The organism is Sphingomonas sp. 67-41 (genome assembly GCF_001899725.1).
Taxonomy (GTDB): Bacteria; Pseudomonadota; Alphaproteobacteria; order Sphingomonadales; family Sphingomonadaceae; genus Sphingomonas; species Sphingomonas leidyi.
This window is the reverse complement of sequence record NZ_MKWJ01000012.1, coordinates 49,265-153,156: the sequence shown is the minus strand read 5'-3', so window position 1 is coordinate 153,156 and position 103,892 is coordinate 49,265. Positions and strand designations below refer to the sequence as shown.

Annotated in this window: 79 protein-coding genes and 1 tRNA gene; 40 read left to right on the top strand and 40 right to left on the bottom strand. The window is 67.7% G+C overall.

The window, feature by feature from the left end; genetic code table 11:
- Positions 1–40: 40 nt before the first annotated feature.
- The 3 genes from BGP17_RS06990 to BGP17_RS06980 form a co-directional block, all read right to left on the bottom strand.
- A complete protein-coding gene (locus tag BGP17_RS06990; protein WP_286711472.1) occupies positions 41–178 on the bottom strand; it encodes a hypothetical protein in 138 nt (45 codons plus the stop codon).
- 255 nt (positions 179–433) lie between these two features.
- Positions 434–1,288: a hypothetical protein gene (locus BGP17_RS06985; RefSeq protein ID WP_286711471.1), complete on the bottom strand. Its 855-nt coding sequence runs from the start codon at positions 1,286–1,288 to the stop codon at positions 434–436.
- A gap of 48 nt (positions 1,289–1,336) precedes the next feature.
- Positions 1,337–1,489, bottom strand: coding sequence for a hypothetical protein (locus BGP17_RS06980; protein WP_286711470.1), 153 nt, complete (start codon positions 1,487–1,489; stop codon positions 1,337–1,339).
- Positions 1,490–1,631: 142 nt separating this feature from the next.
- Here BGP17_RS06980 and BGP17_RS06975 point away from each other — a divergent pair, with 142 nt between their 5' ends.
- Positions 1,632–1,871: a helix-turn-helix domain-containing protein gene (locus BGP17_RS06975; protein ID WP_286711469.1), complete on the top strand. Its 240-nt coding sequence runs from the start codon at positions 1,632–1,634 to the stop codon at positions 1,869–1,871.
- 1 nt (position 1,872) lies between these two features.
- Here BGP17_RS06975 and BGP17_RS06970 read toward each other — a convergent pair whose 3' ends face one another.
- From BGP17_RS06970 to rpsA, 4 genes are all read right to left on the bottom strand, one after another.
- Entirely contained in the window at positions 1,873–3,156 is a 1,284-nt protein-coding gene (locus tag BGP17_RS06970; protein WP_286711468.1) for a DUF5677 domain-containing protein, read from the bottom strand.
- A 403-nt stretch (positions 3,157–3,559) separates the two neighbouring features.
- Positions 3,560–4,750, bottom strand: a complete 1,191-nt coding sequence (locus BGP17_RS06965) for a tyrosine-type recombinase/integrase (RefSeq protein WP_286711467.1) — start codon at positions 4,748–4,750, stop codon at positions 3,560–3,562.
- Positions 4,751–4,964: 214 nt separating this feature from the next.
- The gene (locus BGP17_RS06960; RefSeq protein ID WP_116838546.1) at positions 4,965–5,243 is read right to left on the bottom strand and encodes an integration host factor subunit beta; all 279 of its coding nucleotides are present in this window, start codon (positions 5,241–5,243) and stop codon (positions 4,965–4,967) included.
- A 174-nt stretch (positions 5,244–5,417) separates the two neighbouring features.
- Positions 5,418–7,130, bottom strand: coding sequence for a 30S ribosomal protein S1 (gene rpsA, locus BGP17_RS06955; protein ID WP_086128734.1), 1,713 nt, complete (start codon positions 7,128–7,130; stop codon positions 5,418–5,420).
- Positions 7,131–7,437: 307 nt separating this feature from the next.
- Between rpsA and BGP17_RS06950 the strand changes: the two genes are divergently transcribed.
- Positions 7,438–7,710: a hypothetical protein gene (locus BGP17_RS06950; protein ID WP_086128735.1), complete on the top strand. Its 273-nt coding sequence runs from the start codon at positions 7,438–7,440 to the stop codon at positions 7,708–7,710.
- A gap of 10 nt (positions 7,711–7,720) precedes the next feature.
- Here the strand turns inward: BGP17_RS06950 and cmk are convergent, their stop codons facing one another.
- The 3 genes from cmk to aroA form a co-directional block, all read right to left on the bottom strand.
- Positions 7,721–8,359, bottom strand: a complete 639-nt coding sequence (cmk, locus tag BGP17_RS06945) for a (d)CMP kinase (protein WP_167298027.1) — start codon at positions 8,357–8,359, stop codon at positions 7,721–7,723.
- A gap of 61 nt (positions 8,360–8,420) precedes the next feature.
- Positions 8,421–9,404 carry a proline iminopeptidase-family hydrolase gene (locus BGP17_RS06940; RefSeq protein WP_286711466.1) on the bottom strand — a complete coding sequence of 328 codons (984 nt, stop codon included), beginning with the start codon at positions 9,402–9,404 and terminating at the stop codon, positions 8,421–8,423.
- The gene (gene aroA, locus BGP17_RS06935; protein ID WP_286711465.1) at positions 9,401–10,738 is read right to left on the bottom strand and encodes a 3-phosphoshikimate 1-carboxyvinyltransferase; all 1,338 of its coding nucleotides are present in this window, start codon (positions 10,736–10,738) and stop codon (positions 9,401–9,403) included. The genes BGP17_RS06940 and aroA overlap by 4 nt, the downstream gene beginning before the upstream one ends.
- A gap of 101 nt (positions 10,739–10,839) precedes the next feature.
- Here aroA and BGP17_RS06930 point away from each other — a divergent pair, with 101 nt between their 5' ends.
- Together BGP17_RS06930 and BGP17_RS06925 are read left to right on the top strand one after the other, a co-directional pair.
- Positions 10,840–11,157, top strand: coding sequence for a TIGR02300 family protein (locus BGP17_RS06930; RefSeq protein WP_167298030.1), 318 nt, complete (start codon positions 10,840–10,842; stop codon positions 11,155–11,157).
- A gap of 82 nt (positions 11,158–11,239) precedes the next feature.
- Positions 11,240–11,315 (top strand) — tRNA-Ala (locus tag BGP17_RS06925).
- A 150-nt stretch (positions 11,316–11,465) separates the two neighbouring features.
- On the opposite strand, the gene BGP17_RS06920 is transcribed toward BGP17_RS06925, so the two are convergent.
- Entirely contained in the window at positions 11,466–12,116 is a 651-nt protein-coding gene (locus tag BGP17_RS06920) for a TetR/AcrR family transcriptional regulator (RefSeq protein WP_167298031.1), read from the bottom strand.
- Positions 12,117–12,308: 192 nt separating this feature from the next.
- Here BGP17_RS06920 and BGP17_RS06915 point away from each other — a divergent pair, with 192 nt between their 5' ends.
- The 6 genes from BGP17_RS06915 to BGP17_RS06890 all read left to right on the top strand — a co-directional run bounded on the left by BGP17_RS06915 (position 12,309) and on the right by BGP17_RS06890 (position 24,796).
- Positions 12,309–13,484, top strand: coding sequence for a glycosyltransferase family protein (locus BGP17_RS06915; RefSeq protein WP_286711464.1), 1,176 nt, complete (start codon positions 12,309–12,311; stop codon positions 13,482–13,484).
- 138 nt (positions 13,485–13,622) lie between these two features.
- Complete coding sequence (locus tag BGP17_RS06910; protein WP_286711463.1) at positions 13,623–21,266, top strand: autotransporter outer membrane beta-barrel domain-containing protein; 7,644 nt, start codon at positions 13,623–13,625, stop codon at positions 21,264–21,266.
- A 67-nt stretch (positions 21,267–21,333) separates the two neighbouring features.
- Positions 21,334–21,714 carry a DoxX family protein gene (locus tag BGP17_RS06905; protein ID WP_286711462.1) on the top strand — a complete coding sequence of 127 codons (381 nt, stop codon included), beginning with the start codon at positions 21,334–21,336 and terminating at the stop codon, positions 21,712–21,714.
- A 234-nt stretch (positions 21,715–21,948) separates the two neighbouring features.
- Complete coding sequence (locus BGP17_RS06900) at positions 21,949–22,461, top strand: RNA polymerase sigma factor (RefSeq protein WP_286711461.1); 513 nt, start codon at positions 21,949–21,951, stop codon at positions 22,459–22,461.
- On the top strand, positions 22,458–23,471 hold the full coding sequence (locus BGP17_RS06895) for a FecR family protein (protein WP_286711460.1): 1,014 nt from the start codon (positions 22,458–22,460) through the stop codon (positions 23,469–23,471). Before BGP17_RS06900 ends, BGP17_RS06895 begins: the two co-directional genes overlap by 4 nt.
- A gap of 14 nt (positions 23,472–23,485) precedes the next feature.
- A complete protein-coding gene (locus BGP17_RS06890; RefSeq protein WP_286711459.1) occupies positions 23,486–24,796 on the top strand; it encodes a M20/M25/M40 family metallo-hydrolase in 1,311 nt (436 codons plus the stop codon).
- A 107-nt stretch (positions 24,797–24,903) separates the two neighbouring features.
- On the opposite strand, the gene BGP17_RS06885 is transcribed toward BGP17_RS06890, so the two are convergent.
- The gene (locus tag BGP17_RS06885) at positions 24,904–28,080 is read right to left on the bottom strand and encodes a TonB-dependent receptor (RefSeq protein ID WP_286711458.1); all 3,177 of its coding nucleotides are present in this window, start codon (positions 28,078–28,080) and stop codon (positions 24,904–24,906) included.
- 142 nt (positions 28,081–28,222) lie between these two features.
- Positions 28,223–28,807 (bottom strand): DUF4142 domain-containing protein, encoded by a 585-nt coding sequence (locus tag BGP17_RS06880; RefSeq protein ID WP_167298038.1) that lies wholly within the window; start codon positions 28,805–28,807, stop codon positions 28,223–28,225.
- A gap of 141 nt (positions 28,808–28,948) precedes the next feature.
- Between BGP17_RS06880 and BGP17_RS06875 the strand changes: the two genes are divergently transcribed.
- Positions 28,949–29,338, top strand: coding sequence for a DUF3597 family protein (locus tag BGP17_RS06875; RefSeq protein ID WP_086128747.1), 390 nt, complete (start codon positions 28,949–28,951; stop codon positions 29,336–29,338).
- Positions 29,339–29,365: 27 nt separating this feature from the next.
- Here the strand turns inward: BGP17_RS06875 and BGP17_RS06870 are convergent, their stop codons facing one another.
- The 4 genes from BGP17_RS06870 to BGP17_RS06855 form a co-directional block, all read right to left on the bottom strand.
- On the bottom strand, positions 29,366–30,079 hold the full coding sequence (locus BGP17_RS06870) for a gamma-glutamyl-gamma-aminobutyrate hydrolase family protein (RefSeq protein WP_167298039.1): 714 nt from the start codon (positions 30,077–30,079) through the stop codon (positions 29,366–29,368).
- Positions 30,076–31,044: a serine O-acetyltransferase EpsC gene (epsC, locus tag BGP17_RS06865; protein WP_167298040.1), complete on the bottom strand. Its 969-nt coding sequence runs from the start codon at positions 31,042–31,044 to the stop codon at positions 30,076–30,078. Before epsC (BGP17_RS06865) ends, BGP17_RS06870 begins: the two co-directional genes overlap by 4 nt.
- Before the next feature lie 98 nt (positions 31,045–31,142).
- Positions 31,143–33,059, bottom strand: a complete 1,917-nt coding sequence (locus tag BGP17_RS06860) for a sensor histidine kinase (RefSeq protein ID WP_286711457.1) — start codon at positions 33,057–33,059, stop codon at positions 31,143–31,145.
- Positions 33,046–33,735: a response regulator transcription factor gene (locus BGP17_RS06855; RefSeq protein WP_167298042.1), complete on the bottom strand. Its 690-nt coding sequence runs from the start codon at positions 33,733–33,735 to the stop codon at positions 33,046–33,048. The genes BGP17_RS06860 and BGP17_RS06855 overlap by 14 nt, the downstream gene beginning before the upstream one ends.
- 241 nt (positions 33,736–33,976) lie before the next feature.
- Between BGP17_RS06855 and BGP17_RS06850 the strand changes: the two genes are divergently transcribed.
- The 3 genes from BGP17_RS06850 to BGP17_RS06840 all read left to right on the top strand — a co-directional run bounded on the left by BGP17_RS06850 (position 33,977) and on the right by BGP17_RS06840 (position 55,866).
- A complete protein-coding gene (locus BGP17_RS06850; protein ID WP_286711456.1) occupies positions 33,977–35,122 on the top strand; it encodes a helix-turn-helix transcriptional regulator in 1,146 nt (381 codons plus the stop codon).
- 369 nt (positions 35,123–35,491) lie between these two features.
- Entirely contained in the window at positions 35,492–37,204 is a 1,713-nt protein-coding gene (locus BGP17_RS06845) for a ShlB/FhaC/HecB family hemolysin secretion/activation protein (protein WP_286711455.1), read from the top strand.
- An 11-nt stretch (positions 37,205–37,215) separates the two neighbouring features.
- Positions 37,216–55,866, top strand: coding sequence for a YDG domain-containing protein (locus tag BGP17_RS06840; protein WP_286711454.1), 18,651 nt, complete (start codon positions 37,216–37,218; stop codon positions 55,864–55,866).
- A gap of 118 nt (positions 55,867–55,984) precedes the next feature.
- Here the strand turns inward: BGP17_RS06840 and BGP17_RS06835 are convergent, their stop codons facing one another.
- The gene (locus BGP17_RS06835) at positions 55,985–56,740 is read right to left on the bottom strand and encodes a kinase (RefSeq protein ID WP_286711453.1); all 756 of its coding nucleotides are present in this window, start codon (positions 56,738–56,740) and stop codon (positions 55,985–55,987) included.
- Between the two features lie 83 nt (positions 56,741–56,823).
- Between BGP17_RS06835 and BGP17_RS06830 the strand changes: the two genes are divergently transcribed.
- Together BGP17_RS06830 and BGP17_RS06825 are read left to right on the top strand one after the other, a co-directional pair.
- Complete coding sequence (locus BGP17_RS06830) at positions 56,824–57,831, top strand: LacI family DNA-binding transcriptional regulator (protein ID WP_167298046.1); 1,008 nt, start codon at positions 56,824–56,826, stop codon at positions 57,829–57,831.
- Positions 57,832–57,913: 82 nt separating this feature from the next.
- On the top strand, positions 57,914–58,084 hold the full coding sequence (locus BGP17_RS06825) for a hypothetical protein (protein ID WP_167298047.1): 171 nt from the start codon (positions 57,914–57,916) through the stop codon (positions 58,082–58,084).
- Positions 58,085–58,133: 49 nt separating this feature from the next.
- On the opposite strand, the gene BGP17_RS06820 is transcribed toward BGP17_RS06825, so the two are convergent.
- Both BGP17_RS06820 and BGP17_RS06815 read right to left on the bottom strand, forming a co-directional pair.
- Positions 58,134–59,429: an MFS transporter gene (locus BGP17_RS06820; RefSeq protein WP_286711452.1), complete on the bottom strand. Its 1,296-nt coding sequence runs from the start codon at positions 59,427–59,429 to the stop codon at positions 58,134–58,136.
- A gap of 134 nt (positions 59,430–59,563) precedes the next feature.
- On the bottom strand, positions 59,564–60,577 hold the full coding sequence (locus BGP17_RS06815) for a LacI family DNA-binding transcriptional regulator (protein ID WP_286711451.1): 1,014 nt from the start codon (positions 60,575–60,577) through the stop codon (positions 59,564–59,566).
- 58 nt (positions 60,578–60,635) lie between these two features.
- Between BGP17_RS06815 and BGP17_RS06810 the strand changes: the two genes are divergently transcribed.
- From BGP17_RS06810 to BGP17_RS06770, 9 genes are all read left to right on the top strand, one after another.
- Complete coding sequence (locus tag BGP17_RS06810; protein WP_286711450.1) at positions 60,636–62,153, top strand: MFS transporter; 1,518 nt, start codon at positions 60,636–60,638, stop codon at positions 62,151–62,153.
- Between the two features lie 511 nt (positions 62,154–62,664).
- The gene (locus tag BGP17_RS06805; protein WP_167298050.1) at positions 62,665–66,030 is read left to right on the top strand and encodes a TonB-dependent receptor; all 3,366 of its coding nucleotides are present in this window, start codon (positions 62,665–62,667) and stop codon (positions 66,028–66,030) included.
- 69 nt (positions 66,031–66,099) lie between these two features.
- On the top strand, positions 66,100–67,665 hold the full coding sequence (locus BGP17_RS06800) for a tryptophan halogenase family protein (protein WP_167298051.1): 1,566 nt from the start codon (positions 66,100–66,102) through the stop codon (positions 67,663–67,665).
- Positions 67,662–69,110, top strand: coding sequence for a tryptophan 7-halogenase (locus BGP17_RS06795; RefSeq protein ID WP_286711449.1), 1,449 nt, complete (start codon positions 67,662–67,664; stop codon positions 69,108–69,110). Before BGP17_RS06800 ends, BGP17_RS06795 begins: the two co-directional genes overlap by 4 nt.
- Positions 69,103–70,143: a cupin-like domain-containing protein gene (locus tag BGP17_RS06790; protein ID WP_286711448.1), complete on the top strand. Its 1,041-nt coding sequence runs from the start codon at positions 69,103–69,105 to the stop codon at positions 70,141–70,143. The genes BGP17_RS06795 and BGP17_RS06790 overlap by 8 nt, the downstream gene beginning before the upstream one ends.
- A gap of 23 nt (positions 70,144–70,166) precedes the next feature.
- Entirely contained in the window at positions 70,167–72,188 is a 2,022-nt protein-coding gene (locus tag BGP17_RS06785) for a glycoside hydrolase family 97 protein (RefSeq protein ID WP_286711447.1), read from the top strand.
- Between the two features lie 226 nt (positions 72,189–72,414).
- Complete coding sequence (pgsA, locus tag BGP17_RS06780) at positions 72,415–72,966, top strand: CDP-diacylglycerol--glycerol-3-phosphate 3-phosphatidyltransferase (RefSeq protein ID WP_086128762.1); 552 nt, start codon at positions 72,415–72,417, stop codon at positions 72,964–72,966.
- Complete coding sequence (moaD, locus tag BGP17_RS06775; protein ID WP_167298055.1) at positions 72,966–73,217, top strand: molybdopterin converting factor subunit 1; 252 nt, start codon at positions 72,966–72,968, stop codon at positions 73,215–73,217. The genes pgsA and moaD overlap by 1 nt, the downstream gene beginning before the upstream one ends.
- Complete coding sequence (locus tag BGP17_RS06770; RefSeq protein ID WP_286711446.1) at positions 73,214–73,654, top strand: molybdenum cofactor biosynthesis protein MoaE; 441 nt, start codon at positions 73,214–73,216, stop codon at positions 73,652–73,654. The genes moaD and BGP17_RS06770 overlap by 4 nt, the downstream gene beginning before the upstream one ends.
- 61 nt (positions 73,655–73,715) lie before the next feature.
- Here BGP17_RS06770 and BGP17_RS06765 read toward each other — a convergent pair whose 3' ends face one another.
- The 5 genes from BGP17_RS06765 to BGP17_RS06745 all read right to left on the bottom strand — a co-directional run bounded on the left by BGP17_RS06765 (position 73,716) and on the right by BGP17_RS06745 (position 78,340).
- Entirely contained in the window at positions 73,716–74,621 is a 906-nt protein-coding gene (locus BGP17_RS06765; RefSeq protein WP_167298057.1) for a hydrogen peroxide-inducible genes activator, read from the bottom strand.
- Between the two features lie 91 nt (positions 74,622–74,712).
- Complete coding sequence (gene ahpF, locus BGP17_RS06760) at positions 74,713–76,290, bottom strand: alkyl hydroperoxide reductase subunit F (protein ID WP_286711445.1); 1,578 nt, start codon at positions 76,288–76,290, stop codon at positions 74,713–74,715.
- A 111-nt stretch (positions 76,291–76,401) separates the two neighbouring features.
- A complete protein-coding gene (ahpC, locus tag BGP17_RS06755; protein ID WP_086128770.1) occupies positions 76,402–76,965 on the bottom strand; it encodes an alkyl hydroperoxide reductase subunit C in 564 nt (187 codons plus the stop codon).
- 337 nt (positions 76,966–77,302) lie between these two features.
- Positions 77,303–77,482: a hypothetical protein gene (locus BGP17_RS06750; RefSeq protein ID WP_286711444.1), complete on the bottom strand. Its 180-nt coding sequence runs from the start codon at positions 77,480–77,482 to the stop codon at positions 77,303–77,305.
- Positions 77,483–77,575: 93 nt separating this feature from the next.
- A complete protein-coding gene (locus BGP17_RS06745) occupies positions 77,576–78,340 on the bottom strand; it encodes a sulfite exporter TauE/SafE family protein (RefSeq protein ID WP_167298061.1) in 765 nt (254 codons plus the stop codon).
- A 154-nt stretch (positions 78,341–78,494) separates the two neighbouring features.
- Here BGP17_RS06745 and epsC (BGP17_RS06740) point away from each other — a divergent pair, with 154 nt between their 5' ends.
- From epsC (BGP17_RS06740) to BGP17_RS06725, 4 genes are all read left to right on the top strand, one after another.
- Entirely contained in the window at positions 78,495–79,184 is a 690-nt protein-coding gene (gene epsC, locus BGP17_RS06740) for a serine O-acetyltransferase EpsC (RefSeq protein ID WP_167298062.1), read from the top strand.
- Positions 79,185–79,523 (top strand): DUF2794 domain-containing protein, encoded by a 339-nt coding sequence (locus BGP17_RS06735; protein WP_167298063.1) that lies wholly within the window; start codon positions 79,185–79,187, stop codon positions 79,521–79,523. It abuts the gene before it with no gap.
- Between the two features lie 68 nt (positions 79,524–79,591).
- The gene (locus BGP17_RS06730) at positions 79,592–79,879 is read left to right on the top strand and encodes a hypothetical protein (protein ID WP_286711443.1); all 288 of its coding nucleotides are present in this window, start codon (positions 79,592–79,594) and stop codon (positions 79,877–79,879) included.
- A 119-nt stretch (positions 79,880–79,998) separates the two neighbouring features.
- A complete protein-coding gene (locus BGP17_RS06725) occupies positions 79,999–80,427 on the top strand; it encodes a GFA family protein (protein WP_286711442.1) in 429 nt (142 codons plus the stop codon).
- A 28-nt stretch (positions 80,428–80,455) separates the two neighbouring features.
- Here the strand turns inward: BGP17_RS06725 and BGP17_RS06720 are convergent, their stop codons facing one another.
- Positions 80,456–80,938, bottom strand: a complete 483-nt coding sequence (locus BGP17_RS06720) for an Lrp/AsnC family transcriptional regulator (protein ID WP_086128776.1) — start codon at positions 80,936–80,938, stop codon at positions 80,456–80,458.
- Between the two features lie 116 nt (positions 80,939–81,054).
- Here BGP17_RS06720 and BGP17_RS06715 point away from each other — a divergent pair, with 116 nt between their 5' ends.
- Positions 81,055–81,945 carry an EamA family transporter gene (locus tag BGP17_RS06715; protein WP_167298065.1) on the top strand — a complete coding sequence of 297 codons (891 nt, stop codon included), beginning with the start codon at positions 81,055–81,057 and terminating at the stop codon, positions 81,943–81,945.
- Between the two features lie 97 nt (positions 81,946–82,042).
- Here the strand turns inward: BGP17_RS06715 and BGP17_RS06710 are convergent, their stop codons facing one another.
- The 11 genes from BGP17_RS06710 to BGP17_RS06660 all read right to left on the bottom strand — a co-directional run bounded on the left by BGP17_RS06710 (position 82,043) and on the right by BGP17_RS06660 (position 92,864).
- On the bottom strand, positions 82,043–83,152 hold the full coding sequence (locus BGP17_RS06710; RefSeq protein ID WP_286711441.1) for a hypothetical protein: 1,110 nt from the start codon (positions 83,150–83,152) through the stop codon (positions 82,043–82,045).
- 98 nt (positions 83,153–83,250) lie between these two features.
- Complete coding sequence (locus BGP17_RS06705; RefSeq protein WP_167298067.1) at positions 83,251–84,144, bottom strand: SDR family NAD(P)-dependent oxidoreductase; 894 nt, start codon at positions 84,142–84,144, stop codon at positions 83,251–83,253.
- A gap of 119 nt (positions 84,145–84,263) precedes the next feature.
- Complete coding sequence (locus BGP17_RS06700; RefSeq protein WP_208413372.1) at positions 84,264–84,641, bottom strand: hypothetical protein; 378 nt, start codon at positions 84,639–84,641, stop codon at positions 84,264–84,266.
- A 108-nt stretch (positions 84,642–84,749) separates the two neighbouring features.
- On the bottom strand, positions 84,750–85,040 hold the full coding sequence (locus tag BGP17_RS06695) for a hypothetical protein (RefSeq protein WP_167298068.1): 291 nt from the start codon (positions 85,038–85,040) through the stop codon (positions 84,750–84,752).
- Positions 85,041–85,586: 546 nt separating this feature from the next.
- On the bottom strand, positions 85,587–86,279 hold the full coding sequence (gene phoB / locus BGP17_RS06690) for a phosphate regulon transcriptional regulator PhoB (RefSeq protein ID WP_086128782.1): 693 nt from the start codon (positions 86,277–86,279) through the stop codon (positions 85,587–85,589).
- 19 nt (positions 86,280–86,298) lie between these two features.
- Positions 86,299–87,003, bottom strand: coding sequence for a phosphate signaling complex protein PhoU (gene phoU / locus BGP17_RS06685; RefSeq protein ID WP_086128783.1), 705 nt, complete (start codon positions 87,001–87,003; stop codon positions 86,299–86,301).
- Positions 87,004–87,012: 9 nt separating this feature from the next.
- On the bottom strand, positions 87,013–87,807 hold the full coding sequence (gene pstB / locus BGP17_RS06680) for a phosphate ABC transporter ATP-binding protein PstB (protein ID WP_167298069.1): 795 nt from the start codon (positions 87,805–87,807) through the stop codon (positions 87,013–87,015).
- The gene (pstA, locus tag BGP17_RS06675) at positions 87,807–89,105 is read right to left on the bottom strand and encodes a phosphate ABC transporter permease PstA (protein WP_286711440.1); all 1,299 of its coding nucleotides are present in this window, start codon (positions 89,103–89,105) and stop codon (positions 87,807–87,809) included. The genes pstB and pstA overlap by 1 nt, the downstream gene beginning before the upstream one ends.
- Positions 89,098–90,474, bottom strand: a complete 1,377-nt coding sequence (gene pstC, locus BGP17_RS06670; protein WP_167298070.1) for a phosphate ABC transporter permease subunit PstC — start codon at positions 90,472–90,474, stop codon at positions 89,098–89,100. Before pstC ends, pstA begins: the two co-directional genes overlap by 8 nt.
- Before the next feature lie 53 nt (positions 90,475–90,527).
- Positions 90,528–91,559 (bottom strand): substrate-binding domain-containing protein, encoded by a 1,032-nt coding sequence (locus tag BGP17_RS06665; protein WP_286711439.1) that lies wholly within the window; start codon positions 91,557–91,559, stop codon positions 90,528–90,530.
- 108 nt (positions 91,560–91,667) lie between these two features.
- Positions 91,668–92,864 carry an ATP-binding protein gene (locus BGP17_RS06660; RefSeq protein ID WP_167298072.1) on the bottom strand — a complete coding sequence of 399 codons (1,197 nt, stop codon included), beginning with the start codon at positions 92,862–92,864 and terminating at the stop codon, positions 91,668–91,670.
- 145 nt (positions 92,865–93,009) lie between these two features.
- Here BGP17_RS06660 and BGP17_RS06655 point away from each other — a divergent pair, with 145 nt between their 5' ends.
- The 5 genes from BGP17_RS06655 (at position 93,010) to BGP17_RS06635 (ending at position 96,221) form a co-directional block, all read left to right on the top strand.
- Positions 93,010–93,396 carry a hypothetical protein gene (locus tag BGP17_RS06655; RefSeq protein WP_286711438.1) on the top strand — a complete coding sequence of 129 codons (387 nt, stop codon included), beginning with the start codon at positions 93,010–93,012 and terminating at the stop codon, positions 93,394–93,396.
- Between the two features lie 253 nt (positions 93,397–93,649).
- Positions 93,650–93,919 (top strand): HPr-rel-A system PqqD family peptide chaperone, encoded by a 270-nt coding sequence (locus BGP17_RS06650; protein WP_286711437.1) that lies wholly within the window; start codon positions 93,650–93,652, stop codon positions 93,917–93,919.
- A complete protein-coding gene (locus BGP17_RS06645) occupies positions 93,916–94,761 on the top strand; it encodes an HprK-related kinase A (protein WP_167298075.1) in 846 nt (281 codons plus the stop codon). The genes BGP17_RS06650 and BGP17_RS06645 overlap by 4 nt, the downstream gene beginning before the upstream one ends.
- Positions 94,758–95,768: a nucleotidyltransferase family protein gene (locus BGP17_RS06640; RefSeq protein WP_380926166.1), complete on the top strand. Its 1,011-nt coding sequence runs from the start codon at positions 94,758–94,760 to the stop codon at positions 95,766–95,768. Before BGP17_RS06645 ends, BGP17_RS06640 begins: the two co-directional genes overlap by 4 nt.
- Positions 95,769–95,855: 87 nt before the next feature.
- Positions 95,856–96,221 (top strand): VOC family protein, encoded by a 366-nt coding sequence (locus BGP17_RS06635; RefSeq protein WP_286711436.1) that lies wholly within the window; start codon positions 95,856–95,858, stop codon positions 96,219–96,221.
- 46 nt (positions 96,222–96,267) lie between these two features.
- On the opposite strand, the gene BGP17_RS06630 is transcribed toward BGP17_RS06635, so the two are convergent.
- Positions 96,268–96,957, bottom strand: coding sequence for an HAD hydrolase-like protein (locus tag BGP17_RS06630; protein WP_286711435.1), 690 nt, complete (start codon positions 96,955–96,957; stop codon positions 96,268–96,270).
- A 74-nt stretch (positions 96,958–97,031) separates the two neighbouring features.
- On the opposite strand from BGP17_RS06630, the gene glmU reads away from it, so the two are divergent.
- The 3 genes from glmU to glmS are packed head-to-tail and all read left to right on the top strand — an operon-like array spanning position 97,032 to position 100,652.
- The gene (gene glmU, locus BGP17_RS06625; protein WP_286711434.1) at positions 97,032–98,390 is read left to right on the top strand and encodes a bifunctional UDP-N-acetylglucosamine diphosphorylase/glucosamine-1-phosphate N-acetyltransferase GlmU; all 1,359 of its coding nucleotides are present in this window, start codon (positions 97,032–97,034) and stop codon (positions 98,388–98,390) included.
- Positions 98,391–98,395: 5 nt separating this feature from the next.
- A complete protein-coding gene (locus tag BGP17_RS06620) occupies positions 98,396–98,797 on the top strand; it encodes a hypothetical protein (protein ID WP_167298080.1) in 402 nt (133 codons plus the stop codon).
- 31 nt (positions 98,798–98,828) lie between these two features.
- Positions 98,829–100,652 carry a glutamine--fructose-6-phosphate transaminase (isomerizing) gene (gene glmS, locus BGP17_RS06615; protein ID WP_286711433.1) on the top strand — a complete coding sequence of 608 codons (1,824 nt, stop codon included), beginning with the start codon at positions 98,829–98,831 and terminating at the stop codon, positions 100,650–100,652.
- A 6-nt stretch (positions 100,653–100,658) separates the two neighbouring features.
- On the opposite strand, the gene BGP17_RS06610 is transcribed toward glmS, so the two are convergent.
- Positions 100,659–101,195, bottom strand: coding sequence for a GNAT family N-acetyltransferase (locus tag BGP17_RS06610; protein WP_167298082.1), 537 nt, complete (start codon positions 101,193–101,195; stop codon positions 100,659–100,661).
- Positions 101,196–101,319: 124 nt separating this feature from the next.
- Between BGP17_RS06610 and BGP17_RS06605 the strand changes: the two genes are divergently transcribed.
- A complete protein-coding gene (locus BGP17_RS06605) occupies positions 101,320–101,610 on the top strand; it encodes a DUF6916 family protein (protein ID WP_167298083.1) in 291 nt (96 codons plus the stop codon).
- Positions 101,611–101,702: 92 nt separating this feature from the next.
- On the opposite strand, the gene BGP17_RS06600 is transcribed toward BGP17_RS06605, so the two are convergent.
- Positions 101,703–102,332: a phage tail protein gene (locus tag BGP17_RS06600; protein WP_167298084.1), complete on the bottom strand. Its 630-nt coding sequence runs from the start codon at positions 102,330–102,332 to the stop codon at positions 101,703–101,705.
- Positions 102,333–102,749: 417 nt separating this feature from the next.
- Between BGP17_RS06600 and BGP17_RS06595 the strand changes: the two genes are divergently transcribed.
- The coding region (locus tag BGP17_RS06595; RefSeq protein WP_286711432.1) for an IPT/TIG domain-containing protein at positions 102,750–103,892 on the top strand (1,143 nt) is incomplete at its 3' end.

Genomic DNA, 103,892 nt, shown 5'->3' with positions numbered 1-103,892 from the left:
ACCCTGCCCACAAGGGCACGATGATAACCCCGGACTCCAGTTATGACTGGAGGAGTTTTGGGGAGCACGTCAGCCAGGCCGCGCCGATGCGGGTCCAGATGGCCGATTGGCCTTCGCCGGTGACGCGATAGAGGCGGTGGGTCGGTTTGCGGGGGAAGAGATTGGGTTGCACGGTCATGGATGGTCTCCTTCTAACTTTGCCGCGAGCCATTTCGCGGCTTCATGTGAGGCCAAGGGCGAAGGAGATTTAGGGGGCGATCAAACCCCGCTCGCAGAGCGCCAAGGGGCCGGAGCTGCACAAGCGTAGCGCGGAAGCGAGGCGGGTTGAGCGGCCCGATCCTTTGCCATCACGAAACAGGGAGAAGCCGCATGGCTCATGCACAAAGCGGGAGGCCATTCCAGAACCTCCCGCTTCGAAGATCAACGCTATCGACTACAGCGTCGGGTTGCGCCCCGCCGCCTGACCAGCCTCTTGGTTCTGTTGCCGTTGCGCCGCCGCTTGCGCATGGGCGCGGTATTCGTTCAACAAACGCATGCCGGTCATGCCATCCGACAACGACACGATCAGATGTGCGGCAAGCTGCGGGTTGCTCGGGTTTGCGTCCACATGCACGGCGACCGATGGCCCACAATAGGGATAAATCTCCATAGGCCCGTGCGTGGGCGGCTCACATGGGTTGCGGATTTCTCCGGGCTGGCGAGGCTGCTCGCGAATGAGCGTCGCGTGATAGTTGCCCGCGCCGAAGCCTTCGGCGGCGGTCAGTTCGCCGTATTTGCCGCGAAGCTGCTGAGCGAGCGCCGCCATCTGCGGCTCTTGCCCTTGGCCGTAGGTGACCTCGCGCCGGATGGCGACGACGGTTTCCTGCCCCGGCAACCCGGCGAGCGAGACTTCTATTTTTTCGCCGCTGCGCTGGCCCAGGACCATCGTGCGCGGCCTGCTGCCGTCCGGCATGGCGGGCACTTGGAAGCCGCCAGCATCGTAGGTCACGCGCAACGCGCGGTTGGAACAGGCGACCGCCTTATAGGCGTCCTCCGCGCGCATACCGAGCGAGACGCCCACAACGTCCGCGCCGCTCGGCGCGGCGAGCGATCTGCAATCGATGCTTTCGGCGTCCGCCGTGCCTTGCGGCTGACCGGAGGGCCGGTTCGGCGCGGCGGCGTTCATCGTCGCGCCTTCATCGCCGCCATCCGTTCCGGCGAGATCGGTTTTACCGCCGCCCCCGCAAGCGCTCACCATCGCGGCAAGCAGCGCGGCACAGGCCGCACCTCGTAATCGATTCATCTTCATGTCGTGATCCTTCAAAGGCGCGCCCCGGCATCGCCGGGGCGCGTCGTTTCATTTTCGCGTGCCGGATTGCTGTGCGCGCTGCGCAGCAGCGGCGGCTTCCGACGCTTGGCTGTCGGACAGCCCGCGCGATTTGAAATCCTGCTGCGTGAGGAACGGATTCTGCGCGCCCTGCCGGCCCGCCCAGTTCGATTCATGGGACATCGTAGTCACTCCACTTGCCGGATCGCTCCGGCGACAATCCCCTGTCGATCACAACGATAGTTGTGTTTGCGAGAAATGGAATCCCCAAAAACACAACTATCGTTGGTGGAGGATTTTGTGCCACAGGGCGACCAGTCTGCGGGTGGAGAAAGACCCCGATCTCATCGCGCTAGGACAGAATCTTCGCCGCCTGCGGCGCGAGGCCAATCTGACGCAGGAAGAACTGGCGAGCCGCGCCGGACTCAGCGCCAACTATGTCGGTGAAATCGAACGTGGCGAGCGCAATCCGGGGGCGCTGGCGTTGTTCGCCATTACGCGGGGGCTTGGTGTGCCACCTGCAACATTGTTCGAAAAATATCGGGACAGTGATTTCCCTGCGTAAGCTATGGTTTTGATCGAGTGCGCTCGGCCTTCAACTGTCTCCGGTGAGCGCGTTCCAATTCGCGATTGGCGCGATCAAGCGCCTTGGGAAGCCGATCGCGCAATGCGATCAGAATTTCCATCTCAACCAGCTCGTCAAATCGGCCATTGCGGGTGAGCAGAAGGCTCGTGACCTCAACCAGTGCTTGGCTTGTGTTCTGAGCGGGATCGACGAAGCCGGCATTGCTGGCTCCTGCCAGCGCCGTGACGCCGCTATCGTCCAACAATCCAAGCCGAAAGGCGATTCCCTTCGTGGATGCGTGAACATTGTAGCTCGCCATGTGATAGTACGAGCGCATAGCGATCTGTCCGGCGGCGGCTTCCAGATCATCGAAGCGCGGCTTCTTCATGCTGAGGTGGAGCGCCGCCCAGCCGTATTGCGATCCGAAATTGTCCCCGTAGGCTTGGAGTGCGGCAGCGTAGCTGCGCTCGACATCCTTGATCTCCCGCTTGGATAGCGGCGCGTATCCCAGCGCTGCGTGGCAAACCATGAAGCGGTCCATCGCTCGCTTCGCCTCGATGGCTTCATGGGCGAGGTAGCGGATGGCGAGGTCGTTGCCATGCTCGGCGATAAGCGAGGCAACAACTCTGATCTCGTGCAGGGTTCGCCAACGCGCCATTGCGCCATCGGCGAGTCCGTTTTCCATTAGGCAGATGATTTCGTTGGTAACTTGGCAGGCACGAGCGTGGAGGTGCGTGAGGACGTGGCGCAGCGCGCCTTGCGTTTTGGTGGGGCGTTGCCAGCGTTTGGCGACTTCGCCGCCGATCTCGATCGAGATCGTGTACATCATCCGCAGGATGTCGAATGCGCCGCCCCATCGGTCTTCGAGATTCTCGCGGAATTGATCCATACGCGCGCGATCATGCGTCTTCTGTGCTGGCCAGTCTTTGTCGAGCGAGCGGAGAATAATTTGAGCGGAAGAGCGCACGGTTTTCACGACGATCTGCGGCAACTTGTCGCGATTGAAGCTGTCGATTTCGTCCAGGACCGACTGCACTTCGTCCGCCGTGATAGAGAGGTTTATTGTGCGGTCTTCATCGTCGTCTTTCACGCGGAAGGTGCCGGAACGCTTCTTGATGACGTGTTCGGCTAGCGCCTCTGCTTCCTCGTCCGAAATGGTCGAGCCTGTCGAGTTCACCTTGTCCTGCAAAAACCGCGCGAAGATATTCAACGGCGCTTTGCTGAGCGCCTCCATCACGAGGGGATGAAGATCGGCCATCGGTTTTTTGGCGGGGGAGGCGCTCATTGCGGTGGGCTTCGGTGGTTGAGGTTGGTGGTGCGGGCGGTCGGACTCGAACCGACACGGGCCTCAGGCCCTACGGATTTTCTTACCAGCTACGGCTTTCGCCGCCACGCGCATACGCGCGTGTTCGTGGTCTGGACTATACCTTCGCCGTGACCGCGTTCGCGGCTTTAGGCGCTGCCCGTCTAGTCTCTACACCTTCCCCTTGCGAGGCTTGGCTCGGGATTGCCATTTCACAGGTTCCCCCGACTTTGAGCAGTTCTACGCCTCCGATTTCCCGAAGGGCACTCAAATTTGGTTTAAGTCCGTTGCGTCTACCATTCCGCCACGCCCGCTAACCGGGATTCATCTTAGAGGGTAGGGGCGGTTCCGCCAAGGGATGGCCGGTGCGTTCGCCCCGGCTGATTCATCCCTCTTCTAGAAGGCGCGAGGCCTTCTTCGGCTTGGCACGCTTCACGTTGATCGCCGCCGCGTCCAGCGTGTTCTTGAGATGTGAGGCATAGTATTTTTCGATCATCTCGACGCTGGTTCGGCAGTTTTTGGCGATCTGGTAGATGTCCGCGCCTTCCATCAGGCGCAGGCAGATATAGGTGTGACGCAGGCTGTAGGCAGTGCGCGCTTGGCCATCGCGATCGGTCTTAAGCCCTTCCTTGACCAGCACGCGATTCAGCAGCTTATGGGGATTGTATGGGAATAGCCGTTCGGTGGGTTCGCCGCCGCTGCGCTTCTTCAAGCGCTGGAACGGCATCACAGCGCCGGGCATGCTCTTGCAATAGCCGACGCCGCGTTTGCCCCTGACTTCGATTTCGAGGATGCGTTCGCCCGTGGCGTCATCGGTCACGATCGCCACGTCTCGAAATTCGAGGCGCAAAGCTTCGTCGGGCCGCAAGCCTGTGTTCGCCATGAACAGCACGAAATCGTGCAACTGCTCGTAGCGAGCGCGGTGGTTCTTGCGCTGCGCGGTTTTGATGCATTCGCGCGTCGCGCCGTAGAGCTGTTTGTATTCTTCGGGCGAGAACCAGCCGCGATGACTGATCTTGCTGTTGGCGCGATAGGGCGCTGCAAGATTGGGAATGTGGTCGATCCAGCCGTGGCGTTCGGCAGTTTTTAGAATTTGCCGAAGCGTCACGATTTCCTGATGCATGGTGCTGCGCGACGGTCGCACCGGCTCGCCGTCCTTGCCGAGTCGCGAAGACATGCGGTGGACGCGATACTCCTGAACGAGGCCTGGGGTGATTTCCGAGAGACGCTTCTTCCCGAAGAAGGGGAGGAGGTGAACGCGAATGCGTCGCTCGTGCGCCTGCACGTAGATCGGGCTGCGCTCGCCGAGCGTGATCACCTCATACTCTTCGAGAAACTTGTCAGCGGCCGCGCTGAAAGTGCGGCCTGTCGGGATGCCGCCACCCCAACGGTTCTTGCCCTGCAATTCCAAGTACCAATCCTCGGCAAAGTCCTTCGCTTGCGCGAGGCTGTCGAGTCGTGAGCTGACCTGAATCTGCTTTCCGCCCACGCTGGCACGGCATTGCCACTTGGGGCTGTTCGGCCTGCGAAAGAGTTGGACCTTCCCGGCGAGAATGGTGTGAACGGCTTCGGCCATGTGTCGCGCCTCCGAAAATGCGCTAATTGCGTTAGGAGTGCGTTAGCTCCTCACACGATTATAGTGACACAGAAACGGCAGTTTTTCAATGATTTCAGGGTGTAATACGACTGTATGCTAGAGATTTTAAGTCTCCGGCGTCTACCGGTTCCGCCACGTCCGCACGCATCCACGCAAGCGCATGGAGTCGCCAGCGTCAAGCGGTGCGCATCGATCAGACGTTGAGCTTGATGCGCATTTCCTTGCCGGGCTTGAAATAAGGGACGCGCTTGGCATCCACTTCGACCGTCTCGCCCGTGCGCGGGTTGCGGCCGGTGCGCGCGTCGCGCGCGCGGGTGGAGAAGGCGCCGAAGCCGCGCAGCTCCACGCGACCATCTTCCTGGAGCCGGCCGACGATCTCGTCGAAGAAGACCGACACGATCTTCTCGACTTCGCGGACCGAAAGGCCCGGATTGTCCTGCACCAGCAACTGAACCAGTTCCGAGCGGATCATCCGCAACCCTCCCTTTGCGCACGCGGATCTGCGGTCTTCCGCGCGAGCGCCAAATCCCTGATGGGCTCTCTAACCCTGTTCGCCAACCTGCATCAACCCGCAGATGGCTATTAACCCATGATATTCCGGAATAAACGAAACGGGGAGCGGTTTTGCCGCTCCCCGTCGCCGTTCTTAGTTCTTTTCGTTGCGGGCCTTGAGGGCCTCGCCCAGGATGTCGCCCAGCGACGCGCCCGAATCGGACGAGCCATACTGCGCCACCGCCTGCTTCTCCTCGGCGATCTGCATCGCCTTGACCGAGAAGGTCGGCTTCTTCGAACGGTCGAAGCCGGTGACCATCGCATCGAGCTTCTGGCCGACCTGGAAACGCTCCGGACGCTGCTCGTCGCGGTCGCGGCCGAGGTCGGTGCGCTTGATGAAGCCGGTCGCGCCGTCTTCGCCAACCTGCACTTCGAGGCCCGCGTCGCGGACTTCGAGGATGGTCACGGTGACGACTTGGTTCTTGTTCAGGCGATCGGCCGAAGTGGTCGAACCCGCAGCGGCGACGCCGCCACGCTCGAGCTGCTTCATGCCGAGCGAGATGCGCTCCTTGTCCGACTCCACGGCGAGCACGATGGCCTTAACCACTTCGCCCTTGCGGTGCAGGTTGAGCGCGTCCTCACCCGAGATGCCCCAGGCGATGTCCGACATGTGGACCATGCCGTCGACGTCGTTGTCCAGGCCGATGAACAGGCCGAACTCGGTGGCGTTCTTGACTTCGCCCTCGACCTCGGTGCCGACCGGGTGCTCGGCCGCGAACTTCTCCCACGGGTTCTGCTGGGCCTGCTTGAGGCCGAGCGAGATGCGGCGCTTCTCGGCGTCCACCTCGAGCACCACGACTTCGACTTCCTGCGAGGTCGAGACGATCTTGCCCGGGTGCACGTTCTTCTTGGTCCAGCTCATCTCCGAGACGTGGACCAGGCCCTCGATGCCCGGCTCGAGCTCGACGAACGCACCATATTCGGTGATGTTGGTCACGCGGCCCGACAGCTTCGCGCCGACCGGATACTTCACCGCGGCGCCATCCCACGGATCGCTCTCGAGCTGCTTCATGCCGAGCGAGATGCGCTGGGTGTCGCGGTTGATGCGGATGATCTGGACGCGGACCGTGTCGCCGATGTTGAGCATCTCGGACGGGTGGTTGACGCGCTTGTAGCTCAGATCGGTGACGTGCAGCAGGCCGTCGATGCCGCCCAGGTCGACGAACGCACCGTAATCGGTGATGTTCTTGACGACGCCGTCGATGATCTGGCCCTCGGCCAGGCTCTGGATGAGGCCCGAACGCTGCTCGGCGCGGGTCTCTTCGAGCACGGCGCGGCGCGACACGACGATGTTGCCGCGCTTGCGGTCCATCTTGAGGATCTGGAAGGGCTGCGGGATGTCCATCAGCGGGGTGACGTCGCGCACCGGGCGGATGTCGACCTGCGAGCCGGGGAGGAAGGCCACCGCGCCCGAAAGGTCGACGGTGAAGCCGCCCTTGACGCGGCCGAAGATGACGCCCTCGACGCGGGCCGACTTGGCGAATTCGGCTTCCAGCTTGTCCCAGGCGGCTTCGCGGCGGGCGCGGTCGCGGCTGAGCATCGCTTCGCCATTGGCGTTCTCGACGCGGTCGACATAGACTTCGACTTCGTCGCCGACCTTCAGATCGGCCTTCTGGCCCGGCGCGGCGAATTCGCGCAGCGGCACGCGGCCTTCGGACTTGAGGCCGACGTCGATGACCGCGAGGTCGTTCTCGATGCCGGTGACGGTGCCGATCACGACGCGGCCTTCGAAGCCGTCAGCCTGACCGAGAGTCTGTTCGAGAAGCGCCGCGAAATCGTCGCGGCTCGGATTTGCCGTAGTGGCCATAGGGGTTTCAGTTCCTAATCATGTTGTTTCCGGCCAGTCGGTTGGATCCGACGGTCTTTGGGCCAGACTCGCCGCGGCGGCCGGTCGCCGGTCGCGGCATCCGTCGTGCGGGAGCAAGCGAAGGAAAGACAAGACGCCGATCAAAGCGAAAAGGGCGCGTGAGAGTCACCCCTCCGCGCCTTCCTCCGCGGACACCCGTCCGCCGGACGCGCGCGCTCTAGCCGAATCCGCCCATATCCGCAAGCATTGCAGAGAGGCGCGCGGGATGCGACGTGCGAGGCCCGAGACCGGGTCGCGAGGAATCAAGATGGAATATGACAAGCAGCGTTTCGAGAATGTCGAGATCGTGCTCGACGGCAACGTCTTCCGCAACTGCACCTTCAACGAAGTGATATTCGTCTATTCGGGCGGGCCGGTGGACATGGTCGATTGCGGCATCGAGCGCTTCTCGATGCGGTTCGACGGCGATCTCGCCCAGGGTCTGTTCACGCTCTATCAGCTGTTCGGCACCGAAGGCATGCTGCAGATCATCCGCGGCTTCACCCAGCCGGCGGAGGGCGAGATCCAGATCGATATCTAGCAGGGACGTATCAGCCGGAGGCGCGGGTCGCGTTCGTCTTGCTCTCGACGATCGCGATCGCGCGCTGCACGGCGGCGTCGATCGAAAGGAAGCTGGTGTCGAGCAGTGCGGCGTCGCTGGCCTGGGCCATCGGCGCCTCGGTGCGCTTGGAATCGCGCTCGTCGCGCGCCCGGATGTCCGCCAGCACCTTGTCGAGGCTGGTGAGCACGCCGTGCTTGCGGAGTTCCAGGTGACGGCGCTGGGCGCGGATCATCGGCGTCGCCTTGACGAAGAGCTTCACGTCCGCGTCCGGCGCGATGACGGTGCCGATATCACGCCCGTCGAGCACCGCGCCGCCGGGCTGGCGGGCGAACTTCTTCTGGCGGTTGAGCAGTGCGGCGCGCACCAGCGGGTGCGCGGACACCACGGACGCGGCCCTGCCCACCTCGTCGGAGCGCAGCCAGGGATCGTCGAGCAGATAATCCTCGAAGCTGCAGGCGGAGACCGCGTCGGCTTCCCTGGCCGGATCCAGTTCCTCGCGCAGCACCGTGGCGGCGACGGCGCGGTAGAGCAGGCCGGTATCGAGATGCGGCAGCCCATAATGCTGCGCCAGCGCGCGCGCTATGGTGCCCTTACCCGAGGCTGCCGGTCCGTCGACTGCGATGATCATATGTCCGAGCGTTCGCGGCACATGCGCGCGCCGTCAAGCGATTCGGATGCAAAATCCGCGTTCAGGCGCCGTCGTGGCGTGCCATCCACGCGCGAAGCAGGGCGAGATAGGCTTCGGGGCGATCGGACAGGATCGAATGCGCCGATCCCGTCACTTCCCTGAACGTTGCGCCGGGCACGCGCGCGGCGAACTTCGCCACCGTCTCGGGCCGGGCCTCGTCATATTCGCCACAGACGAACAAGGTGCGCGGGCCATCCAGCTTCGCGAGCAGGGGTTCGCCGTCATAGTCCCTGAGCGTACCGGTCGCGACGAACTCGGCCTTGCCCCACATCCGGTTGTAGAGCGTGTCGCCGGCATCGCGCGGTGCCCGGGCGCGATAGGCGGCGACGCCGTCGGCGCGTTGCGAGCGGATGACGTAGCGACGATAGAATTCCCAGGTCGCCGCATTGCAGGCCTGGGCCGGCGGCGGCGCGGCGGTGTCGCATTTCTCCAGCGTGGCGCGCGTATCGGCCGGCATCCGGGAGCGCAGGAGATCGGCATCCGCGATCCAGCTCTTCGTCGAGACCAGCGGCGACTGGACGATCAGGCTTGCCGTGCCCGGCCGCCGGCGCGCGCCATATTCGATCGCCAGCGTGCCGCCCCAGCTGCCGCCGCCGACGTGCCAGCGGGCGATGCCGAGCGCGTCGCGAATCCGGTCGATCTCGTCGACGAAGCGCGACACCCGCCAGTTCTTCGGATCGAGCGGCGCGTCCGAACGGCCGCTGTCGAGCTGATCCCACAGGATCACCGCGCGCTCGCTTGCCAGGGCAGTGAGCGGAAGCAGCCCCGAATGATCGCCGCCCGGGCCGCCATGCGCGTAGATAAGCGGCGGTCGCGGGCCCTTGAGGTCGCCGTTCACCCGCACATAGACGCTGCCGCCCTCGACCGGGACCATCAGCTCCCTGTCGGGCTTGAACAAGATCTCGTCGCGCAGCCTGGCCCAGGCCGGGGCGGCCAGAGTGCCGGCGGCCATCCCGCCCAGAAAGGCGCGACGGCCGAGCTTCATGCGACGAGGCCGTCGAGCACGTCGAAAAAGGCGGGGTAGCTGGTCTGCACCGGCGCGACATCGTCGATGGCGATGGGCGCCGCGGCGGCGAGGCCGGCGACCGCCATGCTCATCGCGATGCGGTGGTCGAGCCTGGTGACCGCGGCGCCGCCGCCCGGGATCGGCGTGCCGCCGGTGCCGGTGATGGCGAGGCCGTCCTCGAATTCCTCCAGCACGACGCCATTGGCTTCGAGTGCCGCGCGCATCGTCGCGATCCGGTCCGATTCCTTGACGCGAAGCTCGTGCGCGCCGCGCGCCACCGTCCGGCCCTCGGCCACCGAGGCGGCGACGAACAGGATCGGATATTCGTCGATCATGCTGGGCGCGAGCTCGGGCGGCACTTCGATCGCCTTCAGCGGGGCATGGCGCACGCGCAGGTCGGCGACCGGCTCGCCGCCCACTTCGCGCGGGGCGAGCGCCTCGATCGACGCGCCCATCATCCGCAGCGCCTGGATCAGGCCGGTGCGGGTGGGATTCATGCAGACATTGGCGATGGTGACGTCCGATCCCGGCACGATCGATGCGGCGACCATCCAGAAGCCGGCGGAGGAGGGGTCGCCCGGGACGACGATGTGCTGGGGCTTCAGTTCCGCCTCGCCGCGGATCGAGATGATCTTGCCCTCGGGGCCGTCCTCCGCGGACAGCTCGGCGCCGAAGCCGCGCAGCATCCGCTCGCTATGATCGCGCGTGGGCACCGGCTCGATCACCCGGGTGATGCCCGGCGTGTTGAGCCCGGCGAGCAGCACCGCCGACTTCACCTGCGCCGAGGCCACGGGAAGCGTATAGGTGATCGGCACGGCCGGGCTGATCCCCTTCAGCATCAGCGGCAGCGTCTCGGTCCCCTTGGCGCCCGGGCTGGCGGTGATCTCCGCGCCCATCTGGGCCAGCGGCTCGATCGCCCGGCCCATCGGCCGGCTGGAGAGTGAGGCGTCGCCGGTGAAGGTCACCGTGATCGGATGGCTGGCGACCAGGCCCATCAGCAGCCGGGTCGACGTGCCCGAATTGCCCATGTCGAGCGCGCCCTCGGGCTGGAGCAGGCCGCCGACGCCGACGCCGCTGACCGTCCATGCGCCATCGTCGCCGCGCGCGATGGTCGCGCCCATCGCGCGCATCGCCGCGGCGGTGGCCAGCACGTCCTCGCCCTCGAGCAGTCCCTCGATCCGGCTTTCGCCGACGGCGAGCGCCGAGAACATCAGTGCGCGATGGCTGATCGATTTGTCGCCGGGAACGGTGACGCGGCCCTTCAGGGGACCACGGGCGGAGATGGCGAGCGGGCGGGGAGGAGAGGCAGACATGACGCCCGGCTTTGACAGCGCCCTTGCAGCATGGCAAGGCGCCTCCCACTTTCCGGGACCTGTTCCCGAAATCCAAGATTTGAAAGGCGAAGAGGCAACACATGGTGAAGCCCGAATGGGGCACGAAGCGCGCGTGCCCGAAGTGCGGAACGCGCTTCTATGATCTGACCAAGGACGAGCCGGTGACCTGCATCAGCTGCGGGTTTGCCTGGGATCCGGAACCGATCCTCAAGTCCAAGCAGCCGCTGCCTTTCGAGGCGGTGAAGACCGAGAAGCCCGAGACGGAGGATTCCGATCTGGGTGACGAGGATCTGGACATCGGCGACGACGACGAGGAGCCCTCGGCGGACGACGACGTTGATCTGGGCGGCGACGACGACCTGGGCGTCGAGACCGGCGGCGACGACGAAGAACAATAATTCGGGGAAATTGGCAGGGACCGAAAAAAGGTCCTTGCCAGACCCGCGGAGCCCTTCTAGAGGGCCCGTCTTCCCGGGGTTTGGGGCCGTAGCTCAGCTGGGAGAGCGTCGCAATGGCATTGCGAAGGTCAGGGGTTCGATCCCCCTCGGCTCCACCATTCCCCCCGTCCGCGGCAATGCGGACTCTTCCAGTTCCAGCCAGCGCGTAGCGGCGCGGCATACGGCCGAATCGGTCGTGCGACACGGTCCTGCGCATCCCGATGGGGGCGTTGCCGTCTTCGATACATGCCGGGAACCGGCGTGGCGCTTTAGGCCACGCGGCTGAGCTGATTCCGCTGCGTCTGCGCGAATGCCTGGGCGAGGGCGCCGATAAGCGGAAGCGCCTGTCGGGTCGCTTCCTCGTCGGTGCGGCCAAGCAGCCGCGAGGTTTCGGCGAGGCCGAGCACGATCGCGACGATCTCCCGCGCGCTGCGCTGCGGATCCTGGTGGAAATCGCGGGCGCGCCGCGTGCCGAGATAGCCGGCGAGGAGGGCGCTCAGCGGATCGAGAAGCTCGCGCTCGAAGGCAGTGCGCAGTTCCGGGCGATCATTGCCGTGGCGGACCAATGCCAGGTGGAGGTCGAAGAAGCCGGGGCTGGCGAACAACCCCAGCAAATCCCGCATGAACCGTGTGAGCCCGGCGTGCAGCTGCCGCTCGGCCGGAGGGGCGGGCGGCAGCTGCGCCTTCAGTTGCCGAAGCGTCTGGTGCACGACTCCCGCGAACAGGTCGTCCACATTGGCGAAGTGATTGTAGATCGTCCGGCGCGTCAGTTGCGCCTCGCGGGCGACATGCTCGAAGGTGACGCCGGAAACGCCGTGGCGCGCGAACAGGATGCGGCCGGCGAGCAGGATCGCGGCACGGTTGTCGCGCCGGCTGCGGGGCGCCGAAGTCTCTGCATCCCTGTTCCCGACAATGAACATCGCTGTCCCCCTCTCAACGCTGGTCGTGCCCATGCGCAATCAAGGCCGCCGATGCCGCATCGGCTGCGACCGAAGCCGTCCGTCACGCGACAGGGTCGGGGATTGCACGCCCCTGGGAAGGAACGGCGGCTGTCCGACGGTGCCCGATCGCGGCTAGGATACTCGATTGCTCTGGTCCGCCCGGGAGATTGCATGCGATTGCTGGCCACCTGGGAACTGGGGCTGGGATATGGCCATGTCGCGACGCTCGCGCCGATCAGCCGTGCGTTGCGCGGAGGCGGGCACCATCTGACATTGGCGGCACGTACGCCGCAGACGGCGCTGCGGCTTGAGCGCGATGCATTCGACCTGGTGGTGCAGGGCCCGCGCTTTGCCGGTTCCGCGCCCCGGGGCGAGACGCTGACCTATGGCCAGGTGATCGCCGCGGGCGGGCTGGTCGATGCGGCGTGCGCGATTCCGCTGGTGCGGCAATGGCTGGATGCCTTCGAACGCCTGGAGCCGGCCCTGCTGCTGGCGGAGCATGCGCCCCTGTCGCTGCTGGCGGCGCATATTGCCGGGCTCCCGGCGCGGAGGCTGGGCCCGACCTTCGTGGCGCCCCGCGCGCACGACGCGGGCGCGAGCCTGCAGCCCTGGGCCGGCCATGGCGCTGCCGAGCTGGCGGCGGCCCAGCAGCCGGCGGACCGGGCGGTGCGGGAGGTTTGCCGCCATTTCGGCGCGCCCGAGCCCGCCGGACTCGGCGCGTTGCTGGCGGGTGCGCCGCTCCATTCGCTGGCCTGGGCCGAGCTCGACCATTACGGGCCGGACGCGACGGGCTCCTATTATGGTCCCCTGATCGGGATCGAGGCCGATGCCCGCCCCGAATGGCCCCGGGGCGAGGGGCCGCGGACGTTCGTCTATCTGCCGTTCGATCGCCCCGGCAGCGCGATCGTGGCGCAGGCGCTCGGCGGATTGGGCTGGCCCGTGCTCTGGCATTCGGCGAGCCCGCCCGGCGAGGCGCTGCCTGCCAACATCCTGTTCAGCGCCGCGCCTATCGATCTTGCGGCGGCGGGGTGCGAAGCGGCGCTCTATGTCGGTCGCGGCGGCTATGGAGCCTCGGCGAAGATGCTCGCCGCAGGCGTGCCGCAGCTCCTGCTGCCCGATACGCTGGAATCGTTGCTGCTCACCTATCGGCTGCGCCTTGCCGGCGTGGCGTGGTCGCAGGCCGTGTCCGCCGGTGCGGACGCGGTGCGAGAGGCGCTGCGTCGCGCCGCCCGCGACGATCGCATGCGCCACCAGGCTGCCCGGGTGGCGGCGCGCCACGGCAAGTATTCCGCCGCCGCAATGACCGAACTGCTGGTCCGGGACATCCTGGCCGGCATGCCCGGATGAAAACTGCACAACCGCGTGAAGTTGCATTCCGCTGTGCAATTAAAGGGTTGGAACTCCTCTTCGAACATCGGCACCTGCCCTTGCTGTTCACGCTGGCGCGCACATCCGGGCCGGCACTTCCGGCATTGGAGCAGCATCATGGCGCGTACTGCGTTTCCGACCCGTATCTCGATTCTTCCTGGTGCCAGGGGCCGCACCGCGCTGTTCGTGAGCGCGGCGACGCTGGCGATCGCTCTTTCCTCGACGGCGGCGCGCGCCCAGTGCGCGGGCGAAGGCGCGCAGGTCGTCTGCACGGGCACGTCCGCACCCTTCGTGATGGCCGTGGCGGGCGGCACCGTCACCGTGCAGCCCGGCGCTACCGTAGGCAGCCAGACCACCGAGGGCCCGGGGCTTCGCTTCGATGTCGGCGGCAAGCTGATCGTCGAGGGTGGCGTGTTCTCGCAGGGCCCGGCGGTCCTGCTCGCGGACGCGGTGGGTCTCGAGATGAAGATCGGCAGATCGGGCACGCTTTCGGGCGGCAACGCGCTGCGCCAGGGCGATGACGACGGCGACTTCATCGCGCTCGACAATAGCGGCCTGGTGCGCGGGACCGACGGCACGGCGGTGCGCGCGCGCTCGGCTGCGCTCGACATGCGCAACCGCGGCACCGGCCGTATCGAAGGTGGCGTGGACGTCAACGAGATCCAGGGGACGAATGCCGGCACGATCGAGGCGGGCGAGGTTTCGGCGATCCGTGCCCGGTATCTCGACATCGACAATAGCGGCGCCATTGCGAACAACTCGGCTGCCGAAGCGACCATCGCCGTTGCCCAGGGCGTCATCCGCAACCAGGGCCTGATCGAGTCGCGCGGTGCCGCGCCGGCGATTTCGGCTGCCGACCTCGAGCTTCGGAATCGCGCCGGCGGCGTGATCCGCGGCGCCGGCGACACTGCGATCCGGGTCACGGAGCAGGCCGTCATCGAGAATGCCGGCCAGATCGACGGCGGCGTCGCGCTCGGCCAATATGGCGATCGCTTCTACCAGCGCATCGGCGGCAGCGTGGCCGGGAACATCGCGATGGGCGATGGCGACGACCAGTTCTGGCGCGAAGGCAATGCGACCGGCGTTGCCGGCATGCCGAGCGGCACGCTCGACGGCGGCGATGGCATCGACATCTACGGCATCCGCATGACCGGTTCGGGGACGGTCGCCTTCGGGAGCCTGCCGACGGGTTTCGAGCGCTACGGGCTCGACCTGTGCGGCTGCAACCTCGACGTGACCATCGCTGCCGAGAACCTGACCGGCGCGCTCAGCGTGTCCGGCCCGGGGGTCGTCACCAACCTGGCCAGCTTTACCTATGCCGGATCGGACGCGGGCCTCGAGATCAGGGCATATAATGCGTCCGGCAATGGCGGGACGTTGACCGTCATCAATCGCGGCGCGCTTAACTTCACCGGCATATCGGCCCCCGAGAGCGGCCCGCCGGTCGCGCTGATCGATGCCAACGACTTTCTCACCGGCTTCGTCAACGACACGGGCGGCACCATCAATCTGTCCGGCGAGGCGATCTACGGCATCCGCACGGCGGGCCGCTATGCCGTCGACAGCGCCCATGGCTTCATCAACCGCGGGTCGATCCACGCGGAGGGCCTCGTGTCCACCGCGGTCGCGGTGTCCGGCTCGGGCTATAACAGCGGCACGATCTCCAGCGCGGTGGAAAATGGGGTCGCGCTGAGCCTGGAGGGCGTATCCGCCCAGTTCGTCAACGACACCGGCGGCGTGATCCGCGGCGATCGGGCGGTGAGCATGCAATATGGCGCGAGTCTGACGAACCGCGGCACGATCGTCGCCACCGGCGAGAACGCCGCCGTCTCCGGCTACAGCACGCAATATTATCGCGCTGCCAAGCTGATCAACGAAGGGGAGATCCGCGCGGGCGCAGGCGCCGCCGTCGAGCTGTATAGCGAGGCGCCCTATGGCGCGCAGGTCGCGAACAAGGGCACGATCGTGGGCGACGTCGTGCTGGGCGGTTCGGGCAAGGACATGCTGTGGCTGGCCGAGGGCAGCGCGGTGCAGGGCAATGTCTCGACCGGCAATGGCGACGACAAGCTGGTCGTCGACCTGCGGCGGCTTGGTCAGGATGGCAGCGTCAACACCGGCGGGCTGGTGACCGGGGCTGTCGATATGGGCGCCGGCAACAACGTGCTGCAGGCCCGGGCCGGCGAGAGCCAGGCGTTCTCGGTGCTGCGGGGGAATGCCGCGGGCTTCTCGGGCGGTACGATCTACGAGGCCGCGGGCGCGGGCACGGTGCTGACGCTGCAGGGGCCGGCCGACGGCACCGGCGGCCATTACAGCTATGACGGATTGCTGCGCGTGGCCGGCGACGGCCGGGTCGTGCTGGACATGAATTTCAACAATGGGGGCTATGACCGTCCGTCGATCGTCGTCGAGAAGGATTCGACGAGCAGCGTGTTCGGCGAGGAAGGGCGGGGCCTCGACCTGGTGATCGCCGGCGCCGTCAACGGCGGCACCGCCGGCATCGCAGTCGACGCGACCCATGCCCGCCGCGTCGAGCTGCTTGCGCAGAGCGGCTATATCGGCATCACCGGCGGCACCGCGCTCAAGACCGGCGCCGGCACCGAAGTGCTGATCTCGGCGAGCTCCAACCTGCGCAAGATGGGCAATGCCTATGGCGTGCTGCTCGAGGCCGATGGCAGCACGATCACCAACCGCGCCTCGATCTGGGAGGATTCGAAGGACGCCTCGACCGGCAATTTCGGGCTCGGCGTGGACCTTCGGGACGGCATGTTCACCAACGATCGCGGCAATCTGGGCATCGGCCGAGTCAGCATGCAGGGCACCGGCATCCGGATGGAGAATTCGACGGTCTACAACAGCGGCGACATCGTCAGCGCCCATGGCAATGCGATCGAGACGGTCGGCTATGGCGTCAACCGCATCGTCAATCGTGCGGCGGGCACGATCCAGGGTCACGCGACGGACAATGCCGCCGGCACCGCGGGCGCCGCGATCGTGGGCGGCAATGCGGACGACATCGTCGAGAATGCCGGCACCATCACCGGCCATGTGCTGCTCGGCAACGGCAATGATCTCTATGTCGCGAACGGCGGCAAGGTCACCGGCGACCTCGACATGGGCAATGGCGACGACACGGTGCTCACCCGCAACGGCGCGGCGCTCGACGTGAGCGGCACCGTGAGCGGCGGGGCGGGCATCGACGCCTATGGCCGGTCCTTCACCAGCAACGGGACCTTCGATCTTACGGGCAACGTGCTCCCCGCGGGCTTCGAGATGCACGGCGTCGAGGCGAGCGGCGCGCAGACCGAAGTTACCGTCACTTCCGCGACGACCCAGACCAGGGGGCTGCGTGCGCTCGGCGACGGCAAGGTGATCAACAACGCCAATTTCGACATTGCGGACGACACGCTGAACGCGGCGATCGAAGTCACCGATCCGCGCTTCGAGGCGCAGCTCGACCTGGTGAACAACGGCACGATCACCAGCACGGCGAATGGGGTCCTCGCCTATGGTGCGCTGTCGAGCTTCGCCAATACCGGCGCGATCACTGCCCGGGGCAACGGCCTGTCGGTCTATCGCGACTATGGCATCGGCGCCTTCACGCTGAACAACAGCGGCAGGGTCGCCTCGACCGAGGGGCATGGCGTTCGAGTCTACAGCTATGGCGTCGACGAGGCCGGTCGCAGCATCGATGTGACGAACAGCGGCCAGATCACCGCATCGGCCGATGGCGGCAACGGCATGGAGCTTCAGGGCGAAGGGGGGCTGGTCAGGCTCGCCAACACCGGCACGATCGGCGCGGCCAGCCTCCACGGCAGCGGGGCCTCGATCAGCGCCCGGTCGTTCGACGTGACCAATGGCGGCACCATCGAGTCCACCGGCGGGAGCGGCACCGGCTTGCTGCTCACCGCTCTCGGCGGCGCCGCGTTCGGCGAGGACTGCCCCGATCCGCAGCAGCCGGTGCTGGTCGGCAAGCTGGTCAACAGCGGCCGGATCGCGGCAAATGGCGGCGGCAGCGACGGCGGCTCGTCGCCGGACATCGCCACCGGCGTCTTCGCGGCCCTGCTCGGCGACAACGGCATCGTCGGCATGACCAACGCGGCCGGCGGCACGATCGAGGCCACCGGCGGCGTGTCGGCCGCGCTGATGGTCGCCGGCCTCGACGACGAGGGCTATGGCAGCGCCGGCGTCGATGCGGCGCTGCGGCTGTTCGAACTCGACAATCTGGGGATGATCCGCGGCGGCGCGGACACGGTCCTGCACGGCGACAGCGGCTTCGAGGCAGGCGGCGTCTATCTCCACGCGCCGGGCGACTCCACGACCGAGACCTATGTGATCGCCGGCGGCATCCAGACGATGCATACCACCGACAAGATCCGCAACCTCGCCGGCGGCACCATCATCGGCAATGTCGACCTGGGCCAGGGTGACGACCGGTTCGAGAATTACGGCACGCTCCAGGGCGACCTGCGCCTCGGCGACGGCAACGACACCTTCGTCTATGGCGCCTCGGGCATCTTCACCGGCATCGCCTATGGCGGCGAGGGTACGGACGTGCTGCTCGTCGACGTGAATGGCGGGGGCACGGTCAATTTCGATCAGTTCCGGGGCTTCGAGACGCTGAGCCAGCGCGGCACCGGCTCGATCACGATCCGCGGCACCGCCGATCTCGACACGCTGAGCATGGCGGGCTCGAACGTGACGGTCGCGGCCGGTACCCGCTTCCAGACCCAGGGCGCGACGGCGCTGGCCGGTTCGGACGCGGCGGAATCGGTTACCGTCTCGGGAGCGATCGGCGGCGGCATCGGCATGGGCGGCGGCAACGACACCGTGACGCTCAACGCCGGGGGCGTGGTCGAGGGCAATATCGACCTCGGCGCGGGCGACGACCGTCTCGTGCTCGCCGGCGGCACCGCCACCGGCCTGATCGACGGCGGCGCCGGCATCGACACCGTCGCCTTCGAGATCACGCAGGACACCAGCGACCTGCCCAACGTCGTCAATTTCGAATCGCTCGACGTCTCGGGCAATGCCCGCCTGACGATCGGGATGAACCAGGACTTCGACACGGTGACGCTGCGCAACGGCGCCGACCTGACGGTCAACCCGGGCTCGGGCGATCACCATATCGGCACCATCATCGGCGACGACAGCGCGCAGTCGGTGATCCTCAACACGGCGCTCACCGGCGGTGTGTCGCTGGGCGGTGGCGACGATTCGCTGACCATGCTCCTGAACGGCACGCTCTCCGGCATGCTCGACGGTGGCGCGGGCAACGACGTGCTCAATCTCAACCTGACGGGCGACTCGCGGATCGCCGGCGGGATCACCAGCTTCGAGACGATCAACGTGGCCGGCGGCGCGTCGCTGACGCTGGGCGGCACCATCGCCGCCGACCAGACGCTCAACTTCGACGGGCATGACAACCAGCTGATCGTCGATGGCGGCTCGATCCTCGGCACGGTCAATGGCGGCGCCGGGCACGACGCGCTCGTGTTCAACACGCTGGCCGACCAGACTGCGACGCTGGCCACCGCCAAGATCCTCAACTTCGAGGATATTCTGGCGCGCGGCGCCGGCAACCTGGCGATCAGCGGCAATGGCAGCTACCAGACCATCTCGGTGGATCAGGGCGACCTGACCATCGCGGCGGGGAGCTCGATCTCCGCGGAGCAGATCAGCTTCGGCGCGGCGGACAACGTCCTCACGCTTTCCAGCCGTGCGACCCTGAGCGGCGCGATCGACGGCGGCGACGGCATCGATCGCCTGGTGCTCAACCAGGCGGCGAACACCGTCCGCCAGCTGAGCAACGTCAACGCCACCGGCTTCGAACAGCTCGAATCGGGCGATGCCGGCGAACTGATCATCGATCGCGACGCGCAGTTCGACACGGTCGACCTGTTCGGCGCCAAGCTGACGGTCACGGCGGGCGCGACGCTCACCACGCCGGCGCTTGCGGGCAATGACGGCGCCAACCACCTCAACGTGCAGGGCACGCTGGCGGGCAATGTGGCGCTGGGCGCGGGCGACGACCGTCTGACTCTCGGCCGCACCAATGCGATCACCGGCACCGCCAGCGGCGGCACCGGCTATGACACGCTCGAGTTCAACACCCAGGGCAGCTATGCCGCGCCGACTGCGTGGAACGGCCAGGGCTATTCCGAATTCGAAGCGTTCAATGTCGCCGGCGGCGTGGTCTCGCTGACGGGGAACATCAGCTACGACACCGTCTCGGTCACCGGCGGCCGCCTGATCGGGCAGGCGGGCACCACCATCACCTCGGCCAAGACCATCGTCGTCAGCCACGGCGCGACGTTCGGCACCGCGGGCACGGTGAACGCCAATATCGAAGTGCGCGGCACGCTGTCGCCGGGCGCTTCGCCGGGCACGATGACGGTCAACGGCAACGTGCTGTTCACCAACGGCTCGAACCTGCTGCTCGAAATGGCGCCGACCGGCAGCGACCGCCTGAACATCTCGGGCACCATGAACATCCAGGCGGGCGCCACGCTGGATATCACGGGCATCCTCCAGTCCACGCCGGGCGGCGCGCTCGATCTCGTCGTGGCGCAGGGCGGCATCACCGGCGGCTTCACCACGATCAACAAGTCGGAGACGGTATTCGGCTTCGTGGCGACGCGCGGCAACCGCATCCAGCTGGTCGGCGAGTTCCAGAACGACAACGCGTTCGGCGCCAATGTGCGCGATTCGATCCGCTACGCCAATGCGGTGCTGGGCGGCGGGCAGATGGTGCAGACCTTCACCAATGCCCTGCCGTCGCTGGTCGAGACCAACGGCGCCTCGCGTGCCGCGAGCTTTGCGGCGCTGAGCCCGGAGGCCTTTGCCGCCGCGGATCAGGCGAGCGTCGAGAGCGGCCTGGCCGTGGTCGATGCGATGCGCGCGCAGGACAATGGCGGGAAGGGCCATGTCGGCTTCTACGGTTTCGCGCAGAGCCTGTATCAGGAAGGCGCGCTCCAGGGGAATGCCGGCACCGGTGCGCACGACCTGCGCAGCGACAGCCGCGGCCTGCTCGGCGGGTTCGGCTGGGGCTTCTCGGAGGCCGCCCGGGTGAATGCGTTCGTCGGCACGCTCTCGACCAGCCAGACGGTGGAGGGCCTGGGCGCTTCCACCAAGCTGGAGGGCATGCAGGTCGGCGTCTCGGCCAGTGCCGAGCTCGGCGGCCTCGCGCTGCGCGGCCTGGTCGCCTATGACCTGTCGCGGGCCAAGACCCGCCGTGCCGTCCCGGGCGGCACCGCCACTTCGCGGTACGACCTGGGCGGGTTCGTCGCCGATATGTCGGCGGGCTATCAGGTGTCGCTGGGTTCGGCGCGCATCACGCCGCGCATCGGCCTCACTTATGTCGAGGCTGGCCGCAACCACCTGGCCGAGGGCGGTTCGGGCTTTGCGCTGGAGGTGGTCAGGAATACCGGCAACGCGCTGTTCGGCGATGCCGCGCTGGGCGTCAGCTTCGATCTCGGCGGCGTTACCCCCTGGGCCGAGGCGGGCATCCGCCATCAGTTCAGCGGCAACAACGGCCGGGCCTCCGCCGCCTATGCCGCGGCGAGCGCCGGCGGCCTGATGTCGGCCCTGGCGGCCGAGCGTGGCGACACCATGGCGCATCTCGCGCTCGGCGTGACCGCGCCGGTGTCGAAGGGCGTCCGGCTGAACCTCAGCTATTCGGGCGAATATGGCGCCGGGGTGGGCGGCAGGTTCGGCGACACGACCCGCCACAGCGTGAATGCGGGCCTCTCTATCGCGTTCTGACCGGGAGCCGCCCCTGGTTTCCCGCTGCCGAAGGAACATTCGTCCGTTGCATATCCTGTTCAGACCATTGTCCGTCTCCGCCCGGCCGCGTGCCGGGTGGATATGCTCGATCCTCGTCAGCGCGCTGTTGCTGGCCGATGCGCTGGTCATGCTGCTGGCACCGGATGTTCTTGCCGGCGCCCAGGAGCATATCGGTTATCCGCCGGGGCAGCTTCCCTATCTGGCGTGGATCCTGATCCTCGGCGTTGGCGCGTTCCTTACCCGCAGATTGGGGGCGATGGGCTGCGCCGTCCTGACGGCTTTTCTCGGCGGCGCGGTCGCAAGCCATGCGCGCATCGGCGAAGCGCTTTCCGTGCCGGTGCTGATCTGCGGCTTGCTGGGCGTGCTGCTATGGGTCGGCTGGCTGATGCGCGGGGCGGTGACGGGGGCACCCGGCACCGCCTCCTAGCGGGCGATCGGCTTCCCCGCCGGGCGGGGATCGTGTGCCGAAGCTCGACTGCTGGGGCTCTTCCGGCACCGCGCGATCACGCGCGGATTCGCCTCCTCACGATCGCGTCTCCCGACTCTTCCTTCCCGGCCCTTGCGCCGAATCCCCCGAAATGGTGCGACAAGGCCGGGCGGCTCGACTTTTCCTTTACGGGATGGGCAAGGGGTTGCGTCTTAGGGGTCGGGAGGAGCTTGCATGCCAGATGCCGCCAGGCACCCGGGGCTGGATGAAGTCGTCGCGCAATATCGGGTGCCGCTGCTGCGTTTCTTCCAGCGCAGGGTCGAGCATTTCGAGGATGCCGACGATCTGGTGCAGGATGTCTTCAGCCGGCTGGCCGCCCAGGATCTGGCGGCCATCGCCAATGTCCAGGGCTATGTCTTCCAGGTCGCCGCCAACGTCCTGCGCGACAAGGCGCGCCGCGCGAACGTGCGCAGCATCATGAGCCCGGCACCCGAGGGCTTCGACATCGAGGACGAGGCGAGCTTCTCTCCCGAACGCATCCTGCAGAGCCGCGAAGCGCTGCAGATCATGATCGCCGCGCTGTACGAGCTGCCGGAAATCGTGCGCGTGGTGTTCAGCCAATATCATTTCGACGGAGTCGCGCAGGTGGAGATCGCGCGCCGCACGGGCCTGTCGCTCAGCACCGTCGAAAAGCACATGGCCAGGGCGAACGGCCATCTGCTCCACCGTCTCCGGAAAGCCCGATGAGCAGGTCCCTCGACAAGGTGGAGGAAGCGGCGGCGACCTGGGATGCGCGCCTGCGCGGCGCCACGGCGACGTCCAGCGACCGCCAGGCCTTCCAGGCATGGTTGCAGGAAGACCCGCTGCACCGGATCACGCACGAACGCTTGCAGATGGCGTTGTCGGAGCTGCGGACCCATGCGCGGTTGCCCGAACTCAGTGCCCTGCGCGACGAGGCGCGCAACGGCGTCGATGCGATCCGGCGCCGCCGCCTGGCGTCGATCTTCGCCGTCGCTGCCGCCATCGTCCTGATCGTGATGGTAAGCATCGGCGCCCAGACCGAGCGCGGTGCCGAGATCGTCGCCCAGCTCCAGGGCGGCTCGGTCTATGTGACGTCGCCGAACGAGCGGACCAAGGTGACGCTCGCGGACGGTTCGGTGGTGACGCTGGATTCGGGCACGCGGCTTTCGGTGCTGCTCGGCGCGTCGCGGCGCGACGTCACGCTGCTGGCCGGTCGGGCATTGTTCCAGGTCGCCAAGGATCCGCGGCGGCCCTTCGTCGTCAGGGCCGGGGAGCGGACGATCACCGCGCTCGGCACCGTGTTCGACGTCGATCTTTCGAAGGGCGAATTGCGAGTGACCCTGGCCGAGGGCAGCGTCGCGGTGCGGCCGGTGCAGTTCCGCCGCGGCTCCCCCCAGCAGATATTGACGCCCAGGCAGCAGCTCGTGGCGACGGCCGGGGACGCGCTTCCCAAGTTGCGCACCGTCGATACCGAGCGCGCGATGAGCTGGGCGGAGGGGCAGGTCTTCTTCGAGAACGAGCCGCTCGCCAGCGCCGTCGAGGAAATGAACGAATATTCGAGCCGGAAGATCGTGGTCGATCCCGCCGTGGCGGACCTGCGGATCAACGGCATGTTCCGCACGAGCAACCAGGCCGGCTTCCTGGAGGCGCTGCAAGTGACGTTGCCCGTCGAAGTCCGCAACGACGGCGAGGGCAGGATATTCGTCTCGAAACGGCCCGGGCCGACCGCCGAATGACCAAGGGGAAGACCATGCGATACTCGTCTCTCGCTCTCGCCGCCGCCCTGCTGCCGGCCACGGCCGCCGCGCAGGACAAGCCCGATCCGGCCCGGCTCAAGGCCGATGTCGAGAAGCTGGTGAGCTTCGGCACCCGGCACACCCTGTCCTCGCCCGACGATCCCAAGCGCGGGATCGGCGCGGCCCGCCGCTGGTTCGGCGAGGAGATGAAGAAGACGGCGACCCGGTGCGGCGGATGCATCCAGGTCTCCACGATCGAGCGGGTGTTCACCAACGAGCGGGCGCCGGCCGGCGTCAACGTCGTCGACGTCCTCGCCATCCAGCCGGGCAGCGATCCCGCCCGCGTGGTGATCGTGCAGGGCCATATCGACAGCCGCGTCAGCGACGTGATGGACATCACGCGCGATGCCCCGGGGGCGAACGACGACGCTTCGGGCGTGGCGCTGGTGCTCGAGGCGGCGCGGCTGCTTTCGCAGAGGAAGTTCAAGGCGACGATCGTCTATGCCGCGCTCTCGGGCGAAGAGCAGGGGCTGCTCGGCGGCACGCTGCTCGCCGAGACCGCGAAGGCGCGGGGATGGAACGTCACGGCGGTGCTCAACAACGACATCGTCGGCAATACCGTCGGCCAGAACGGCGCACGGGTGGCGGATCGGGTGCGGGTCTTCTCCGAGGGGATCCGTGCCTCGGAGGATCTGGCCGGTCAGATGGCGCGGCGCGTCAATGGCGGCGAGGACGACGGCCCCAGCCGCGCCCTGGCCAAGGCGATCGACCATGTCGCGCAGGGGATACCGGGCGGGCTCGACGTGTTCGTCGATCGCCGCAACGACCGGTTCGGCCGCGGCGGCGACCATGAGCCGTTCCTGAAGCTGGGCTATCCGGCGGTGCGCTTCTCGGTGGGGATCGAGAATTACAACCAGCAGCACCAGGACCTGCGCACCGAGAGCGGCATCGAATATGGCGACACCGTCGACAAGATGGACTTCCCCTATCTCGCCAAGGTGACGGCGATCAACGCCGCGACCATCGCGCGGCTCGCCGCCGCGCCCGCGGCGCCGGCGGAGGTGAGCCTGAACGGTGCGCTCGGCATGAACACGACCGTGACCTGGACTCCGGTGCCCGATGCGGCCGGCTATCGTGTCCGCTGGCGCCGCAACGACAAGCAGGACTGGACCGAGCAGCGCGACGTGCCGGCCACGGCCGGCGAGACGGTGCTGAAGGACGTGATCGTGGACGACGTGTTCATCGGCGTTTCCGCCCTGTCGGCCGACGGCGCGGAGAGCCTCGTCACCTTTGGCGGCCGCGCACCCCGTCGCGCGCCGCGCTGAGGGAATTCCCTGCCGACAGGACGAACCCGTGCGGGCAAGCGCGCACGGGTTCTTCTCGTTCGGGCGAAACCGCCATCCCGGCCTGCACCGGGATGGCGGCGGGCAGGTCAGAACTTGAACCGGAATCCCATGCGATAGCTGCGGCCGATCATGTCATAGGGCGCCGAGGTGCCGAACGAGGTGCCGCTGCTGGGGATGGGTTCGGGCGCGCGGTCGAACAGGTTCTCCACGACCCCGAACAGCGTGACCTTGCGGCCGCCAAGGTTGACGTCGACATTCTGGGCGAGCTCGAAATACCAGACCGGATCGACATGATTCAGCGCGTCCGGAATGCCCGTCCGGCTCGTCTCGGGCTGGTTGGTGATCCTGCCCGGGCCGAGATAGCGCGTCGTCAGCGTGGTGCGGCTCGGGCCGACGGCATAGCTGGCGGTCATCAGGCCGCGCCATTTCAGGCTGCTGAAGGTACCCAATATGGGCGGCGCGGAATCTCCGGGCAGGTTGGTCTCGTCCTTCAGCCGCTGCGAGATCAGTAGCCGCAGGTTGATCGACCCCGGCAGCTTCGCGGCGATGTCGCTGAGATTGGCGCGATAGCTCGCCTCATAGTCGATGCCTTCCACCGCCACGTTCTGCGCGTTGATGCCGCTGGTATAGATGGTGGCGTTCACCAGGTTGGTGGCGCCCGGCGCCAGCACGATCGAGCCGCACGCCGCCGGGTTCACCGGACGGTTGAAGCCGTAGCACATGTCGATGATCTGCTGGGCGCCGACCGCGGTGATCGCGTTCTTGATGTCGATCTTGTACCAGTCGACCGAGAAGCTGAAGCCGCGCAGCCAGCGCGGCGTGTAGACGCCGCCGGCGGTCCAGGTATCGGCGATTTCCGGCGTCAGGTTGGGATTGCCGCCGCTCAGCGTGGTGTTCGGCACTTGCGGGCTGCCCGGCTGGGTCCGGTCGAGATAGGCGTTCACGAACTGGCTGGCGGGCGCGAACAGGTCGTTGAGGTTCGGCGCCCGGATATCGCGCGAGCGCGTGCCGCGCAGCCGCAGCCCGTCGACGACTTCCCAGCTCAGTCCCGCCTTCCAGGTCGTCACCGGGCCGCTCGTCGAATAGTCCGTGCGCCGGATCGCGCCGTTCAGCTCCAGGCTCTTCGCGACGACCGAATCCTTCAGCAGCGGCACCAGGACCTCGCCGAAGAACTCCTTCACATTATAGCCGTTGCTGCCGCCCTTGAAGTTGCCGACGTTCCACAGCGACTGGAGCGAATAGCTGTCGGCCGTCGACGAGAAGGACTCCTTGCGATATTCGAAGCCGGCGGCGACCGAGACCGGCCCCGCCCAGGTCGAGAACGGATTATACTGTGCGTCGATCGACCAGACGTCCTGATAGAAATCGAGGTCCTGGCGCGTCCGCAGCCCGTCGGCATGGCCGGTAACCCAGGCGATCGAGGCCGCGCCGAGCGATCCCTCGCCGAACAGGTTCATCGGCACGCAGCCATTGCCCGGACTGGCGAGCGTCGAGCGACAGATCGGCGTGCCCGTCGCCACTCCGGCCACGCCGCCCGCCGCCGGATTGGCGATCACGTCGATCGCCTGGTTGAACCGGCTGAGGATGATGTTGTTGTCGCGGGTGTACCACACCTTGCTGTGGCCGCGCTGATAATAGGCGCGCCACTTGCCGCTGCCGAGGAAACTGCCCTCCAGCGCGAGCAGGACGCGATCCTGGCGGCGATTATATCCCGCCTCGCCGATATGCGAGCCCGGCGTGTTGATCATGTCGTAGAACAGGCGGTTCATCTGGAACGACGTGACCTGCGCCGAGTCCATCGCTTGCCGCGTTGCCAGGGGGATGAAGGGATTGTCCCGCGTGACGGTGATCGCCGTGGTGCCCTGGCGGTTGTAGACGGCCGACCAGTTGATCGTGTCGTTGCCGGCATAGCTCGCCTCGACGATCGCGTTGATGCCGTCGGTGAGTTCGTAGCTGAGACGGCCGTAGAGGCTCCAATGCTTGTCGTCGGGCATCAGCGCGCCGCGGACGGGCATGGATTCCACCGTGCCGCCGGCCTGGACCTGGCCCTGCTGGATCGGCCCGAACACGAAGGTGCCGACCGTGCCGCCCGGGCCGAAGGACATGCCCTTCAGCGGCCCCGTGGCGATCACCCCGCCCGGCGTGCTGTTATAGCCGGCATCGGTGCGCACGATCTGGCCGGGCTCGCCGTTGGTCGCCGTCCATGCCGGATTGTTCATCAGGCGCAGGCCCGGCTGAAACCAGTCGCGGACATGGTGATAGAAGTCGATCCGGTCGCCCTTGTAGTAGTTGCCGCTCAGCAGGACATGGCCGCGCCCGCCCGCGAACCTGGCGCCCCAGGCCAGGTCGCCGGTCACCACGCGCCCGTCGGAATAGTCGGTCTGGCTGAAATTGAAGCCGCCCTTCAGCCCGGTGAACTTCGTGTCGAGGATGAAGTTGACGACGCCGGCCACGGCATCCGAGCCATAGGCGGCAGAGGCGCCGCCGGTCACCACGTCGACGCGCTGCACCAGGTTCTGCGGCAGCATGTTGATGTCCACCGCGGGAGACATGCCGGAGCCGACGACGCGGCGGCCGTCGAGCAGGGTCAGGGTGCGGGTGACGCCCAGGTCGCGGGCGCTCAGCTGGTTCGCGCCGCCGGTGGCATTGGCGAACAGGGTCGTCGTGCGCGGGGTGTTGCCGGTCCCCATCGCGGGCAGCTGGCTGACATAGTCGGCGATGTTGGTGGGATTGCGCTCCGAGATGTCCTCGGCGCTCAGCACCGTGGTCGGCGTCGGAGCGTCGTTGCCGTTGCGCACGATGCGCGAGCCGGTGACGATCAGTTCGGCGCCCTCGGAAGCGGCTTCCGCCAGTGCGGCAGGCGCCTGATCGGTGCGATCCTGGTCGCGTGCCGGGGCGGCCGGAGCTTCGAAACTTGCCGTCTGGCGGCGCACGTCCTCGGGCCTTGCGATCCTGCGCAGGGTGAGGACGCTGCCGCCCTCGGCGCTCAGCCCGGTTCCCTCGAGCAGGACCCGCAGCGCGTCACGCGGCGTCAGGCTGCCATGGATGCCCTTTGTGCGCTTGCCCGCCACCATCGCGCTGGAGAAGATGATCTCCTGGTTCGCCTGCCGGGCAAAGGCATTCAGCGCGCTGCCCAGGTCCCCGGCGGCAATGTTGAAGCTGCGGGCCTGCTGCGCCGCCGCGGCCGGAGCGGCGGACAACCACAAGGCCGCCGCCAGTGCGGAGCCAGAGCCATGGACCGAGAACAGCCCCCTGTTTCGCATATTGTCCCTCCCTGCCGCGCTGATCGCGGTGTCATTCCGTGAGACGCAGGGAGAAGCCGATCCCGCCGAAAAAATGTCGGTCGGGCCGGGGAGGGGGCGCGGCGGCCAGCGGCCCGCGATCGCTCGCGGGCCGCCCTTGGATCTAGGACTTGAGGCCCTTGGCCATGTTGAGATGCGCAGTCACCGTCGGGATCAGCCTGGTGGCGAAATCGCGCAGCTGCTGCGGCACGTCCTTGTTGCCGACGGTCGCCTTCACCGCGTCGAGCGTCTTCTGATGCGCATCGACCTGGGCGGCGGCATAGGCCTTGTCGAATTCGGCTCCCTTCAGGGGCTTGAGCGAATCCAGCGCCTGCTGCTGCGCGGCCGTCAGCGCCGGATCGGGGGTGATGGCGGGCGCGGCCGCGCTCGCCGCCGTCTTGAGCTTCGCGGTCGATTCGGTGTGCGCCTTGATCATCGCGTCGGCGAATTTCTTGATCGCCGCGGATTGCGACTGGCCCTGGGCGAGCTTCGAAGTCTCGATCTCGAAGGCGTCGCTCGCCGCGGCGGCATTTGCAAAGGCCTGGCCCGCGGACGCGGCGGGTGCCGTGCCCATCCCGTTCGCCATCATCGAACCGTCGGTGTTGGTGGCGACGGTGGTCGTATCGGAGCCGGTGGTTTCGGTCTTCGAACCACAGCCTGCGAGCGCGAGCCCGGCGGCCCCCAGCATCATCCAGCGAAGAACCTGCATCCTTACCTCCTGTTCGAGCCCCTGGTGCGGAGCCATGGCGTGAACGCGTGCCGCTATTGCCCGTTCCGCCCGAACCCTTTTGACGCAATGCGCGTTTGAACCGGCGCGCCTGCGCTTCATCGCACGTGACGGGAGGATTGAATGAGCATCTTCGGTAGCATCATGGGCAAGATCTTCGGCCACAAGGCGGACGCACCCGCCCCGAGTCCCGCACCTGCGGAAGCGGAAGCCGCCCCGGCTGCGGCGCCGGCTCCCACCGCGGATGCCACGCCGGTCGATGTGGGCGCCGTGTTGTCCGAGATGGCGAGCATGAAGGGCGGCGGCGGCAACTACCAGACATCGATCGTCGATCTGCTCAAGCTGCTCGATCTCGATTCCAGCCTGGATGCGCGCAAACAGCTTGCCGACGAGCTGGACGTGCATGCCGGCGAGCCCGGCACCGCCGAGCAGAACATCGCATTGCACCAGGCGGTGATGGCCAAGCTCGCAGAGAATGGCGGCGTGGTGCCCGATAGCCTGCGCGGGGGCTGAACCCCCCGGCCGGCCGGGGCGCGCGGCTCAGGCCGCGATCGCCTCTCCGACGAAGTGGAAGAAGGCGCGGCTTTCGGGCCGGCGGGCCGCGTCCCATTCCGGGTGCCATTGCACGGCGAGCACCGGTGCACCGGCGGGACGGGCCGAGAATGCCTCGACCAAACCGTCGCCTGCGGCATGGGCTTCGGGCGTCAGGCCGCGACCGAGGCGCTCGATTCCCTGCCGGTGCACCGAGTTCACCCGGATGCGCCGCGCGCCGGTAATGGCGGCGAGGAGGCCTTCGGCGCGCAGGTCCACGTCGTGGTCATGGTCGAACAGCGCTTCATAGGGCAGATGATCGCCCTCCCTGTGATGCGCGGCGAGACCGTCGGCCAGCGTGCCGCCGAACAGCACGTTGAGCTCCTGCAGGCCGCGGCAAATGCCGAACACCGGACGGCCCGCATCGATCATGCGGCCGGCCAGCGCGATCGCCGCTTCGTCGCGCTCCTCGTCGAGCGGGCCTTCGGCAATGCCGTCACCGCCATAGCGGCGGGCCGCGATGTTCGAGCGCGAACCGGTGAGCAGCAGGCCGTCGAGCCGCGCGGCGAGCGCTGCCGCGTCGAACGCGCCGGTGACGGCGGGCACCAGCAGCACGGTGGCGCCGGAAATCTCGGCCAGCGGGCGGATGAACCGCGTCGCCACGGCCTGGATCGGCCGGTCGGCAACTTCATTGCAGCACAGAACGCCGATCAGCGGGCTCATGCGCCGTGCTCCGCCAGCCGCTCGGAAAGCGCGTCGCGTGCGGCGGGGCCCAGCCGGATCGCCTCGGGCTGCGCCACCACGCTTTCGGGCGGCACATCGTCGAGCAGCCACACATTGCCGCCGATCACGCTGCCGCGCCCGATGGTCACGCGGCCCAGGATCGTGGCGCCGGCATAGATGGTGACGCCATCCTCGACGATCGGGTGGCGCGCGTGCCGGGTCCGCGGCCCGGTGGGTGCCAGGCCGAGCGGACTGCGTGCGCCCAGGGTGACGTGCTGATAGAGGCGCACGCCCCGCCCGATGATCGCGGTCTCGCCGATCACCACGCCGGTGCCGTGGTCGATGAAGAAGCTGGGGCCGATCGTGGCCCCGGGATGGATGTCGATGCCGGTGCGCGCATTGGCCAGCTCGGAGATCACGCGCGCGACGATCACCGCGCCCAGCGTGTGGAGCTGGTGCGCGATCCGGTGATGGAGAATGGCGAGCGCGCCCGGATAGCTGATCAGGATCTCGTCGGTGCTGCGCGCGGCGGGATCGCCGACAAAGGCGGCTTCGACATCGGCATCGACCAGCGCGCGGATCTCGGCGAGCGTCGCGGCGAACAGGCGGACGATCGCATCGGGCTGATCCGGCTCGAAGGGCTGGTCGGATTCTGCCTGCCAATAGTCGAGCTCGCTCGCCACTTCCTCGCGCAGCAGCGTCAACGCGCGGTGCAGTTGCTCCGCGACGAAATCGTCCTCGCCCGCCGGGCCGTCACGGAAGCCGCCCAGCCTGGCGGGGAAGAGTGCCGCCGAGAGATGCTCGACGGCGCGCGCCAGGCCGGCCGGGGAAGGGAAGCGAGTCACGCTCCCCCGGCCGGGCTGCCGCGCCCGCCAGGCCGAGCGCACGGCATTGAGCGCGGCGACGGCGTCCGCGATCCCGGCGGCAAGGGTGGGGTCCGGCTGGCCGGGGGACGTCGAACGCATGGAAGCTGCCTCGTGCTGCGTGCGATTAAAATCCCCTAATTCGATAGGAGTTTCAGCAAAGGAAATATTGGCGAGCGCGAAGGCCTGGCGAAGCGGGATCAGGCCGGCTGGGTGCGGGCGCCTTCGATCGGCAGCAACAACGTGAAGCGGGTACCCCGCGGTGTCGATTCGAATTCGACCCGGCCGCCGATCACTTCGGCCCGGCGAGCCTGGTTGCCCAGGCCGCGGCCCTGCGCCGCCATGGTCGCGTCGAAACCTCTGCCATTGTCCTCGATGCCCACGCACACCTGGCCGTCGCGCACCCCGGTGGTGACGACGATCTCGTTCGCGCCGGCGTGCTTGATCACGTTGGTGAAGGCTTCCTGCAGAATCCGCAGCACGTGGAGCGAATGGCGCTGGTCGAGCCAGGGGAGCGGCGGCACGTCGCGCACGTCCCAGCGCAGGCGGATGCCCGTAGCCTCGAGCCGGGGTTGCAGGCGGAAGCGCAGGGTGCCGAGCAGCAGCAGCAGGTCGGTCTCCACCGGCTCCATCGAATCGATGGTGAGCTTCAGGTCGTCGATGCAGCCCTTGAGCAGCTGGGCGATGTCCGTTTCGTCGATATGGCCGTGCTCGACCATGCGCAGCGTGCTCACCAGGGACGAGCCGAGCCCGTCGTGCATGTCCTGCATCAGGCGCTGGCGCTCCTGGAAGAGCACTTCGCGCCGCTCGATCTCGCGCAGCTTCTGATGGCTGGCGTTGAGCTCTGCCTCGCGCTCGGCCAGGCGGCTGGCGAGCACGAGGTTGGATTCGGCCACGGCATGCATTGCCCTGATGTAGCGGCTCAGCATGATCTGGCAGAAGGCGATGATCAGCGCGATCTGCGCGTAGAAGGAGACGAACAGGCTCTCGATGTCGATGATGTTGTTCTGCAGCAGCATGTCGCGCCCGCCCAGGATGAAGGAGAGCAGGCCGCAGATCGCCAGCCCGATCCCCTCCATGGTGCCCGCGCGGCGGCTCCAGACGATGTGCACGATGAAGGTGAAGGTGCCCACGCTCACCATGGTGATGTACATCAGCGGCGAGACGATCGTGGCGTCGGCCGTCCCTTCGAACAGCGGCAGGGTGATCCCGCCGAAGCCAAGGCACATGACGGCGATGACCGCGGTCAGCCAGCGTGCGTGGTGATGGTGCAGGGCGGTGAGGAAGAGATGGGCGATCAGGATCGTCCAGCCCACCGAATTGACCGTGACCCAGCCGAACCAGGCGTCCGAGACGGGCAGGCGGTCCGCACCCATATAGGCGTGCATCACGCGCAGGAACGTCGCGACGGTCATCAGCGCATAGAGAAGGTAAAGCGTCTCGCGCCGCGACCGCAGCCAGACGAGGAAGGCGAACACCCCCGTCGCGAGGAACATCGCCGAGCTGATATAGGGCAGCTCGGCCTGGAAGAAGGCGCGGGTGTAATAGGCTGCGGCGAGTTGGCGATAATCGCCGATCCACAGCGTGGAAAGCGCGCCGCCGATGCCCCGGACGTGGCGGATGCGGATCAGCAGGTCCCGGGGCGGGGGGCTCTCGGCGGCTTCCTCGAGCGGGATCCACAGCGGCCGGTTCGAACCGTTCCACTGGAGATTGGCGTGCGTCTGGTAGAAGAGCCGCCCGTCGACATAGATGGCCAGCTCGCCATCCGTCTTCCAGCGCGGGATGTAGAGATAGGCGCCGCTCGGCGCCGCCTGCGCGGGATCGATCGTGAAATGATACCAGGTCGTCTGGGTGGGCAGCAGCCCGGCATCGCCGGCACCCGGCAGCATGTGCGGCCGGGGTGCATGGGGCAGGGCGATGTCCTGCCACCGGCCCGGCAGCGCGCGCCAGTCGGCGGTGCGCGATGGCGGGGGATAGCCCTGGGTATATTGTACCAGCAGCTGCGCGCGGGTCAGGTGAATGCCCTGCGGCCGGGATCCGAGATAAAGGGCGGCGAGGATCAGCGTCGCCAGGCCCGCATAGACGAGGAAGGTCCGCAGCGACCTAGAGAATACCATGGTTGCGGGCCTCGAAGATCGCTTCCGCCTTCGAGGTGACCTCGAGCTTCTGGTAGATTCGCCGGACGAAGGTCATCACCGTGTTGCGCGAGACCAGCATCAGCTCGGCGATCTCGTCATAGCTGAAGCCCTTGGTGATCAGCTCGAGCGCCTCGCGCTCGCGCGGCGAGAGCGGGGAGGCGATGGGAGTCGCCGTCGCCAGCGCGGCGGCGGTGGGCACTTGCGGTGCCTGCTCGACCGGGCGGAAGCGCAGCAGGATCTGGCGGGCGATGCGCGGGCTGATCGGGCTGCCCCCGGCATGGAGCGCGCGGATCTCGTCGGCGATCTTCTCGGCCGAGCTGTCCTTCAGCAGATAGCCTGCCGCCCCCGCCTCGATCGAGGCGATCACGTGCTTCTCGTCGGCGAAGGTGGTGCTCACCATGATCCCGCAATCGGGCCAGCTCGCATGGGCTGCGCGGATGACGTCGATTCCCGATCCGTCGGGCAGGCCCAGATCGACCACCAGCACGTCGAGCGGATCGCCGGCGAGCATCCTGCGCGCCTGGGCGACATTGTGCGCCATGCCGATCAGCTGCATGTCCGTCGAGTTGCGCACCGCGGCGGCGAAGCTGTTCTGGAAGGCGATATCGTCCTCCACCAGCGCGACCTTGAGCAGTGGCGAGGCGGAATCGGGCATCGGGGCATCCTGGAGCGGCCCGCGTCCCGTCGCGTGGCCGTGGCGGCGATCGGATGGGCGCGTGGCGACGCCCGGCTTTCGCGCTCTTACCATTCCAACGGCCCCGAGCTTGTCCCTAGAAATAGCGACATACGCGATATTTCGTGTTCGTTACAATTTGTTCCGGAGCCTTGCCCTGGCTAATGTCGCATTTCCCAGGTCGGGCACAAACAAGAGTCGCGCCATGCCAAGCCCGGAACCCTTGACGCCGCTGCTGGTGGCGGAACTGGTCGGCGGTATCTACGAAGCCGCGCTCGATCCGTGCCTTTGGCAGCGGCTGGTCGATCGCGTCGAAGAGATCTACCCCGAGATCACCGTCGCGCTGTTCAGCCATGAGAGCCATCTCCCGGCGGCCGCGCTCACGGTGACGGCCAATTATTCCGATGCCGCGATGCGCGACTATGCGGCCCATTATTTCTCCAACAGCCCCTATGTCGATTTCGTGCCGCGCAACGGCGTCGGCCAGCCGGTGCGGAGCGAGGCGATCATTCGCGAGGAGGAGCTGTTCGGCACCGAGCACTACAACGACTTCATGCGCGTCCACCGGATCGGCCATCACGCTACCGGCATGGTGCTCGAGCGCGGACCAGGGGGCTGGGCCTCGCTCTCCTTCGCCGACCGGCGGAACGACACCGCGCGGCGCGAGCATCAGATGCAGCTGCTCCGGCTGCTCGCCCCGCATTTCGGCCGCGCGTTCAAGCTGCGGCGGACGCTGATGGACGCGCGCATGGCGGGCATGGCCGCACAGGCTGTGTTCGACGGCTGGATGCATGCCGCCCTGGTGCTCGATCGCGAAGGGCGCGTGATGACGATGAACCGCCGTGCGGAAGCGCTGGTCGCGCGTGGCGAGGGGATCATGCTCAACCGCTTCGGCCAGCCGCGCAGCTTCGACGACAGGTGCAGCCGCGCGCTCGACCTTGCCTTTGCCGCCTGCCGTGCCAGCGCGGATGCGCCGATGGAAGCGAGCGGCGAGCTTTCCGGCGTGATGCTGCCGCGCCGCGCCGGCGGGGTGCCGTTGCACGCGATGCTCTGGCCGATCGCCGCCGCGGCCGAGTTCGGCTTGCCGACCCTGCCCGGGCAGGTGTTGCTCGTCATATCCGATCCCGACGACACGCCGCCCGGCGCGGTCGCCTGGATCGCGCGGCGCTTTGCCCTGTCTCCTGCGGAGGAGAAGCTTGCCGATGCGGTGATCGCCGGCGTGCCGCTGAACGAGGCAGCGGAGAAACTCGGCATCCAGCTCTCGACCGCCCGCACGCGGCTTAAGACGATCCAGGGCAAGACCGGCTGCCATCGCCAGCTCGATCTCGTGCGCCTGGCCATGTCGGTGCCCGCGGTCCGACTCGGATAGGACGCACGGCTGTCGGCTTCTCCGCGAAGATGAACCGCGCCGAAACCACTACCATATGGGAGCTATTCGCCCCCGGTGTGGCTGCCTAGGCAGCTCCGTTCCGGATCGTGGCTGCACGATCGCGGTCGGGGGCCTGCGTCGATGAAATTGGTGTTTTCCTGTCGTGACTTGGGTGCGGGACGGGGGCGAATGCGGGAACATGGGGCAGCGATGCCGCGGTTCCGTAACGTCATTCCGCAGCTGTCACTATTAGTAGCGACAGACGCAATATCCCGCCTGCGGTACGATCGGCAGGCAGGATCGCTCGCCCGGGTCGTGGGGCGGAGCGGCCTCCGGGTTCCCCAGTTCCAGACAAAAAAAGGCCGAGCGATGCCGAAGGTTGCCGTGCAGCATCTCCCGAGCGGGCGGAAGACGCTTGCCATGTTCCTGCTACTCGGGGGCACCACGCTGGCGTTGCCCGCGGCCGCGCAGGTGCTGCCCACCCGCCAGCAGCTCAATCCGGCCCAGCAGACGCCGATACCCGCCGCGCCGCGCGGCGAACTGTTCCGCGACATGGAAACGGGGCCATGCCCCTTCGCCGACAGCGATCTCAAGGTCACGCTGACCGGCGTCGAGTTCCAGGGCGCCAATGGCGCGCTCGCGCTGGGCGAGGACAGGCTGCGCCTCGCCTATGCCGACCTGCTCGGCAGGGAAGTGCCGATCGCCACGATCTGCACGATCCGCGACCGGGTGGCGGCGCTCTACCTGCGCCGCGGCGTGCTGGCGGCCGTGGAAATCCCCCAGCAGCGCATCGCCGACGGCAAGCTGATCCTCTCCGTCGTCGAGGCGCATGTGGTCTCGGTGAGCTATCACGGCGATGTCGGCCCGGCACAGCGCCAGGTCGAGCGCTATCTCGACAAGCTGAAGGGGATGACGCCCTTCGATCTCAACGTCGCGCAGCGCTACCTCTTGCTCGCCTCGGACATTCCCGGCGTGATCGTCCAGGCTTCGCTCAAGCAGTCGCCCGGCGGCAGCGGCGCGGTCGATCTCGACATCGCCGTCTCGCGCACGCCGGTCACCGCCACGTTCGCGGTGAACGATTACGGCTCCGACTCGATCGGCCGCGATCTCGCCACCGCGCGCGTCGACTATAACAGCTTCACGCCCCTCGGCGAGCGCACCACCATCGTCGGCTATGGCACGATCTCCAGTCCGGAGCAGCGAGTCATCCAGCTGACCGAGAGCGTCAAGCTGGGCGGGGAGGGCCTCCAGCTCGATCTGTCCGGCTCGTTCGCGCGGACCCGGCCGGGGGCCGCGCTCAAGCCGCTCGACCTGCTGGGCAACAGCTTCGCCGGCAATGCCCGGCTCACCTATCCGCTGCTGCGCCACCGCCGCTACAATCTGAACCTGTCGGGCGGGCTGGAATGGATCGACCAGAAGGTCGAATTCGGCGGCGGTATCGCCACGCTGACCGAGGACAAGCTCCGCGTCTTCTTCGCCCGGCTCGACGGCCATCTCGCGCCGCGCGAGCTCGCCTCGCATTCGGTGGCCGCCACCGGCTCGCTCGAGCTGCGCAAGGGCATCAACGGGCTGGGCGCCACGCCCTATGGCAACCGGGTCGCCTCGCGCTTCGGCGGGCGTCCGGACGCCACGGTGGTCCGCGCCGACTTCTCGGTCGGCGGCCGGGTCGTCGGCCCGGTGACCGCCAGCGTCTCGGCCAGTTGGCAATATACCGACACGCCATTGCTCTCCTATGAGGAGTTCGCCGCCGGCAACCTCTCGATCGGCCGGGGCTATGACCCCTCGGCCGCCTCGGGCGACCGGGCGCTGGGTTCGACCTTCGAGATCAGCACCGCGCCCTTTGCCTTCGCCAAGCGCTCGGCCTTCCGCCCCTATGCGTTCCTCGATGCGGTGCGGCTCACCAATATCGGCCCGGGCGCCGACCAGGTGACGCTGCGCTCGGCCGGCTACGGCGTCCGCGCGCAGATCGGCCCGTGGTTCTCGCTCGATCTCGCCTGGGCGCACCCGTTCGATCGGGTCGCGCCCAAGGCGCCCAAGCCCGCCGACCGCATCCTCGTCAGCCTCTCCGCCTCGATCTTCTGAGGGATATGCCCATGTCCGCCCCCCGCCGCCGCAGCCGCCTCTTCACCACCTCTGCCTTTGGTGCGCTCGCGCTGGCCGCGCTCTGGGCAGCCCCCGCGCAGGCGCAGCTCGTGCAGGGCGCCACGCCCGCGCAGAGCAACGGCACGGGGCCGACGATCGACCAGTCGGTGCCGAACACCACCACGGTGACCTTGGGCGGCTCGCGCACGGTGATCGACTGGGACAAGTTCGACATCAACGGCGGCGACACGGCGAACTTCGTCTTCGCCAACCGGAGCGACATCGTGCTCAACCGCGTCGGCGGCGCGGCGAGCACGATCAACGGCAATCTCAACGGCACGATCGGTTCGGCGGGCGGCACCGCGGGCGGCAATATCTGGATCTACAACGCCAATGGCGTGGTAATCGGCGCGAATGCCCGGATCAGCACCGGCGGCCTGCTCGTCACCACCGCGGCGATCGATCGCGCGACGGACAGCAGCGCGGGCGGTTTCCTCGACGGCAGCTCGACCCAGTTCGGCTTCACCGGCGCTTCGAGCGACGCGGGCATCACCGTGCGGAACGGCGCGCAGATCACCAGCCATGGCGGCGCGATCGCGCTGGTCTCCACCTCGGTCACCACCGAGGCGGGATCGAGCATCTCGGCGCAGGACGGCGGCAACGTGCTCTACGGCGCGGCCGCCAAGTACAAGATCAGCTTCCGCCCGACCGGCGCGGACGATCTCGACCTGCTGAGCTTCGAAGTGGCGAGCGGGGCCGATGGCACGGCCAGCACGGCCAATGGCGGCGACCTGTTGTCGCTTAGTGGCAATACCAGCGGCAACCGCGTGTTCGCCGCGCTCGTCTCGAAGACCAACGTCTTCTCGCGCCTGCTGTCGACCGGGACGGTCACCGCCAGCACGGCGGCGCTGGACGAGACCGGCGCGATCGTCCTCACCACCAACCATAACATCGTCAACGGCGCGGCTGCCGCCACGGCCGTCGCCAATAATGGCGGCGCGGATCTCGGCCTCGCCAACGCCGGAAGCCTCACGGCCCCGGCGATCACGGTGCGCTCGAGCGATTCGATCACGGGCGGCGGCGGCATCACTGCTGCCGGCGGCGCGGTCGATCTGGCCGCCGAGAATGGCGTGCTCTGGCTCGATAGCGCGGCGATCACCGCCGGCACCCTCAATGCGCGCGCGGCCGCGTCGCTGAAGCTTACCGGCGGCTCGAACCAGATCGACAAGGTCACTGGCCTCACCTCGGGCGACTACATCAATTTCTACAGCTACACTGGCACGGGCACCGAGATCGCCGGCGACATCGTCGCGCCGGGCAATGTCAATCTCAACGTCGGCGGCGCCAGCGGCAGCGGCGTCATCCGCGCCGCCTATGCCGAGCTTTCCGGCGACGGCGCATACAACCTCGATACCGCCACCACGCTCGACTTCGTCTATGCGATCAACCACGATCTCACGGTCAACAGCACCGGCGACCTGAACATCGCGCTCACCGGGACCGCGAACAACCTCGGCAACCGGGTATTCCTCAACGCCGCCAACGGCGCGATCCACCAGAGCGCCGGCACCGGCGTGCTGAACGGCACCGTGATCGCGGGCGCGCGCGACGGCATCGATCTCAGCCAGAACAATCTGTTCAGCCAGGTCTTCGTCAGCTCGCTCACCGGCGCCACGATCGACGTCAAGGGTGTGAACAGCTTCGACATCGGCGGCCTCACCACCGGCGTGATCAACGTGACCTCGGGCGGCACTGTCGGCGCCGGCAGCGGATCGAACATTGGCACGCTCAACATCAATGCGGCCGCGATCAACATCAACCAGGCCGCGCTGGGCGCCGTCAACTTCGGCAATCTGACCGCGACCAGCGGCGACATCGCCATCGCCACCGATTCCACGGTCAGCTTCAGCGGCGCCGTCACCGCGGCGAGCGGCCATGACGTGTCGATCACCTCGAACCTGGGCGCGATCAACCAGACTGCCGGCACGATCAGGGGCCGCCAGGTCCACATGTCGGCAGGCGGCTCGATCGTGCAGGGCCAGAGCGCGACGATCACCAGCACGGGGATGGGCACCGACTCCTTCGTGGCGGGCGACGACCTGATCCTTGCCGGCGCCAACAACATGGGCCTTTGGGGCCTTACTCTGGGTTGGGGCTCGGGCAGCGACGTCACCCTTCGCTCGGCGAACCGCATCTATTTCGACGGCGGCGCGACGCCGATCGGCACGCTGACGCTGATCGCCGACAATGGTAACATCCAGCAGGGCAGCGCCGCCTTCACCGCGAACACGCTCATCGCCAGCGCGACGCAGAGCATCGAGCTCGGCACCTCGCAGAACAACAGCATTGCCCATCTCGGCAATATCAGCAGCAGCACCGGCGATGTCAGCTTGCGCATGGGCGCGAACACGCCCGTGTCGATCGACGGCACGATCAGTTCCGCCACCAAAGTGCTTTTCACCGCGCGCGGCGCGGTAACGGGCAGCGGCACGATCGCCGCGCCGCAGACCTATCTCGACACCCAGACCGGCGGCACGATCAACATCGCCGGCAGCACCACGCTGATCGGCCTGGGCACGGGCGGCGGCGATCTGACCGTCAACGCCACGGGTGGACTGGCGGTCAACACGACCGTTGCCGGCAACAACCGAGCGATCACGCTGAACGCGGCGGGCGGCGACATCCTCCAGACCGGCGGCTCCGTCGTCGCCGTGTCGCTGCTGACCCTGAACGCCTCGGGCGACATCGATTTCGGCGCGGGCAGCTACATGTCGGGCGTCATCGCGGGCTCGACGGGCGGCGGTGACATCACGCTCCGCAACGCCGGCAGCACCAACCTGGCGGTCAATACCACGGGCGCGGTCACCCTTCTGGGCGATAGCTACGATATGAGCGGTGGGGGCCATGCCGGCTCGCTCACTGCCACGCTCGGCGGCGACCTGACGCTGGACATGGGCTCGGTCGGCAGTTTCGGCGCGCTGAGCGCCGGCGGCGACCTTTCGATCGCGCTCGACGGCGACATCAAGCTCACGGACACCGTCACGGCGGGCAACTCGCTGTTGCTCAACTCGCGCAACGGCGCGATCGTGCAGACCGGCGGCACGATCAGCCTGGGCACCGGCTTCGTCTTCCAGGCCGCAACCGGGATCGACCTGAACCAGACGGGCAACCATCTGGGCAACCATCTCGGTACCTCGAGCGTCATCGGCGCCAACGGCAGCAACGTGGTGATCCGCGGCGACTGGGTGAATGCCGGTTTCTCCGGCGTGTTCGGCGATGTCCGCCTGTATGCCGAGACCGGCGATGTCGTCGTGAACCCAGGCCTCGTCGCCAATTCGATAACCGCCGAGGCCGCTGGCGACGTCGGGATCGGCAGCCAATTCGGCAAGGCCGATGTCACCACCTATCATCAGCTGCTTGGCACGCACGTCACTGTCTGGAACGATGGCGACTTCACGGTCGATGGGGATGTCGGCCGAGCGGGCGGTGTGGTGACGCTGATCGCGGCGAACGGCACGCTCACCCAGGCCGCCGGCACGATCTTCGGATCTGACATTTCACTCCGCGCCACCAACTCGGTCCTCCAGTCCAGCGCCGCGAGCGTTCAGGCGGACATCGGTGGTGTCTTTTTGGGGGATTCCGGTGCTGACCTGAAGCTACTCGGCACCAACCGGCTCGAATTTAATTCATTCAACTGGGGCGCCAACGCCACCGTAACGATACGCTCGCTCGGCGATCTGCACTTCGACACCGTTGGCACCAACCCTTCTAACCCTGCCATCGGCGCGCTCACACTGATCTCGGACACGGGTAACGTCGACCAGTGGGGCAGCTTCAACGCCGCCTCGCTGAACGTCCAGGCGCACGGCGACATCACGCTCTACGACCAGTATTCCGGCACGGCGAACAAGGTCGGCAGCGTCACCGGCCTGACGAGCGCGACGGGCAGCATCAGCTTTAAAGAAGACAATGGCTTCACCATCGATGGTAACATCAGCGCGGCGGCGGGCAATGTCTCCCTCAGCTCCGGCGGGGCGATCGAAACCTATTCGGGCAAGCTTTCGCTCGGCGGCACGCTGGCGGTAACCGCCGGCGGCGATGTCTCGTTCGACGTGGCCGGCAACATCCGGCTTGGTGCCGTGGACACCACCGTCGGCAGCGGCGGCAAATTCTACCTGGGCGGCGACAGCGACATCGCGCTGACCGGCGCCGTCAATACCGGCACGCACGACCTGATCCTGTACACGAACGGCGGCGCGATCACGCGCAACGGCGGCACGGTTTCCAACAGCTTCCCGGCCACGACCTATGCCACTGCCTCCGGGGGAATCGACCTCGCCGGTGCCGGCGGCGTGAACATCTGGGCGACCTCGACCGGCGGCGGCGACATCCACCTGAGCGGCGACAGCTATATCGGCTTCTCGGTGAACACGACGGGCGACGTCACCATCGACAGCGGTGGCTCGGTCGGCAACAGCGGTGACGTGATCGCCCATTCGCTGGGGATCAACGCGGGCAACGGCATCAGCGTCTACGGCTCGAGCGCCACCGTCAATGTCGGCAGCTATCGCTATCTCACCACCGCGGCCGGCCAGCTCGAAATCCAGACCCCGGGCGACATCCATCTCGACGGCGACGTCACGGTGGACGCGTCGGGCAACGCCGACTGGATCCATCTCCAGTCGACGAGCGGCTCGATCCTGCAGAACAGCGGGAAGATCGCCGGCGGCTATGCCATCACCCTGGATGCGGCGCAGTCGATCACCCAGAATACCGGTGCTCAGGTGATCAGCAATGGTCCGGGCGGCTTCTACTTTACCGGTACCGACGTGATTCTGGCCGGCGCGAACCAGATCGACGCGATCTCCAGCTATACGGTCAGCCACGACTTCACGCTGCGCAACGCCGGCGACATCCAGCTGTGGGGCAACACAGTCACCAGCACCGGCGACTGGAATCTGACCTCCGACACCGGATCGATCTCCGGCGTCATCCTGGCGCACAAGCTGACCGCCACCGCCACCAATGGCTTTATCCGGTTCAACGACGGCAACAGCGAGATCGCCGAGCTCGGCGCGCTGACCGCGAAGAGCACCGGCGGCGATAACGACGTCTACATCTACTCCAATACGCTGCTCAACCTGACCGGGAACATCACCGCCGGCGGCGTCAAGCTCTATGCCGCGAGCGGGATCAACCAGACCGGCGGCGCGATCACTGCGGATCGTCTCTGGACGGGCACGAGCGGCAGCCTGCTGATCGGCGGCGCGAACAATTTCGGAACCCTGACGGAGGCTTTCCACCCGAATGGGGGGACCGTCACGATCCGCAACCGCGGGGACATCACGCTGCCGGGCGCGCAGAACAGCTTCGGCACGCTCACCCTGACCTCGGACCAGGGCAAAATCAGCCAGACCGATGCCATCACGGTCGCCACGCTGGTCGCGCAGGCCGCCACCGGCATCGACCTGTCGAACACGTCGAACAACTTCACCACGCTGAACGGGCTTTCGACGACCACTGGCAATATCGCGATCGGCGATACCGGCGGCTTCGCGATCGAACGCGACATCACCGCCGCGACCGGGACCGTCGCGCTGACCAGCACCGGCGCCATCACGACCGGCACCACCACCGTCGGCTCGGTCGTTACCCCGCACGGCAAGATCGATGCGGACACGCTGACGGTCAACGGCTTCAGCGCGACGCTGTACGCCAAGGACGACATCAAGCTCGGCAATTCGAGCGTGAGCAACGGCCTGACCATCACCGCCGATCACGATCTCGACCTAGCCGGGACGATCAATGCCTCCGCCAGCCTGATCGCCAAGACCGGCGCGATCACCCAGAGCGGCGGCAGCTGGAACTCCGGCGTCTTCGGCGCCGCGTCGGCAGCCGGGGACATCACGCTCCTCCAGGGCAATCGATTCGGCACCTTCAACGCCCAGTCGAGCGGCGGCGGCACGATCCGCCTGAACAATGCGAACAGCGCGGCGCTGAACCTCGGCCTCACCACCTCGGGCAGCGCCGCCGTCACCACCGCCGGCGCGCTGAGTTCGAGCGGCATCACCGTCGACAGCCTGTCGGCGAGCGCCAACGCGATCGACCTGACCAGCAATGTGAACGTCAACAGGTTCACCGGGCTCGCCGCGGCGGGCGGGGACATTCGCGTCACGGTGGCCCATGGTTTCACGATCGAGGGCGACGTCACCGCCAGCAAGGCGACCGGGAAGATAATCGACCTCTGGGCGAATGGCGGCGCGATCACCCAGACCACCGGCACGATCTCCGCCTATGGCGTGACGCTGCGCGCCACCGGCAACGTGACGCAGGCCAGCGACGGCAAGGTCGATGCCAATGCCACCACGCTGGGCGGCGCCAACCTGTATCTGACGGGTGCCAACAGGTTCGGCCTCGGCACGGCAACCGCCATTGATTCGGCCGGCACGGTGCAGCTGCGGGGCGACGGGCTGTACCTGCAGTTCCTCAACCCGGCGGGCAACGTCACGCTCACCGCGACGGCCGGCGACATCCAGCTCACCAGCGACGGACTCACGGCCAGCTCGCTGACCGCGAACGCCAGCGGCGCGATCCAGATGTCCAACGGCACCAGCCATGTCGGGACGATCCACGGGCTGAGCGGAACCAACATCAGCTTCACCGGCGACGCCTTCACCATCGACGGCGATATCACGGCCGACGCCGCCACTGGCATCGTCAGCCTGACGGCGGACAGCGGGAACCTCAGCCAGGCGGCGGGCACGATCTCGGGCGCCTATGTGAACCTGACGTCGAACAACAGCTCGGTGCTGCAGGATGCGGCCGCGAAGGTCGTGGCAGGCAGCGGCCTGGCCGTCACCAGCGCCCATGGCGACATCGCGCTCAAGGGCGCGAATGATTTCAACGGCACCAACGGCAGCACGCAATTCATCTATGGCAGCGGCAAGAACGTCTGGATCCACAATCTCGGCAGCATCGCCTTTACCGGCGGCACCGTCGGGGCGCTCAACCTGTTCTCCGACAATGGCGCGATCACCCAGGCCGGCGCGATCACCGCGGCCAGCCTGAACGCCGGCAGCGGCACGGGCGTCACGCTCAACACCAGCGGCAACGCGATCGACACCGTGGGCACATTGAACGGCGGCACGGGCAACGTCACGCTCAAGACCGCCAACGCGCTCACCCTGACGGGCGACATCGGCGGCAACACCGTCACGCTGACCGGCGCCAGTACGATCGTCCAGAACGCCGGCGCGATCACCGCGAACAATTTCACCGCCAACGGCACGGCTCTCGCGTTCAACGGCACCAACTATGTCAGCCAGATCGACGTCCTGAACGCCAGTGCCGGCAGCGCCTCGTTCATGAACCGGTCCGGCATCCTCATCGGCGGCCATGTCAGCGCGACGCAGGATGTGTCCTTGACCTCGCAGATCGGTGCGATCGGCGGTGCGGGCTATGTCTCGGCCAACGCGCTGAACCTCTCGTCCGCGCGGAACATCACGCTCGACAATGCAGCGAACGCGTTCAGCAGCCTGACGCTCTACGCCATGGCCGGCGACGTATCGCTGACCAACCATAACGGCTTCCAGATCGCCGCCGGCGGCGTCAACGCCGACATCCACAGCGTGACCTTCGATCTCGGCGGCGGCGCGCTCACGGCATTCGACGCCAACAGCAAGATCACCGCGGGCCGGCTGAACCTCACCGGCAACGGCAGCAACGCCACCGTCTATGGCGGCGCCACCTTCGGCCTGGGCGACATCACGCTCGGCACCGGTACGCTCGATGTCACCGTGGCGGGAAATCAGGACCTGGCGCTGGGCGGCGACATCCTCGCCCGCATCGTCTCGCTTTCGAGCGGGGGGACGATCACGCAGAGCAGCGGCGTGGTGACGACCGGCACGCTCAACCTGTCGTCGCATGGCGCGATCTTCTTCGACAGCGCCAACAATGTCGCCGGCATCGGCGCAGTCGACACGCATGGCCCGGGCGATTTCGCTTTCCGCAACGCCGGCGACCTCGTCCTCACCGGCGCCGTCACCGTGAACAAGGCGACGCTGAACTCGAACACCGGCTCGGTCACCGGCAGCGGGCTCACGGCAAACACGCTCGTGGTCGACGCCGCGACGGGCATCAACCTTTCGGGCAGCCTCGCTTTCTTGCGGGACCTGACGAGCGCCACCGGCGGGATCGACATCAGCAGCAGCAGCGGCGTGCTGAACCTCTATGGAAACATCAACAGCGGCCTTGCCGGCACGACGCTCAGCGCCGCCGGGATCACCCAGACTTTGGGGATCATCACCGCTGGCGCGCTGACTATTTCCTCGACCGGCGATGTCGATCTGACCAAGGCGAACCAGGTCCAGAGCACCGGCACGATCAGCACCGGCACCAACTTCTTCCACTTCGCCAACGCCGGCGGCTTCAACGTCGGCGGTTCGATCATCGCGGGCAATGTGGAACTCACGGCCGGGGGAACCGGCTCGATCACCCAGACCAGCTCCACCGTTGCCGCGGCGACGCTGACGGCGACGGCGGGCGGCGACATCAGCTTCGATCGCGCCAACAGCGTCGGCCTGTACAATGCCCAGGCCGGCACCGGCCGCACGATCACGCTGCGCAACTACGCGGATCTGGTCGTAAAGGCGATCACCGCGCAGGATGGCACGGTCAACCTGACCTCGAATACCGGATCGGTCGGCCAGCAGGTTGTGCCCGGCAATTCGATCTGGACCGGCACGCTCAATGCCAATGCCGCGGCGGGCATCGATCTCAGCCAGTATAATTACGTCAATACGCTCGGCAATCTGAGCGCCGCCGACTCGATACGGTACAACAGTGCCGGCACGCTGATGCTGGGCGGAAACATCAGGGCCGGCGGCACGCTGGCCATGAACGTCGGAGGCTATATCGGCCAGCTCACCGGCACGATTGCCGCGGATCATCTCGATCTGAACGCGACCGGTATCGCGCTGATGAGCGCGAACGACATCGGCTCGACCAACGCGAGCAACCTCGTCGCGACCGACGACATCACCTTCCATTCGGCGAACGCGATCCTGCTTGGCAATGTCAGCACCTCGGGGCTGCTTTCGCTCACCGCAGACAGCGGCGACGTCCGGCAGATCGCGGCGTTCGCCGCCGACCGGCTCGATGTCAGCGCGGTTGCGGGCGATATCGTGCTCGATCGGGTCAATTCGGTCAGCATGCTCAACGACGTCACCGCCGGCGGCAGCTTCCGCCTCGGCAGCGACCGCAGCCTGACGCTCGACGGGAGGATTTCCGCGCCCGGCCTGGTGAAGCTCAGCATCGACGGCAGCCTGATCCAGACCGGCACCACCGGCATCTTCACCGATGCGCTCGAGGCGAGCGCGACGGCTGGCCTCAGCCTGCTGAACCACAACCATGTCGGGCAGGTTTCGCTCGATGGTGGTGGGCACGACGTGCGATTCCACAATGTCGGCGCCATCGCGATCAATTCGATCAACGCGGCGGGTGCCACGATCGAGCTGATCTCCGACACCGGCGCGATCACGCAGAGTGACCCGGTGAACGGCGCGCTGATCGGCTCGCTGATCGTCAACGCGGCCGGCGGCGCCACCCTGCTGGGCAGGGACAACCAGATCGCGCATCTCGACGTGATCAGCGGCGGCGACGTGAGCATCGCCAGCGGCACCAACGGCTATGGCGGCATCATGACCGTCGACCGGATCGCCGCGGCGGGCCGGCGCGTATGGCTCGCCAACAGCGTCGCCGCGATCAACGGCGGCAATATCACCGCGGACTATCTGTACCTGTTCGGGCTCGGCGGCGATCTCACCGCGGCCGCCAACAATGTCGGCACGCTCAATGCGCACACGCCCGCGGGGAACCTTGCCTTCACCAACACCGGCGATCTCCTGATCGACGGGATCGTGACCAACGGGGCCACCGACGTAACGCTGCGCAGCGAGCAGGGCGCGATCACGCAGGCGAACAATGCGATCGTCACCATCCGCGGGCTTACCGCCTATGGCCGCGACGGCGTATATCTCGGCGGTGCGATCGACCGGATCGACGGGCTCTCGGCGGCCAGCGACAAGAATGTGACCGTCTTCTCGAGCCATGCGCTCGATATCGCGGGAGACATCACCGCGGGGAGTGCCACGCTCCAGTCCAATAGCGCGGGCGGCGCCATCAACCAGAGCGCCGGCACCATCACCGTGGACCGCCTCTACGCCGGCGCGTCCGGTGCCATCAGCCTAGAGCGCGCCAACCGGATCGGCGAGATCACGGGGCTGAGCTCGCTCAACGGCGCCACGATCAGCCTGACCACCCAGGGCGATCTGGCGCTCAACGGCTTCGTGACGGGCGGCGACCTCAATTTCGACACGGGCACCGGCAGGCTGAGGCAGGTCAGCGGCACGCTCTCGGGCGGGCGCGTCGCGGTCACCGCGGGCGACGTCGTGCTCGACGGGGCCAATACGGTCTCCGAATATTATCTCGCCTCGACCGGCGATGCGACGCTGCGTGCCGCCGGCGCGCTGCGGATCGGCGGCCAGGCGGATTCGATGACGGTGCGCGCGGGCGGCGCGATCACGCAGCTCAGCGCGCTCTTCGTCGGATCGCTCGACGCGAGCACGACCAGCGGCGGCATCAGCCTCAACCTCGCCAACCGTATCGACACGATCGCCGGGCTGGGCGGCTCGGATGTCTTCGTCCACAATGTCGTCGACCTGGATATCGCCGGCGACGTGAATGGAGGTAGCCAGGCCTATTTCCTCGTCGACGGCAGCCGGATCGTCCAGAGCGCGGGCACGATCTCGGCCGGCAACGTCACGTTTTCCGCGGGCGCCGGCATCGACCAGGCCTCGACCGCCAAGATCATCGCGAGCAGCTTCAACGGCACCGCCGGCGCTGGCCTGTCGCTGGCCGGCGCCAACCAGATCGACAGCGCCACGCTCTCCACCTCGAGCGGCAATCTGCTGTTCCGCAACAGCGGCAGTCTCGACGCCGCTGCCTTCACTTCGCCGGGCGACCTCACGCTGATTTCCGATACCGGCTCGATCACCCAGTCGGCGGCGCTGTCGATCGGCGGCACGGCGAGCTTCAGCGCGGCGGGGGACATCACGCTCGCCAATGGCGGGAACAGCTTCCTGTCGCTGGGCCTGATCAGTGCCGGCGGCAATCTCGACCTGCGGGCGACGAACCTGACGCTGACCGACGATGTCACGGCCCGGAACATCTGGCTCCAGACCACCGGTGGCATCAGCCAGCAGGGCGGCATCGTCACCGCCGACGGCCTGGGCGGCATCTCCAATGGCGGGATCGCCCTGGGCAACGCCAACCAGATCGCCTCGATCGGCGAGCTGCGCGCGCGGGCGGGCGACCTGACGCTGCACGTCACGGGCGATGTGAGCCTGACCAACGCGGTCGCCGCCGCGGGCAATCTCGTGACGCTCATTTCCGACACCGGCGGGATCACCCAGGCGAACAATCCCGATGCCGTGATCTATGGCAGCAGGCTCAATGCGAGCGCCGGCGGCGACATCACGCTGGGCGGCGCCAACCAGTTCGGCGTGCTCAGCCTCACCCTGCCGGGCAGCGCCACGGTCAACACCGTCGGCAACCTCATGCTGGCCGACACCATCGACGTGGGCGGCGACCTGTCGCTCACTTCGGGCGGGCGGATCACCAGCCATGGCGTGACCGGCGGCGTGACCGGTACACTCACGTCGCACGCCCAGGGCGGCATCGCCATCGCATTCAACAGCGGCGATGTCGGCGCGTTCGGCGACCAGATCACTGCCTCGGGCGATGTCAGCCTCCTGAGCGAGCATGTCCGCCTGACCGGCCGCGTCACCGCGAGCGGGGCCTTCAGCGTGCAGGCGACCAGCGGCTCGGTCACCCAGGCGGCCGGCTCGGTCATCACCGCCGCCAGCGCCGACGGCTCGGCGACCGGCGACCTGCTGCTGGGCGGCGACAACACGATCGGCAGGATCAACGGGCTGTCCGCGGCCGGCGACCTGGCCTTCAAGACCAGCGGCGGCATCCAGATCGCCGGGGCGCTCACCGCCGGCAGCAGCGCGACCATGACGCTGATCGCGGGCGGGGACATCGACAATGGCGGCACCGCCGCCGTCTCCGGTGGCACGCTGATCGCATCGGCGGCGGGCCATTGGGTGCAGTTCTACGGCAACGGGCTGGTCTCGTTCGGCAAGCTCGGTGATACGAGCGCCGACAATTTCATACTCAACAACAACGGCGCGGTCGATCTCGTGGGCAACGTCGTCGTGACCAGCGGGATGGTCGTCGACGCGACCGGCGCCATCACCCAGTCCGACGGCAGCCTCACGGTCCGTTCGCTGTCGCTCTACGGCCGCGGCGGCGTCACGGCCGACCGGGAGAACCACGTCGTCCGGCTGCAGGGGAATACCTATTCCAGCGCCGCCTTCCGCTTCACCAATGCCGGGGACCTGACGGTTCTGGGCAATATCGGCAGCGGCGACGTCACGCTGAACGTGGACGGCGATCTCACCGCCAATGCCGGGATCGGCACGCTGGGCGTCATCACGCTCAACGCCAACGGCATCCAGACCGGCGAACTCTGGGGCAACGACGTCATCGTCAATGGCGGCGCGCATGACGTGCGCATCGGCCGGATCCTCTCGCAGGACGATGTCTCGGTGACCGGCACCGGCTATGTCAGCGTCGGCTCGCTCGACCTGCTCGGCGGCACCGATGTGGCGGGCGACGGCTATAATGTGCGGATCTCGGGCGGCGACGTCCTGCTGGGCGCCGCGAGCGGTGCCATCACGGCCTCGAACTATCTCAGCTATGGGGCGGGAGTCACGCCCGGCTCGGTCGCGGTCCTGGCCACCGGCAACGCCACCGTCGGCGTCACGGATGCGAATGCCGCCATCGGCATCTCCGCTGCCGGCGACGTGCATGCGGAGTCGATCAACCAGTTGCGGATCGACGGTGCCAGCGGCGCGAACGTCACGCTGATCGCGGGCACGGACCTGACGCTTTCGGGCAATTTCCTCGCGAACGGCGCGCTCACCGCCACCGCGACGGCGGGCGACGTGCTCGGCGCATCGGCTCGGCTCGGCGCGGGCCTGACGACGGACGGGGCCCTGACCGTCAACGGCGGCAACATCGCCCTGCTCGAGGCGAGCGGCAATTACGACGTGACGCTCAACGGCACTGGCGCGGTCGATATCGGCCTGGTCTATGTCGGTCGGAGCTACACGCTGAAGGGCGCCAGCTTCCTTGGGGCCGCGCTGACGCCGGTCGGCACCCGGACGGGCGACTGGAGCCTGACCAGCCTGGGCGATCTCGACCTGGGCGGAACCACGCTCGAATATCCCCGCGCCATCGACTTCCAGATCGACGGCCTGCTCAGCAACGGCACGATCCGCTCGGCCGGCGGCGCGGTGACCGGCTCGGCCGGCACGATCAACCTGTACGAACTGCTCGGCGCGACGGGCGTCGACGTCTCCACCACGACCGGCGGGTTCGAAGCCTTCCATGTCGATGGCGGCACCGGCATCGCCCGCATCGCGAGCGCGACCGCGATCGACCTGACCGGCAGCATCGAAGCCGGCGGCGACGTGCATCTCTCCACCGGCAGCGGCGGCATCGCCACGGGCTATGCCAGCGCGGGCGGCAGCATAACGCTGTACGCGCAGGGCGGGAACGCGGTCCTGCGCCAGGCGAAGCTCACCGGCGCGGCCGGCGATCTCCTCGTGCAGAGCACCAGCGGCGATGCGGTGCTCGGCGCCGACAATTACCCGGGCGTCGGCAACGACACCTATTTCGAGCGCGCAGCGGGCGCGACCGGCAATGCCAGGATCCTGGGCAGCACCGGCGCGTTCGTGAACCTCGATCATTCGGCAGCGCTGACCCAGGTCATGGGAGCGGACGCCGCGGTCAACCTGCGGAACGGCGACCTGTCGATCGATACGCTGACGGCCAATGCGGGCACCGCCAGCGCCTATCTGGGCAACGGCGCGCTCACCGTGAACACGGCCTCGGGCGACACGGTCGATCTCCAGGCGATGGGCGGCAACCTCGTCCTGGGCGGCGGCGGCATCACCGCCAACGATCTCTATCTGACCAGCAACCGCGTGGTCGACACCACTGCCGTCTCCCTTCTCGAGGCCGGCAACTATCTCGAGATCGACGGCGGCGAGGTCCGGGCAGCCTCGCTCGGCTCGGGCGGCGACCTGGTCGTGAACGGCGATACCGGCGGGATCGCGATCGACGCGTTGCGCGCCGGGCGGGATGCGTCGGTCGTCACCACCGGCAACCTGGCGATCGATCGGATCTCGCTCGCGGGCGGTGGCCAGTTCGCCGCAGGCGGCACCGCGACGGTGCGCAGCCTGGCCGCGGCCGACGGCTTCGCGCTCGTCGCGCAGGGCAATGTCGTGCTGGGCGCCGATGCGGGGGTGAGCCCCGGAAGCCATTACTCGGTCGAGACGGGCGGCACGCTGGGCGGCTGCGGTTGCGGCAGCGGTGGCGGGACGGTCGCCTCGCTGGGCGGCGATGTGTCGATCAACCTGTTCAGCGTGACGGGCGTGCTCGACGCGGTCAGCGCCGCCGCGGGCGATGTCGGCATCTCGATCGGCTCGGGCGATCTCGGGATCAATTTCCTGCAGGGCCACAACATCGCCGCTTCGGTGCCGGGCGTGCTCACGGTGACGAACGTGGAGAGCGGCGGCGGCAGCTATTCGCTGACCGCGGCGGACTTTGGCGGCCTTGCGCTCAGCCCGACCCTGTCCGCCGGCGCCACCCGCCTGGGCGACGTCACGATCATCGACACCGATGGCGACCTCAGTTCGGCGGGCTTCCTCCAATCCTCGGGCAATATCCGTGTCGAGGCGCGGGGCGGGGCGATCACCGGCGCCTTGACCCTCATCGCCGCCGGCGACGTCACCGCGATCGGCCGGGGCGTAGGGCTGCAATATGTGTCCGGTCGCGACGTCACGATCGATGCCGGTACGGGCATCGCCGCGATCTCCAGCTATCTGAGCGTCGACCGCGACTACACGGTCACCGCCGGAGACTTTGCGGGCAATGTCCTGGCGGTCAACGGCGCCCGGGCAGGCGCGCTCCGGATCACCGACACGGTGGGCGATTTCGACTTCGGCGCGAACGGCTTCGCCTTTGGCGGCGCGATCCGCATCGATGCGCTGCACGGGGCGCTGCGGGTCGGGGCGCTGGATGCCGGCGCCGGCATCCTTCTGAACGGTTCGGGCGTCTCCGCCGGCATGCTCCGCGCGGATCAGGGCGGGATCGAAGTGGCGAGCAGCCAGGGCATCGATATCGACGGCGCCCATGCGCTCGATTCGATCCGCTTCCAGGCGGGCGGCAATCTGCGCCTGGGCGAGGCCTCGCTCAGCGGCACCGGCGCCAATATCCTTGCGCTCGGCGCGGGCGGGGACCTGGTGTTCGGCGCGGCCGACCAGGCCTCGATCCTCGGCAGCAGCGTCTTCCGCAATCTCGGTACGCCGCTGAGCGGCACGAGCATCCAGGCCGACGGCGCGGTCGCGATCAACTTCTACCGGGCCGATGCGCTGGCCGGGATCCGCGGCGGCACCGTGCAGCTCGCGGTCAGCACCGGCGACTTCTCGGCCGGCGCCATCCGGGCGGTCGGCGCGATCGCGGTGCAAGGTCCTTCGGGCAGCCTGGCGCTCGGCAACCTGACCAGCAGCGCGGGCCACATCGACGTCGCGGGCCAGGGCAATACCACCCTGGGCGACGTTTCCGGCAACTTCGTCGTCAACCTGCTCTCGGGTGCCGGCAACCTGGCCTTCGGCAATCTCGGCGGTGGCGACGTGCAGCTCACCGCGGCCGGCGGAATCACCGGGGCGAGCGTCTCGGCCGGCACGCTTGGCGTGGTGGCGATCGGCGGCAATGCCGATCTCGATCACAACGGCACCGGCTCGCATGTCGGCAGCCTGGGCAGCGTGACGATCGGCAATGGCGACTTCCTGCTGCGCAACCTCCAGGACCTGAGCCTCGACGGCGTGATCGATGTGAACGGCGTGCTGGACTTGCAGGTGGCCGGGGCGCTGACGCAGAACGCCTATTATATCGTCGCCGATCGCCTGCAGGGCAGCGTGACCGGCGCGGCGGTGCTGGGCGGCGGCAACAGCATCGGCGCGCTGGGCAATTTCTCGAGCAACGGCCTGAAGCTCGGCAACAGCACGGCGCTTGCGATCGACGGCCTCGTTCAGGGCAATGCCGGCGCGGTGACCATCGCCTCGCATGGCGGCATGACGATAACCGCCAATGGCCGCATTGCCTCTTCGGCCGGGGGGGATGCGATCACGCTCTCCTCGGACGGCCGGTTCCTCAACCTGGCTGGGGCCGGGGCCCTCGCCACGCCGAACGGCCGCTGGCTGATCTACACCCAGACCGGCGGCAATTCGGGCCATTCCGATCCGAACAACGATTTCGGCGGACTGGCGGGCACCAGCTATTACGGCGCCGTCTATGATTTCGGTGCCGGCAGCTTCACCACGGCGCCGAACGCGGGCAACCGCTTCGTCTATGGCTATCGCCCGGTGCTGACGGTCACGCCGGACAGTTTCCACGTCACCTATAACGGCGCGGTCCCCGTCCTCACCGCGACGATCACCGGGCTGGTGAACGGCGACAGCGGCAGCGCGGCCTGGTCGGGCGCGGCCGCACTCAGCGGTGCGCGCCGCGACGCCGGGACCTATGCGGTCTATTCCGCGCTCGGCTCGCTGGCGTCGGACATGAACTATGCCTTCGGCTTCGGCATGGGCACGGTCGTGGTCGATCCCCGCGTGATCAGCGCGATCCTCACTGCCGACAGCCGCATCTATGACGGCACCACCAACGCCACCGGCAGCCTCGCGCTGAGCGGCCTGATCGATGGCGACCAGGTGGCGGCGAGCGGTGTCCTCGCCTTCGACAGCAAGAATGCGGGCAGGCGCGTGGCCACGGCGAGCGGCATCACCCTCTCGGGCGCGGATGCGGGCAACTATGTCGTCAACACGACGGCGACTGCGCTGGCGGACATCCTCGCCAAGACGATCACCGCGACGCTTTCGGCCAATAGCCGTACCTATGACGGCACCACCAATGCCACCGGCAGCCTTACGCTGAACGGCCTGATCGGCAACGACCAGGCGGCCGCGAGCGGCACGCTGGCGTTCGACAGCAAGAATGCCGGCACGCGCACCGTCACGGCGAGCGGCATCACGCTGTCGGGCGCGGATGCGGGCAATTATGTGGTCAGCGGCACGGCGACCGCGCTGGCGGACATCCTCGCCAAGGCGATCACCGCGACGCTGACGGCCAATGGCCGCACCTATGACGGCACCACCAACGCCACCGGCAACCTGGCGCTGAACGGCGTGATCGGCGGCGACCAGGTGGCCGCGAACGGCACGCTGGCGTTCGACAACAAGAATGCGGGCATCGGCCGCACCGTCACGGCGAGCGGCATCGCGCTCTCCGGCGCCGATGCCGGCAACTATACCGTGGGCACGACGGCGACGGCGCTGGCGGACATCCTCGCCAAGACGATCACCGCGACGCTGACGGCGAACGGCCGCACCTATGACGGCACCACCGCCGCCACGGGCACGCTCGGCCTGAACGGCGTGGTCGCGGGCGATACGGTGTCGGTCGGCAGCACCGGCATGGCCTTTGACAGCCGCAACGCCGGCGTCGGCCGCACGGTCACGGCGAGCGGGATCACCCTCTCGGGCGCGGATGCGGGCAATTATGCGGTCAGCGGCACGGCGACCGCGCTGGCGGACATCCTCGCCAAGGCGATCACCGCGACGCTGACGGCCAATGGCCGCGTCTATGACGGCACCACCGCCGCCACCGGCACGCTCGGCCTGAACGGCGTCGTCCTGGGCGACCAGGTTGGCGTGAGCGCCGGCAGCATCGCCTTCGACAGCAAGAATGCCGGCAGCCGCACCGCCACTGCCAGCGGCCTCGCGCTGAACGGCGCCGATGCGGCGAACTATACGATCAGCGGCACGGCCACCGGTGCCGCGACGATCGCCCAGCGTGCGATCACCGCCACCGCGACGGCGGACAGTCGCGCCTATGACGGCACCACCGGCACCACCGGCCGGATCGCGCTTACCGGCGTGATCTCGGGCGACGCGGTGACGGGCACCGCCACCTATCGCTTCGCCGATGCCAATGCCGGCACCGGCCGCGCGGTGCAGGTGAGCGGCCTGGCGCTCACGGGTGTGGACGCGGGGAACTACGCCGTCAGCCTGTCCGGCGCGCCGGTGATCGCCGACATCACCCGCCGTGCGGTGACCGTGACTGCGCAGGATGCGACCAAGCTGTTCGGCCAGCCCGATCCGGTGTTCGGCTATGCCGTCTCCACCGGTTCGCTGGTGAACGGCGACGGCTTCACCGGCGCGCTGGCCCGCATCGCCGGCGAGCAGGTGGGCAGCTATGCGATCGGGCAGGGCACGCTCGCGCTGTCGGCCAATTATCTGCTCACCGTGATCCCGGGCACGCTCGTGATCAGCTTCACCCGATCGGGCGCCGATGCCAGCGACGCCCTCAGGATGCTGCGAGTCCGCGGCGGCAGCGGCTTCTCGCTCGACCAGAACCCCTCCCGGAATCTCGAGGGCGATGGCGAGCGCGAAGGCGCTGGCGACGGAGACAAGTAGCAAGAGAGCCCGCGCGGTCCGGCCGCGCGGGCTCTCGGCCCTTTTCGGGGGGCGGGCGCCGCGCGGGTCGCGGCGCCCAACGAACCGGGCGCGGCGCATGCGGGGCGATTGATCTGGATCAATCCCTCGGCCGCCGATCGGCGTCCAGGTGCAGCGTCAGGTCGGCCCAGGCGTGTCCGTGGCGCAGCATGTGCCGGGTCAGCCGCTCATAATATTGGACGAAGCGCCGGACCTCGGCATCGGACATCGGCCCGCGCGCGGCATGTTCCTGCTCGATCCGCCAATCGGCCACCACGTCGAAGCCGGGCGCCTCGAGGAAGACGAGCTGGTCGATCCGCGCCCAGAGCGCCTGATAGGCACCGGCCAGCCGCGCGTTCACCCAGCGCCGCCAGCGGCCGTCCGCATCGTGCACGCGCTCCAGGTCGTTGATCGGCGCGACGAGCTCCGCCGCCGCCTGGGGTCGCATGCCCAGGCACCAGCCCTCCAGGATCAGCATTTCGGCGGGCCCGGCCACGCGCTCGGGGCTGCCGGGCTCGTCGCGCGCCTTGTCGAAGCGGGGGAGCAGCGCGGGGCCGTGCGCCAGCGATTCGATCGCCGCAAGCCCGGCGGCGACGTCGTGCGTGCCCGGCACGCCGCGCGTGCGCAGCAGGGGATGCACGGTCTCGGCGAGTCGTTGCCGGGCGGCACCGTCGAGATAGAGATCGTCGAGCGACAGCACGGGGCAGCCGAAACGGGCCGCCAGGGCGCGCGCGATCGTCGACTTGCCGCTGCCCTGCGCGCCGGCGATGCCGAGCACGAAGGGCCGCCGCCGGCCCGGGCGGAGCCGGGCGGCGATGATCCCGGCCGCGGCGGGGAGAGGCTGTACCTTGTCCATCGCCCCGCTTCTTAGCTTGCGCACTGCCAGCGCTGTCAAATATGGCTGTCACAGGCCGGGGCTGCCTCCCGGCGGGGAAAGTGATGTCCAGCCGTCCCACGATCAAGGAAGTGTCGAAGATCGCCGGCGTGTCTTTCAAGACCGTCAGCCGGGTGCTCAACAACGAGAAGCATGTCAGCGAAGAGACGCGCCGCCGGGTCGAGGAAGTCGTGGCGCGGCTCAACTTCCGCCCGAGCCATGCCGCTCGGACGCTTGCCGGGCGCAAGTCGTTCCAGGTCGGCCTGCTCTACGACAATCCCAGCCCCTATTACATCTATCACGTGCAGACCGGCGCACAGCAGCGCTGCACCGAGCTTGGCTATCGCCTGCTGCTCCAGCCGATCGACAGCCAGTCGCCGGATCTCGTCTCGAACGTGCTCGCGCTGATCGACGAGACGCATCTCGACGGCCTGATCCTCTCGCCGCCGGTGACCGAGGCCGCGGCGCTGCTCGACGAGCTCGACCGGCGCGGGCTGCCCTATGTCCGGATCGCGCCGGGCACGCGCAAGGATGCCGGCATGTCGGCATCGATGGACGATATTGCCGCCGCGCGCGAGCTGGTCGGGCATCTGATCGGGCTCGGGCATCGCCGCATCGCGATGATCCGCGGCCTCGACAGCCACGCCTCCTCGGCGGATCGCCTCGCCGGCTACAAGGCCGAGCTCGCGGCGCACGGCATCGCCTTCGATCCTGCGCTCGTCGTCGCCGCCGAGAACGACTTCGCCTCGGGCGCGGCGGCCGCGCGCGCGCTGCTGGCGCGCAAGGAGCGGCCCAGCGCGATCTTCGCCGGCAATGACGACATGGCCGCCGGCGCGCTCGCCGTCGCGCATGAGAACGACATCGACGTGCCGGGCGCGCTCTCGATCGTGGGGTTCGACGATTCGGACCTGGCGCGGGCGGTGTGGCCGCCGCTCACCACCATCCGCCAGCCGGTGCACGAACTCGCGGCCGCCGCGGCCGAGCTGATCCTGGGCGGCAATGCTTCCCAGCCGCGCGTCACGCTCGAGCATCAGCTGGTGGTGCGGGCGAGCACGGGGCCGGCCGCGCGGTAACCAAGGCCTGTCCCGCCGCCGGACAGTGGTTAACCATAGGTAACGCTGGCGGCAAAAGTTAAGAAGTCGTTAACTGCTGGCCATGCAACGCCAGCTCGTCATCGAGGGCTACGCGCCCCGCCGCCACCCGTTCCGCCGCCACGTCCGCCGCGCCGTGGCGCAGCAGCGCAAGTTGCGCGACGACAGCGACGTGAAGCTCTTCGCATTGAGCTTCACTGCCTTCTTCGTCTGCTTCTTCACGTTCATCGCCTGACGGCGGGGCGCCGCCGCCCCGCTCCGGGTTCGGCGTCAGCCGAGCCGCATCAAGGGAGCACGTCCGGCACATGCGGCGCGTCCTCGGCCTTGTAGAGCCGATTCGCGCACCAGGCCGAGGCCAGGCAGAGCAACACCACGACCAGGATGCATTCGGCCACGCCGATCCCGGGAATGTTGCTCACTCCGAAGATGCCGACCGATCCGAACACCATGAAGCCCGCATTGACGATGTTGTTCGCCGCCACGGTGCGCGCGGTCTGCGATTTCTCGACGGTGGTGGTCAGGAAGGCATAGAGCGGCACCACGAACATGCCGCCGGTGATCGCGATCGCGATCAGCAATCCCAGCACCGCCCAGCCCAGCGGCATCATCACGAACGCGGCGGTCTTGATCAGCGGCCCGTCGTGCACCGGCCAGAAGCGCGCGACGAAATAGAAGGCGATCACGAACATCATCATCGTCAGCACCGAGCGCACGGCATATTTCGCCGAGACATGCCCCTTGAGCAGCCGGTTGATGATCACCGATCCGATCGCGATGCCCACCGAGAAGATGCCCAGGAACACGCTCGCCACGTCCTTCTGGGCGTGGAACACGTTCTTGACGAGCGGCGGGAAGAGCACGCCCAGCACCGCCGCGATCGTCCAGAACACGCTGATCGAGATGATCGCGAGATAGAGGCGGCGGATGTGCATGGTGGCCGAGATCAGCCGCCACGAGGCGCGGAAGATGTTGTAGTCGATCTTCAGCGTGGTGAGCGGCGGGGCGGCGGGGATCCGCAGCGAGGCGAACCAGCCGGTCACCGCCACGCCGATCACCGCGAAGGCGGCGGCCTTTGCGCTGAGCACGCCGCCGGCGATGGTGCCGCACAGGATGGCGATATAGGTGCCGGCCTCCACCATGCCGGTGCCGCCCAGCACTTCGTCTTCCTCCAGATGCTGGGGCAGGATCGCGTATTTGATCGGGCCGAAGAACGCCGAGTGGATGCCCATGCCGACGAGCGCGACCAGCATCAGCTCCAGATTCTTGAGGAAGATGCCGGAGGCGCCCACCAGCATGATCAAGACCTCGGCGGCCTTGATGATCCGCATGATCTTCGCCTTGTCGTAGGTGTCGGCGAGCTGGCCGGCGAGCGCGGAGAAGAGGAAGAAGGGCAGGATGAAGATGCCGGTGGCGATCGCGCTGAACCGGGTCTCGTCCTCGACCGAATTGAAGATCTGGTAGGTCGCGAAGAAGATCATCGCGTTCTTGAACAGATTGTCGTTGAACGCCCCGAGGAACTGGGTGACGAACAACGGCAGGAACCGGCGCTCCCGCATCAATCCGAGCGCCGCACCATGCATAGAACTACCTTCACCTCTGTGCGCGGGCTTTCCCGCTATATGAGGCGCGGGCATAGCCGAGGGAAATGCAGGGCGGCAAACGGTTATTGGGTTTCCCTCTGGTCCCCTCCCTTCCGGGGCGGGGAACCATGCGCTCACCCCCCGCAAGACTCCCGCACGATCAGATCCGTCGGCAGCCGCTCGGCGCTGGGATCGGGGGAGGGATCGAGGATGCGCGAGACCAGCTGGCGGCCGGCCTCGAACGTGTCCTGCCGGATCGTGCTGAGCGCGGGCGTGGAGAGCCGTGCGAGCAGCATGTCGTCATAGCCGACCACCGATACCTGGTTCGGCACCGACACGCCCGCCCGGCGCAGCGCGCGGATCGCGCCGAGCGCGATCAGGTCGGACGAAGCGACGATCCCGTCGAAATGGACGTGGCGCCGCAGCAGCCGGCTCACCGCCGCATCGGCCGATTCGAGCTCGAAATCGACCGGCACCACCAGCTTGGGATCCATCTCCAGCCCGGCTTCCCGGAGCGCTTCGTCGTAGCCGCGCTTGCGCTGCATCGATTCCGGATCGGTGCCGCCCAGGAACAGGATGGCCTTGCGCCCCAGCCGGGCGAGATGGGCGGTCGCGCGGCGCCCGCCGAGCTGGTTGTCCGAGCCGATCGAACAATAGAGCTGCCCGGCCATCTGCGCGCCCCATACCACGAAATTGGCATTGGATTCGGTCAGCTGGTTGAACGCGTCGTGCAGCATGGACTGGCCGAGGAAGATCACCCCGCTCGCCCGGCTGGTCGTGGTGGCGGCGACGAGGTCCGCATAGTTTGCCGGGGTGGTATGGCTCACCGTGAAGTCGCAGTCGCGCGCGCGGGCCGCCTCGCCGATGCTGGCGAGCAGCTCGAGGAAGAAGGGGTGCGAGAGCGGCAGCGGCCGGCCGCGCATGAAGGGCGTGACGATCACGATCGTCCCCTCGGCGCCCACCGGCGCCGCCGGCATATAGGGGCGGAAGGGATAGTCATGGTCGCGCGCCAGCGCCCAGATCCTCTGCTTCGTCCGCGCACTGATCAGCGGATGATCGTTGAGCGCCCGCGAGACGGTCGAGATCGATACGCCGGCCAGCTGCGCGAGATCCTGCAGCGTCGTATTGTTGTTGCTACTGCTGCCCATTGTGCCCAAGCTTGAGGAAAGCCGAATACGGCCAGTTTAGAACGGTGAGGGGGGAGCATTGCAAGCTGGCGACGCGAGCGACGCGCCGCGGGTACCGCGGCTCGGCTTGCTGCAGATCTGGAACATGTGCTTCGGCCTGCTCGGCATCCAGATCGTCTGGGGCCTGCAGAACGTCAATACCAGCCGTATCTTCCAGACCCTGGGTGCCGAGCTCGACGATCTGGCCATCCTGTGGATCGCCGGCCCCGCCACGGGGCTGCTGGTCCAGCCGATCATCGGCCATCTGAGCGATCGCACCCGCGGCCGGCTCGGCCGGCGCCGGCCCTATATCCTGGCGGGGGCGCTGTGCACTGCGCTTGCCCTGTTCCTGATGCCCAATGCGGCCAGCCTCTGGGCCGCCAGCCTGATGCTGTGGGTGCTCACTGCCTCGATCAATATCGCGATGGAGCCGTTCCGGGCGCTGGTGGCGGACCGGGTGCCCGAGAGCCAGCGCACCGCCGGCTTCGCGATGCAGGTGTTCTTCATCGGCACGGGCGCGGTGTTCGCCTCGGCCTTGCCCTGGATGCTCGTCCACTGGGCGGGGCTGAGCGGCCAGCCCGCGCCGGGCATGCTCCCGCAATCGGTGCGCATGGCCTTCTATATCGGCGGCTTCTGCCTGTTGGCGGCGGTGGGCTGGACGATCGTCACCACTCCCGAATGCCCGGCGCCGGCGCGGCCGGCCGAAGCGGCGATGCCGCCGCACGTCCTGTCGCCCGAACGCGCCGCCTCGCTGCTTCGTCACGGCATGGCCTGGATGCTCGCGGGCCTGGGCATCGCCGGCGCCGCGGCCCTCGCCGGCTGGAAGCGCGAAATCTATGTCGTCGCGGGCATCTGCTTCCTGTTCGGGCTGCTCCAGGCAGTGGTGGTCCGCCTGCGCCGGCTCGGGCGCAGCTCGATCGGCATTCTCGAGATCGTGGAGGACATCCGCTCGATGCCGCTGCTGCTCAAGCGGCTCGCCATCGTCCAGTTCTTCACCTGGTACGGCCTGTTCGCGATGTGGATCTATACCGTGCCCGCGCTGGCGCTGCGCCACTATGGCACCGCCGATCCCGCTTCGCCGGGCTATAACGCCGCCGCCGATTGGGTGGGCGTGCTCTTTGCCGGCTATAACGGCGTCGCGGCGCTGGGCGCGTTGCTGCTGCCGGGCATCGGCGAGCGGCTCGGCCGCCGCGCCACGCATGCGCTGTGTCTGGCGTTCGGCGCCGCGGGGCTGCTCGGCTTCCTGCTCGTCGCCGATCCGGTGGCGCTCTGGCTGCCGACCCTCGGCGTCGGGCTCGCCTGGGCGGCGATCCTGTCCATGCCCTATGCCATGCTCGCCGGCAGCGTGCCGCCGGGCAAGGCGGGCGTCTATATGGGCATCCACAACATGTTCCTGGTGATCCCCCAGCTCGTCGCCTCGACGATGCTCGGTCCCCTGGTCGGCCGTGCCTTTCACGGCCAGGCCGAATATGCGCTGGTCCTCGCCGCCGCCGCGCTGCTGATCGCGGCCGGCTTCGCGCTCACGCTCCCGCCCGGCGCCGATACCGGCACCCGATAACATCGCCGACGGACCGGCGTGCGGAGTTGCGCTGCTTTGCATTGCGTTGTCAGTTTGTGCAAAACTTGCATTGATTGCAAGGTAAAATTGCATTGCGCGACTCGTCCATGGTCAGGTGATTCCAATCGGTTTCGGCAGGGTATCGGCATAATATTGTTATATTATAATGCTATAGATCGGTTTCAATTTTCGAAAATTTCCCTCTTGCGGTCATGCTCAATTTACGCAAAGTTACGCAAAGAGCTTCCCGGCAGGGCCGTGGGCGTTTTCGCGCCGGCGGATCGGGTGGCTCGCGGTGGATGGTGGCGCCGTAGAGCGTCGCCGGCACATAAGGAGGGTGTCTTGGGGGAAGCGCGGCATGGCCGGCTTGCGATCATGCGCAGCAGCGCAGGGCGTTGCCGCACGCGCATTTCCACGCACCGACAAGGGAATTGACGCGATGCCGCGGGGCGGGGGCTCCGGGGCGTCGTGCGTGCAACAGCTCCGCAAAGGAGCGACGGAGGGAGGAAAGATGAAGCAGACCACCATCTTGCGGGGCGGTGCCTCGCTTGCCGCCATGGCCCTGATGGGTCTTGCCGGCATCGCCCAGGCGCAGACCGCCCCGGCACCGGCCCGTGCGCCCGAAGCAGCCCAGGAAGAGGACGGCTCGCCCACGATCGTCGTCGTCGGCGTCCGCAAGGCGCTCGAGACCGCGCAGACGATCAAGCGCGATTCCGACACCGTTGTCGATTCGATCACCGCGACCGACATCGGCGCCTTCCCGGACACCTCGGTGTCGGGCGCGCTCCAGCGCGTGCCGGGCATCACCACCTCGCGTCTGCAATCGACCGACGATTCGACGCACCCCTCGGGCGAGCCCACCGGCGTGCTCATCCGCGGCCTCACCTTCGTTCGCACCGAATTCAACGGGCGCGACAGCTTCTCGGCCGACAGCTATCGCGGCCTCAACTTCAACGACGTCTCGCCCGAGCTGATGGCCGGCGTCGATGCGTACAAGAACCAGACGGCGGAGATGATCGAGGGCGGCCTGGCCGGCACGGTCAACCTGCGCACCCGCCTGCCGTTCGACCAGAAGGGCCTTGTGGTCGCCGGCAATGCCAAGGCGACCTATGGCACTCGCTCCAAGGAGTGGACCGGCGAGTTCTCGGGGCTGATCTCGAACACCTGGGATACCGCGATCGGCCGCTTCGGCCTGCTCGCCGATTTCGCCCGCAGCCATGTCGTCACGCGCACGGAAAGCGTGATCATGGACAAGATCGACACCTTCTGCACGACGGGCTCGACCAATGCCTCGGGCGGCGGGATCGTCAATTCCGACGGCTCGGTCGCCTGCGCCTCGAACCCGTTCGGCGGCTCGGGCTGGGCCTATATTCCGGACGGCATCCGCTATTCGCAGGTCGATTATGATCGCACCCGTCGCGGCATCTCGGCCGCGGCGCAATATGAGAACAATGCCGGCAATTTCCGGATGACCGCGCAGTACAACGACAGCGAATATCACAATGCCTGGCTCGAGCGGGCCAGCCATGTGATCTTCCAGGGCGACGCGTATGGCAAGTCGGCCTTCTATCCGCGGACCAGCTCGTTCCTCGGCGCCGCGCCGGGCACCTCGCCCTTCGTCTTCGGGGCGGATGGCATGCTCCGTTCGGGCACGCTCACCCAGGCGCATGGCAGCTGGCGCGGGAGCTGGGACAGCACCCAGGAAGCGATCAACACCGGCTCGGCCGTGCCGGGCCTGCCCTTCGTCAACAATTGCGCCGCGCCGTCGGTCTGCACCACGTTGCAGGACGGCCTCTATTTCCAGAACGAGGCACGCAACTTCGATCACCGCGAGCGGACCCAGGACCTGTCGGGCAACATCAGCTGGGATCCGACCGAGAAGCTGCACGTCAATCTCGACGTGCAGCACATCTGGGCCAACACGACCAATGACGACATCCTCGTCGCGGTCGGCTCGATGGCCAACATGCAGTACGCCACGAACCGCGACGGCACTCCCCAGGTGAAGCTGCTGCCCGGCTCGAACGTCAACTACGCCACCGGCGGCCTCTCCAACCCGCACAATTACTGGATGCCGTTCATCCAGGCGCACATGGAGGACAATGACGCCAAGGAAACCGCGTTCCGCGGCGACATCGCCTATGATTTCGACGAGGGCGGCTGGCTCGATTCGCTCAAGGTCGGCGTGCGCTATGCGGATCGCAGCCAGACGGTCCGCTACTCCACCTTCAACTGGAGCCCGGTCGCGGCTTCGTGGAACTGCAACGGCCCGGGTTTCAACATCGACAATACCACGGGCGGGGCCTATCCGGCCTGCAATGCCGGCCACCCGGACTTCAAGGGCTATGGCGCGGGCATGTGGGAGTCGGTGACGCTCGGCGACGGCTTCTACAATGGCGGCGTCTACGACAATCCGGCGCTGGTCTACATGAACCGCGCCACGCTGACGGATCGCGCCCGGCTGGTGCAGGGAGTGAGCGGCGCGACCACCAATTCGCCGATGGGCTGGCAGCCGATCTGCGACCGCGCCGACGCCACGATCGAGGGCTGCTACCTTCCGTCCGAGGTGATGCACGTCAAGGAGAAGACCAAGGCCGCCTATGCGATGCTCCGCTTCGGCGGGGACGGCATGAGCATCGGCGGAGTCAATGTTCGCGGCAATATCGGCCTGCGCTTCGTGCGCACCGAGATCGCCTCGGACGGCAGCGTCGGCTATCCGCTGACCACCACCTTCAACAACTATGTTCCCTGCGGCGGCCCGCTGCCGACGGGCTGGGTGGTCAACCCGATGTGCTTCGTCACCCCGGCGGTGGCAGCGTTCGCCAGCGGCGGCGGCAGCCCCAACAGCTACAAGGCGAGCTATGACAACTGGCTGCCGAGCTTCAACCTGCGCCTCGGCCTCGACGACAAGAGCTTCGTGCGCTTCGGCTATTCGCGGGGCATGTCGCGCCCGGACTTCGGCCTGTTGCGCAACTTCGTCTCGATCCTGGGGCCGGATCTCAACGGCAGGCCGGACTCGCCCTATCTGGTGAAGAACGGGGCGGGCACGGTGACCGGCTATAATTTCGTGTTCCGCGCGGAATCGGGCTTCCCGGCGCTGAAGCCGGTCACGGCCGACCAGTTCGACCTCACCTTCGAGCATTATTTCGGCCGCAGCAGCTCGTTCACGATCGACGGCTTCTACAAGAAGCTGAATGGCACGATCTCGTACGGCGAGTTCCTGCGCAGCTTCACCAACAACGGCTCCACCCAGACGGTGCTGATGCGCGGTCCGCGCAACGGAGCCGGCGGCGGCGAGCTGAAGGGCGTCGAAGTCGCGTTCCAGACCTTCTTCGACTTCCTGCCCGGCGTGCTGAGCGGCTTCGGCACGCAGCTCAACTACACCTTTGTCGACCAGTCGGGCATCAGCAACTCGAACCTGGTGACGCAGGGCGCGCTCGATGCGGGGGGCACCGGCGGCTTCGGCGCGGGCCTGGACGTCTCCGGCGGGCGCGGCGTGGTGATCGACTCGCACCAGCTGGCGGGCATCTCCAAGCATACGTTCAACGCCGTGGCGCTGTACGAGAAGGGCCCGGTGGCGATGCGTCTCGCCTATAACTGGCGCTCGCGCTTCCTGACCAACAATCTCGACTGCTGCATCGGCCTGCCGGTGTTCCAGAAGGCGGCGGGCTTCCTCGACGGGTCGCTGCGCTTCTCGCTGGCCAAATGGGTCGAATTGTCGATCGAAGGATCGAACCTGCTCGGCACCACCACGGTGTTCCAGCAGCAGATCTTCGGGGACTCGAGCGCCACGCCGAACGCCAAGCCGGTGTTCCGCGACGCGAACTGGAGCCGCGTCGACCGGCGCTTCCAGTTCGGCGCCCGGTTCAAATTCTAACTCCCCTCGGCGCCGCCGGTACCCTTCATTCCCGGCGGCGCCAGTTTTTCCATTTCACGAGCGGGTGTCATGCAGCCCAGGTCGAACCCATCCCCGGCGCCGCTGCGCGTCGTCATCGTCGGCGGCGGGACCGCGGGCTGGATGTGCGCGGCCGGCCTCGCGCGCCTGCTGCCGCCGACCGACTATGCGCTGACGCTGATCGAATCCGACGAGATCGGCACGGTCGGCGTCGGCGAAGCCACGCTGCCGCACATCCGCGAGTTCAACGCGATGCTCGGGCTCGACGAGGCCGAGTTCATGCGCGCCACCCAGGGCAGCTTCAAGCTCGGCATCGAGTTCGTCGGCTGGGACAAGCCCGGCGGCCGCTATGTCCACCCGTTCGGCAGTTTCGGCGAGCGCTGGGGCGGGATCGACTTCCAGCATCATTGGCTGCGCGCCCGGGCCGCCGGCCAGGACGTCGGCGACTGGTTCGACCATAGCTTCGCCGTGGCGATGTGCCGCGAAGGCGTGTTCGACCTGCCCGACGAGGACCTGCGTTCGATCCGCTCGACCTTCTCCTATGCCTATCACTTCGATGCCGGCCTCTATGCCGAATATCTGCGCCGCTGGGCGACCCCGCGCGGCGTGCGGCGGATCGAAGGCAAGATCGTCGACATCGCCCGCAACGCCGAAAGCGGCCTGGTCGAAAGCGTCGCGCTCCAGTCGGGCGCCGCGATCGCGGGCGACCTGTTCATCGACTGCTCGGGCTTCCGCTCGCTGCTGCTCGGCCAGAGCATGGGCGTCGCCTGGCACGACTGGAGCGCATGGCTTCCCTGCGACCGCGCCATGGCGGTGCCCTGCGCCGGCGCGGCGGGCATCACGCCCTTCACGCGCTCCACCGCCCAGGCCGGCGGCTGGACCTGGCGCATCCCGCTCCAGCATCGCACCGGCAACGGCTATGTCTTCTCGAGCAGCTTCTGTTCGGAGGAACAGGCGCGCGAGACCATCCTGGGCGCGATCGACGGCGCGCCGCTCGCCGATCCCCGGCTGCTCCGCTTCCAGGCCGGCCGCCGGGCGCGGGGCTGGGAGGGGAATGTCGTCGCGATCGGATTGTCCTCGGGCTTTCTCGAGCCGCTGGAATCGACCAGCATCTTCCTGATCCAGGCCGCGGTCACAGACCTTGCCAACCTGATGCCCCTGCCCGGCGGCGGCCCGCCCGATCCGCGCCTGGCGGCCGAGTTCAACCGGCTGTTCGCGATCCATTACGACCGCACCCGCGATTTCCTGGTGCTCCACTACACGGCGAATGCGCGTCATGGCGAACCGCTCTGGGACCATGTGCGCAACATGGCGCTGCCCGACAGCCTGGCGCACAAGATCGCGCTGTTCCGCTCGAGCGGCCGCGCGCCGGACTATAAGCTCGGCCTGTTCTCGCGCGACAGCTGGCTGGCGGTGCTGATGGGGCAGGGGATCCTGCCCGAGGCCCATGACCGGCTCGCCGATCGCGCGCCGCTCGACGAAGTCGCCGATCGCCTGGCGGAGCTCAGGGAGCGCATCGCCACCAACGCGGCGGCCTTGCCCGCGCATGCCGAGTTCATCGCCAGCTATTGCTCCGCTGCGCGCGGCACCGCGGACGACCGGGCGGTGACGGCATGAGCCGCCCCTTCACCGTGATCGTCGCCGGCCGCGACGCGCCGCTCTGGCTCGCCGCCGCCGCGCTGGCGCGCGGGCTCGCGCCCTCGGGCGTGCAGGTGGAGGCAGTGGAGCTGCCCAGCGCGCTCGCGTCGGTGGATGCCCATGCGACCTTCCCGGCGCTGGAGGCGCTGCACAACCAGCTCCGCATCGACGAGACCATGCTGCTCCGGGCCACGGGCGGCAACCTGACGCTCGGCCGGAACTTCACCGACCTTGCCGGCGCCTGGCCCGCCTTCCTCCATGCCTATGGCTCGGCCGGAACCCAGATCGGCGGGCGCGACTTCTTCGCGCATTGGGTCAAGGCGCGGGCCCATGGGCTCGGCGTGCCGCTGGACGACTTCTCGCTCACTGCCGCCGCCGCGCGCCAGGGACGGCTGATGCTGCCCGACGCGGAGAACGCGATCTATGGCCGCTGCGACTATGGCTATCACCTGCCGGCGATCCCCTATGCCCGGCTGTTGCGCGCGGCGGCGATCGGTCACGGCGCGACAGCGCATGCCGCGGAGCAGCTGACGGTCGAGCGCGCAGGCGATGCGATCGTGGCGCTCGATCTCGGCGCGGGGCGCCGCCTCGCCGCCGACCTGTTCGTCGATGCGGGCGGTGTGCTGGGCGGTGCGCATCTGAGCTGGCGCGCGCATTTCCCGGTCGACCGCGTCCTCACCGCGGCTGGTCCGCCCTTCGCGAACATCCCGGTCTATGCCGAGGATCGCGCCGGCCCCACCGGCTGGACCGCGCTCCATCCCGGCCGCCCGGCGACCTTCGTCGTGCATGCCTGGTCGAGCGCGCATGCGACCGACGAGGAAGCGCTTCGGGCCGCCGGCGCGGCTGCCGGCCTGCCGCTGGCGGGGGTGCGGATCGCCGCCGTCGAGCCCGGTCGCCCCGCGCGGCCCTGGACCGGCAACTGCGTCACGCTCGGCGCGGTCTTCGATCCCGTGCATGGCCTCGACCTGCTCGGGCTCCAGGTCGGGCTGGTCCAGCTGCTCGCGGACTTTCCGGCGACCGCGCATTTCGCCGCCGAGCGCGACGAATATAACCGCGCCGCCGGCGCGGCGCTCGACCGGCTTCGCGATTTCCAATCCGCGCATTACGCGCTCGCCCGCTATGCCGGCCCCTTCTGGGACGCGGCGCGGGCGGGCACGGTCTCGCCCGATCTGGCCCATGCCGTCGCGCTGTTCCGCGCCCGGGCCGAACTCGCGCCGTTCGAGGAGGAGAATCTCCCGCCCGACAGCTGGCGTGCGCTGTTCCTCGGGCACGGCGTCGAGCCGGAAAGCTGGCCGCCCGCGATCGACCGCGTGCCGCCCGAGGAAGCGAAGGCGCAGTTCCGCCGCATGCTCGGCTTCGTGCGCGAGCAAGTGCTGCGCCAGCCGACGCAGGAGGCATATCTCGCCGGGCTCGCCGATGGCTGAGCCGCTGCGCCGCGCCGCCGGCCCCGAGCTCGGCCCGCTCGACGGCCTGCCGCGCGTTGCCGCGCGCGCCGCGCCACCCGCCGCCGATCTCGCGAGCCTGATCGAAACCGGCGAGCCGGTGGTGCTGAAGGGGGTGTGCGAGCATTGGCCCGCACGCGCCGCCGGCCGGGCCGGAGCGGGGGCGCTTGCCGCCTATCTCAAGGGCCTCGATCGCGGCGGGCCGGTGCCGGTGATGGAGGCGCCCGCGCGCACCCTGGGCAAGTTCGGCTATGGCACGGACCTGCGCGAGTTCAACTTCATCCGCCGCAGCGCCCGGCTGGGCGACGCGCTCGACCGGATCCTGCGCCTCGCAGGGGAAGAGAATGCGCCCCATGTCGCGGTCCAGATGCTGCCGCTGGCGGCGCAGATGCCCGATTTCGTCGCGCAGAACCCGATGCCGCTGCTCCCGGCGGACGTGGTTCCCCGCCTCTGGGTCGGCGGCCCGGCCCACACCCGCACGCACAATGATCGCGACCACAACCTCGCCTGCGTCCTTGCCGGGCGGCGGCGCTTCCTGCTTTTCCCGCCGGACCAGGTGGCGAACCTCTATGTCGGCCCGCTCGACAATCCGCCGCCGCTCTCGCTGGTCGATCCCGAGGCGCCCGACCTCGCCCGCTTCCCGCGCTTCGCCGATGCGCTGGCCACGGCCCGGGTGGCGTTCCTCGATCCCGGCGATGCGCTCTTCCTGCCGCGCTACTGGTGGCACCATGTCACGTCGCTGGGCCCGTTCAACGCGATGGTGAATTACTGGTGGGGCGATGATGCCCCGGGCGTGGAACAGCCGCACGACGTCTTCCTCGCCGCGTTGCTGGCCTATCGCCGGCTGCCGCCCGCCGAGCGCGGCTATTGGCGGGCGATGTTCGAAACCCATGTCTTCGCCGAGGACGGCGCGGCGCACATCCCGCCCTCGCAGCGCGGGCTGCTGGGCGAGATGCGCGCGAGCGAACGCGCCGCGCTCCGCCAGCGCCTGCGCACCGCATTCCTCAAGTCATGATCTCCCCACAGGAAAGAAATCGGATGACCTCTCGCACCCTCGTCACGCTCCTCGCGTTCGCACTGCCCGGCACTGCCTTTGCCGGGAGCCGCGAATGTGCCCAGTCGCCGGGCAAGGTGCTGGAAGTCTGCGTCTCGGTCGAAGATGGCGCGGCGCTCTACGAAGTGAAGCGCGGCGACCAGCTCGTCATCGCTCCCTCGAACCTCGGCCTGGGCTTCGCCGGCGAGCCCCAGGCCCGCTATACCGCGATCACCGATGCCCGCCGCGCCGCTTCGGACACCAGCTGGGAGCAGCCCTGGGGCGAGCAGCGCCGCATCCGCGACAACCATAGCGAGCTCGCCGTGACGATCGCGGGCGACACTGCGCTGAACAAGGCGATGCAGGTCACCTTCCGCATCTTCGACGACGGGATCGGCTTTCGCTATTCCTATGCCGGGATCGCCGATGGCCAGCAGGTGCGCGTCATGGCGGACCGCACCCAGTTCAGGACGAAGGGGGCGTATCAGGCCTGGTGGTATCAGGGCCTGGGCCAGGAGCGCGACGAATATCTCTACACCCAGACCGATGCGCGGCGGATCACCCTTGCCGAGACGCCGCTGACGCTGAAGGGCGACAACGGGCTCTATCTCTCCTTCCACGAAGCCGCGCTGGTCGATTTCCCGAGCATGCTGCTCCAGGGCGACGGCGCCGGCACGCTCACTGCCTGGCTGATGCCCTGGCCCGATGGCGTGGGCGCGAAGAAGACCGGCCCGTTCACCACGCCCTGGCGCACGCTGCTGATCGGAACCACGCCCGGCGCGCTGGCGGACAGCCGGATCGAACTCAACCTCAACGCGCCGAGCAGGCTCCCCGATATCGGCACGTGGTTCAAGCCCGGCAAATATGTCGGCGTCTGGTGGGAGATGCATCTCAACCGCACCACCTGGGGCAGCGGGCCGACCCATGGCGCCAACAACGACAATGTGAAGCGCTATATCGATTTCGCCGCGAAATACGGGTTCGACGGGGTGCTTGTCGAAGGCTGGAACCAGGGCTGGGATGGCGAATGGATCGACAATGGCGACAAGTTCAGCTTCACCCGATCCTACCCCGATTTCGACCTGCCGATGCTGTCGGCATATGCGAAGTCGAAGGGCGTCCACCTGATCGGCCATCACGAGACCGCCGGCGCAGTGGTAAACTATGAGAACCAGCTCGAAGCCGCGCTCGATCTCTACGCCAAGGTCGGCGTGCCGGCGGTGAAGACCGGCTATGTCCGTCATTCCGGCGACATCCTGGACCGCGAGGGCGGCAAGCAATGGTTCGCCGGCCAGTTCATGGTCCGGCATCACCTCAAGGTCATCGAGGCCGCGGCGGCGCGCCATATCGTGATGGACACGCATGAGCCGGTCAAGGACACGGGCCTGCGGCGCACCTGGCCGAACTGGGTGAGCCGCGAGGGGGCGCGCGGCCAGGAGTTCAACGCCTGGGGCCGCCCGACCAACCCGCCCGAGCATCTGACGATCCTGCCCTTCACCCGCATGCTGGGCGGGCCGATGGACTTCACCCCGGGCATCTTCGACCTCGAGCACGGCAAGACGCTGCTGACCGAGCGCAACCAGTCGACGCTGGCTGCGCAGCTTGCCGAATATGTCGTGCTCTATTCGCCGATCCACATGGCGGCGGACCTGCCCGAGAATTACGAGAAGCATCGCGACGCCTTCCAGTTCATCCTCGACGTGCCGACCGACTGGGAGACGACGAAGACGCTGGCGTCGGAGATCGGCGACTATGTCGTGGTCGCCCGCCAGGCGCGCGGCGGCGGCGACTGGTATCTGGGCGCGATCACCGACGAGATGGCGCGCAAGCTGCCCGTGAAGCTCGATTTCCTGGAGCCGGGCCGGAAATACGAGGCACAGATCTACCGCGATGCCCCGGACGCCGACTATGTGAAGAAACCGGTTGCCTATGCGATCGAGAAGCGGGTGGTGGGCAGCGCCGACACGCTCGCTCTCGACCTTGCGCCGGGGGGCGGCCAGGCGATCCGTTTCAAGCTGCTGAAATAGCGCCGGCTAGCGAAGTAGGGCCAATCCCGTTCCCCGGCGGAGGCCGGGGCCCAGTATCGGCGAAGCCGGTGAGGTGGGGGAGGCCTCTCAACCGAGGTTGCAGCTGGACCCCGGCCTTCGCCGGGGAACTGCCGGGCGTGACGCTGCAACGCCATCCCTGCACGGGCCGGTTCGACGAAAGGCGCGGGGATGACGGGAGGGGGAGTGCGGTGGTAGAGCTTGCCCGATGCTCACGCTGCCCAATATCCTGACGCTCTCGCGCATCCTCGCGGTTCCGCTCCTCGCGGCGTTTCTCTGGTGGCCCGAATGGCGGCTGGGCTATGGCATCGCCTTCGCGCTCTACTGCCTGATGGGCATCACCGACTATTTCGACGGCTATCTCGCCCGGGCGCAGGGGACGGTCTCCAAGCTCGGCGTGTTCCTCGATCCGATCGCCGACAAGATCATGGTCGCCGCGGTGCTGCTGATCCTCGCCGGGCGCGGCGTGATCACCGATCTCCATCTGGTCCCCGCGCTGGTGATCCTGGTGCGCGAGATCGCCGTGTCGGGCCTGCGCGAGTTCCTGGGCGGCATCCAGGTCTCGCTGCCGGTCTCGCGCCTCGCCAAGTGGAAGACCACGCTCCAGCTCGTCGCGCTGGGCGGGCTCATCCTTGCCGGCGCGCTGCCCTTTGCCTGGCTGTGGGACACCGCGCTCGCCGCCTTCTGGCTCGCCGCCGCGCTTACGCTGATCACCGGTTGGGACTATCTGCGCGTCGGCTTGCGGCACATGGACAGCTGATGGACCTGCTCTATTTCGCCTGGGTCCGCGAGGCCGTGGGGGTAGGGCATGAAACCGTCGACCCGCCCGAGGCGGTCCGCGACGTCGCCGATCTGGTCCGCTGGCTCGCCACCCGCAGCCCCGGCCACGCCGCCGCCCTTGCCGATCCCGCGCGGCTCCGCGCCGCGATCGATCAGCGCTTTGTTCCGCTCGACGCGCCGCTCGGCGATGCGCGCGAAGTCGCGCTCTTTCCCCCGGTCACCGGCGGATGATCCGCGTCTCGATCGATCCCGCGCCGATCGAGCTGGCGCTGGAACTGGCGGCGCTGGAAGCGCGCGGCGCGGGCGGAGTGGCGAGCTTCACCGGCGTGGTCCGCGGCGATGGCGGCGTGACCGCGCTCGAGCTCGAACATTATCCCGGCATGACCGAGGATGCGCTCTGCACGCTTGCGGAGGCGGCGATGGCGCGCTGGAGCCTGTTCGGGGTGACGATCCTCCACCGTGTCGGCCGCATGGGAGTGGGCGAGCGCATCGTCTTCATCGGCACCGCCGCCGCGCATCGCCGCGAGGCGCTCGACGCCTGCGCCTATCTGATCGACCGGCTGAAGACCGACGCCCCCTTCTGGAAGCGCGAATGGCGGGGAGACAGTGCGACTTGGGTCGAGCCGCGCAGTTCCGATGCAGAGGCGGCAGAGCGCTGGCAAGCTTAAGGCGTCAACGATAGCGTATGCGGCAGCTAGGTCAGCTACGCGAAGCCCTCATGCAGCCGGGCTAGGGCCGGGCCTCGGCCAGCACGTCGGCCAGCAGCCGGAAGTCGCGCTCCCTTGGGGAAGCCTTGCGCCACACCAGCGCGATCCGCCGCGATGCATTCTCCGCCTCGAGCGGCCGCGCCGCGACCTGGGTATGGTCGAGGATGCCCGAATCCACCGCCATCTCCGGCAGCATCGTCACGCCCAGCCCATTGTCGACCATCTGCACCATGGTGTGGAGCGACGTGCCGAGCATCGTCGCCTCGGCGCGCAGTTCCGGGCGGTTGCAGGCGGCCAGCGCATGTTCCTTCAGGCAATGCCCGTCCTCGAGCATCAGCAGCCGCGTCTCGTCGATCTCGGCCGGGCGGATCGAAGCGCTGGGGTCCATCTCGCCCTCCGGAAAGGCGACGAACAGCCGGTCGTCGAACAGCGACGCCGTCTCCACATCGCCGCACGCATAGGGCAAGGCGAGCAGCACGCAATCGGTGCGGCCATGATGCAGCCCTTCACAGGCCTGGCCGCTGGTCTCCTCGCGCAGATAGAGCCTCAGGTCGGGATAGTCGCGGCGCAGCTTCGGCAGGATGCGCGGCAGCAGGAAAGGGGCGATGGTGGGGATCACGCTCATCCGCATCTCGCCCGAAAGCGGCCGCCCCGCGGCACGGGCAAGATCGCCCAGCTCGTCCGCTTCGCGCAGCACCCGCCGCGCCTTGTCCACGATGCGTTCGCCCAGGGGCGTGAAGCGCACCACGCGGCGGGTACGCTCGACCAGCACCACGCCGATCAGCGTCTCCAGCTCGCGGATGCCGGCGGAGAGCGTCGACTGGGTGACGTAGCAGCTTTCCGCCGCCCGGCCGAAATGGCCATGGTCCTTGAGCGCGACGAGATATTGGAGCTGCTTGAGCGTGGGGAGGTAGGTGGTCTGCGCCATTGATCGCCTGTATCGATGATTGGCGCATATATAAGTGGCGTGGGCGATAACTCAAATCCTCCCCGAGACGGGCTCGGGGAGGATTTGGAAGTCAGGCCGCCTCGCTCAGCTCGTCCGGCAGGCGGATCATATAGTCGAACGCCGAGAGCGCCGCCGTCGAGCCCGCGCCCATCGCGATCACGATCTGCTTATAGGGCACGGTGGTGCAGTCGCCCGCCGCGAAGATGCCCGGCTGCGAGGTCTCGCCGCGCGCGTCGATCTCGATCTCGCCGCGGTTCGACAGGGCGATGCTGTCCTTCAGCCACTCGGTATTGGGCACCAGGCCGATCTGGACGAAGATGCCCTCGAGCTCGATCCGGTGCTCGGTGCCGTGGTTGCGATCCTTGTAGGTGAGGCTGGTCAGCTTCTCGCCGTCGCCCGCCACCTCGGTGGTCAGCGCCGAAGGGATCACCTTGACGTTCGGCAGGCTGCCCAGCTTGCGCTGGAGCACCGCATCGGCGCGCAGCTGGCTGTCATATTCGATCAGCGTCACATGCGCGACCAGCCCGGCCAGGTCGATCGCGGCCTCGACGCCCGAATTGCCGCCGCCGATCACCGCCACGCGCTTGCCCTTGAACAGCGGGCCGTCGCAATGCGGGCAATAGGTCACGCCCTTATTGCGATATTCCTCCTCGCCGGGCACGCCCATCGTCCGCCAGCGCGCGCCGGTGGAGAGGATCACGGTGCGCGCATGCAGGCTCGCGCCGCTTTCCAGCACCACTTCGTGCAGCCCGCCTTCCTGTCGCGCCGGCACCAGCTTCGCGGCGCGCTGGTGGTTCATGATGTCGACGTCATAGTCCTTGACGTGCTGCTCCAGGTGCGCGGCCAGCTTCGGCCCCTCGGTGTGCGGCACCGAGATGAAGTTCTCGATCGACATGGTGTCGAGCACCTGGCCGCCGAAACGCTCCGCGGCGATGCCGGTGCGGATGCCCTTGCGTGCCGCATAGATCGCCGCCGCCGCGCCGGCGGGGCCGCCGCCGACCACCAGCACTTCGAACGGCTCCTTCGCCGCGATCTTCGCCGCGGTGCGCTTGGCGGCACCCGTGTCGATCCTGGCGACGATCTGCTCCAGCTCCATCCGGCCGCTGGCAAAGGGCTCGCCGTTCAGGAACACGCTGGGCACCGCCATCACCTTGCGCGCCTCCACCTCGGCGGGGAACAGCCCGCCATCGATCGAGACATGCGTGACGCGCGGATTGAGCACCGCCATCAGGTTCAGCGCCTGCACCACGTCCGGGCAGTTCTGGCAGGAGAGCGAGAAATAGGTCTCGAAGGCGAAGTCGCCGTCCAGGTTCCGCACCTGCTCGATCAGTTCCTGCGCCGCCTTGCTCGGATGGCCGCCGACCTGGAGCAAGGCAAGCACCAGCGACGTGAATTCATGCCCCATCGGGATGCCGGCAAAGGCCACGGCGATATCGGTGTCGGTGCGGCGGATCTGGAAGCTGGGCTTGCGCGCATCGCTGCCGGTGCGAGCCACGGAGACCTTGTCGGAAAGCGCCGCGATCTCGTCGAGCAGTTCCGCCAGTTCGCGCGACTTGGCATCGTCGCCCAGCGAGGCGACCAGCTCGATCGGCGCGCGGATGTTCGCGAGATAGCCCTTGAGCTGCTGGGTCAGGTTTGCGTCGAGCATGGCGGAAACTCCACAAATTCAGATACAAAACGGCCCGGGACGAGGGGGATGGTATTCGTCCCGGGCCGCATGGTGGCGCCCGCAAGGGGGGCTAAACGGGCGCCTGGGGGATCAGATCTTGCCGACCAGGTCGAGCGACGGCGCCAGCGTCTCGGCGCCCTCTTCCCACTTGGCGGGGCAGACTTCGCCCGGATGCGCGGCGATGTACTGCGCGGCCTTGATCTTGCGGAGCAGTTCGGTCGCATTGCGGCCAACGCCCTCGCTGGTGATCTCGACCAGCTGGATCACGCCCTCCGGATCGACGACGAAGGTGCCGCGATCGGCCAGGCCCTGGCCCTCGCGAAGCACGTCGAAATTGGTCGACAGGACGTGGTTCTGGTCGCCCAGCATGTAATAGTTGATCTTGCCGATCGCGGGCGAGGTGTCGTGCCAGGCCTTGTGGCTGAAATGGGTGTCGGTCGACACCGAATACACCTCGACGCCCATCTTCTGGAGCTGCGGATAGATGTCCGCCAGGTCCTCCAGCTCGGTCGGGCACACGAAGGTGAAATCGGCCGGGTAGAAGAAGAACACCGCCCACTTGCCCTTCGTGTCCGCGTCGGTGACCTGGACGAACTTGCCTTCCTTATAGGCCTGCGCGGTGAACGGCTTGATGGTGCTGCCGATAAGAGCCATTGCTTGGTATTCCTCCAGAACGGGGGTTGTTGTTGCAATGGCGAGATAGGGCTGCTGCGGCGCAATGTGAAATTGGAAAGCCCGTTCGCGATGATCGGTTTAATCGATCAATTTCGGCCGAGTGATTGATTGCATGATTTATCTGCAATGCCATGCAGCTATGATCGCCACACCCTGTCCTCCACACGGGCGGCGATGCGGCCGTCAGGGGAAAGCCTGCTGCGCTGCAAGATGGGAAGGCCCAACCCTTGCGCGGCGGGGCAAGGCGATTCCATGCCGGAACGGCCGGATCGAGCCCCTCGCCGATTGGGGTGACCCGCGGCGGCCTTGCCCGAAATCAGATCGACCGGGCGATCATCGAGATCACGGTGATCAGGATCATGCAGCCCAGGATAAGGTCGAGCGGGCGGCGCGCGCCGAGCCAGTCGACGATCCTGGTCCAGCGCCGCTGCCACGGGCTCTCATAGGCGCCCAGGCGCCGGATGCGCGCGCGGCGGCGCACTTTGCTACGGTCCAACATGGCCGGGATATGGGCGGGCCCGGCATTAAGCTTCGAGAGGGAAAGCGCGCCCCGGCATAAGGATCGCGTAAAGTCCGGCGCGCTCGCCGTTCAACGCGTCAGCGCGACATACACCGAATAGGCGCTGGTGATGGTCAGCAGCACGCCCACCAGCGTCATCAGCGCGCGGGTCGGCACGCGCTTGGCGAGCAGGCCGCCGAACGGCGCCGCGATTAGTCCGCCGATCAGGATGCCCACGGTCTGCAGCGTGAAGGCCGCCCAGCCCAGCGTGGCGATGAACGCGGCCGAGACGGTGGCGGTGAGGAAGAACTCCACCGTGTTCACCGTGCCGATCGTGGTGCGCGGGCTGGCGCCCTGGACGAGCAGGTTGCTGGTCACCACCGGCCCCCAGCCGCCGCCGCCGGCCGCATCGAGGAAGCCGCCGGCCAGGCCCAGCGGCTCGATGATCTTGGGCTCGCGCGGCTCCACCTTGCCGCGCCAGGCGCGATAGAGCAGATAGACGCCGATCGAGGCGAGATAGGTCATCACGAAGGGGCGGGTGACCGAAGCGTCGATGTTGCTCAGCACATAGGCGCCGATCACGCCGCCGATCACGCCGGGGATCAGCAGCCGGCCGAACAGCTTCCAGTTCACGTTCTTGTGCCAGATATGGCTGGCGCCGGACGCGGCCGTGGTGAAGGTCTCCACGGTGTGCACCATCGCCGATGCCTGTGCGGGCGGGACGCCCATCACGCTCACCAGCAGCGTGGAGTTGATCACTCCGAACGCCATTCCCAGCGCGCCGTCCACCATCTGGGCGGCGAAGCCCACGGCAATGAACGGCAACAGGGCGGAAAGGTCGATTCCAAAGATCATTCGCACCTTGAAGTTTGGGCCGGAGAGGAATGGATGACGGCGGCGACGCGTTCCAACAAGATACATAGTGTTTAGCGCGGCAAAGCCTGGGATGGGCCGTTCTGGAAATCGGAAGGATCATGCACTAAATGGGCGCGGCAAAGGGGAACCGGCCATGTTCCAGCGTCTTAAGGCGTATCTAGATTCTATCCGCGCCCGCGATCCCGCGCCGCGCAGCCATGCCGAGATCCTGCTCTATCCGGGCGTGTGGGCGCTCGCCTATCACCGGATCGCCCATGCGCTGTTCCGCAACCGCCTGTTCTTCCTCGCCCGCGTCGTCAACCACTGGTCGCGCTTCGTCACGGCGATCGACATTCATCCGGGCGCGAAGATCGGCCGCAATTTCTTCATCGACCATGGCTTCGTCGTGATCGGCGAGACCGCGGAGATCGGCGACGACGTCACCATCTATCAGTGCGTCACCCTGGGCGGCACCAGCCCGGACAATGGCGTGGGCGGCAAGCGCCACCCGACCATTCGGGACGGAGCGATCCTCGGCTCGGGCGCGCAGGTGCTGGGGCCGATCATCGTGGGCGAACGCGCCCGCATCGGCGCCAATGCGGTGGTTACCCGCGACGTGCCCGAAGGCGCGGTGATGGTCGGCATCCCGGCGAAGTCCACGCTGGTCGAGGCGCAGAAGTGGCAGAAGGATTTCGTGCCCTATGGCACGCCCTGCAGCGAGCTGTTCGATCCGCAGACCCAGAAGCTCGAGATCATGCGCTGCGAACTGGAAGCGATGCGCAAGCGGCTCGACGCCGTGCTGGCCGAGCGCCGCGAGCAGGGGGAGCAGCGCGACAGCGCCTAGATGGGTACCGTAACTCCGCTCCCCATCGGACGTCCCGGCCAGGTCGGCTTCGAGCGCCCGGAGCTCACCCGCATCCTCGATCTCTACGGCCGCATGGTCGCCGCCGGGCATTGGCGCGACTATGCGATGAACTTCGACACCGATGCCGCGATCTTCGCCGCCTTTCGCCGCGCCGCCGAACGCCCGGAATACCGGATCGAGAAGCGCCCGGCGCTGCGCAACCGGCAGGGCATGTGGGCACTGGTCAACGAGAGCGGGATGATCCTCAAGCGCGGGCACGAACTGGGCCCGGTACTGGCTCCGGTCGAGCGGCGGCTGATGAAGCTGGTTGAGGAATAGGGCGGGCCTGCACCGCAAACCCGCACCTGCTGCATCATGCCTGCACCGCAACCTGCCAGTCCGCCCGCATGCCCCAGCGCGCGCTCGCCCTGTTCCTGACCAATGCCGTCGGAATCGGCCTCTTCCTGGCGCTGGCCTCGCAATTCTGGATCGAGCCCGAATGCACCGACGTGCCGGATGGCTTTGCCTGGTTCGTCGAAGCTGCACCTGTCTTCGGCGCGTTCGCACTGGTCAATTGGATCTGGTTGTTCTGGGCCGGCGGGCGTTGTCGCCGGTTGGCGGTGCTGCTTATCGTCGCCATCCCGGGGTGCTGGGCGCTGCCATTGCTCGTCGACAACGCCTGGCTTGGCCTGTGAGGCATTGGCGGAGAACCGGGGGCGCCTGTCCCGCATCGTCCCCGTGCCCGTCCCGCTTGCGGGATGGCCGAGGCTTCCGCGCCGCGCTATGCCCGCAGGCTGATCGAGAGGAGATTGTGGTGACGGATGGCGTGAAGCTGGAGGGCAAATGCCTGTGCGGTGCGGTGCAGGTGCGGATCGCGCCGCCCGAGCCGCATATCGGCGCCTGCCATTGCGGAATGTGCCGGCGCTGGGGCGGCGGCCCCGCTCTGTCGCTCAGGCTGGTGCCCGATCCCGAGATCGCAGGCGCCGAGCATGTCGTGCGCTATCCGTCCTCCGACTGGGCGGAGCGCGGCTTCTGCCGGACCTGCGGCACGCATCTGTTCTATTTCTACCGGCCGCAATCGGGCTATTCCTTCCAGGCCGGCCTGTTCGAGGGTCTCGACGGCTATGACCTGGGCGAGGAGATCTTCATCGACGAGAAGCCGGGCTATTATGATTTCGCCGGCGAGCGCGAACGGATGACCGGAGCCGAGGTGATGGCGAAGGCCGGGGTCGAGGGCGCCTGACGCCGCGCGCCTTCGGCAATCGCCCGGATCAGCGCTCCCAGGCCGCCGGGACCGGGCTCATCCCCCCGGTCTCGCGGATCACCACCAGCGTCTCGAAGGTCCGCACGCGTTCGTCCGCCGAGAAGAGCCGGCGGACCAGATCGTCATAGCTCTCCATGTCGCGCGCGATGACCCGCACCGCGAAATCATGGTCGCCGGTGACGTTCCAGGCCTCCATCACTTCGGGCTCGGCGCGGAAGATCTCGAACATCTCGGCCACCGTGTTGGCATTCTCGCGTTCCAGCGTCACCAGCACGATCATCGAGAGCGGCCAGCCCAGCGTCCTCGGCCGCACCACGGCGATCTCGCGCTCGATCACGCCGGTCTCGCGCAGCCGGCGGATGCGGCGATAGCAGGCGGGGGCGGAGAGGCCGACCTTCTCCGCCAGCATCGCCACCGGCTGCTGCACATCGACCTGAAGCAATTCGAGCAGCTTGAGGTCGAACGAATCGAGCGATTCAATCTTCGTCATCGCAACAGCATAGGGCGATAAAGTTTATCGCATAACCGCAAAGATAAACCGCTCTTATCGACGGAAATCCCTATCTCTCGGCGCGTTCCTTCCACATCCGGTTCGAGTATCGTCCGATGAGCAGTCTTGCCGCCCCCCGGTCCCTTTCCCCGCGCCTCGATGCCGTCGGCCTCGGCGCATTGTTCCTGTCGATGCTGTCGGTCACTATCGGCGCGACGTTCGCCAAGCAGCTGTTCCCGCTGGTCGGTTCCGAAGGGGCGACCGCGCTGCGCCTCATCGTCGGCGCGGCGATCCTCTCGGCGATCTTCCGGCCGTGGCGGTTGCGGTTCGACACCGGCTGGCGTTCGCTGCTTGGCTACGGCCTCGTGCTCGGGGTGATGAACCTCAGCTTCTACAAGGCCTTGTCCTACATCCCGCTCGGCATCGCCATTGCGATCGAGTTCACCGGCCCGCTCGCGGTCGCGGTGCTCACGTCGCGCCGCCGGATCGATTTCCTGTGGATCGGGATCGCGGTGTTCGGCCTGCTGCTGCTCCTGCCGATCTGGAAGGGGGCCGCGCATCTCGACTGGCGCGGGGTCGCGCTCGCGCTGATCGCCGGCGCCTGCTGGGCGGCCTATATCCTCACCGGCCGCCATGCCGGCCAGGCGCATGGACCCGCCGCCGCGGCCGGGGGCATGCTGATCGCGGCCCTGCTCGCCGTCCCCGTCGGCGTGGCGCATGCTGGCGCCGCGCTGCTGCGGCCCGAGGCGTTGATGCTCGGCCTGCTCGTCGGCATCGTTTCCAGTGCCATCCCCTATGCGCTCGAGATGATCGCGCTGCCGCGGCTGCCGGCCAACACTTTCGGCACCCTGCTCAGCGCCGAGCCTGCGGTGGGCGCGCTGATGGGGCTGTTGCTGCTCGGCGAGGTGCTCACCGGCACCCAGTGGCTGGCGGTCTGCCTGATCGTCGTCTCCTCGGTCGGCACTGCGATCAGCGCCCGTCCCGGCGCGGCGATCGAGCAGCCCTAGACGGGAAAACCCCTCCCGTGCCGGGGGCACGGGAGGGGCAGGGTTTGGAAAGCCGGGCTGGGGACCTTGCTTTCCGCGTGAAGGGCCTATGTCAGGATCAGGCCGTCACGATCTGAGTGGGCGGCAGCCGCTCCTCGAGCCCGCCGAGCAGGCCGACGACGATGCGGCGCACCGGTTGCCAGAAGGCGGAAAGCAGCAGCAGCGCCGATCCGATCACCAGCGCGGTGAGCGCCGCCGCCAGCTCGACCGCACCGGTCGCCTGGAACAGCGCATACATCGCCCAGAGCACATAGATCAGGCTGGAGACGAGCAGCGCGCGGCGGTCGACCGCCAGCGCCACGAAGGCGAAGGCCACATAGAGCGCGATCACCACCGCGGCGACCGGGCCGGTCACCTCGCCATCGAACACGCCGAGCATGTGGAACACCGGATGCGCGATCAGCGGCGCCGCGGCGAGGTGCAGCCAGAAGGCGACATCCGAGCGGCGGGTGCGGCGCTGCAGGTCGCCCATGTCCCAGCGCATCGCGAAGAAGAACATCGCCACGCCCGCAACCAGCAGCATCTCGTTCACCCAGTCCTTGGCCTGGGGCACGAAGGCGAGCACCAGCGAGACGGCGACCCCGACCAGCGCCAGCGCGCCGGCCGCCACGGTGATCGGCACCATGAAGCGCTTCCAGTGGATCCAGGTGGCGGCGGCGGTCAGCAGCCCCACCACCGCGGCGACGCCGCCGGCCAGCTGCTGCTTCTGCAGGTCGCTCGCCAGGTGCATCTGCTCCTCGATCCAGGGGATGTTGGCGGCGAAGATGCCCGAGAGGCACGCCCCGACGCCACCGACAAAGCCGAACGTCAGCAGGATCGAGGGGAGCGCCATGCGGCGGCGCGCAGTGAAATATTCGGCGAGCATCCAGCTCGTCGCCGCCACGGCGAAGCCCCCGCCGATCATGTTGCCGCCGACCACGCGCTCTTCCGGCCCCGCGCCGATCAGCATCACCCCGAAATAGGCGCCGATGCGGGCCGCGGCGACCAGGATCAGCGCGGCGGCGATCGCCACGAAGATGTCGTTGAAGCCGGTGAGCAGCTTGAAATGTTCTTCGTCCACCGCGGGCGCCGCTCGGCGCTCGGCGACATAGTTGCGCAGCGCATTGGCGGCGGCGGGGGATAGCGCCCCCGCTTCCACGGCACTGGCCAGATCGCTCTCGCTGTACATGGCAGTTTCCTCCTGTGCGGAGGTTCTACCATATGTGTATTAGTGATGCAATACGGTGAAGCGGTGCCCCGCACCTTTCCCTGGAAGGAAGGGGAGCTTCAGCCCTGTTGCAGCTTGCTCAGGATCAGCATCGTCTGCTCGCTGCCCGAGCCCGGCACGATCTCGCCGGTCCGGTCGGTGATCTGAGCCCATTGCGCCTGCACTGCCTCGGGGGTCAGCGCCGCCAGCCTTGCGCCCTGGGTCAGCGTCACATAGGCGGCCTGGACCACCCCGCCGCCCGCGCCGACGATCTGGTTGGTGGGCGCGTCCTCGGAGACGAGGAACAGCGCGGCAGGGGCGACATTCTCGGGGGCGAAGGCCTTGAAGGCCTCTTCGGGAAACAGGTCCTCGGTCATCCGCGTGCCCGCCACCGGGGCGATCGTGTTGACCTTGATCCCGTATTTGGCGCCCTCAAGGTAAAGCGTCTTGGTCAGCCCGGCCAGGCCGAGCTTGGCCGCGCCGTAATTCGCCTGGCCGAAATTGCCGAACAGGCCGGTAGACGAAGCGGTCATCAGGATGCGGCCGTAATTCTGGTCGCGCATCGTCTGCCACACTGCCTTGGTGCAATTGGCCGAGCCGATCAGATGGACGTCGACGACGAAGCGGAAATCGGCCGGCTCCATATTGACGAAGCTCTTGTCGCGCAGCACGCCGGCATTGTTGATCAGGATGTCGATCCGGCCCCATTTGGCCTTCGCCGCCTCGACCATCGCGACCATATGGTCGTAATCGGTCACGCTGCCGCCATTCGATATCGCCGCGCCGCCCAGCGCCTCGATTTCCTCGACGACCTTGAGCGCCGCGTCCGAATGGCCGGTGCCGTCGCGGGCGCCGCCCAGGTCGTTGATCACCAGCTTCGCCCCCCGCTTCGCCAGCTCGAGCGCATAGGCGCGGCCCAGGCCGCCCCCCGCACCGGTGACGATGGCGACGCGGTCCTTGAAGTCGATGGTCATTGGTCTCTCCCGATATCGGGAGAAGCTTAGGCAAGGCGGCGCGCGCGATACAACCTAAACCGTCACCGGGTGCGGCGAAGACGGCGGAGGTGCGTGCAAGCCGCACCCCCGGCCATGGTTCACCGCGACTGGCGGCAATGGTCCTTGATGGTCCTGGAGCAGCGCGGATAGCTCTTCGGATCGGAGGGCATCGGCGCAGCCGCCTCGGGTGCGGGGGGCGCCGGAGCCGCTGCTGGCGGCGCGGGGGCCGTCGCTGCATCCGGGGCGGCGGGCGCTTCCGGCGCCGCAGGTGGCGGATTGGTGGCCGGGGGCGGCGGGGCCGCCGGATCGGCAGGCATGGCGGGATCGGCCGGCGGCGGTGGCGGCGTAGCGTCGGTCGGCGGCGCGGGCGGGGTGGGGGCAGGGGCCGGCACGGTCTGCGGGGCCGTCTGGGGCATGTCCTGCGCGATGGCGGTGCCGCCCATCGCCAGGGCCGATGCCAGGAGCATGAACTTCATCGAAACTTCCTCTCTGTCGCCCCGCCCGCCTGCCTCCAGAAAACGCATGTGCCGGGCGCGACGTTGCGCGCCCGGCACATTCGGTCCCGCAAAAAGGGGCGATCGGCGCTATTGGCGCTGACGGCACCCGTCGAACTGGCCGCGCTTGCACATGGGATACACCGCCTTGGGTGCCGGCGGCGGGAAGGCCTGGGTGGGCGTCTGCGTGCTGGGCACGAAGACCACCTGGGTTCCCGGCGGCGGCGTGGAGCCGGTGCTGAACAGCGGCGCGGCCGGCGCGTAGCCGCCCAGCTTGCTGGCATCGTTGTTGGTGGGGGAATCGGCCTTTTGCGCCGAAGTCTGCGCATGCGCGGCGCCAGCAACGAGGGTCAGCGCGGCGGCCAGGGCAAGTAGTTTCATGGGATGCGTCTCCTGAAACCGGGCGAGATCGTTACGCCCGTGCCTGCAACGCGAGGAGACGCAGTTGGTTTCGTTAAATTGTGGTCATGTGGGGAGGGTGTGCCGCGGCGGGATGACGAAGCGCCCTCCCGAAGGAATTGCGGCTGCGCCACCCGGCTCGCCCCCGGGCGGCGACCATGAACGCGGGATGCCCCCGGGGCGGAAGGTGGCGGGGGGCTCCAACCACCAACCGTCGCCCCGGCCCGGTGCGGGAATCCATTGGGAGGCGGGCATCGGACAGGGGGCGTGCGGGCGGGAATCGCGGCCCGGCTCACCCCGGCACGAGGCCGGGGCGGCTGCGGGTCGGCCGGGGGCCATCCTTCACTCCGTCATCCCTTCCTCCCCCGTCATCCCCGCAAGGGCGGGGATCCAGGACCGGGCGCGAAGCAGGCACGGGGAGAGATCCCGCCCAGCCCGGAGAGCGGTCGCGCGAGGGTGTCGCTATCCTCCGTTACCCCGGATTCCCGCCCTTGCGGGAACGACGGCATCTGCCGATCGGGCCTTGGCTCAATTCCCCGCGTCGAGCGCATATCCCGCAGAGCGCACGGTGCGGATGATGTCCGGCCGGTTGCCCTTGTTGATCGCCTTGCGCAGTCGACGGATGTGCACGTCCACCGTACGGCTCTCGATGTCGCTGTCATGCCCCCACACCGCATCGAGCAGCCGCTCGCGCGAGAACACCCAGCCCGGATGCTCGAGGAAATGCTTGAGCAGCCGGAACTCGGTCGGCCCCAGCTGCACCACTTCGCCCGCGCGGCGGACCTTGTGGCCCACCGTGTCCATCTCGATGTCCGAATAGGTCAGCGCCTCGCCGGCCAGGGCCGGGCGCACGCGGCGCAGCACCGCGCCCACGCGGGCGACCAGCTCGCGCGGGGAGAAGGGCTTGGTGACGTAATCGTCCGCCCCGGTTTCCAGACCGCGCACCCGGTCTTCCTCCTCGCCGCGCGCGGTGAGCATGATGATCGGAACATTGGCCGTCTCGGGCATGCGGCGCAGGCGCCGGCACACTTCGATCCCGCTCAGGCCCTCGACCATCCAGTCGAGCAGCACGATGTCCGGCGTCGCCTCCTTGGCGAGCAGCAGCGCCTCTTCCCCATCGGGCGTGTGCTTCACCTCATAATCTTCGCGCTTGAAGTGATAGGCGACCAGTTCCGCGATCGCGGCGTCGTCCTCGACGAGAAGCATCTTCACTCGGGCCATATATTCCCCGTTTCCCCGCTCAGTTCGCTTGGGCCTCGCCGGTCTCGCGCTCGGCCATGTAATCGCCTGTCGCCGCGAAATAGACCATTTCGGCCACGTTGGTGGCGTGATCGCCAATCCTCTCCAGGTTCTTCGCCACGAACAGCAGGTGCGCCACCTGGCTGATCGTCCTCGAATTCTCGACCATGTAGGTCACCAGCGTGCGGAAGATCGAATCGTAGAAATCGTCGAGCGCATTGTCGCGCGCGCAGATTCTCACTGCCGCCTGGGCATCGCGCGCCGAATAGGCGTCGAGCACGTCGTGCACCATGTCCGCCGCCAGCTGCCCCATCGCGGGCAGGATCGAGACGACGTCGATCCGCTCCTCGCCCGCCTCGCCGTGGATCATCGGCACGCGCTTGGCGATGTTCTTGGCATAGTCGCCGATCCGCTCGATCACCGCGGCGATCTTCAGCGCGGCGATGATCTCGCGCAGATCGTCCGCCATCGGCGCGCGCAGCGCGATGACGCGGACGACGAGCTTCTCCAGCTCGGCCTCGATCGCGTCGATCTGCTTGTCCTTCTGGCGCACTTCGTTGGCGAGCGCGGTGTCGCCCCGCTGGAGCGCCAGCATCGCGTCCTCAATCGCCTGCTCGGCCAGGCCGCCCATCTGCGAGATGAGCGCGCGCAGCTGCCCGATGTCCTGATCGAACGCCTTGACGGTATGTTCGTGGCTGCTCGCCATTTGCTACTCCTAGCCGTAACGGCCGGTAATGTAATCCTTCGTCCGCTCCTGCTTCGGCGCGGTGAAGATATTGTCGGTATCGCCATATTCGACCAGCTGGCCGAGATGGAAGAAGGCGGTCTTCTGGCTGACGCGTGCCGCCTGCTGCATGTTGTGCGTCACGATCACGATCGCATAGCGCCCGCGCAGCTCGTGGATCAGCTCCTCGATCTTGGCGGTGGCGATCGGGTCGAGCGCCGAGCAGGGCTCGTCCATCAGGATCACTTCGGGGTCCACCGCGATCGCGCGGGCGATGCACAGGCGCTGCTGCTGGCCGCCCGAAAGCGCGGTGCCGCTGTCGCTCAGCCGGTCCTTCACTTCGTCCCACAGGCCGGCGCGGCGCAGCGATCCTTCGACGATCCCGTCCAGCGCGACCTTGGAGGCGGCCAGGCCGTGGATGCGCGGGCCATAGGCGACATTCTCGTAGATCGACTTGGGGAAGGGATTGGGCTTCTGGAACACCATGCCCACCCGCGCGCGCAGCTGCACCACGTCCATCGCCGAGGAATAGATGTCCTCGCCGTCCAGCATGATGTCGCCGGTCACCCTGGCGGAGGCGATGGTGTCGTTCATCCGGTTGAGGGTGCGCAGGAAGGTGGACTTGCCGCAGCCCGACGGGCCGATGAATGCCGTCACATGGTCCATGTCGACGTCGATCGAGACGTCGCGGATCGCCTGCTTGTCGCCGTAGAAGACGTTCACGCCCCGCGCCGACATCTTGTGCCCGGTCGCCGTTGCAGTGGAAAGGGGAGTGGCGTCGGTCATTACCAGCGGGTCTCGAACTTGTTGCGAAGATAGATGGCGAGCCCGTTCATGGCGAGCAGGAACACCAGCAGCACGATGATCGCCGCGCTGGTCTTCTCCACGAAGCCGCGGCTCACTTCGTCCGACCACAGGAAGATCTGCACGGGCAGCACGGTGGCGGGATCGGTGAAGCCCTGGGGCGCGGTGACGATGAAGGCGCGCATGCCGATCAGCAGCAGCGGCGCGGTCTCGCCCAGCGCACGGGCCATGCCGATGATCGTGCCGGTCAGGATGCCGGGCATGGCGAGGGGGAGGACATGGTGGAACACCACCTGGATCCGGCTCGCGCCGATGCCGAGCGCGGCGTCGCGGATCGAGGGCGGCACGCCCTTGATCGCGTTGCGGCTGGCGATGACGATGACGGGCATGATCATCAGCGCGAGGGTGAGCCCGCCGACCACCGCCGCCGAGCGCGGCAGGAGCGGGCCGAAGCTGTGGCCGCCGATCTGCCAGGTGCCCAGAAACACCGCGAGCCCGAGCAGGCCGAAGATGATCGAGGGCACCGCCGCCAGATTGTTGATCGAGACTTCGATCAGGTCGGTCCAGCGGTTCTTCGGCGCATATTCCTCGAGATAGATCGCGGCGAGCACGCCCACGGGGAAGGCGATCAGGAACGTCACCAGCATCGTCAGCAGCGAGCCCTTGAGCGCGCCCCAGATGCCCACCGCCACGGGATCGTTCGAATTGCTCGCGGTGAAGAAGCCCCAGTTGAAGCCGGTGCGCAGCTTGCCGGCGCTCCGGAGCCTGCTCGCATCCGCCTGCGCCGCCGCGGTGCCCTCGCCGCGCGCACCCATCTCGAGCGCAGTCGAGGCGGGCACCCAGATGGTCCTCTTGCCGCCCAGGATCGAGGGGTCCGCCTTGATCGCATCGCGCACCGTGATCCAGGCGCTGTTCGCCGCCAGCGAATGATCGCCGCCGCTCTCCGCGGCGATCTCCACCTTGTCCTGCAGCCCGGCGCCCGACAGCGCCAGATCGGCGCCCGGCGTCGAGAGATGCGTGCGGTCGACCGCGAGCCCCATCTTCGGGAAGTCGAGATCGAGCGCCACTTCGCTGCGGGTGAAGCCGCGCGCGCCGTTCGCCACCATCGTCGCGATCAGAAAGGCGAGGAAGGCGGCGGAGAGGATCACCGCCAGCATGCCGAACAGCTTGAAGCGCCGCTCGGCCGCATAGCGGCGGCGGATGCGCTTCTGCATCGCCGCGCCCTTCCAGTCGGTCGGCGTCCGCTCGGGCACGGGGGCAGGGGCGGCGCGCTTACTCATAGGCTTCGCGATACTTCTTCACGACGCGCAGCGCGACGATGTTGAGCAGCAGGGTGATCACGAACAGCGTCAGACCCAGCGCGAAGGCGGCCAGCGTCTTGGGGCTGTCGAACTCGCTCTCGCCGGTCAGCAGGTCGACGATCTGCTTGGTGACGGTGGTGGCGCTCTCGAACGGGTTGAGCGTGATGTTCGCCGCGCCGCTGGCGGCCATCACCACGATCATCGTCTCGCCGATGGCGCGGGAAACGGCGAGCAGCACACCCGCCACCACGCCGGGCAGCGCGGCCGGCAGGAGGACGCGCGAGATCGTCTCCGAATTGGTCGCGCCCATCGCCAGGCTGCCGTCGCGCATCGCGGTGGGGACGGCGGCGATCGAATCGTCCGCCAGCGAGGAGACGAAGGGGATGATCATCACGCCCATCACCAGGCCGGCGGCCAGCGCGCTCTCGGCCGAGGCGAAGGGCATGCCCAGATGCACCGCCAGGTCGCGCACCGCCGGCGCCACGGTCAGCGCGGCGAAATAGCCATAGACCACGGTGGGCACGCCCGCGAGGATCTCGAGCATCGGCTTCATCCAGGCGCGCACGCGGGGCGCGGCATATTGGGTCAGGTAGATCGCGCTCATCAGGCCGAACGGGATGGCGACCAGCATCGCGATCACCGCGCCGATGAAGAAGGTGCCCCAGAACAGCGGCACCGCGCCCAGCGACTTGCCCGGATTGTTCGGGTCGATCAGCTGCGGGCTCCAATGCGTGCTGAACAGGAAGTCCTGCGGCGGCACCATCGCGAAGAAGCGGATCGATTCCCAGAACAGCGACAGGAAGATGCCGATCGTCGTCAGGATCGCGATCAGCGAGGCGACGAGCAGGATCAGCATCAGCCCGCGCTCCACCCGGGTGCGGGCGCGGAAGGCGGGGCTGATCCGGCTGAACGCGAAGGCGCCCCCGGCAAAGGCCAGCAGGATGGCGATCGCCGTGCCGGTCCAGCCATAAAAGGCGATCGCCTCGCGCATCGGCGCGACCAGCGCGTCGGCGGTGGGATCGAAGGTCGAATCGGCCCGGCCCAGCGCCACGTCGCGCGCCTCGCCCAGGATCGTGTCGCGCTCGAACGCGAAGTCGGAGAGCTGGGCGGCGGCCGGCGCCTTGAGCACCTGGTCCCTGATCAGTGCGGGGCTGAGCGCGGTCCAGGCCGCGACGAACAGCAGCGCGGGCAGCACCGTCCACATCGCCACGTACCAGCCATGCTGCGACGGCAGCGAATGCAGCCGCTTCTGTCCGCCGCGATCGAACCGCACGGCGCGCGCGCGTGCGGTCAGCCAGCCGATCAGGCCAAGGCCGACCACCACGAACAGGAGCGCGAAGACATTCACCAGGACGTCAGCTCGGTACGGGATTCAGGAAGGGAAGCGATGATGTCCTCGTTTCAGTGCAACTGGGAGGGATCGAGCGCAATCCCCTTCTCGATGATCTCGGCCGAATGTTCCTGCACCTCGCTCGGCGCCGCGATCAGCCCGCGCTTGGTCAGCTCGCCCTTGGGCTTCCACATGGTGGCATAGAGGTTCAGGAAGTCCTGCATCCCGCGCACCGCCTTGATGTGGCGCTGCTTCACATAGATGTAGAGCGGGCGGCCGCCCGGATATTTGCCGGTGACGATCTCGTTGTTGGTCGGCTCCACGCCTTCGATCGGCGTGCCGTGCAGCCGGTCGATATTCTCCTCGAGATAAGAATAGCCGAAGATGCCGAGCGCGTTCGGGTTCTGGCTCAGGCCCTGGACGATCAGATTGTCGTTCTCGCCCTTGTCGACATAGGGGCCGTCGTCGCGGATGCGCAGGCACGCGTCCTGGAACTTGGCGGGATCGCTGCCGGCCTTGAGCGCCTTGGCCTCGGGATAGGCCTCGAGGCAGCCCGGCTCGAGCATCAGTTCGGTGAAGGCGTCGCGGGTGCCGCTGGTCGAGGGCGGGCCCATCACATAGATCGGGATCGCCGGCAGCGACGGATTGACGTCGCGCCAGGTCTTGGCGGTGTTGGGCTTGCCCATCGGGTTCGCCGCGAGCGCGAGATACAGGTCCTTGCGGCTGAGCTTGAGCCGGGGTCCCGCATTGCTCTCGGCCAGCACCACGCCGTCCAGCCCGATCTGCACTTCCAGAATCTCGCCGACATTGTTCTTCTGGCACGTGTCGTATTCGGTGCGCTTCATCCGGCGCGAAGCGTTGGCGATGTCGGGATATTGCGATCCCACGCCTTCGCAAAAGGCGCGGAAGCCCGCGCCCGAGCCGATCGATTCGATCACCGGGGCCGCGCGGCGCTTGTCCTGGTTGACGAAGGCCTCGGCCACTGCGGTGGTGAAGGGGAAGACGGTCGAGCTGCCCACGGCGCGGATCGGGCGGGTGGTCCCGCTATCGCAAGCCGAGAGAGCCACTGCGGAAAGCGCGAAAAGCACAAGTCTGCCAAGCATCGCCGTCTCCTGTCCCTGGGATTGTAAGAATCACGGGGCACGCGCCCGGACGGCTGCCCCCATCGGGGCCCTTCGGCTCCTAGCGTGACAGGTTCATGACACCAGCTTTCAGGACAGGCGGTGGACGGGCAGCAGCACGGTCACCGTCGAGCCCTTGCCCACGGTGCTGGCGATATCGAAGCGGCCGCGGTGGCGCTCGACGATGTGCTTGACGATGGCGAGCCCCAGCCCGGTGCCGCCCAGCGTGCGGCTGCGCCCCGAATCGACCCGGTAGAAGCGTTCGGTCAGGCGCGGCAGATGCTCGGGCGCGATGCCCTCGCCCTGGTCGGTCACGGTCAGCCGCACCATCGATTCGCCCTCGGGCGTCAGGCTGACGAGGATCGGCGTGCCCTCGCGGCCATATTTCATCGCGTTGCCGATCACGTTGTGGAGCAGCTGGCTCAACTGCGAGGCGTCGCCGCGCACCGGCTCGGTCTCGGCGATCTCGGTGACCACATCCGCCGCGCGCGGCGCGCCGGAGAGCTCCAGGCACACTTCGTCGATCAGCTCGTCCATCGCCACCGGATTGTCCGGCGCGCGATATTTCTCCGCCTCGATCCGGCTGAGCGAGATCAGGTCGTCGATCAGCCGCTGCATGCGGCGCGCCTCGTCGTGCATGATCTTCAGGAAGCGCTTGCGGATGCCGGGGTCCTCGCTCGCGCCGTCTTCCAGCGTCTCGACATAGCCGAGCAGCGAGGCGAGGGGGGTACGCAGTTCGTGGCTGGCATTGGCGACGAAGTCGACGCGGATGCGCTCGCTGGCATAGCTGCCGGTGCGGTCGATCAGGTGGACGATGCGGCGCCCGTCGCCCAGCGCGGTCACGCGCATCTCCCAGCGCTGGTCGCGCGTGCCCAGGCCGACCAGGTGGATCGGCGCGGAGGAATCATGGTCGTTCGGGTTCATCAGCCGTTCGGCGGCGGCGGGGTGGCGGATGGCGACGCGCACGTCCTCGCCCAATATGTGCTGGCCGAGCAGGGTGCGCGCGGGCGGGTTGGCGGCGATCACGCGCCGGTCGGCGATCAGCAGCACCGGCTCGGCGATCGCGTCGAGCACTTCGCCGATGCCCGGGCCCTCGGCCGCCGCCGGAGCGGTGTCGAGCGGGCCCATCGGGTCGCCGCCCGCCGTCGCCACCAGCACGGCGGCGACGCCGCACACCAGCATGACCAGGCTCGCCTGCACGTCGCCGTTGAGCAGCAGCCCCGCGAGCGCGCCCGCAGCAGCGATGCCGAGCGCCACGAGCGCCTTTATGCCAGGGGAATAGGGCATTTGCGCGCTCTTCTAGGGGCGGGGTGGGAACTCGGCAACGCCTCTCGATTTCAAACCCGCGCCTCCATTCCTCCTGTAGGAAGCCGGGACGCGCCCTCCCGCAATTTACGATTGCGAAACGCCGGCGGGCGCAGGACAATGCGCCATGGCAGACGAAGATCCGCTTCCCAAGGCCAGCCGCCGCGCGCTGATGCTGGGCGCCGCGAGCGCGTCGGCGATCGTCTCGATCCGCCCGGCGCTGGCGCAGACCAATGCCTCGGTGATGAACTGCGAGATTCCGGTCCCCGATCCCGGCCGCGCGGGCCAATATGTCGCGGCGGACGGCAAGCTTGTCCCCGCCGGCACGCAGGGCGCCTTTCCCGCAGCGGGCACGCCGTTCAAGGCCGAGGATGTCAAGCGCGCGCTGAACGGCGGCACGCTGCCCGGCACCACGTACGAGCAGAGCCGCGCCTATACCAACTATATCCGCCGCCTCCAGTCGGGCACCAGCGGCTTCACCTGCTTCGCCTCGCTGCAGATGCCGCGCGGCTGAAGGCCGTGGCCGATCCGACTGCGCGACGATGCGATGATGTGAACGAGGGAAGAAGGAAGCGGGCTCACGCGGAGACGCGGAGACGCGGAGGAGGTCCCTTCGGCGAGCCCGGGCGCCGCGCCGGCGGCAGGATCTCGGCGCCGGCGACGATTACGGGCATCGCGCGCGCGATGCGGGATGGCCTCCGCGTCTCCGCGTCTCCGCGTGAACATCTTCTTCGTCGCGTCGCGGCGTCGTTGCGCGAAGATCGGCGATGACCAGCTATCGCGCCGCGCCGCCGGAAACGCTGCGCATCGTCCCCCTGGACGCGCTCACGCTGATCTATCACCGCGCGTCGGGCATCACCCATGTCGTCGATGCGCCGGTGCCCGAGCTGCTCGAGGCGCTTGGCGTCGGCGAATTCACCGTCGATCAGCTGCTCGCAACGCTCAAGGACCGGTACGACCTGCTCGACGCCGATCCCGCGGCGCTGGCCGTCCGCCTGGACGAACTCGTCCAGGCCGGCCTGGTGGAGCGGCTGTGAGGCACGCCACGCGCCTCGCCATCGGCCCCGCGGCCTTCCGCATCGGCAGCGACTGGCGCGCGCCGATCGCCGCGCTGGACGATCTCTATCGCGACTATCCGAAACCGGAGGTTCCGGACTTCAACGTCCATCTCTTCGCCGCGCGGCCCTGGCGGAAATTCCTCCGCCCCGCCGTCCATATCGGCGGTGACTACACCATTCCCGACGCCGCGCCGCTGCCGCTGGCCCAGGGGCTGCTCGCCGCCGAGATGGGGATGAACCTCCAGATGGCGCTCGCCCAGCGCCGGTTCCTGCTGCTGCATGCATCCGCGGTCGAGCGGGGCGGAAGGGCGGTGCTGATGACCGGCATCTCCGGCGCAGGCAAATCCACGCTGGCGGCGCTGCTGATGGCGCGCGGCTGGCGGCTGATGGGCGACGAGTTCGTGCTGATCGATCCCGCCACCGGCCTGGCGCATGGCTTTCCCCGGCTGATCAGCCTGAAGAACCAGGCGATCGCCGTCGTCCGGGCCGCGCTGCCCGATGCGCGGTTCGGGCCGCTGCTTCCCGGCACGCCCAAGGGCGACATCCGCCATCTCGTTCCCGATGCCCGGGCGATCGCCGCGATGGCCGCGCCCGCCGAGCCGGCGCTCCTCCTGTTTCCGCGCTTCGGCTTCGACGCCGCCGAGCGCCCGGTGCCGCCGAGCGAGGCGTTCGTCCGGCTGACCCAGGCATCGACCAACTATGTCCATCTGGCCGAGCGCGGCTTCGATGCGCTCACTCGGCTCGTCCGGACGGTGCCGGCGCGGGCAATCGACTATCCGGACACCGAAAGCGGCATTGCCCTGGTCGAGGCGCTGGCATGACGCCCGGCTGGCGCCTGGCCCATGTGCTGCGCGCGCCGAGCCTCGCCATGGATTTCACTGCGCGGGAATGGACCGAGCTCTTCGCTGTGGCCCGGGCCGAGCAGATGGCGGGCACGCTGGCCCACCGGCTGAACGGCCTGGCGCTCCCCGCCGCGGTGCAGCGCCTGGTCGACGACGCGATCGCCTCGGCCGGGCAGGTCCGCCTGGCCGCGCTCTGGGAGGCCGAGATGGCCCGGCGGGCGCTGGCGCCGCTGGGCATGCCGGTCGTTCTGCTCAAGGGCACCGCCTTCGCTGCCGCCGGGCTTTCGCCCTCGGTGGGCCGCAACATCGGCGATCTGGACATTCTGGTCCCCCGCGACCGGATCGGGGAAGCAGAGGCCGCCTTGCTCGCCGCCGGCTGGGAATGGGTGAAGCCCGATCCCTATGACGATGCCTATTATCGCCGCTGGATGCACGAGCTGCCCCCGCTGATCCATCGCGAGCGCGACCGGATGATCGATGTCCACCACACGATCCTGCCGCTCACCGCCCGGATCACCCCGGACGCCGAGGCGCTGCTGGCGGCCAGCGAGCCGCTTGGAAACGGCCTGTCCATCCTTTCCCGTCCGGACCGTCTGCTTCACGCCGCGGCCCATCTTCTGGCGGACGGCGATCTCGCCGGCGGGATGCGCAATCTGTGGGATATCCATTGCATGTTCGCGTCCGGAGCGTCCGCTGACCTGACGGAGCGCGCCCGTCGCCACGGCCTGATCCGTGAAATGGCCCGCGCCGCCCGCCTGTCGCATGCCCTGTACGGCACCGAAGTGCCCCCGGAATGGCAAGGTCTCGGCGTCATCGACCGCCTCTATCTCCGCCGCCTGACGGCGCGGGACGGCTGGGGCCGCCAGACCCGGAAGCTCACCCGGCTGGGCTTCTATGCACGCAGCCACTGGCTGCGCATGCCGCCCCTGATGCTCGCCCGGCATCTCTGGACCAAATATCGCAAGGGCTATCGGCCGGTCGGCTGAAGGCGATGAAACAAAACAAGAACAAATCCTTGCCCCGCAGGGCCCTTGCGGCTATCCTGCGCGGGCATTCGAGGAGAAGGGATTGCCATGTTCCGCAAGGTCGCTTTCACCATGTACCCGGTCGTCGATCTCGCGCGGGCGCGCAGTTTCTACGAGGAGACGCTCGGCCTGCCGCCCAGCCAGGGGCCCGAGGGGATTCCGTGGATCGAATTCGATCTGCCCGGCGGTGGCTGTCTTGCGCTCACCAACGTCACCGGCGACCGGCCGGCCTCGGATGCCGGCGGCACGATCGCCTTCGAGGTCGAGGACCTTGATGCGCTCTGCACGGAGCTGGAAGGGAAGGGCGTCACCTTCAAGAGCGACCTGATCCACTCGCCCGTCTGCCGCATGCGCGTGATCGCGGACAGCGAAGGCAATGCCATCCTGCTCCACCAGTTGAAGGATCGGGGCTGATCCTCTCCGTCGTCGCCTCCGCCCGTGCGGGGACGACGGTTGAAGTTCAGGCCGGAAGCTCGACGACTCCCAGCCGCTCGAGCGCCGGCACCAGCTCGGCATAGCTGTCGATGACTGCGTCGGCCCCCAGTTCCGCCACTGGCTGCGAAAGGAAGCCGAAGCTGACGGCGATGCTCGGTACCCCGGCATTCCTCGCCGCCAGCGTGTCGAAGATCGAATCGCCTACGAAGGCCGCGCGCCCGCCGCCGCAGCGGCGGATCATTTCCCGCAGGGGCAGGGCGGAGGGCTTGGCGTTGCCCTTGCCCATCGTGTCGCCGCCGATGATCGTGGCGAAGCGGCGGTCCAGGCCCAGCTCGGCGATCAGCTTCACGGCGAGATATTCGAACTTGTTGGTGACGATGCCCAGCGCCACGCCCCGCGCCGCCAGGGCGTCCAGGGCCTCGATCATGCCGGGGAAGGGCCGCGAATGGTCCGAGACATGGTCGCGATACCAGTCGAGCAGCGCCGGGTAGATCCGCGCCATCAGCGCTTCGTCATAGCCGCCCGATGCCTCCAGCGCCTGTTCGAGCATGTGCCTGGCGCCGCGCCCCACCATCGTCATCACCGCCGCCCTGTCGAGCAATGGCCGCCCGGCCAGTTCGAGCGCGTGGTTGGTCGCGCCCACCAGATCGGCACTGGTGTCGATCAGGGTGCCGTCCAGGTCGAAGCCGACGATGTCAAAGGGGAAATCAGCCATCGCGGTGCTGCCTGCCAGCGGACCTATGGAATTGGCAAGCTTATCGTGGCAGGGGGCGGGTGCACGGAGGGAAAATGACGGCACCGATTGCAGCAATCATCCTCGCGGCCGGCAAGGGCACGCGGATGAAGTCGGACACCCACAAGGTGCTCCACCCCATCGCAGGGCGGCCGATGCTGCTCCATCTGATCGACAGCGTGAAGGCGCTGGGCGCCGAGCGCGAAGTGGTGGTGGTCGGCGCGGGCCGCGAGCAGGTCGAGGCGGCGGTCCATCCGCTCGGTGTCGAGACCGCGGAACAGGCCGAGCAGCTCGGCACCGGCCATGCCGTGCGCATGGCGGAGGGCGCGCTCGCAGGTTTCCAGGGCGATGTGCTGATCCTCTATGGCGACGTGCCGCTGGTCACGACCGAGACGATGTGCCGGATGCTCGACGCGCTCCACGGCGATGGCGGCCCCAGCGTGGTCGTGCTCGGCTTCCGGCCGGTTGATCCGGGAGCCTATGGCCGGGTGATCGTCGGCCCCGACGGCCGGCTCGACAAGATCGTCGAGTACAAGGACGCCACGCCCGAGGAGCGGGCGGTGACGCTTTGCAATTCCGGCCTGATGGCAGTGCGCTCGGTGGACCTGTTCCGCCTGCTCGCCCAGCTCGGCAACGACAATGCGGCGGGCGAATATTACCTCACCGACCTGGTCGAGCTGGCGCGCCGGGACGGCCGCTTCTCGGTCGGGATAGAGACCGATGCGATCGAAGTGGCGGGAGTGAACAGCCGCGGCGAGCTCGCCATGCTCGAACAGGAATGGCAGCAGCGCCGCCGCGCCCGCGCGATGGTGGAAGGAGCCACGCTGATCGCGCCGGAGACGGTGTGGTTCGCCCATGACACCCAGGTGGGCCGCGACGTGACGATCGCGCCCAACGTGGTGTTCGGCCCCGGCGTCTCGGTGGCGGACCGGGTTACCATCCATGCCTTCAGCCATGTCGAGGGTGCCGAGATCCTGTCGGGCGCGGATATCGGCCCCTATGCGCGGCTACGTCCAGGCGCGCGGATCGAACAGGGCGCCAAGGTCGGCAATTTCGTCGAGATCAAGAAGGCGGTGATCGGTCCGGGCGCCAAGGCCAATCATCTAAGCTATATCGGCGATGCCGTGGTGGGCGCGGGGGCGAATATCGGCGCCGGCACGATCACCTGCAATTATGACGGATTTTTAAAGTACCGGACAGTGATCGGAAACGGCGCCTTTGTAGGTAGCAACAGCGCCCTGGTCGCGCCCGTCACCATCGGCGACGGCGCGATCGTGGGCGCCGGATCGGTGGTGACGCGCGACGTCGAGGCCGATGCCCTGGGGATCGTGCGGGCCGAGCAGCAGGTGAAGCCGGGCTGGGCGCGCAAGTTCCGCGAAGCGATGAAGGCGAAGAAGGAGGCGGCGAAGAAGTGATGCGCATGCGAACCCTGTTCTCGATGCTTGCATTGACCGTCGCCGCGCCGGCCGTCGCGCAGACTGCCGCGCCGATGAACCCGGGCCAGGCGATCGAGGCCGTCGCGGCCTCGAAGACCGGCGAGGTCGAGGGGGTGTTCGAGTTCGTCGTCGCCTCCGCCGGTGCAGGCGGGTTCAGCGTCTATCTGAACTCGGCGGCCAATTATCGCGACCCGGGCAACCTCACGATCGAGCTGCATTCGGCGGCGATCGCCGCATTGAAGCAGAAGCTCGGCGGCTATCCGGAGGACCTGCTCGCCGGCAAGCGCGTACGCGTGAAGGGCATTGCCCGCCGCGTGCCGGTGGGTTCGCATTTCCAGACGCGCATCGCAGTCGACAGCATCGCCCAGATCGAAATCCTCGGCTGATCGCCGGGCCCAGAACAGGAACACCCAGAGCATGTGCGGAATCGTCGGAATCGTCGGCAAGGAGGAAGTCGCGGAGCGGCTGTTCGACGGTCTCAAGCGCCTCGAATATCGCGGCTATGACTCGTCGGGCATCGCCACGGATGTCGACGGCCGGATCGAGCGCCGCCGCGCCTCGGGCAAGCTGGTCAATCTGGGCAAGGAGCTGGCGGCCAATCCGCTGCCCGGCACCACCGGCATCGCCCATACCCGCTGGGCGACGCATGGCGGCCCGACCACCAACAACGCCCACCCGCACGCCACCGGCGAAGTCGCGCTGGTCCACAACGGCATCATCGAGAATTTCAAGGGACTGCGCGACGAGCTGATCGCCCGCGGCCGCACCTTCGAGAGCGAGACCGACAGCGAAGTCGTCGCGCATCTCGTCAGCGAGAAGGTCGAGGCCGGCATGGCCCCTGCCGAAGCCGTCGCCGAAGTGCTGCCGCGCCTCCACGGCGCCTTCGCGCTCGCCATTCTGTTCCGCGAGCATCCGGACCTGCTGATCGGCGCCCGTCTCGGCTCGCCGCTGGTCGTCGGCTATGGGGAGGGCGAGACCTATCTCGGCTCGGACGCGCTGGCGCTTGCCCCGCTCACCCAGCGCATCGCCTATCTCGAGGAAGGCGACTGGGTCGTCATCACCCATGACGGCGCCCAGATCTTCGACAAGGACAACAATCCCGTCGAGCGGCCGATCACCATCTCGGGCGTCACCGGCGATCTCGTCTCCAAGGGCAATCACCGGCACTATATGCTCAAGGAGATCTACGAGCAGCCGATCGTCGTCGCCCAGACGCTGCGCGCCTATCTTCAGCGGATGGAGGAGCGGGTCACGCTGCCGATCCCCGATTTCGACCTGTCGGCGATCCGGCGCGTCACCATCGTCGCCTGCGGCACCAGCTTCTATGCCGGCATGGTCGCCAAATACTGGTTCGAACAGTTCGCCCGCGTGCCGGTCGACCTCGATGTGGCGAGCGAGTTTCGGTATCGCGCGCCGGTGATGGAAGAGGGGGGGCTGATGATCGTCATCAGCCAGTCGGGCGAGACTGCCGACACGCTCGCGGCGCTCCGCCATGCCCGTGCCGAGGGCCAGACGATCGCCGCGGTGGTCAACGTCCCCACCAGCTCGATGGCGCGCGAGGCGGACCTGCTGCTGCCGACGCATGCCGGGCCGGAAATCGGCGTCGCTTCCACCAAGGCGTTCACATGCCAGCTCGCGGTGCTCGCCGCGCTCGCCGCCAATCTCGCCAAGGCCAAGGGCAAGCTCTCCGAGATCGAGGAGAAGGCGCTGGTCAAGCATCTCGCCGAAGCGCCTGCGGCGCTCAACGGTGCGCTCGCCTATGACGAAGCGATCCAGGCAATGGCCGGGGTCGTGGCCGCGGCCCGCGACGTGCTCTATCTGGGCCGCGGCACCGATTATCCGCTGGCGCTGGAAGGTGCGCTGAAGCTCAAGGAAATCAGCTATATCCACGCCGAGGGCTATGCCGCCGGCGAAATGAAACACGGCCCGATCGCGCTGATCGACGATGCCGTGCCGGTGATCGTGATCGCCCCCTCGGGTCCGCTCTTCGAGAAGACCGTGTCGAACATGCAGGAAGTGCAGGCGCGCGGCGGTAAGGTGATCCTGATCTCGGACTATGACGGGATCGAAGCGGCGGGCGAAGGCTGCGTGGCGACGATCACCATGCCCAAGGTCCACCCGCTGATCGCGCCGCTGGTCTATGCGGTGCCGGTGCAGCTGCTTGCCTATCATGTGGCGGTGGCCAAGGGCACGGACGTCGACCAGCCGCGCAACCTGGCGAAGTCGGTCACCGTCGAATAACCGGCCTCAGGGGCGCCAGAACATGGCGTGGTGAGTCCCTGTCAGGCTCACCCGATCGACGAAGCCGAGCCGGTGGTACAGCGCACGGGCGCGGGGATTGCCGGTCTCGACGCTGAGCGCGACGCCCTTGGCTCCGGCCTTGCCGGCCTGTGCCTGGATCCAGCGCAGCAGCGCGGTGCCGGTGCCGCTTCCCTGTGCCCCGGAGGCCAGCAGCACGTCGATGATCCGCCATTCGGGCCCGCTCCGATCGAGATAGAGCCGGCCCAGCGCGCCTCGCTTCGCATGGCCGAGCGCCCAGAAGTCCGCCCCGGCAAAGGCGCGGACATAGTGGAGGTGCTGGAGGCGGAACTGCTCCTGCAGAAAGGCTAGCTTCTGCGCCGCGGGCCAGGGCAACGGGGCGATATCCGCTGCCCGCGTTTCTGCATGGATCTGCGCGAAGAAGGGCAGGTCCGCCGGAGACGCGGGGCGCAGCGTCAGCCCGGCGGGCGGCCTGGCCGGCGGCGCGGCGGCAGGGGCGGGGAAGGGCGGCAGCGAATCGAACATGGCGTCATTCAAGCCGGAATGGCTCCGATCGTCGATGGAGGCGCTTCCCCTGGGCCGGCGGGCCGGGCAAGCTGCCAGTCGGCCGCGCCGGCATTCGTTCCGGGCGCGGGAGAGGGAGGATGGCATGCGTCTGGCGACGGCGGAAGATTTCGAACCCTGGGTGGGGCGCAAGGTCCGCCTCAACACCCTGCCCGATCCGGTGGAGATCACGCTGGTCCGTATCGAGCGCCGGCCGGGGCTGATCGGCATCGATACGCGGCCGCCCTTTTCGCTCTTCTTCGAAGCGCCGCGCGACGTCTATCTGATGGATGCGTCGTACGAGATGGATTGCGGCCGGGGCGGTCCCCACGAGATCCTGATCAGCCAGCTCGTCCCCACGGACGCCGCGCGCCACTATCAGGCGGTCTTCTCCTGATCGGCCGGCGGCCGCCGCCGGGGCCATGAAAAAGCCCGGCCGCGCCGCTGCCGGAGCAGCGTGCGCGGCCGGGCGCATTTCCGCGTTCCGGCTCAGTTCCGCGACGGGAAGACGCCTTCCAGCGCGATGTTGGTCTGGATGCCGAGATAGGGCTGCATGACCGGAACCGGCTGGCTGCCGCCGCTATTGGCGACGGTCACCGTGCCGCCGCCGCCGCTGCCGGTGATGTTCAGGCCGCCCAGGTTGATCGGGGTGGTGCCCGACTGGCCGGCCGGCACGTAGAAGGTCGGCGTGACGCTGCCCGAGGAATCATTGGCGACGCCGAGGAACGAGCCGTTGGCCGGGGCCGCAGTCTCCGCGGCGAGCGCGCCGGTCATTGCCTGGAGCGTGCCGGACACCCCGCCGCCGGACGGCGTGAAGGTGGCGAGGTGATTGTGGATCGGCATCTGCAGGATGCTCAGGACCTCGCTGTTCACGCCGCCGATCTGACCGAGGACGATGGGCGTGAGGCCCGGACCAGTGCCCTGGCCGACAAAGACGCGGCCGCGCGAGTCGGGAATACCGAACGTACTCACGCCGTTTCCGCCATAGACGGTGCCGAGCAGCGAGAACAGCGCCTGGTTCTGGTTGATCGACATGATCTGGCCCTGGCAAGGTGCCCAGCCGCGCGGTGCGAAGTTGAAGCCGACCTGCATGATCTGGCCAATATAAGGTTCAGACATTTTGCCCCTCCCGATTTGAAGCGGGGCGGACGGTAACTCAAAAAATAGCGCTCGTCCCACCCCGACTGCCGAATCGGACCAAAATCATTTAAGGAACCGAATTGGTGTAATTTATTGGGTGCGTATTCCTGTCCAATCTCAAGTCGGGACACTGGTGCGCGATTGCATGTCCCTGAATATACATGCATAACATCGGGAAAATTTCCGATGCGGTCGCCTGTATTGTTGTGTGTGTAATCGGAATGTCACGGCGGTTGGGATGCTGCCGTTTCGCCGGGCGAAGCTCCGGCGCGGGGATGTCGGGGGTCGGGGGATATGAAGCAGCTTTTCGCGCCGGTGGCGGCCCTTTCGGGGAGCATTGGGCGTAACGCGCGCATGGTAGCGCGGGCCTGGAGGCAGTCGCCACAGGCCGCGCCGATGACCTGGCTTCCCGATCTCGCTTCGCTGTGGGACAAGGTCCGGCACAAGGCGCATGCCGTGGTGCTCGCGCTGTCGGCGGCCCTGTTCCTTCTCTCGCCGATCGCCGCTCGGGCCGCCGATGGTGATGGCTGCAACTATCTCCGGAACAATCCCAGCTTCTACGACAATGCCGACTATAGCGTCAGCAGTTCGGGCACGAGCACCATCGCCAATCAGGCGCCGGCCGGGCCGCAGACCGGCATCGTCAATTTCGCCGCCGGAACCATGTTGTACTACGAGTACACGGTTTCCAACTCGGCGGTGAATGCCAGGCTGAATCGCGCGCCGCTCACCGGTATCGCCACCGTCTTCGTCGATACGAACACCAGCGGCAGCGGCTCCCTGGCGTTGCCCGTGGACACGCGCTCCATTGCGGCTTCGGCCTATGTGCCGGCCGCCGGATCCGGCACCGTGACCTGGACGATCTATTGCGGCGTCCGGGCGACCCAGGCCGTCGCCTCGGCCAGCGGCACGGTGGGCTCGCCGATGAGCTTCACGCCGGTCACGGCGTCGTTCGGCCGCGGAAGCTACAGCTATGCGCTGAGCGGCGGCACGCTGCCGACCGGCCTTTCGTTCAATGCCAGCACCGGCGCGATCACCGGCACGCCTACGACCGCGCTCGCCGCCACCACCTTCACCGTCACGGTGACGCACCAGGGAACGGGGTCCGCGTCCCAGACCTTCCTGCTCACCGTCAGCGCGCCGGTGCCCACGGTCAGTGCTGTCTCGCCGGTCTCCGGCCCCGTCGGGGGCGGCAACTCCGTGACGATCACGGGTACGGGCTTCTCCACGGCGAGCAATACCGGCGCGGTGCTCTTCGGCGCGACGCCCGCCGGGCCCTATTCGATCGACAGCAATACCCAGATCACCGCGACGGCGCCCGCCGGCACCGCGGGCACGATCGACATCACCGTCACCACGCCCGGCGGCACCAGCACGACCAGCGCGGCCGATCGCTATACCTATGTTGCGGCACCCACGGTGACGGCAGTGTCGCCGATAGCGGGCCCGACGACCGGCGGCACGTCGGTGACGATCACCGGCACCGGCTTCCTGGCGGCCGCATCGACGGGGGCGGTCAAGTTCGGCGCCGGTGTCGCG

What these genes read in the sequence shown, in the direction of transcription:
- BGP17_RS06990 (WP_286711472.1), bottom strand. Translation starts at nt 178, where the DNA reads ATGACCGTGCAACCCAATCTCTTCCCCCGCAAACCGACCCACCGCCTC.
- BGP17_RS06985 (WP_286711471.1), bottom strand. Translation starts at nt 1,288, where the DNA reads ATGAAGATGAATCGATTACGAGGTGCGGCCTGTGCCGCGCTGCTTGCC.
- BGP17_RS06980 (WP_286711470.1), bottom strand. Translation starts at nt 1,489, where the DNA reads ATGTCCCATGAATCGAACTGGGCGGGCCGGCAGGGCGCGCAGAATCCG.
- BGP17_RS06970 (WP_286711468.1), bottom strand. Translation starts at nt 3,156, where the DNA reads ATGAGCGCCTCCCCCGCCAAAAAACCGATGGCCGATCTTCATCCCCTC.
- BGP17_RS06965 (WP_286711467.1), bottom strand. Translation starts at nt 4,750, where the DNA reads ATGGCCGAAGCCGTTCACACCATTCTCGCCGGGAAGGTCCAACTCTTT.
- BGP17_RS06960 (WP_116838546.1), bottom strand. Translation starts at nt 5,243, where the DNA reads ATGATCCGCTCGGAACTGGTTCAGTTGCTGGTGCAGGACAATCCGGGC.
- rpsA (WP_086128734.1), bottom strand. Translation starts at nt 7,130, where the DNA reads ATGGCCACTACGGCAAATCCGAGCCGCGACGATTTCGCGGCGCTTCTC.
- BGP17_RS06950 (WP_086128735.1), top strand. Translation starts at nt 7,438, where the DNA reads ATGGAATATGACAAGCAGCGTTTCGAGAATGTCGAGATCGTGCTCGAC.
- cmk (WP_167298027.1), bottom strand. Translation starts at nt 8,359, where the DNA reads ATGATCATCGCAGTCGACGGACCGGCAGCCTCGGGTAAGGGCACCATA.
- BGP17_RS06940 (WP_286711466.1), bottom strand. Translation starts at nt 9,404, where the DNA reads ATGAAGCTCGGCCGTCGCGCCTTTCTGGGCGGGATGGCCGCCGGCACT.
- aroA (WP_286711465.1), bottom strand. Translation starts at nt 10,738, where the DNA reads ATGTCTGCCTCTCCTCCCCGCCCGCTCGCCATCTCCGCCCGTGGTCCC.
- BGP17_RS06930 (WP_167298030.1), top strand. Translation starts at nt 10,840, where the DNA reads ATGGTGAAGCCCGAATGGGGCACGAAGCGCGCGTGCCCGAAGTGCGGA.
- BGP17_RS06920 (WP_167298031.1), bottom strand. Translation starts at nt 12,116, where the DNA reads ATGTTCATTGTCGGGAACAGGGATGCAGAGACTTCGGCGCCCCGCAGC.
- BGP17_RS06915 (WP_286711464.1), top strand. Translation starts at nt 12,309, where the DNA reads ATGCGATTGCTGGCCACCTGGGAACTGGGGCTGGGATATGGCCATGTC.
- BGP17_RS06910 (WP_286711463.1), top strand. Translation starts at nt 13,623, where the DNA reads ATGGCGCGTACTGCGTTTCCGACCCGTATCTCGATTCTTCCTGGTGCC.
- BGP17_RS06900 (WP_286711461.1), top strand. Translation starts at nt 21,949, where the DNA reads ATGCCAGATGCCGCCAGGCACCCGGGGCTGGATGAAGTCGTCGCGCAA.
- BGP17_RS06895 (WP_286711460.1), top strand. Translation starts at nt 22,458, where the DNA reads ATGAGCAGGTCCCTCGACAAGGTGGAGGAAGCGGCGGCGACCTGGGAT.
- BGP17_RS06890 (WP_286711459.1), top strand. Translation starts at nt 23,486, where the DNA reads ATGCGATACTCGTCTCTCGCTCTCGCCGCCGCCCTGCTGCCGGCCACG.
- BGP17_RS06885 (WP_286711458.1), bottom strand. Translation starts at nt 28,080, where the DNA reads ATGCGAAACAGGGGGCTGTTCTCGGTCCATGGCTCTGGCTCCGCACTG.
- BGP17_RS06880 (WP_167298038.1), bottom strand. Translation starts at nt 28,807, where the DNA reads ATGCAGGTTCTTCGCTGGATGATGCTGGGGGCCGCCGGGCTCGCGCTC.
- BGP17_RS06875 (WP_086128747.1), top strand. Translation starts at nt 28,949, where the DNA reads ATGAGCATCTTCGGTAGCATCATGGGCAAGATCTTCGGCCACAAGGCG.
- BGP17_RS06870 (WP_167298039.1), bottom strand. Translation starts at nt 30,079, where the DNA reads ATGAGCCCGCTGATCGGCGTTCTGTGCTGCAATGAAGTTGCCGACCGG.
- epsC (WP_167298040.1), bottom strand. Translation starts at nt 31,044, where the DNA reads ATGCGTTCGACGTCCCCCGGCCAGCCGGACCCCACCCTTGCCGCCGGG.
- BGP17_RS06860 (WP_286711457.1), bottom strand. Translation starts at nt 33,059, where the DNA reads ATGGTATTCTCTAGGTCGCTGCGGACCTTCCTCGTCTATGCGGGCCTG.
- BGP17_RS06855 (WP_167298042.1), bottom strand. Translation starts at nt 33,735, where the DNA reads ATGCCCGATTCCGCCTCGCCACTGCTCAAGGTCGCGCTGGTGGAGGAC.
- BGP17_RS06845 (WP_286711455.1), top strand. Translation starts at nt 35,492, where the DNA reads ATGCCGAAGGTTGCCGTGCAGCATCTCCCGAGCGGGCGGAAGACGCTT.
- BGP17_RS06840 (WP_286711454.1), top strand. Translation starts at nt 37,216, where the DNA reads ATGTCCGCCCCCCGCCGCCGCAGCCGCCTCTTCACCACCTCTGCCTTT.
- BGP17_RS06835 (WP_286711453.1), bottom strand. Translation starts at nt 56,740, where the DNA reads ATGGACAAGGTACAGCCTCTCCCCGCCGCGGCCGGGATCATCGCCGCC.
- BGP17_RS06830 (WP_167298046.1), top strand. Translation starts at nt 56,824, where the DNA reads ATGTCCAGCCGTCCCACGATCAAGGAAGTGTCGAAGATCGCCGGCGTG.
- BGP17_RS06825 (WP_167298047.1), top strand. Translation starts at nt 57,914, where the DNA reads ATGCAACGCCAGCTCGTCATCGAGGGCTACGCGCCCCGCCGCCACCCG.
- BGP17_RS06820 (WP_286711452.1), bottom strand. Translation starts at nt 59,429, where the DNA reads ATGCATGGTGCGGCGCTCGGATTGATGCGGGAGCGCCGGTTCCTGCCG.
- BGP17_RS06815 (WP_286711451.1), bottom strand. Translation starts at nt 60,577, where the DNA reads ATGGGCAGCAGTAGCAACAACAATACGACGCTGCAGGATCTCGCGCAG.
- BGP17_RS06805 (WP_167298050.1), top strand. Translation starts at nt 62,665, where the DNA reads ATGAAGCAGACCACCATCTTGCGGGGCGGTGCCTCGCTTGCCGCCATG.
- BGP17_RS06800 (WP_167298051.1), top strand. Translation starts at nt 66,100, where the DNA reads ATGCAGCCCAGGTCGAACCCATCCCCGGCGCCGCTGCGCGTCGTCATC.
- BGP17_RS06795 (WP_286711449.1), top strand. Translation starts at nt 67,662, where the DNA reads ATGAGCCGCCCCTTCACCGTGATCGTCGCCGGCCGCGACGCGCCGCTC.
- BGP17_RS06790 (WP_286711448.1), top strand. Translation starts at nt 69,103, where the DNA reads ATGGCTGAGCCGCTGCGCCGCGCCGCCGGCCCCGAGCTCGGCCCGCTC.
- BGP17_RS06785 (WP_286711447.1), top strand. Translation starts at nt 70,167, where the DNA reads ATGACCTCTCGCACCCTCGTCACGCTCCTCGCGTTCGCACTGCCCGGC.
- pgsA (WP_086128762.1), top strand. Translation starts at nt 72,415, where the DNA reads ATGCTCACGCTGCCCAATATCCTGACGCTCTCGCGCATCCTCGCGGTT.
- moaD (WP_167298055.1), top strand. Translation starts at nt 72,966, where the DNA reads ATGGACCTGCTCTATTTCGCCTGGGTCCGCGAGGCCGTGGGGGTAGGG.
- BGP17_RS06770 (WP_286711446.1), top strand. Translation starts at nt 73,214, where the DNA reads ATGATCCGCGTCTCGATCGATCCCGCGCCGATCGAGCTGGCGCTGGAA.
- BGP17_RS06765 (WP_167298057.1), bottom strand. Translation starts at nt 74,621, where the DNA reads ATGGCGCAGACCACCTACCTCCCCACGCTCAAGCAGCTCCAATATCTC.
- ahpF (WP_286711445.1), bottom strand. Translation starts at nt 76,290, where the DNA reads ATGCTCGACGCAAACCTGACCCAGCAGCTCAAGGGCTATCTCGCGAAC.
- ahpC (WP_086128770.1), bottom strand. Translation starts at nt 76,965, where the DNA reads ATGGCTCTTATCGGCAGCACCATCAAGCCGTTCACCGCGCAGGCCTAT.
- BGP17_RS06745 (WP_167298061.1), bottom strand. Translation starts at nt 78,340, where the DNA reads ATGATCTTTGGAATCGACCTTTCCGCCCTGTTGCCGTTCATTGCCGTG.
- epsC (WP_167298062.1), top strand. Translation starts at nt 78,495, where the DNA reads ATGTTCCAGCGTCTTAAGGCGTATCTAGATTCTATCCGCGCCCGCGAT.
- BGP17_RS06735 (WP_167298063.1), top strand. Translation starts at nt 79,185, where the DNA reads ATGGGTACCGTAACTCCGCTCCCCATCGGACGTCCCGGCCAGGTCGGC.
- BGP17_RS06730 (WP_286711443.1), top strand. Translation starts at nt 79,592, where the DNA reads ATGCCCCAGCGCGCGCTCGCCCTGTTCCTGACCAATGCCGTCGGAATC.
- BGP17_RS06720 (WP_086128776.1), bottom strand. Translation starts at nt 80,938, where the DNA reads ATGACGAAGATTGAATCGCTCGATTCGTTCGACCTCAAGCTGCTCGAA.
- BGP17_RS06715 (WP_167298065.1), top strand. Translation starts at nt 81,055, where the DNA reads ATGAGCAGTCTTGCCGCCCCCCGGTCCCTTTCCCCGCGCCTCGATGCC.
- BGP17_RS06710 (WP_286711441.1), bottom strand. Translation starts at nt 83,152, where the DNA reads ATGTACAGCGAGAGCGATCTGGCCAGTGCCGTGGAAGCGGGGGCGCTA.
- BGP17_RS06705 (WP_167298067.1), bottom strand. Translation starts at nt 84,144, where the DNA reads ATGACCATCGACTTCAAGGACCGCGTCGCCATCGTCACCGGTGCGGGG.
- BGP17_RS06700 (WP_208413372.1), bottom strand. Translation starts at nt 84,641, where the DNA reads ATGAAGTTCATGCTCCTGGCATCGGCCCTGGCGATGGGCGGCACCGCC.
- BGP17_RS06695 (WP_167298068.1), bottom strand. Translation starts at nt 85,040, where the DNA reads ATGAAACTACTTGCCCTGGCCGCCGCGCTGACCCTCGTTGCTGGCGCC.
- phoB (WP_086128782.1), bottom strand. Translation starts at nt 86,279, where the DNA reads ATGGCCCGAGTGAAGATGCTTCTCGTCGAGGACGACGCCGCGATCGCG.
- phoU (WP_086128783.1), bottom strand. Translation starts at nt 87,003, where the DNA reads ATGGCGAGCAGCCACGAACATACCGTCAAGGCGTTCGATCAGGACATC.
- pstB (WP_167298069.1), bottom strand. Translation starts at nt 87,807, where the DNA reads ATGACCGACGCCACTCCCCTTTCCACTGCAACGGCGACCGGGCACAAG.
- pstA (WP_286711440.1), bottom strand. Translation starts at nt 89,105, where the DNA reads ATGAGTAAGCGCGCCGCCCCTGCCCCCGTGCCCGAGCGGACGCCGACC.
- BGP17_RS06665 (WP_286711439.1), bottom strand. Translation starts at nt 91,559, where the DNA reads ATGCTTGGCAGACTTGTGCTTTTCGCGCTTTCCGCAGTGGCTCTCTCG.
- BGP17_RS06660 (WP_167298072.1), bottom strand. Translation starts at nt 92,864, where the DNA reads ATGCCCTATTCCCCTGGCATAAAGGCGCTCGTGGCGCTCGGCATCGCT.
- BGP17_RS06655 (WP_286711438.1), top strand. Translation starts at nt 93,010, where the DNA reads ATGGCAGACGAAGATCCGCTTCCCAAGGCCAGCCGCCGCGCGCTGATG.
- BGP17_RS06650 (WP_286711437.1), top strand. Translation starts at nt 93,650, where the DNA reads ATGACCAGCTATCGCGCCGCGCCGCCGGAAACGCTGCGCATCGTCCCC.
- BGP17_RS06640 (WP_380926166.1), top strand. Translation starts at nt 94,758, where the DNA reads ATGACGCCCGGCTGGCGCCTGGCCCATGTGCTGCGCGCGCCGAGCCTC.
- BGP17_RS06635 (WP_286711436.1), top strand. Translation starts at nt 95,856, where the DNA reads ATGTTCCGCAAGGTCGCTTTCACCATGTACCCGGTCGTCGATCTCGCG.
- BGP17_RS06630 (WP_286711435.1), bottom strand. Translation starts at nt 96,957, where the DNA reads ATGGCTGATTTCCCCTTTGACATCGTCGGCTTCGACCTGGACGGCACC.
- glmU (WP_286711434.1), top strand. Translation starts at nt 97,032, where the DNA reads ATGACGGCACCGATTGCAGCAATCATCCTCGCGGCCGGCAAGGGCACG.
- BGP17_RS06620 (WP_167298080.1), top strand. Translation starts at nt 98,396, where the DNA reads ATGCGAACCCTGTTCTCGATGCTTGCATTGACCGTCGCCGCGCCGGCC.
- glmS (WP_286711433.1), top strand. Translation starts at nt 98,829, where the DNA reads ATGTGCGGAATCGTCGGAATCGTCGGCAAGGAGGAAGTCGCGGAGCGG.
- BGP17_RS06610 (WP_167298082.1), bottom strand. Translation starts at nt 101,195, where the DNA reads ATGTTCGATTCGCTGCCGCCCTTCCCCGCCCCTGCCGCCGCGCCGCCG.
- BGP17_RS06605 (WP_167298083.1), top strand. Translation starts at nt 101,320, where the DNA reads ATGCGTCTGGCGACGGCGGAAGATTTCGAACCCTGGGTGGGGCGCAAG.
- BGP17_RS06600 (WP_167298084.1), bottom strand. Translation starts at nt 102,332, where the DNA reads ATGTCTGAACCTTATATTGGCCAGATCATGCAGGTCGGCTTCAACTTC.